Here is a 115,343-nt window from a genome sequence, read left to right as displayed (position 1 = left end):
TCTATGAAGTCTTTGAACTTTTTATAAGTGCCGACAAAACAGCTAGTTGCATCGCATTATCATCGTTGAAGGTTTTTTTTGACGGGATATTGACAAGTTTTTGCTCTGCGACTTTAGTCTGAAGTATTCGGGCCCTGTGCGAGCTGGGGTCGATACACGTGCGTTACACCTGTTGCGCACGATTAACAGGGTCCCATCCCGGAACGGTGGGGCCGGATTGCCAGCAATGAGGCCGAGTCGCCAGCACACAAACGTTGCGCCACCGAGCCCAGAACCACGAACCAGATACTGCGCAAGTCAACACTGACTGGGCGCGGGAAGGACCCTGTTGCCCTGTGATTTCTCCGGAAAGATCGAGGGCAATTGCAATGGCCAATTTCAGCAAGTCGGACCTGGAATTCATTCTCAAACAAATCTTCATCGCCGAGGCTCATGCTGACGGCGCCAGCCTGAGTGACCTGCTGCCCAACAGCCAGGTACCGTTCGGCCTGCGCACCGTCGATGGCAGTTTCAACAACCTGGTGGCCGGGCAAAGCGAGTTCGGCGCTGCCGACAATTCGTTCCTGCGCCTGCTCGATACCTCCTACCGTGCCAACTACGTGGGCACCGGCAACGTCGTCGATTCGCAACCGCGCACCATCAGCAACCTGATCGTCGACCAGACCGCCAACAACCCGGCGGCCGTCGAAGCCAATGGTGGCGCAGCCCCGGTGATAAGCCCCGGTATCGACGGGGTGTTCGGCACCGCCGACGACAAGCCGGTGTTCTTCATCCCCAACGTCTCGCCGGACGCGGGCCTGACGGCGGGCTTCAACGCCTGGATGACCTTCTTCGGGCAGTTCTTCGACCACGGCCTGGACCTGGTCAGCAAGAGCAGCACCGACATCGTGTTCATACCGCTGCGCCCGGATGACCCGCTGTACGTGGCCGGCAGCCCGACCAACTTCATGGTGCTGTCACGCGCCGTACGCACCGCCGGCGCCGATGGCGTGGTGGGCACGGCCGACGATAGTCAGCCCAACACCACCTCGCCGTTCGTTGACCAGAGCCAGACCTACAGCTCGCACCCCTCGCACCAGGTATTTTTGCGCGAGTACATGCTCGATGGCGCCGGTGACCCGGTGGCCACAGGCCGGCTGATCACCAACCGCGACCTTGGCGCGGATGGCAAATTCGGCACCGCCGACGATGGCGACAGCGGAAATGGCGGCATGGCCACCTGGGCGGTGGTCAAGGCCCAGGCCCGTGACCTGCTGGGTATCAACCTGACCGATGCCGACGTGCACAGCGTGCCGTTGCTGGCCACCGATGCCTACGGCAACTTCCTGCGCGGGCCCAACGGCATGCCGCAGGTGGTGATGCGCGTGAACAACGGCGCCGACGGCATTGCCGGCACTGCCGATGACGTCACCCAACTGGTCGAAGGCAACCGCGCCGCGCCCATCAGCCTGGCCAATGCCGTGAGCACCGGGCATGGCTTCCTGGACGACATCGCCCATAACGCGGCCCCCGTGGTAGTGGGGGGCGTGCTGCAAGCCGACGCCGACACCGCCATTGGCAACGCGCAGCCTGTGGGCCCGGGCGGCAACAACCTGACCTACGACAACGAACTGCTCGACGCCCACTACATCGCTGGCGACGGTCGGGTGAACGAAAATATCGGCCTGACCGCTGTGCACCACGTGTTCCACTCCGAGCACAACCGGCTGGTGCAGCAGACCAAGGACACCCTGCTGGCCGCAGGCGACCTGGCGTTCCTCAACGAGTGGCTTATCGACGATGTTACCGCCATCCCCACCACGCCTGCTGGCATCGCCGCGCTGGTGTGGGACGGCGAGCGGCTGTTCCAGGCGGCCAAGTTCGGCACCGAAATGCAGTACCAGCACCTGGTGTTCGAAGAGTTCGCCCGCACCATCCAGCCGCAGATCGACGAGTTCCTCGCCCCTAATGGCTACGACACCTCGATCAACCCGGCCATCCTCGCCGAGTTCGCCCATGTGGTGTACCGCTTCGGCCACTCGATGCTGACCGAAACCGTCGACCGCTTCGACCCGTCGTTCAACCCGGTGTCGGCCGACCCCGACAACCCTGACCAGCAACTGGGCCTGATTGCCGCCTTCCTCAACCCGCTGGCGTTCGCTGGCAGCGGTGCCACCGCCGACGAAGCGGCCGGTGCGATCATCCGCGGTGTTACCCGCCAGCTGGGCAACGAAATCGACGAGTTCGTCACCGAAGCCCTGCGCAACAACCTGCTCGGCCTGCCGCTGGACCTGCCCGCGCTGAACATAGCCCGGGGTCGTGATACCGGCATCCCCAGCCTGAACGAGGCGCGTCGCGAGTTCTACGCGGCAACGGGCGACAGCCAGCTCAAGCCCTACATCAGCTGGGCCGACTTTGCCGACCACCTCAAGCACCCGGCATCGCTGATCAACTTCATTGCTGCCTACGGTACTCACGCCACCATCACCGGGGCAACCACCGAAGCGGACAAGCGCGCCGCCGCAGTGGCGCTGGTGCTTGGCGGTAGCGGTTCACCACTCGACCGCCTGGACTTCCTCAACGGCACCGGCGCCTATGCCAACGTGACGCTGGCCGGCAAAGACGGCATCGCCGGCACGGCCGACGACATTACCGGCGTGACCGTGACCGGGGTGGATGCCATCGACTTCTGGGTCGGCGGCCTGGCCGAGAAGAAAATGCCCTTCGGCGGCATGCTCGGGTCCAGCTTCAACTTCGTCTTCGAGACCCAGCTGGAAGCGCTGCAGAACGGCGACCGTTTCTACTACCTCTCGCGTACGGCGGGCATGAACTTCGGTACGGAACTGGAGAACAACTCCTTTGCCAAGCTGATCATGCTCAACTCCGACGTCACCCACCTGTCCAACACCGTGTTCCTCACGCCTACCTTCACCCTGGAAGTGAACCAGGCCAATCAGTTCACCGGGCTGGGTGCCGACGGCAAGGCCGACCCGACGGGGGGCATCGAGATAAACGGGGTTGAAATCCTGCCGCTGGTGATTCGCGACAACCCCGACACCGTGGGCCCTGACGCCAACTACCTGCACTACACCGGTGAAGACCATGTGGTGCTGGGCGGCACGGCCGGCAACGACATCATCATCTCGGGCGAAGGCGACGATACCGTTTACGGCGATGCCGGCGACGACGTGCTCGAAGGTGGCGCCGGCAACGACGCAGTGCTGGGTGGTGCAGGCGACGACATCATCACCGACTCGTTCGGCGACAACCGCCTGGAGGGTAACGCCGGTAACGACGTGATCGTCGCCGGCAGCATGCTGGCGGCTGGCAACCTGATCCTGGGGGGCGACGGCCAGGACTTCATCATCACCACCGAGGACATTTCTACCACCTTCGGTGGCCAGGGCGATGACTTCATCCTCGGCGCCAAGACCAACCTGCCACCCACCGGCAACGAGGGCGATGACTGGATCGAGAAGGGTACCCAGGACGGTGCGCCTGGTGACAACTTTGCGCCACTGCTGGGTGACGAAGTGGTCGGCAACGACATCTTCGTCGGTGGTGGTGGCTTTGACGAAATGATCGGCGAGGGCGGTGACGACATCTTTGTCGGCAGCGATGCCCAAGACAAGATGGACGGCATGTCCGGCTTCGACTGGATCACCAACAAGAACGACAAGGTCGGCGTCACCGTTGACCTGAGCCTGGCAGCGCTGGCCCAGCCCCACGGCAATGCGCCAAACCAGAACGCCGGGGTATTCAACCCGGTCGGCGCCTCGCCGGCCAGCATCCTCGACCGCTTTGCCGAGGTCGAAGGGGTGTCCGGTTCGGACTACGCCGATGTGCTCAAGGGCGATGACGTCGATGCCGTGACCATCCTCAACCATGGCGGTGCCACGGGCAGTGCGCTGACCAACGTGGCGCTGATCCGTGGGCTGCAGCAGTTCCTGGCGGATGCCGGGTTGCCGACCACGGGCTTTGCCACCGGCAACATCATGCTTGGCGGCAATGGCAGCGACCTGATCGAGGGCCGTGGCGGCGATGACCTGATCGACGGCGACAAATGGCTGAACGTGCGCATCGCCGTGTACGCCCCTGGCGACGTCAACCACACCGGGCCAGAGATCGCCAGCTTCGACAGCATGGTCGACATGATCCCGTTCATGCTCGACCGCACCTACAACCCTGGCCAGCTGAAAGCCGTGCGGGAAATCCTGCCGGGTACCTCCACTGGCGGGGCGGCCTTCGACACGGCTGTGTATGCGGGGGTGCAGAGCGAGTACGTGGTAACCCAGAACACCAAAGGCACGGCCGATGTCGCGGACGATGTGTGGACGGTGACCGATACTGTGGACGGCCGCGATGGCGTCGATACGCTGTTGCATATCGAACGCCTGCAGTTCTCCGACAGCCAACGCGTGCTGGTGGCAGGGGTGAACGCGCAGCCCACGGGCAGCCCGACCGTCACCGATGGCAACGGCGGTGCGATCACGGTGGGCGATATGCTGACGGTGAGCGTGGCGGGCGTGCTCGATGCCGACAATATCAGTGCGGGCAACCCGACAGGCACGCTTGCCGACCGTTCAGTGTCGTACTACTGGCAATTCGAGGCCGACCCGGGCAGTGGTGTGTTCGAGGACATCATCCTGCTACCGGCCGGTGACCTGGCGTTCCAGAGCGCCGATGGCACCGCGTTCAAGGTGTCGCCAGACCTGGCCGGGCTGAGCCTGCGGGTCAAGGCGATCTACCAGGACGCCCATGGCACAACCGAGGTGTTGTATTCCGCACCCACGGCGGTGGTGCAGCCGGGCGCACCGGTGGTGCCAACGCCGGCCACTCCGGTCGTGGATGCCACGGCAGGGGGCGAGGGGCTGCACATGGTGCGCTCTGACCTCAACTTCATCCTCGACCAGATCAAGATCGCCGAGGCCGATGCCGCCGGGCAGGACATCCTCTCGCTGATCCCCAACATCCGCGCACCCTTGGGCCTGCGTGCGGTCGATGGCTCGAACAACAACCTGATGAACCTCAACGGCAACAACAACACCCAGTTCGGTGCTGCCGACAATGTCTTCCCGCGCCTGACCGACCCGGTGTTCAACCCGGCAGAAGGTGCACCGGCCGGCTTCTTCGGCCCTGGCTCGCCGGCCATTCCGGGCTCGTCGTACCAGCAGACCAGCGGCCCGGTGTTCGACTCGCAGCCGCGCACCATCAGTAACCTGATCGTCGACCAGACCTCCAACAACCCGGCAGCCTATGCCACCGCGTATGACCCAGGTGCCGATGGCGTGCTCAACTTCGGCACGCCCGGTAACGACGACGTGCTCAAGGACGGCGTGCGCATCGTCGCCAGCCCGGGCATGGATGGCCAGTTCGGCACCACGGACGACCACGATGTATACCTGTTCGAAAACACCGCTGCCGATGCCGGCCTGTCTGCGCCGTTCAACGCCTGGATGACGTTCTTCGGGCAGTTCTTCGACCATGGCCTGGACCTGGTCACCAAGGGTGGTTCGGGGACTATCTACATCCCGCTGCAACCCGATGACCCGCTCTACGTGGAGGGTGGTTTCACCAACTTCATGGTGGTGACCCGTGCCACCAACCTGCCAGGGCCGGATGGCATCCTCGGCAACGCCGATGACGTTCACGAACACACCAACACCACCACGCCGTTCGTGGACCAGAACCAGACCTACAGCTCGCACCCGTCGCACCAGGTGTTCCTGCGTGCCTACCTGTTGACCGACGACGGCCCTGTTGCCACTGGCCGGCTGATCACCAACCGTGACCTGGGCGCCGATGGCAAGTTCGGCACTGCCGACGACACCGAGATCGGTGGCATGGCCACCTGGAAAGTACTCAAGGCCCAGGCCCGCGACGTGCTTGGCATCAACCTGACCGATGCCGACGTCGACAACGTGCCGTTGCTGGCAACCGACGCATACGGCAACTTCATCAAGGGGCCGAACGGCTACCCGATGGTGGTGATGAAGGGCCTCGACGGCATTGCCGGCACTGCCGATGACCAACAGGTCGAAGGCAACCCGCTGGCGCCGCTCGACCTGACCAACGCCGTGCGCACGGGGCACCAGTTCCTCGCCGACATTGCTCATAACGCAGTACCCGTGTTCAGTGGCGGCGTGTTGGCGCCGGATGCCGACAACGTTGCCGGCAACGCTGTGCCGGTCAACCCACAGACCGGGGCCAACCTGGCCTACGACAACGAACTGCTGGACGCGCATTACGTCGCCGGCGACGGTCGGGTCAACGAGAACATCGGCCTGACAGCCGTGCATGCGATCTTCCACTCCGAGCACAACCGGCTGGTGGCGCAGACCATGGACACCGTGCTCGACTCGCACGACCTGGCCTTCCTCAACGAATGGCTGCTCAACCCGGTAACCGCATTGCCGGTTACCCCGGCCGAGATCGGCGCATTGGTATGGAACGGCGAGCGGCTGTTCCAGGCGGCCAAGTTCGGTACCGAGATGCAGTACCAGCACTTGGTGTTCGAGGAGTTCGCCCGTACCGTGCAACCACGGGTCGACCTGTTCTTTGCCCCGACCCAGGTGTACGACGTCGACCTCGACGCATCGATCGTGGCCGAGTTCGCCCACACCGTGTACCGCTTCGGCCACTCCATGCTGACCGAGACTGTCGATCGTTACGACATCGACTTCAACGTCATCAAGGACCCGGCCAGCGCCAACCCTGACCAGCAACTGGGCCTGATTGCAGCGTTTCTCAACCCGCTGGCCTATGCGGCCAGTGGTGTTACCCCCGAGGATGCCACCAGCGCCATCGTCCGCGGGGTCACCCGCCAGGGTGGCAACGAAATCGACGAGTTCGTCACCGAGGCGTTGCGCAACAACCTGCTCGGCCTGCCGCTGGACTTGCCGGCGATCAACATTGCCCGTGGCCGCGACGTCGGCATCCCTTCGCTGAACGCCGTGCGCCGCGACATCTACGGGCAAACCGGTGATACCCAGCTCAAGCCGTATACCAGCTGGGTCGACTTGGTGCAGCACCTGAAGCACCCCGAGTCGCTGATCAACTTCATTGCGGCCTATGGCACCCACAGCACCATCACCGGGGCCACCACACTGCTGGAAAAACGCGCTGCGGCCATGGCCCTGGTGTTCGGTGGCGATGGCGCGCCGGCCGACCGCCTGGACTTCCTCAACAGCAGCGGCACCTGGGCCAATGTGACCTTGCCTGGCAAGGATGGCGTGCTGGGCACCGCCGATGACCTGAAGGCGGTAACCATTACCGGTGTCGATGCCATCGACCTGTGGATCGGCGGCCTGGCCGAAGAGAAGACCCCGTTCGGCGGCATGCTCGGCAGTACCTTCAACTTCGTGTTCGAAAACCAGATGGAGAAATTGCAGGACGGCGACCGCTTCTACTACCTGGAGCGCACCTCCGGCCTGTCGATGAACGCCGAGCTGGAAAGCAATTCCTTCGCCAAACTGATCATGGCCAACACCTCCGCCACCCACCTGCCGGGCCTGGTGTTCTCCGACCCGGGCTTCTACCTGGAAGTCGACCAGAGCAAGCAGTTCAACGCAGGCCTGGGCAACGTCGACCCACTGGGCGAAAACGGCGAGCAGGTGGTGTTCCGCGACAGCCCGCTGACGGCTGGCCCGGACACCAACTACATCCGCTATGCCGGTGCCGAGCACATCGTGCTGGGCGGCACCGACGGTGACGATATCCTGGTGTCCAGCGAGGGTGACGACACGGTCTGGGGCGATGGCGGCAACGACCGCATCGAGGGGGGTGACGGCAACGACCAGCTGCGCGGTGGTGCCGGCGACGACATCATCAGCGACATGGGCGGTGACGACAACATCCAGGGCGGCGACGGCAACGACGTGCTGCACGGCGGCAATGGCGTCAACCTGATCATCGGCGGTTTCGGCAACGACTTCATCGTCACCGGTGAAGATGCCTCCGAAGCCATTGGCGGCCAGGGCAACGACTTTATCCTGGGCAGCAAGGCCAACGAGCAGGACATGGGTAACGAAGGTGACGACTGGATCGAGAAGGGCACCTCGGACGGTGCGCCTGGCGACAACTTCGACCCGCTCGGCAACGACCCCATCATCGGCCACGACGTGTTTATCGGCGGCAACGAGAACGACAAGTTCAACGGTGAAGGCGGCGACGACATCATGGTCGGCAGCCTGGGCTTTGGCGACCGTTACATCGGTGGCTCGGGCTACGACTGGGCAACCTTCAAGGGCCTGGCCCAGGGTGTGACCATCGACTATACCGACCGCTTCTTCGACGTGCCGCCAGTACCGGGCTCTGGCGCTTCGGCGCTGGTCCGCTTCGACATCATGGAAGGCCTGTCGGGCTCGGCCCATGGCGACTTCCTGCGCGGTGACAACGAAGATGCCACTTCGCTGCCCACCGCGGGTGCCACTGGCAGCGTGCTGACCAACATCAACCTGATCAATGGCCTGTCCAGCCTGCTGGCCGCCGGTGCAACGTTCTACGATGGCGGCAACATCATCCTCGGCGGCAGCGGCAGCGACCTGATCGAAGGCCGTGGCGGCGACGACATCCTTGACGGTGACAAGTGGCTGAACGTGCGCATCAGCGTGCGCGCCAACCTCGATGGCACTGGCCCGGAAATCGCCAGTTACGACAGCATGGAGCCCATGGTGCCGCTGATGCTCAACGGCACCTACAACCCAGGCCAGCTGGTGATCGTGCGGGAGATCCTCAACGGCACCGACAACTACGACACGGCGGTGTTCTCGGGGGTAGCCACCGACTACAGCGTGGTGGTCGATGGCAATGCGGTGATCGTCACCGACCTGGTGGCCGGGCGTGATGGTGTCGACCACCTGACCGGTATCGAGCGGCTGCAGTTCTCTGACCGCTCCCAGGCCTCTGGCGTGGGTACCGCCGTCAACGCTGGCCCCACGGGGCACCTGGCGATCCTGGACGCTGCCACCGGGTTGCGTGACGACACCCCGGTCAGCGGCCAGCTGCTGCGCGTTACACCCCTGGCGGTACACGATGCGGACAACGTCAGCGCGGCCAACACGACCGGCGCGGTCAACGGCCCTGTGGCCTATTACTGGCAAGTCGAGACGCTGCCGGGTTCGGGTGTCTATGAAGACATCACCTTTGTCGCCGCAGGTGAGGTCCAGCGAGCGACGGGCGCCACCTACCGGGTCACGGACGATGTGGCTGGCCTGAGCATCCGCGTACGTGCGGTGTACCAGGACGCCAAGGGCACGCTGGAAATCGTCGATTCGTCGGCGAACAGCGCACCGAGTGCCGGGCCGACCGTGACCGGGCTGCTGGTGCAGAACCAGACGCTCACTGCCAACCCGGCGACCATCGTCGATGCCGACGGCCTGAGCAACCCGCAGTTCACCTTCCAGTGGCAGTCCAACCGGGGTGTGGGCTGGGTCAACATTGTTGGCGCCATCAGCAGCACCTTTGTCCTCACCCAGGCGCAAGTGGGGCAGAACATGCGCGTGGTGGTCAGCTATGTGGATGACTTTGGTGTGCAGGAAAGCATCGCCTCCGACATCCTCGACCCGGTGGCCAACGTCAACGATGCACCGACCGGTGCACTGCTGATCAGCGACACCACGCCGGATATCGGGCAGACGCTGACGGCACTGACCGGCAGTATTGCCGACATTGACGGGCTGGGGGCGTTCAGCTTCCAGTGGCAGCAAGGTACGGGGGGCGTCTTCACCGACATCGTGGGTGCCACTGCGGCCACCTTCACCCCAGGCCTCAACCAGGGGGGTCAGCAATTGCAGGTGATCGTGCGCTACACCGATGCCTTCGGCGCCGTGGAGACACTCACCTCGGCGGCGACTGCTGTAGTACCAGGGTTGACGCTGGTCGGCACCAACGGAGCCGATATCCTGATCGGGAGCGCAGGCAATGACGTGATCTCGGGCCTGGACGGAGCCGACCAGCTGTTTGGCGGGCTTGGCAACGACATCCTCGACGGTGGGCTTGGTAACGATATCCTCAACGGTGGGCTTGGCGCGGACGCCATGACAGGCGGTGCTGGCAACGATATCTTCGTGGTCGACAATGTCGGCGACACGGTGAGCGAATCGCTTAACGGCGGTGTCGACCTGGTGCAGACCAGCCTGGCCAGCTACAACCTGACTGCCAATGTTGAAAACCTGACCTATACCGGGGTGGGCACCTTCATCGGTGGCGGTAACACGCTGGACAACCTCATGATCGGCGGCGCGGGCAACGACTTGCTCAATGGCGGTGCAGGTGTCGACCGGCTGGTGGGGGGGCTCGGCAACGATACCTACGTGCTGGATAATGCCAGGGATGTGGTGATCGAGGCCACAGGGGGTGGTACGGATAGCGTGCGTACCACGCTAGCCAGCTACGGCATGGCCATCAATATCGAGAACCTAGTCTATACCGGGGTGGGCAACTTCGTCGGTGGTGGTAACGCGCTGGACAACATAATCACCGGGGGCGTCGGCAACGATCTGCTCAATGGCGGCGCAGGTGCCGACCGTCTGGTCGGTGGCCTTGGCAACGACACCTACGTGGTTGATAACCCCGGGGATGTGGTGATCGAGGCCACGGGGGGCGGTACGGATACCGTGCGTACCACGCTAGCTAGCTACGGCATGGCCATCAATATCGAGAACCTGGTCTATACCGGGGTGGGCAACTTCATCGGTGGCGGTAACACGCTGGACAACCTCATGATCGGCGGCGCCGGCAACGACTTGCTCAATGGTGGTACAGGTGTCGACCGGCTGGTGGGTGGCCTCGGCAACGATACCTACGTGGTGGATAACGCCGGGGATGTGGTGATCGAGGCTACGGGGGGCGGTACGGATACCGTGCGTACCACGCTAGCCAGCTACGGCATGGCCAACAATATCGAGAACCTGATCTATACCGGCGTGGACAACTTCGTCGGTGGCGGTAATACGCTGGACAATATCATCACCGGTGGCACTGGCAACGACTTGCTTAATGGTGGCGCAGGTGCCGACCGGCTGGTGGGTGGCCTCGGCAACGACACCTACGTGGTGGATAACGCCGGGGATGGTGTGATCGAGGCCACGGGGGCCGGTACGGATTCCGTGCGTACCACGCTATCCAGCTATAACCTGGGTGCCAACGTCGAAAACCTGACCTATACAGGTGTAGGTAACTTCATCGGTGGCGGCAACACGCTGGACAACCTCATGTTCGGCGGTACTGGCAACGACTTGCTCAATGGCGGGGCGGGTTCCGACCGCCTGGTGGGTGGTCTCGGCAACGACACTTACGTGGTGGATAACGCTGGCGATGGAGTGATCGAGGCCACTGAGGCTGGTACGGATTCCGTGCGTACCACACTGGCCAGCTATACCCTGGGTGCCAACGTCGAGAACCTGACCTATACAGGGTTGGGCAATTTCGCCGGTGGCGGCAACACGTTGGACAACATCATCACCGGAGGCACGGGCAACGACCTACTTAACGGTGGTGCCGGCAACGACGTGCTCAACGGTGGCGCAGGCAACGACCAGCTGCTAGGTGGCAGTGGCAACGACACCTTGAACGGTGGCGACGACAACGACAGCCTCGATGGCGGTCTTGGCAATGACATCCTCAACGGTGGTACAGGCAGCGACACGCTGTTCGGTGATGCTGGCAACGACATCCTGTCGGGTGGCAGTGGCAACGACTTCCTCAACGGTGAGGTGGGCGACGACACGGTCAACGGCGGTGCAGGCGATGACACGATGATGGCCACTGATGGCAATGATGTGTTCCAGTTTGCTGCCGGCTTCGGCAATGACCTGATCATCAACTTCGACAGCAACGCGACCGGTGGCCAGGACCTGCTGGATATCACGGCCTTCAACATTACCGCGGCGACCTTTGCCGCCAGCGTCACCATCGCCGATGTTGGCGACGATACGCTGGTCAGCATCGGTGCTACCGACTCCATTCGCCTGGTAGGGGTGGCGGATGCAACCACAGTGACTGCAGCGGACTTCACCTTGGTGGGTTGAGGGCCCGAGGGGCCAGCTGTTGGCTTGAAATGCAGGGGCTGCTGCGCAGCCCATCGCGACACAAGGCCGCTCCTACAGGGGATTGCACATCTCTGTAGGAGCGGCCTTGTGTCGCGATGGGCCGCAAAGCGGCCCCGGCTAAGCACGCCGCAATCATCCTTCGGGAGACCCGTTCCACCACCTCAGGCGAGGCGCCCGTCTCCCCCGCAATGCCCCACCAGCTCCCCCAGCAAGCGCTGCTTGTACCCCTGCAACACCTGGCTGTCCCGCTGTCGTGGGTGTGGCAGATCAATGCGCAAGTCCTCGCGAATCCGCCCCGGGTGCGCGTCCATCACGATCACCCGGTCCCCCAGGTACAGCGCTTCCTCGATGTCATGGGTCACCATGATTACCGTGCAACGCTCCTGCACCCAGATGCGCTGCAGCTCCTGCTGCAACCGTACCCGGGTCAGGGCGTCCAGCGCGCCGAGCGGTTCGTCCAGCAACAGCACCTTGGGCTTGTTCACCAGCGCCCGGGCAATTGCCGCGCGCTGGGCCATGCCGCCGGACAGCTGGTGCGGGTAGGCCTGCTCGTAACCACTCAGGCCTACCAGTTCGATGTGCTCGGCCACCAACCTGTTCTTCTCGGCTGCGGGTAGCGCATGGTTTTTCAAGGCCAAGGCAATGTTCTGCTGCAGGGTCATCCACGGGAACAGACGATGGTCCTGGAACACGATACCGCGCTCCAGGCCCGGCCCGCGCACGGGTTGCCGGTCCAGCAGGATCTGGCCCTGGTAGTCTTGGTCGAGGCCGACAATCAGCCGCAGCAGCGTGGATTTGCCACAGCCGCTGGCGCCGAGGATGCTGACGAATTCGCCCGGGCGGATATCCAGATCGATGCCTTCGAGCACTGGCACCTGCTTGCCCTTGAGCGGGTACGCCTTGTTCAGGCCGCGAATGGTCAGCGCGCCGGTGCTGGCGGTGGTGGGTAAAACGTGGGCGATGGCGTTCATGGTCGGGCCTTTCAATGGTTGGTGCGCCAGCGCAGCAGGCGGCGGGTGAGCAGGGTGCACAGCCAGGACATCAGGTAGCCACTCAGGCCGATGCACAGCACGCAGACCACGATGATCTCCATGCGCGCCGCAGCTTCGGCGTTCATCATCAGGCTGCCAAGGCCAGCCCCGGCAGACAAAAACAGCTCGCTGCCCACCGAGGTTACCCAGGCAAAGGCCAAGGCTTGCAGCACCCCGGCGGTAATGCCGGGCAGTGCGGCGGGCAACAGGATCAGCCAAAGCTGCTGCCAGCGGCCGAGCATCAGCACCCGTGCCGCTTCGCGGTGCTGACCGGCGACCTGGCGCAGGCTCTCGAAGGTGTTGAGCACCATCGGGTACAACGCTGCCAGGCTGACGATCAGCAGCTTGGCGCCTTCGCCGTTCCCCAGCCACAAGGCGATCAGCGGGATCCAGCCCAGCATCGGCACCTGGCGCAAGGCATGGAACAGCGGCGCGATCAGGCGGTTGGCGGGGGAGGACAGGGCCATCAACGCACCCAGCCCGACACCGCCGACAATGCCGATGGCAAGGCCGCTGCAGGTACGTAACAGGCTCGCCCACAGGTTGACCAGCAGTTCGCCGCTGCCCAGCAGTTCGGCCAATGCTGTGCCCACCTGCGCCAGTGGCACGAACGCATAGGCCCCGGCTGCACCTTGGCGCGAGGCGTACTCCCAGGCGCCGAGCAGCAACAGCGGCAGTACCAGGCCACGCAAATCAAGTCGTTTCATCACAGCCTCCTCAGCGGCTCTGCCAGGCGGACAAGTGTCGTTCCACGCGGCGCAGGGTGAAGTCCAGGGTGAAGCCGATCAGCCCGGTCAGCACAACGCCGACCATCACTACATCGATGCGCAGCATTTGCCGGCCCATCTCGATCATCTGCCCCAGACCGCTGTCGGCCGCCAGCAGCTCGCAAGCCACCAGCACTACCCAGGCACGGGTCAGGGCCACGCGGATACCGGTGACGATCGCCGGCACCGCAGCGGGCAGGGCGATCCGCCATACCAGCGTGGGCCAGCGCAGGCGGTATACCGCAGCCACTTCGAAATGGCTGCGAGGGATCGCGCGGATACCTTCGCAGGTGGCCAGTGCCACCGGGAAAAACGCAGTCTTGGCGACGATGATCACCTTGAAGGTTTCATCCACCCCAAACAGCAGCACGAACATCGGGATCAACGCGATGCTGGGCACCTGGCGCAGGGTGTGGAACAGCGGGGCGCAGTAGGCCTCCACGGTCTTCGACAAGGCCAGCGCCGCGCCGAAACCAAGGCCGGCCAGTGCGCCGCCGGTAAAGCCCAAGGCCAGTCGCGACAGGCTGCCGGCCAAGTGCTCTTGCAACTCGCCGGTGGCCAGCAGGTCGGTGAGGCTGTGCCACACCTCCAGCGGCGGGATAAGCAGGTTGGCCGGAAACAGCCCGGCATAAGCCACCACGGCCCAGCAGATAAGCAGGGCCAGGGGGGAGATGAACCAGGAAAGACGAGAAAGCACGCGCATGGCTGGCCTTGGGAAAGCAGAGGGTAAAGGTGTATCGCAAGAGCTGTGCCAGGGGGCGCAAGCCCCGGATTGCGGGGCTGGAGGGTGAGGGTGATGCTTGAGCAGCAGCGAGGTGCTGCCAGAGCAGCAGTCAGTCAGCAGCACCGGTGCTGGCTTCTTCGCGGGCTTGCCCGCTCCCACAGGATGGCACCTGTCTGCGAACCTGTGCAGGACCTGTGGGAGCGGGCAAGCCCGCGAAGAAGGCAACCCGGTTTCAGCTTAGAAGTCGTAACTCACGCTGGTGTAGTAGAACGCCCCCTGCGCCCCTTCCGGGCTGGTGATGGAGTATTTGGGCACGCCGTACAACTGTGCGCCCTCGAGCTTGTCCGGGTGGCTGTCGAACAGGTTGATCGCGCCCGCCGACAAGGTCAGGCCCAGGTCGAAGCGGTACGACACGTCCAGGTCGGTCACCCATTGCGGGCTGAAGGTCTGGTCCAGCGTCGGGTTGGCGGCGTTGCGGTTCTTCCATTCCCCATACCGGCGCTGGGCGACGGTGACGCTCCAGCCGTCATACAGCCAGTTGGCACTGAGGGTCAGCTTGTCCTCGGGGGTGCCGTCTTCGATCAGCCCCTGAGTGTTGCGGCCGATGATCTGGCTGCCAGGGATGCCGCCCACATCATCCAGTCCGGTTATACGGGTGTTGTTGCGCGCGTAGCCACCGTTGAAGTCCACGCGCCCCCAGTGGCCTGCATCCAGCTGGTAATGGCCGGCCAACTCGAAGCCATCGGTGCGTGTGTCGGCAATGTTGGTGTAGAACGCCGCGCTCTGGATGTTGGCGTAAGGGGTACCGGCGAAGATCGGACCCACTACCGATGCAGGTAATTGGTCGGACAGGGTGATGCGGTTGTCGATGTCGATACGATAGGCGTCGAGTGTGACCGAGGCGTTGGGCAATGGCCGCCAGACCAGGCCCACGGAGAAGTTGGTCGATTCTTCAGGTTTCAGCGCCTTGCCGCCAAGCAGGGCCGCTTCCGGGCTGTCGGCACGCAGGGTGCGTTGCTGCACCTCGACCCAGTTGCCACTGCCTGGGGGCTGTTCCACCACCTGTACGCTAAACGACGATAACCCGCTCTGCACCAGCGAAGGCGCACGGTAGCCGGTACTGGCGCTGGCGCGCGCCGCAATCTGCGGGGTGAAGTCGTAGCGCAACGACAACTTGCCATTGGTGGTGTCGCCGAAGTCCGAATAGTGCTCGCTGCGCACGGCCACGCCGGCCTGCAACTTTTCGCTCAGCTGGGCTTCGACATCAAAGTAGGCACCGATCACGCGGCGGTCCAGCGACACGGCATCGACCTGGGTGATGCCCGAGTAGTAACCGGGTATGCGCCTGCCGGAGACAGGGTCGATGGTGTTGAACAGCGGCCCGTTTGACCAGCCGGCGGCGTCACCTTCGCTGAGGTCGTAGTTTTCCTGGCGCCAGGCCAGCCCGGCGGAAACGGTCAGCGGCTTGAACAGCCAGTCGTTGGCGAAGTCGCGGGTCCAGTCCAGGGTCAGGTTGGTCTGGTCGGCTTCGCGGCGACCGGTGTAGATGGTCGACGGGCTGGCGGTGCCCCAGCTGGGGTTGATGGCGTCGCGGTCGGTGGAGTCGACGCGGTTATTGCCGTAGTTCAGCGCCAAGTCGAATTTGCCCAGGGCCTGGTCCTCGAAGCGCAGGCCACCGGTGACGGCAAAGTCTTCCAGGCCGTAGCGGGTGACCGGTAGACGGCCGTCCGGGTAGCGCGCCAGGGCTACGCTGCCGTAGTTGTTGCGCAATGTGGTGGGCGGGTCGAAGAAGTTCTCGGCATCCGTATTTTTGTGCGCATAGGTGGCAAAACCGTAGGCACTTAGCCCCTCGCTCAAACCCATCTCGGCGTTGGCGGTGAAGTTGTACTGGTCCGAGACATTGCCCGAACCCCAGCGCCAGTTGCGGTAACGGTTGTTCTGCTCGCGCGCGGTGTCGATGCTGGTGGAACCGGGGTAGAACAGGCGGTTGTCGTCGCGGGTATCGCTGGCGGGGTCTTGGCTGCCGGCGTCGAAGGCCAGGGTCAGGAAGCCGTCGTTGGGCAGTGCAAAGCCCTTCCAGCCGCTGAGCTTGCGCTGCAGGCCGTCGCCTTTCTTGTAGCCGCCGAAGCGGTAGCCGGCGTTACCGCCTTCGTCGCGCTCCTTGAGCACGATGTTGATCACCCCGGCAATGGCGTCCGAGCCGTACTGGGCGGCCGCACCATCGCGCAGGATTTCTACCCGTTCAATGGCCGACAGCGGGATCAGGCTGAGGTCCACGGCTGCCGCGCCACGGGCGTTGACCAGGCCCTGGCGGGTGACGTTGGCGCTGGTGTGGCGGCGCTTGCCGTTCACCAGCACCAGCACCTGGTCGGAGGCCAGGCCGCGCAGCGAGGCGCCCTGGGCAATCGAACCGGCAAAGGCGCCCTGGGGCGACTGCGGGAAGCTGAACGAAGGCGAAAGCGCAGTGAGTGCCGCGGACAGGTCGCTGGCGCCGGTTTCCTGGAGTTTTTCACCGCTCAGCACATCGACCGGCGCGGCGCTTTGCAGGGCGGTGACGTCGCTGCGGTGGGTGCCGACCACAACCACGGTGTCGAGGCGGTCGGCGGGTTCGGCGGCGAATGCGGGCATGGACAGGCCGGCGATGGCCAAAGCGATGGCGCTGGCCAAGGGGGTGTGGTGGGGCATGGGGTGTTCCTGCTGAATGATGTATTGGCAGTGCCGGCGATAAGGCCGAAAGGGCAACCTAGAACCGGCTGGTAACGCTGAACCCGACGGTGCGCGGGTCGCCGTAGGTGATCACGTACTGCCCGGCGGTACCGTTGGGCCGGCCGTGCACCTGGTAGCGGCGGTCGGTGAGGTTGTTGACGAAACCGGTCACGCTCAGCTTTTCGTCGTGGCTGAACCAGCTCAGGCGGGCGTTGGCCAACGTGTAGTGGGGCTGGCTGAGGGTTTCGTCGGCGCTGCTCTGGCGGTCGGCCAGGAAGTACTCCTTGTCACGGAAGCTCACGTCCCCCCCTGCCACCAGCTTGCCGCCCACTTCCAGCGCAATGGTGTAGTCGGCACCCAGCGACACCACGTTGCGCGGCGAACGCACGAAGCTGTTGCCGCTGTAGTCGCCGGTTACCGCGCCAGTGGTGGGGTTGGTGTTCTTGAAGTCGGTGTATTCGGTGTCAAGGAACGACACCGCCGCGCGCAGGTGCAGGCGCTCGGTCGGCTGGCCTTCGATCTCCAGCTCCGTCCCCTTGACCTTGCCCTTGGCGCCGTTGGTCAGTGCGGTGGTGAGCACGCCATTGTTCACCGTCAGCAGGTTCACCTGGATGTCGGAGTAGTCGTAGTAGAAGAGGTTGGCGTTGACGGTAAGGCGGCGGTCGAACCACTCCGACTTCAGCCCCAGCTCATAGGCATCCAGCTCTTCCGGGTCGACCGTGGTCAGTTGCGCCAGGCTGGTCGACAGCCCGGTGTTGAAGCCGCCCGAGCGGAAGCCGTGGGCGTAGCGGAAGAACACCCGCAGGTTGTCGTTGATGCGGTACTCGGGCGTCAGGTCGTAGGTCCAGGCCTCCCAGGTCTTGTCTTCCTGGCGATTGCCGTTGGTGCCCACGCCACCCAGCGGGACCAGCGGACCGTTGGCGGTGGCGCGGGTAAGCTGCACCAGGTCCAGGTCGATGTCCTTTTTCTCCTGGGTCCAGCGCAGGCCACCGGTGACGCTGAAGTCATCGGTGAAGTCGTAGGTCAGGTTGCCAAACAGCGCGTAGCTGTCGGTGCGGTGGTCAAAGCCCATGTCGCGGAAAGCCGTGGTGCCCACCTGATTCGAGCCGGTACCGTTTGGCGTCGGCCCGGGGGTGACCACCCGCTGTGCCGAGCTGTCGAGGTCTTCGTGGAAGTAGTGCGCACCCAGCAGCCAGTGCAGCGGGCGGTCTTCCGGCGAGGCCAGGCGAAACTCCTGCGACCATTGGCGGTAGCTGTTGTCGGTGATCGACGCGCCGTTGACCTCGTAGGGGGTGTAGTCGGCGTCGCTGGTGGAGCGGTTGCGGATGTAGTCGTAGGCGCTGATCGAGGTCAGCGTGTAGTCGCCCAGGTAGTAGTTGAACGTCAGCGAGGCGCCGTCGTGGTCCAGGCGGTAGTCTTCGTTGACGTTCAGCGAGATGTCGCGGCCATGCGGGCGTTCGTAGCCGACGTTGTAGTAGCGGCCCACGGGCAGCGAACCATTGCTGCCGTCGCCCTTGAACTGGCGGCTGTGGACCTTGAGCAGGGCGTCCAGGTCGGGGTTGAGCTGGCCCAGGAACTGCAGGCGGATGGCTTTCTTGTTCACATCGCCATAGGTGTTGCCGTTGAAGTCGTTGTTCTGGAAGCCGTCACGCTCCTCGGAATACAGCGCCACTCGCCCGGCCAGTTTTTCGTCCACGAGCGCGCCGCCGATGGCGCCGGTGACGATGCGTTCGTTCTTGCTGCCAAAGCCGACAGTGCCATAACCGTCGGTGTCGAAGGTGGGCTTCTTCGAGATCACGTTCACTGCACCGGCAGTGGTGTTCTTGCCATACAGGGTGCCTTGGGGCCCACGCAGTATTTCGATGCGCTCCAGGTCAAACAGCGGCCCACCGCCTGCGATGGGGGCGTTTAGGTAGACGTCATCGGCGTAGATGCCCACCGGGAAGACCGTTGCCGCGCCTGTGTCGCCGGTGCCCAGGCCGCGGATGTACCAACGCGGGCGGCCGTCGCCGTCGGGGTTCTTGGCCGAGGCGTTGGGCACGAAGGTGGTGATGTCGCCCATCGAGCGCACGCCATCGGCGGTGATGCTGGTGCCTTTGATGGCCGACACGGCCACCGGGACTTCCTGCAAGGTCTGCTCGCGGTGCTGGGCGGTGACCGTGACGGTTTCCAGGGCCGGTTCGGTTTTATTGACTTCGTTGGCGGCGATGGCCTGGCTGCCGGTACCGGCCAGCAGCAGCGCGAGGCTGATCTGGCGGGCGAGTGGATTGAGCTGGTGCATGGTGGATCTCCCCGTATGTAAAGCGTTGTTGGGGAGAGCTAGAGCAGGGACTGTGCCATGTTGTCAAATCATTGAAATATAAGGATTTTATTAGATTTTTGAGAGGGTGTTGCAGATTGGGCAGCAGTGGGGTGCTGGGCGGGTGCTGCTGGGGCAGCAGTGGTGGGGCTGAGATTGTTGGGGCCGCTTTGCGGCCCTTTCGCGGCACAAGGCCGCTCCTACAATTGTTCAGCGTAAGCCAGGCCCTTGTAGGAGCGGCCTTGTGCCGCGAAAGGGCTGCGCAGCAGCCCCAAAAATCTCAAACCGCCAACCGCGAAGTCGACCCGATCACGCTTTCAAGCACACGAAAATCAATCCACTCCCTTACATCGAAGCGCCGCGGTATGAACCCCCACCTGAACAGGAACTCGGTAAAGTCCTGCAGCGCCTCGATCGAGCGGCTGTCCAGAGTGGTGCGCAAGCGCCGGTGCGCGTCGTCGCCATAGGCCGCTGCCACCCAGTACTCGCTGGTGTTCAGTTCGCGCGCCAAAAAGCGCCGAGTGTCTTCCGGGTTGGCCCAGGCCCATTGCTCGGTGCGCAGCACCGTGTCGACCAGCGTACGGCTGGCATCGAAGTGGTTTTCCAGCAAATGCCGGTCCACGGTCAGCGTGCGCGGGGTGCCATTGTTGCTGCGGATCAGCGGGTCGGGGTGGCTGCCGGTATCGACCACCACGCGCAGGCCGAACTCATGGGCCAGGTGCACCGCGTGCGCACCCTTCAGGAAGATGGCGTCGATATCGCCCCGCAGCAGGCCGATCAGCTCATTGTTGCGGCGGCTGAAGCGGCTGGTGTCCAGGCTCACTTCGGCACCGTACAGGTGCTGCTTGGCGTCGTCGCTGTAGGTGCCGCCGTAGGGGTAGTCGACCAGCTCCACATCGGCCACCGCCAGGCCTTCGAGCTTCAGGGCGTTTTCCAGCCCGCGCAGGGCCTGGGCACGGGTGAAGTCGATCTGGACGTTGGCCCACTTGGGTATGCCGAAACGGCGGTTCTTCAGGTCGCGAATGCTGCGTACGCCGCTTTCTTCGGTGGTGAGGATCAACTGCACCTCATCACTCCACGACAGCCCCAGCACGCGGGTCTCGACGCCGCTGGCGTAGGCCCAGATTGCCGGGATGTTACCGCCGTGGCGCACCGAGTTCTGCAGGTGATGGTCGTAGTGGGCTTCGCGCACCTCGCGTTCGCTGGACTCGCGCAGCGACTGGATATTGGTGCCAAACGGCGTGAAGGCCTCGGCCAGCCGCCCCGACTGCACGGCGATGCCGAGGCCGGTGGGCACGGGGCTGTGGGTGTACCAGAGCGTTTCCAGGGGCTTGGTCATGGGGTAACGGGTTTCCTGTCCATGTGGAGGGGGGCCAGCAGTTGGTCCAGTGGTTGGCGAGTGATCCAGTCGCGCACCTCGAAGCGCGCTGGGATGAAGCGCCAGCGCTTGAGGAACTCGACAAAGTCCTGCAAGGCATCGATGGCCTGTTCGTCCAGGCGCGTGCTCAGGCGCAGGTGGGCGTCGGTGCCGTAAGCCACTTGCACCCAGTACTCGCTGCTGTTGGTTTCCCGCGCCAGGTAGCGGCGGGTTTCGTCGGCGTGCTGGTGGGCCCAGCGTTCGGCGCGCAGCACCGAGCCGAGCAGGGTGCGCACCACTTGCGGGTGCTGCGCCAGCAGGTGGCTGTCTACCGCCAGGGTGCGTGGCGTGCCGTTGTTGCTGCGGATCAGCGGGTCGGGGTGGCTGCCGGTGTCGATCACCGTGTGCAGGGCAAAGGCGTGGGCCAGTTGCACGGCGCTGGCGCCCTTGAGGAAGATTGCATCGACCTCGCCGCGCAGCAGGCCGGCCAGCTCCAGGTTGCGGCCTTCGCTCTGGGTGCTGGACACCGGCGTGCCGGCCACGTTGCGCACCGGGCGGTCGCTGAATGTGCCGTCGTAGCGGTAGTTGACCAGGTCCACGTCGCCCACTTGCAGCCCTGCGAGCTTGAGGGCGTTTTCCAGCCCGCGCAGGGCTTGCGCGCGGGTGAAGTCGATCTGTGCGGCGGCCCAGTCGGGCAGGCCGAAGCGGCGGCCCTTGAGGTCTTTTACGGTGTAGATGCCGCTGTCTTGGCGGGTCAGTATCAACTGCGCCTCATCGGCCCACGACAGGCCGATCACCCGGGTGTCGCGGCCCTGGGCGCGGGCCCAGATGGCCGGGATGCTGCCGCCGTGGCGTACCGAATTGAGCAGGCTGTGGTCGAAGTGCGATTCGCGCACCGCCTGCTGGTCGGCTTCACGCAGGGACTGCACCTGGGTGCCGATGCCGGCCAGGTCTTCCTGCAGCCAGCCTTGCTGCACGGCGATGCCCAGGCCGGTGGGCACCGGACAACGGGTGTACCACAGGGTATCGAGGGGTTGGCTCATGTTCAGCTCCGGTCGGCTCAGGCGCTGGCCTGCAAAGGGGTGGTGGTGGCAGCCTGCTGCACCAGCGGCAACACTTCCTGGCCGATGCGCAGGGCCTCTTCCAGGTGCGGGTTGGCGGCGAGGATGAAGGTGCTGAAACCGGCATCGCGGTATTCGGCCAGGCGTTCGGCGATGTTCTGATGGCTACCCACCAGACCCACGGTGGGGCCGGGCTTGGCCTTGGCGAAGCCGGCCCACAGGTTGCGTGCCAGGATCAGTTCGTCGAAGCCCTGCAAGCCTTGGTGGTAGGCTGCCTGGCGTGCACCGCCGACAGAGTCCGAGCCGGTCACGAAGCCCTTGGCGCTGGCGCTGGCCTTGCCTTCCAGGCGCTCGAACTGCTGGCGCAGCTCGCGCCAGGCTTGCTCCTCGGTCTCGCGGGCGAACAGGTCGACACGCAGGCCGAAACGCACCGTGCGGCCCTGTTTGTCGGCCAGTTCGCGCACGCGTTCGATATGCGGCTTGAGCTTGTCGATCGGCTCGGCCCAGTTCAGGTACACATCGGCATGCCGCGCAGCCACGTCTAGCGCCGCGTCGGAAAAACCGGAAAAGTACACGCCCGGTTTGCGTTCGTGTTGCAGGCCCGGCGGCAGGCTGCCGTTTTCCAGGCGGTAGATATCGCCTTCGTAGGAGAACTTTTCCTGTGTCCATAGGCCCTGGATCACGTCGAGGAATTCGCCGGTGCGCTTGTAGCGCAGGTCATGCTCCAGGAAGTCGCCATTGGACCGTTGGCTGGCCGGGTTGCCGCCGGTGATGATGTTCCAGTCCAGCCGGCCACCGCTGAGGTTCTGCAGGATTGCCGCCTGCTGGGCGGCGTAGGCGGGCAGGGTCCAGGTGGCCTGGAAAGCGATCAGGAAGCGGATGCGCCGGGTTTCGCGGGCCAGCGCGGCGGCCGCGATCCAAGGCTCCGGGCCGGTGGGCAGCAGCGCGCCTTCGAACCCGGCCAGCTCGGCGGCCTTGGCCACCTGGGCGATGTAGTCGATGTAGGTGAAACCATCGGCCTGGCCATCGGGCAGACGGCCGGGGGCGATGTTGCCGGGGCGGTGCGCGGGGTTGCCGCGGTTGTGGCGGTCGGTGGACAGCTGTGGGCCATCGGTGCCCAAGGGCAGGCGCCAGAAGAATTCGGTGGTCATGGGGGCTCCTGAAGGGGGAGGTTGTGCGGATGGGGACGGCGGTGCAACGGCTGTGCCATGCGTGGCGCGTGGCCTGTAGGGCGGGGGTTTGAGGAGTAGACGGGGAGAGGGCTGCTGCTGTGGCAGCAGTGCGGCAGCAATGGATGCTGGGGTAGCAGCATGAACAGGCCCGGCCTCTTCGCGGGTTTACCCGCGAAGAGGCCGGCAAGTCAGACTTCGATCCCCTCGGTTACAACCTCTCCAGCACTGCGCAGGTACGCGTCGTACAGCGCCGCATAGGCGCCATTACGCCCGATCAGATCGGCATGCGCCCCTTGCTCCACCACCCGCCCATGCTTCACCACGGCAATCCGGTCGGCATCGCGAATGGTCGCCAGGCGGTGGGCGATGATGATTGCCGTGCGCCCCTGGCACAGCCTGCGCAGCGCGCGCTGGATACGTCGCTCGGTGTGCACGTCCACTGCCGAGGTGGCTTCGTCCAGCACCAGCACCGCCGGGTCGGCCAGGTAGGCCCGCACCAGGCACACCAACTGGCGCTGGCCATGGCTCAGGTGCGCGCCCAGTGGGCCGACTTCGGTTTCGTAGCGCTGCGGCAGGCGCTCCAGCACCTCGTCGGCACCCAGCTCACGGGCTGCGGCCACCAGTTGTGCATCGTCGGCAGATGGCGCGGCCAGGCGCAGGTTGTCGAGGATGCTGCCGCTGAACAGCACGTTGTCCTGCAGCACCACGCCCACGTTGCGCCGCAAGTCATGCTGGGCCAGCGCACGCAGGTCGATGCCGTCCAGCTTCACGGCGCCGTGCTGCACTTCGTAGAAGCGCGTCAGTAACTGCACCAGGGTGCTCTTGCCGTGCCCGGAAGGGCCGACGATGGCCAGCACTTCACCAGCGCGGATATGCAGGTCGAGCCCGTCGATCACTGGGCGCGAGCTGTTCGGGGTATAGGCAAAGCCGACCGCGTCGAAGTCCACTTGGCCGCGCGCCTTGGTCAGGGCGTGTGGTGCTGGCGGGTCGAGCACTTGTGGGCGGGTGTCGAGCAGCAGGAAAATGCGCTGGGCTGAAGCGCTGCCGGTGGCGTAGCGCTCGAACAGGTCCGACAGCTCTTGCAGTGGCCCAAGGAACAGGAACACGTAGAACAGGCTCTCGGCCACCTGGCCCACGCTGACCTTACCCTCGGCCAGGCCATGAGCACCCACCAGCAACAGTACGGCCATGCCGGCGGTGCTGAGCAATGCGGTAAACGGGGCGAACCAGCCGGCGCGCAGGCTGCCGCGGATCAGCGCCTGGTTGAAGTCTTCCAGCAGGCGTCGGTAACGTGCCTGGTTGGTCTGCTCTTGCCCGCACTGTTGGATCAGCCGCACCCCGCTCACACTTTCCACCAGGTGTGCGGTGAAGCGGCTGCGCTGCTCGGCCACCTTGGCCCAATTGCGCTGCGAAACCCGTTTGAAGCGCCAGGTGGCCACGACCAGCAACGGTACCGTGGCAGCCAGGCTGTAGAAGAAGCTGGGGTCGATGCGCCACAGCATTACCGCTGCCAGGCCGCAGCGCAGCAAGGCGCCGAGCAGCTCGGGCGGGCCCTGCACCAGCAAGGGCTCCAGCGCATCCACGTCCCGGTCGGCACGGGAAATGATGCGCCCGGCGCGGGTCTGGTCGAAGTAGCTCACCGACAGCGCCTGCACATGGGCGAACACTTTCACCCGTAAGGCGTTGAGCACGCCGATCGCTGCGCGCCCGGCAATGAACTGTGACACCCCGGCCAGCAGAAAGCGCCCCAGCCAGCTCGCGGCCAGCCCCAGGCCCAACCACAGTACCAGGCGCTCGTCGAGCAGCCAGTGGTCGGCGCTGGGCACCAGGCCCTTGTCCAGCAGTTCCCGCACGAACCACGGGCGCAGGAACACGGTAAATACCAGCAGCAGCTCGATGCCGATCACGGCAAGGATCTGCCCGCGAATGGTCTGCAACAGCGGCAGCAAGCGGTGGAACATGCCCCGGTCCAGCGCCTGGCGGGCCAGGCGTTGTTCGATGTCGATATCGCTGGCGGGGGTGTGCTGCGCATCAGTCATGGTCGATCCCCAGCAAGTCGCGGTAATGGGCGTTGTTCGTGCACAGCTCGGCATGGCTGCCGTTGGCAGTGATGCGGCCGTTTTCCAGCATCAGCACGCGGTCGGCCAGCAGCAGGGTGGAGAGGCGACTGGTGATCAGCAGCAAGGTCGGGCCTTGGCCGCTGGCGCTGTGCAGGCGGCGGATGTTGTGCAGCACTTGGCGTTCGCCCAGGGCATCCAGGGCGCTGGTGGCGTCGTCGAGGCAGAGGATGTCCGGTGCGCCCAGCAGCGCCCGGGCCAGGCACAGGCGCTGGCGCTGGCCGCCGGACAGGGTCACGCCGCGGTCGCCCAGCGGCGTGTCGAGGCCGTGGGGCAGGCGTTCCAGCACGTCCTCAGCGGCGGCCAGGCGCATACCTTCACGCAACTGGGCGTCGCTGGCTTGCGCTGCCGCCAGGCGCAGGTTGGCCGCCAGGCTGTCGGAGAACAGAAAGCTCTCCTGGGGCAGCACTTGCACGCGGCGGCGCAGGTCGGCCAGGTCGAGGTCACGCACGTCGTGCCAACCTGCAGTATCGCTGCCGACCTGGACGCTGCCGTGCTGTACATCGGCCAAACGTGGCAGCAGGCTGGCCAGCAGGCTTTTACCCGTGCCTGTGGCGCCGACCAGCGCCACCACCTCACCGGGCAGCAGGGTCAGCGAGCAATCTTGCAGGATAGGCCGGCCAGCTTCTGCTGCACTAACTTGCACCTGGTTCAGCTTCAGCCCCAACGGCCCTTCGGGCAGGGTGGCATGGCCGCCGACGATGGCCGGGCGTTCGTCCAGCAGCTGCCAGATGCGTTCGGCACTGGCGCGGGCATCGGCGAAAGTCTGCATCACCCGGCCAATGCCTTCGATGCGGAACACCAGCGTGGTGGCCACCAGCAGCGAAGTGACCAGCTCACCGATACCCAGCGCGCCGGCCGCCACGCGATGGGCACCGTACACCAGGATCCACACATGCCCCAGCGCCACCACCGCCTGCGGCAGCGGAATTCGCGAGCTGGCGTAGGCAAGGGCAGCGCGGGCATGGCCGGTGAACACCTCGACTTGTCGGGCGAAGCGGGCAATGCGCTGCTGTTCCAGGCCAAATGCCTTGATTACCCGCACACCCCCGATGCCTTCGGCGAGGTCCTGGCTGACCTGGTCATAGGCGGCGCCCACGGCACGGTCGAGGGTGACCAGGCGATCGGTCTGCACCACGAACAGCCATAGCCCGGCGCCGGTCAGCAGCAGTGGTACCAGCCCCAGCAGCGGGTCGTACCAACTCAACAGGCCCACCGCAACGATTACCACCAGCGGGGTTTCGATGATCTGCCGCCAGAAGGTGATCAGCGCGTCGCGCACCTTGTCGGCATCGCGGGTGGTGCGGGTGACCAGTTCGCCCATGCCGTGGTGCCAGTGATAGCCCAGATGCAAGCGCTGCACCTGGCTGAGGATGCGCTCACGCAGGCGCGTGAGCAGGGCCTGGCTTAGTACCAGCGACAGCACGGCGGCGGCGTATTGCAGCAGGCCGCGGCCCAGGGCGATGGCCAGCAGCAGCCACAACCAGTGCCAGGCCACGCTGGCGTCCAGGCTGCTGTCGGCCAGGCGCAGCACGGCGCGGCCGGCGCTGACATCATCGACCGCATGGCCGATCAGCCACTGTTGCCAGGCCAGGCCGAGGTTGCCGGCAATGTACAAGGCAGCGACCAGAGCAAAGCGCCAAGGCATTTCGCGGTAGATGGCCAATGCCCGAAGAAGCGGGTGGTTCATGTAGATGCTCGATCAGAATGCGACACCGCCCTTGTAGGAGCGGCCTTGTGCCGCGAATGGGGCGCGACGCGCCCCTCGGCCCCAAATGGATTCAACGGCGGGTAGCGCCCTGGCTCTCCTTGGCATTAAGCACCGCCGTGTACTCCCCTGGGTCTGCCCCGTTCAGGTAGTAGTTGCCCACGTTATGCAGCCGCCAGCGGATCGGGTCGTGGGTGGTGTGCACCCGGGCATTGCGCCAGAAGCGGTCGAGGTTCCACTTGCTCAGCGAAGCGCTGGCCCCCAGCAACGAGAACAAGTCACTGGAAATCTTCAGCGATGCAGCATCGGAATGCGCACGGGCGGTAGCTACCGACAAGATCAGCTCATCCTGCAACGCCTTGTTCTCCGGGTCGCGCTCGTGTTCGTCGAACACCCGCGCCGCCTCGCGCAGCACCGACTCTGCACCGCGCAGCGCCACGGCATACTCACCGATCTGGCGAATGACATGCGGCTCGTCACTGGCGCGCTCTACGCCGCTCTCCACCCAGGCCCGGGCATGCTCGCGCAGGTACTCGACAGCCGCCTGCAAGGCGCCAGCGGCGATGCCGGTGTCGATGGCGGCGTGGAGGATCTGCGGGAAGGTCAGGCCGGTGCGTTTCATCGGCCCGCTACGGCGGGTCAGGTAGCGCTCATCGAGCACGATGTTGTCGAAATTTACCGTACCGCTTACCGAGTTCTGCTGGCCGAAGGCTTGCCAGTCATCGATCAGGGTCAGCCCGGGGGTGTCGCGGTGCAGCAGCACGCCGACGCCGCCGTCTTCGCTGGCGGCGGTCAGCGAGATCCACTCGGCCAGGTAGGAGCCTGTGGAGTAGAACTTGCTGCCGTTGAGTACCCACTGGCCATCGGCGCGGCGCTCGACGCGGGTCTTGAGGGCGAACTTGTTCTTGCCGCCGACTTCGGCCAGCGCGTTGCCGAAGCGCTTGCCTGCGAGCACGTCGGCAATCAGCCGGTCGCGTACTTCATCGGGGTAGCCGGTAAAAATGCCGCGCAGCATCACGTTGTGAATTTGCAGCAACTGGCCGACACCGCCGTCGGCAGTGGAGACCAGGCGCACGGTTTCGACCACGGTCTGCACCGAGGCACCGAGGCCGCCGAACTGGGCGGGCACCGCGATGGCGGTCAGGCCGCTGCTGGACAACAGCTCGGCCTGGCGATGGGGGAGCTGACCGTTGTTGCGCGGGTCGGCGGCCAGTCCGGCGATGTGCGCGGCGACCTGTCGGGCGGTTTCGATGGCGTCGGCTTCGCTGGTCAGCCGACGGGCGGGGGAGGGTTCTATGGCACTCATGGTGGGGTCTCGGATTGTCTGAAGGGCCAGTGCGCCTGTTTCGCGGGCTTGCCCGCTCCCACAGAGGCTGCGGTCCCAACCTCCTGAGCAATATCTTTGCCACCCCTCCTCAGACCGCATCCTGCGCGGCTTCCACAGCATTTTGCTGCCTCAGCAGCAGTCATGTTGCTGATCTGGCAGCACCCCGCCCGCAATCCTGCTCCCAGCCAAGCACCGAACCACCTGGCGAAACAACCAATCCCAGGTAAATCAAGGCCTCCAGCGGTTGGCACGCACACTGCAATGGTGCTTGGACGACGCCCAAGGAGCCACCCCATGACCTTCGCAACCCCCACAGCAAAACGCCTGGCAGACGACCCATCCGCCCTCGAACGCATCTGGTTCACGCGTTGCCCGGTGCCCACCGCCTCAGGCCTGGCCTACAAGCTCGGCTGGCTTGAGCAAGAATTCGCTGCCGATGGCTTGCCAGTCTCGACCCTGCAGGAGGCCCGCCAGTTAGGCCATCACCACTACGATCACCAGTTGCCCGGGCTGTTTCGCGAGGGCGGCAACGTGCCAGCGCTGGCGGCACGTGCGGCCGGTTCGCCCAGCCGGCTGATCGGCCTGACCTGGATCGAGGAATGGCAAACCATCCTGGTCCGCCCGGACTCCGGTATCCGCAGCGCCGCCGACTTGCGCGGCAAGCGCCTGGCGCTGCCGGCCTGGGGCGACAGCCGGCCTGGCAGCATTGCCCGGGCCATGAGCCTTCATGGGTACAAAGGCGCCCTGGCCTCGGCGGGGCTGCACCTAGATGACGTGCAACTGGTGGAAGTGGCCTTGCTCGACCAGGCCAGTGCCGCCACCCCGGCGTTGGGCTTGCAGCGGCTATGGTCGGGGCTGGAATACCTGGCGCGCGGTGAAGTCGATGCCGTGTACGTGAAGGGCGCGGCAGCAGCCGACGCCGCACGCCGGCTGGGCCTGGTGGTCGGCGTCGACCTCGACCTGCTGCCCGATCCGCGCCACCGCATCAACAACGGCACCCCCCGGCCGATCACCGTGCATCAGCGCCTGCTCGACAACCATTTCGACCTGGTGGTGCGCTTCCTTGCCCAGACCTTGCGTGCCGCCGAATGGGCCGCCGGCAACCGCGACGCGCTCAACCGTATTCTCGAAGACGAAACCCGCGCGGGCAGCCAGGGCGTGGCCGAGGCCTACCGCGGTGACTTCCACACCACCTTGGCGCCGGACCTGTCCGCACAGCGCCTGGCCTTCCTCGGCACACAAAAAGACTTCCTGTACCTGCACGGTTTCCTCGAAGCCGATTTCGACATTGCCGACTGGGTCGACCCGCGGCCTCTGCAAGCTGCCCATGAACTGCTGGCCCAACGCCGCGCCTGACCTGACCGGAGATTGAACATGACCGTACTGATCAACGAACGCCCCGTCACTGCCGAACTGCAAGCCTTCATCGACCAGGTAGTGGCCGAAGCCGAAGCGGCCTTCAGCGTCTTTCGCGAAACCAACACCATCACCGCCAATGGCACGGTCGGTTTCATCGAGCGTGTGCCGGGTGAAGAGCTGCTGGTGTCGGTGAACTACGGCGGGCCGTGGAACCACCGCAAGCCGCTGCAGGCCACCGTCACCGACTTTGCCGGCAACGTCATCGTCGGCAAGGGCAAAGGCGGTTTGGGCCGTTACACCAAGCTGTTCCAGACCCACGCCGATGTCACCACCGTGTCGCACGTGCACAGCCCTTACCTGGGTGCCTGGGCGCAAACCCACCGCACCTTGCCGTTCCACTACGTGCCGGTGCAGCGCTACCAACTGGCCCGCGAGCTACCGGTGTACATCGACCGGCGCCAGGCCGAGGTGGACTTCATCCTCGACAAGATCGCCGAGAACCCGTTCAACCTGGCAATCCTGGAAGCCAACGGCGGCGCCACGGTGTGGGGCAAGCAGGGGCTGCGGGCCACGGCGGAGTTCATCCTGTTGCTGGAGGAGGGGGCGCAGATCCAGTTGCTGGCCGATGCCCTGGGCGGGTCGCGGCCTTACGGGCCGGGGGTGCTGACCCAGCAGTGGAAGATGAGCGGGTTGTACGACCGTGCGACCGAACTGGGCTTGGTGCCAGGCATCGATCGGCGCAACTGACCCCGTTTCAGCCCGCCCACGCACTCTGTAGGAGCAGCCTTGTGCTGCGAAAGGGCCAGTCCAGGCACTGCATCTGCATCGGTAGTACCGGCCTCTTCGCAGCACAAGGCTGCTCCTACAGGACCGCGTTGGCAGCCTGATCAACCACTCCAAGCAAGGACCCGCCCCATGGCAGTAAAAATCCTCTGGTACCTCACCACCCCCGACGGCCCCTACCCCTGGGAGCCCGAAGGCCGCTGGCACACCGATTTCGAACACCTCAAGCAACTGGCCATCGCCGCGGACCGCCTGGGCTACTACGGCTCGCTGCTCGGCTCCAGCCCCAACGAAAGCCTGGCCGTGTCGGCAGCGCTGATCGACGCCACCAAGCGCCTGCGCTTTCTGGTCGCCCAGCACCCAGGCGAGCTGTCGCCAGCGGTGCTGGCCAAATGGGCGCTCACCTTTGACCAGTTCTCCAACGGCCGCCTGCTGTTCAACGTGGTCAACGGCAACGACGCCGGCCTGGCTACCCTGGGCGTACATTACCCGCACGATGAACGCTACGACTTCAGCCTGGAGTACTGGCGCGCTTTTCAAAGCTTCTACGCCGGCGAAACGGCGGGTTACGACGGCCGCTACGTCAAGCTGTCACCCCGTGCACCCGCCGCTGCCCATCACCCGCTGGGCGGTTGGCACCCACCCAAGCAAAAGCCCGGCATCCCGCTATGGGGTGCCGGTACTTCCGCACCGGGCGTAGCCCATTCGGTGCAGTTGCTGGACGTGTACCTGAGCTTCGCCGACACCCCGCAAAAGCTCGGCGACAAGTTCCGCCGGGTGGCGGCCGAGGCGGCGAAGATCGGCCGTGAGCTGACCTACGGCACCCGCCTGCAAGTGATCGTGCGCGAAACCGAGGAAGAGGCCTGGGCCCATGCACAGCGCCTGTTGCAGCGCACCTCGCTGGCCACCGCGCGCGCGGCCATCGAACGCCAGTTGCCTGCCGGGCAAACCTTCGAGAGCTACGTCAGCGACGACCCGCGTATCCAGCGCAATCTCGACAGCCTCCGCGCCGGGCGCCTGCCCACAGCCCGCGAGCTGGAAATCTACCCCAACGTCTGGCTGGGCCCCAGCCTGTTCGGTTTCAACATCCTCGGCCCTGCAGCCGGCACTTACCTGGTCGGCAGCGCCGAACAGGTCGCCGAACGCATTCGTGAATACGAGGCCCAGGGCACGTCGGCATTCATCCTGTCAGGCTTCCCGCTGATCGATGAGGCGCATCGGGTGGCAGACCTGCTGTTCCCGCTACTGGACCTGGACCATGGCTTCGAGGTGCCGCGCCTGGGCGCAGTCAGCAAGCCCGGCGTGGCGCAACCGGCGTAAGGAGAGGGTGATGAGCGAGTTGTTTTCGCGCCGGGTGTTTCTCGGCAACAGCCTGGCCGTTGGCGGCGGCCTGCTGCTCGGCGGCGGGCTGCTCAGTGGCTGCGACAACGGCGCGCCGGCAGCCGCCAGTGCGGCGCTGCCGGGTACGCCGGTGCGCGGTGGGCGCTTGCGGGTGGGCATTATCGATGGCGACCAGGCCGGCAACCTTGATGCGCACAAGCCGGTGGGCGGCGGCATCATCCGTGGCTGGGCGCTTTACGCCAAGTTCTGGGAATGGAACGCCGACGTCAGCACGCGCCTGGCACTGGCCGAGTTCGCCGAGCCGAATGCCGACGCCAGCGCCTGGACCATTCGCCTCAAGCCTGGGCTGGAGTTTCACCACGGCAAAAGCATCACCGCCGACGACATGCTGTTCTCGATTCTGCGCCTGACCGACCCGCAGTTGGCCTCGCCATTCGCCGGGCTGGTCGGCGCTATCGATCGGCAGGCCCTGCGCAAACTGGACGAGCGCACTATTGAAATACGTTTCAAGCACGGGCAAAGCTTCTACCCGCTGGACGAAACGTTGATCAGCTTCGGCGGCATCGTGCCCACCGACTACCACCCGGTGACCAACCCGGTGGGCGCGGGGCCATACCGGCTGAAAAGCTTCATACCTGGCCAGCGCTCGCTCTATACCCGTTTTGAAAACTACTACAAGCCTAACCGCCCCTATGCCGATGAACTGGAAATCATCGAATTCAAGGACCAGGTGTCGCGGGCCGCAGCGCTGCGCGCCGGGCAGATCGATGTGGCCAGTGGTGTGCAAGCTGAGCACAGTGCGTTGCTCAAGGCCGACCCACGGCTGCGCCTGTACGCTTCGCCGAGCACCTCGTTCACCGGCTTTAACCTGAACCTGGCCAAGGCGCCGTTCCAGGACGTACGGGTACGCCAGGCATTTCGCCTGCTGGCCGACCGCCAGGAACTGGTGGCACGCGGGCTCAATGGCTTTGGACGGGTGGCCAATGACCTGTATTCGCCCCACGACCCCACCTACAACCACGCCATTGCCCAGCGCCCGTACGACCTGGACCAGGCCCGCTCGCTGCTGCGCCAGGCGGGGCAGGACGATTTGCGTGTGGAACTGACCACCACGCCAGGGCCTGGCGTCAACGCCGCGCTGGTGTTTGCCCAGCAGGCCCTGAAGGCCGGGGTGCAGGTGAAGGTCAATCAAGTGGACGGCTCGGTCTTCAACGGCCCGCAACGCGAGCAATGGCAGCTGTCGCCGGGCTCGACCCCGGCGCGCGGCTTTCTTGCCTCGGCGCTGCACAACGATGCACCGCAGGCCATTTACAACCGCAGCAACTTCCACGACCCGCGCTTCACCGAACTGTTCCAGCAGGCCCTGGCCCTGCCCGACCTGGCACGGCGCACGGCCTTGGTTCACGAAGCCCAGGCCATCCAGCATGAACGTGGCGGGTTGCTGATCTGGGGCTTTTCCGACGTGCTCGATGCGGCGTCGGCCAAGGTTGGCGGGCTTGCCCCGGAACAGACCACTTTCGCCTCCTGGCGCTTTGACGAACTCTGGTTGAACCCCAATGCCTGATCCTCGACACACGCCCCGCACGCCGGCCTGGCTGGCCTGGTTCATCGGCCGCCTCGGTTACGGGCTGCTGACCGCCTGGGTGATCAGCCTGGTGGTGTTCATCGCCACCCAGGCGCTGCCTTCGGACCCGGCACGGGTGATCCTCGGCCCGGATGCGCCGCTGGAAAGCATCCTCACCCTGCAACGGCAACTGGGCCTCGACCAGCCGATCCTGGTGCAGTACCTGCGCTGGCTAGGCGCAGCATTACGCGGGGACCTGGGCATTTCGCTGGACTCACAGGTCCCGGTGGCGCAGCTGCTGTTCGGCCGGTTGGGCCATACCCTGGCCCTGCTGGTCGGGGTGTTGACGCTGGTGGTGCCGGTGGCCCTGCTGCTGGGGGTGAGCCTGGCCCTGCGGCGTGACAGCCGGCTGGACCGCTGGGGCCTGTCGACGCTGATACTGCTCAAGGCCACGCCGGGCTTTCTGCTGGCCATCGGCCTGGTGCTGCTGTTCTCCATGCCGGGCATGGGCTGGCTGCCGGCGGTGTCGATCCTCGACCCACAGTTGCCGCTGTGGCGGCAGTGGCCGTCGCTGGTGCTGCCGGTGCTGGCGCTGAGCCTGACGGCCCTGCCGTACCTGACGCGTATGGTACGGGCTTCGATGATCGAGGCGCTGGAGTCCGAGTATGTGATCGCCGCGCGCCTGCGGGGTGTCCCCGAGCGGCGCATCGTCTGGCGTCACACGTTGCCCAATGCCTTGACCCCGGCGATCCAGGGCGTGGCACTGACCCTGCGCACCCTGGTCGGCGGTGCGCTGCTGGCCGAGGTGATCTTCAGCTACCCGGGTATCGGCACTGCATTGAACGCGGCGATACAGATGCGCGACCTGCCGATGGTCCAGGGCGCGGTGCTGGTCATTACCCTGGCGGTGGTGTTGATCAACCTGCTGGCCGACCTGTTGACGGTATTGCTCACTCCCAAGCTGCGCACGGCGCGCCGGGTGCGGATGATCCGCCGTATCCGGCGCGGCATTCGGCCCTGGTGGCGACGCGTGCGCAGCACCCCTGCCCAGGAGGCGACCCATGATTGAATCCCGTTGGCTGGCCGACCCACAGGTGCGCCGTGGCGCCGTGATCACCTTGCTGGTGGCGCTGCTGGCCGCTTTCGGCCCCTGGCTGGCACCCCATGCTCCCACGGCGATGATCGGGCCGGTGTACGGCCCACCGGCTGACGGGGCACCGTTGGGGCACGACTTTCTGGGCCATGACCTGCTCTCGCGGTTGCTCAGCGGCGGCCTGTCGGTGCTGTGGATGTCGGTGGCAGCAGCCACCCTCGCATTGCTGGTTGGCGGCAGCCTGGGCCTGTTGGCCGGGTTCTCGCGCAGGCGCCTGGACCAGGCGATCAGCTGGGCGGCGGACGTATCGCTGGCGTTTCCGGACCTGATCCTGGTGCTGCTGATCGTGTCCATGCTCGGCCGTGCACCTTGGCTGATCGTGTTGACCGTGGCCATCGCCTTTACCCCGGGGGTGGTCCGTCTGGCCCGTGGCAGTGCCGTGGCGGTGGCCGGGCAGGAGTACGTCGAGGCGGCGCAGATGATGGGTTACCCGCGTTGGCGCATCCTCTTTCATGAAATCCTGCCGAACATCCTCACGCCCCTGCTGGTGCACTTCGGCAACATGCTGACCTGGGCGGTGGGCATGCTATCCGGCTTGAGTTTTCTGGGCTACGGGGTAGCACCGCCAGCGGCCGACTGGGGCCTGATGATCAACGAAAACCAGGCCGGCCTGCTGGTGCAGCCCTGGGCCGTACTGGCACCTGCATTGCTGATCGGGGTGTTTGCCTATGGCACCAACATCCTGGCCGAAGGGATTGGCCGGGCGAGGGCCCGGATCGGGGAGAAGCAGCCATGAGCGCGCTGTTGGATGTGGCCAGTGAAGTGTTGCAAGTCAGCGACCTGCGGGTAGAGCTGGCCGGGCAGGTCGATGTGCTGGCCGAGGTGTCGTTCAGCGTTGCGGCAGGCGAAATTGTTGGCCTGGTGGGTGAGTCCGGCTCGGGCAAGACCACCCTGGCCACGGCGTTGCTGCGCCATGCCCGGCAGGGCGCGCGCATCGTTGGCGGGCGAGTGGTGGTGGCCGGGCAGTCGTTGCTCGAGCTTGAAGGCGAGGCCTTGCGCCTGGCCCGTGGCGGGCTGGTCGGCTACGTAGCCCAGGACCCGGCCACGGCGCTGAACCCGGCGTTGCGCCTGGGAGCCTTGTTGGGTGAAACCCTGTTGGCGCACCAGCCTGCGCTGTCGCGTGAGGCTGTGCGCCAGCGCATCGGCGAAACCCTGCTGGATGTGGGCCTGCCTGATGACGATAGCTTCCTCCGGCGGTTTGCGCATCAACTGTCTGGCGGGCAGCAACAGCGGGTGATGCTGGCGCTGGCGTTTGTCTTGCGGCCCCGGCTGATCATCCTCGACGAGCCCACCACCGCACTGGACGTTTCCACCCAGGCCCATGTGCTGCAGACCCTCAAGCGCCTGTGCCGTGACCAAGGTGTGGCGGCGCTGTACGTTACCCATGACCTGGCGGTGGTGCGTGACCTGGTCGACCGGGTGATGGTGATGTACGCCGGGCGCCTGGTGGAAGTGGCCGGGCGCGAAGGGTTGTTCCGCGCACCGCTGCATCCCTACACCCGCGCGTTGCTCGCGGCCATTCCCGACATCGGCCGGCGCCAGCCGTTACAGGCGATTGCCGGGCATGCGCCGGCACCAGGGCAGCGCCCGGACGGCTGTGCATTTGCGCCGCGCTGCGGCAGGCGTCGTGCAGAGTGTTCAGTGATCGAGCCGTCTTTGCTGACGCATGACGGCGGGCATCGGGTGGCCTGCCTGGTGCCGCACCGAGAGCCGCTGCCCATGGATGAGGTGGCTGTCGAGGCTGCTGCTGCGCCGAGCGAAGCGGTGTTACTGGAGGTCCGTGGGCTGGATGTAGCTTACGATCGCCAGGTGTTGTTCGATGTGTCTTTGCGGGTGGGCCAGGGTGAGTGCCTGGCGCTGGTGGGCGAGTCGGGTTCGGGCAAGACCAGCCTGGCCAGGGCCATTGCCGGGCTGGGCGAAAACGTTCAGGGGCAAATGAGCTACGCCGGCGAGCCTTTGGCGTTTGCCGCGCGCGAACGCGATGCCCGGCTGCGTCACCAGATCCAGTACGTGTTCCAGAACCCCTATCGGGCGTTGAACCCAAGGCAGACCATCGGGCAAACGCTCAGCGCGCCGTTGGCGCACTTTTTCGGGGTACGCGGCGGTGAAGCGCGCGAGCGGGTCGAGGCCGTGCTGGAGCGGGTGTCGCTACCGGCGCGTGTGGCCGACTTGTATCCGCATAGCTTGTCCGGTGGCGAGCGCCAGCGCGTGGCGATTGCCCGGGCGTTGATCTGCGAGCCGAAGCTGCTGGTGTGTGACGAGATTACTTCCGCGCTGGATGTGTCGGTGCAGGCATCGATACTGGCCTTGCTGCAGCGCCTGCAGGGGGAGGGGCTGACCTTGTTGTTCGTCACCCATGACCTTGGGGTGGTGCGGGCGATTGCCGACCGCGTGCTGGTGTTGCGCCAGGGGCGGGTGGTAGAGCAGGGTATTGCCGATCAGGTTCTGGGGCGACCGGTTGATGCTTATACCCGCACGCTGGTGGAGCATTCGCCGAGGTTGCGGGTTGGCCTCTAGGTGCTTGCCTTGGGGTATGCAGTGCCTGTGAGACCGAGCGCCGCCCGCGCGGCGCTTCGCAGCACAAGGCTGCTCCTACATTTGTTTCGGGCCAATTTCTCCTGTGAAGGTGGCGCGCGGCCCCTTTGCGTCCACCTCGATATGGTGCCGGACGAACAAGGCGGCCGCGCGCGTTGGGGCAGGCGTCACTGGCCCGAAACAGATGTAGGAGCAGCCTTGTGCTGCGAAGCGCCGCGCGGGCGGCGCTCGATCTCACAGGCGCCAAACAACCCAAGGCATGCACCCGGCAACCCAGATGCACCCCAAAGCCATACCCCCCACCTTCACCCCACAAACCGGGCCTGGCGCCGCCGAACTTCCTCGCGCACCGCTGGAATCACCCAGCGCCCGTAATCCACCGTGTCATACAGCGGGTCATAGCCCCGGTTGAGAAACGTGGTCACCCCAAGGTCGACATAATCGAGCAGCGCCTGGGCCACGGTCTCCGGCGTGCCCACCAGCGCGGTGGTATCGCCATAGGCGCCCACCGCAGTCGCCGTCGGCATCCACAACGCCCGGTCATGCCGGTCGGCGCGGGCGGCAGCGGCCAACAGGCGTTCGGAGCCGGTGCCCTTGATGCGCTTCTGCCAAGGGCTGTCCGCTGCAAACTGTGGGTTGGCCTTGATCTGCGCGAGGATCTGTTCGGCACGCTGCCAGGCCTGCTCCTCGGTGGCACCCAGGATCAGCCGTACCGACAGGCTGACCCTCGGCGCCGCTACGCCTGCGGCGTTGGCGGCAGCCTTGAGTTTGCCGATCTGTTCGGCGACGCCGCTCAGCGGCTCACCCCACAGGGCATACAGATCCGCATGCTTGACGGCGATCTGGTAGGCGATGTCGGACGAGCCTCCGAAGGAAATCGGGATATGCGGCTGCTGCAGCGGCTTCACCGGTGAAAAGGCGCCCTTGATATTGAAGTAGCGGCCCTCGAAGTCGAACGGCTCCTCGGCCGTCCAGGTGCGACGGACAATCTCCAGGTATTCGTCGGCACGCCGGTAGCGCTCGGTCTTGTCCAGCAGCGTGTCCCCCTCTTGCGGCTCGGCGGTGATACCGGTGATCGCATGCAGGCGGATGCGCCCGCCGCCGGTGGTGTGGTCGAGGGTGGCGAATGCCCGTGCGGCCACCGTGGGCGCGGTCAGGGCCGGGCGGTGGGCAATCATGAAACCCAGGCGTTCGGTGTGCGCGGCAGCATAGGCGGCTATCTGCAGGCTGTCGGCGCTACCAGGGCCGCTGGCGATCAGCACCCGGTCGAACCCGGCATGCTCATGGGCGCGGGCGTGGTGACGGATGAACGGCAGGTCGAAGTCCGGTGTGCGTACGCCACGGGTCTCGGACCACTGGCGGGGGAAGATCATGCCGACAAATTCAATGGACATGGCTGAGACCTTTCAGGTTGAGAGTGATCAGAACTGGTAATCGACCTGGGCCAGCAGCGTGCGGCCCGGCATCGGTTGCAGGAAGGTGTTGGTGGAGCCAGCCAGGCCGCTGACGAAATTCAGCTCGTCGGTAACGTTGAGCATGCGCACCGTCACGCCCCACTGCGGCTTGCGGTAGTACACGGCAAGGTCGAGGTTGTATTCGTCTGGCACTTTCACCGTCTTGCTCAGGTTCAGGTACCAACTGCTGGTCCACCAGCCGGAAAGCTCGACGCCAAACCCTGAGTCGAAGCGGTAGTCGACATACCCGCCGGCGTTGTATTCGGGGATCTGCACCGCATCGAACTTGCCGGACGGGCGCTGGTTGAGGCTGTTGTTGTCGCCGAATACGGTGCCGTTGTCGGGGATAAAGCCGGCCGAGGCGAACCCGGCCTGGCTGGTGAACTCGTTGTAGGCGCTGATGCGGCTGAGGTTGAGGCCGCCGCGCAGGTGCTGGTCCTGGTAGCGCAGGGTCGCTTCCCAGCCTTTGACGATCAGCCGGGCGATGTTGTTGTTGCTGTCCGGCGACTGGTCGCGGGCCTGCTTGTAGGCAGCCAGGGTGAAAAACAGCTGGTCGGGCACAGCCTCCACCTTCAACCCGACCTCATGCAACACGCTCAGGCTCTCGAAGGCGAGCGGGTTGAGCTGGTTGGCCCCCGTGCCGCTGCCCCAGCCCAGGCCGTTGGTGAAGAAACCGGTATTCACCGCCAGCGAGCGGTCGAACGTGTAATACAGCGTGCTGTTTTCAGTAGGTTTGAAATAGGGGCTGACCTGCACCGAGAACAGCCGGTAGTTGTCCGAGTCCTTGCGCGGGTTGCCGCCGGGCAGCACGAAGGGGTTTTCGATGCGCGCGTCGATCCAGCTGCGGCTGGCACCCACGTTCAGGCCCACGCGCTCGCCCAGGCGCAGGTTGTGCTGGCTGAACAGGGTTTTGGTGGTCCAGGTGCTGTCGGCGGTGTAGGGCGCCACCGATTCGGCATACAGGCCATGCCCTGCCGGGTACATGGCGGGCAGGTTGAGCCAGCCGTAGTAGCTGGAAAGCTGCGGCATACCGGGTTGGCCGATCCAGGCAGCGTTGCCACCGGCGGGGTTGCGGCTGCTCAGGCCGAGCAGGTCGCCGGGGTTCTTCAAGGTAGGGTCGAGGGTCAGGTCATAGGCGTTGATGGTGCTGCCGAAGCTGTTGTTGGCGGCGATCGACTCGTTGCGCTCGCGGCGATAGATCAGCCCGGTGTTGCTGTCGTCGATCAGGGTCAGGTCGCCCAGCTGAAATTGGCCACGGCCGCGGAACTCGAAGCGGTTGTCGAAAATGTCGTCCTTGCCCTGCACCTGGAACGCCCCGACGGCATCGGTGGTGTCGGTGGAGTGCTGGTAGAAGGTGCTGTTGGCCACGGTGATCGACGGGGTCAGGTCGCCTTCGACGCGCAGTTGCGTGGTAAAGCGCCGCGAACGGTTTTCGTCCTGCGCGCGCTGGCCGGTTTGTGACGATAACGAGGTCAGGCCGTTGCCCGCCAGCGACGGGTCATAGACCCAGCCACGCAGGCTGCCGGGGTTGGCCTGGGTGTTGGGCGACGCGCCCTGGAAGCTGCCGTTGACCACCGGGTACTGGCCCTGGGCATTGCGCTGGCGCTGCACCCAGCCGAGCACCTGGGCGTCGGCTGCACCGGACGACAGCACCGGTGACCACAAGGTGTTGCCGTTCTGGATGATTGGGGTGGCGCGGCCGGCGTAGTACTTGCCGTGGTCTACCAGGTCCTGGGTGGCGCGGTTCCAGCCGTGGGTGATGTTGTAGTCGTAGTAGTCATCGTAGGCGGCGTTCCAGTCGACCCGAAGGTTGTCGTTGCGCCAGGCGAGGGCACCGTAGAAGGCGTCGAAGTTGTTCTCGACGTTGTCGTAGAAGTCTTCCTGGCGCTGGCGGGTGATGCTCACCCGGTAAGCCAGGTTGTCCGTCAGCGGGCCGGTGTTGTCGATGCTGAATTTGGTGGCATCGCGTGATTCACCATCGGGGATCCAGCTGCCGATTTCGCCGCTGAGCTTGGTGCGGAAACGGTTGAAATCGGGCTTCTTGCTCAGGTAGTTGACGTAGCCGCCACTGCCGCTGACCGAGCCGTAGGTCACCGACGAAGGCCCGGCGACGATGTCGGCGCCTTCGTAGGCGTTGAAGTTGGCCGGGTGGCGCACCCCGTAGGCGCGCTGGCCATCCTGGAACACCTCGGTATTCTGCCCGCGCATCTGCGGGGCGATGCCGGCGTTCTGGCCACCGCCGCGGGTGATGCCGGGGGCGTACTTGACCAGGTCGTCGGAGCTGCGGATCGGGTCGTTGGCCAGTTGCCCGGCGTTGATCTGGGTGACCGAGCGCGGGGTGTCCAGCACCTTGGCTTCCAGGCCGCCGTAGATCGAGGCTGGCGGGCGGCTGGGCAGGGCGTCGTCATCGGGCTGTTCGGCCTGCACGGTGACGGTTTGCAGCTGGGTGTCTTCGGCGTGGGCCAGCGGCGCGCTGGCGGCCAGAATGGCCAGCGCCAGTGCGCTGGGCTGGAATTTGGGGGGCAGCAAGGTAACGCGTGGCATTGGCTGGGCCTCGTTCAATAGCAGGAATGTGGGAGAAACGAGGGCGCAGCCGCGCCTGCGGTTGGTTTGTTTTGTGTGTTGTTTGTCCCGGCCCTATCGCCGGGACAGGCGGTAGAGGGCCTGCAGGTCAACTTCTGAGCCACAGGCTCTCGAACCGCCATGTACTGAACAGCGACTGCTCCGCCTGTGCACCACCCACACGTGTGCTGACACTGTCGAGCAGGTCGGCAAAGCCCCAGATCAGCATGCCGCCGCGCTCGTACTGAATGCGTTGCGCGCGGTGCACCAGCGCCTTGCGTTGTTCCAGGTCCGGCTGGGCCATGGCAGCGAGGAAGGCCTCACTGAATTCGGGGTCGTGGAAGTGGGTCTTGTTGGCTACTGCGAACGGCGCGTCGGTGTGGATGGCACTGGCCAGGTACGGGGCACCGATGCTGCCGCCGGTGCTCAAGGTCCAGTCGTCGCGCTGCGGGCCCTGGAAGGTGGCCAGGTCGACCTGGCGCACGTTGACGGTTACGCCGATACGTCGGGCCTGCTCGGCCAATACCAGGGCCGACGCCAGCCCCGGCCCTGGTGTGGTCACCAGGTCCACCTGCAACTGTTCATGGCCGGCTTCGCGCAGCAACTGCGCTGCCCGCAGCGGGTCGTAGGGGCGCGGGCCGATGCTGTGGTCGAAGGTGGGGTCGAACGGTGCATACAGGTCGTTGGCTACCCGGCCCTGGCCATTCAGCGCACGGCGCACCAGTTCTTCGCGGTCGGCCAGCAGGCGGAATGCCTCCCGCACGCGCGGGTCGTCGAACGGCGCCTTGGCGGTGTTCATGTCGAACGACAGCCAGTTGCCGCTCACCGACTTCAGCAGGCGCAGCCGTGGGTCGGCCTGCAGCACCTGCAGGTGCTCTGTGGACATGACGTTGGCCATGTCGATCTGCCCGGCACGCAACGCCGCCAGGCGGCCGGTCTGGTCTTTGAAATCGATGACCTCCAGTTCATCGGCATAGGGCTTGCCAGGTTTGTAGTAGTTGTCGAAGCGGGTGAACAGTGAGCGCTGGCCCGGGGTGAAGCTTTTCAGCTTGTACGGCCCGGCACCGACCGGGTTGGTGACCGGGTGGTAATCCACCGGCACGATGCCGCCGAAGTTGACCCAGGTTTCCGGCAGCGGCAGGTAGCTGCGCCCTTCGCGAAAGCCCAGGCGCACGGTGCGGTCGTCCAGCTTGACCAGGTTGTCGCGGTCCACCCAGTGCAGCAGCGCCGCATAGGGCGAGGCCAGCTGCGGGTCGGTGAGGCGGCGGATGGAGAAGATCAAGTCATCGGCGTCGATGGTCTTGCCGTGGTGGAATTCCAGCCCAGGTTTCAGCCGCAAGGTCCAGCTGCTGGCGTCGGCATTGGGCTCGGCGAACTCGGCCAGGGCCAGGCGCGGCTGCATCTGCTCGTCCCATTCCCACAGTTTGCTGTACAGGGCAAAGCCCCGCACGATGCCGCTGCCAATGGGCTTGTGGGCGTCGAGGTTGCCGCTCTGGTTGCCGTCGATGATGCCCAGGCGCAGGCGCCCGCCATGGCGGGGCTGGTCGGCAGCAGCATGGGTCGGGCTGTCGGCCTGGCCGCAGCCAGCCAGCAGCCCGCCCGCCAGCACGCCGGCGTGGCCGAGGAAGCCGCGCCGGCTCAGTGGGTAACCGTCCTTGGCCATGGCGTCAGGCCCCGTTGCTGGCGTGCAGTTGCACGGGTTCGGCTAGCGGGCGGGCAAGGGCTGCGCGCTGCGCACGGAAGTGCGGCAGGATGTGCTCGCCGATGCGGTAGGCCTCTTCCAGGTGCGGGTAGCCGGCGAGGAAGAACAGATCGACACCGATGCCGTGATACTCGCGGATACGCGCCACCACGTTGCTGTAGCTGCCCACCAGTGCGCAGCCCGGCGGGATGCCGATGTAACCGAAACCGGTCCACACATTGGGGTGGATGAAGAAGTCGTCGAAGGCCTGCTGCTCGTCCTGGTCGCTGTAGCCGTGCTCGTAGCTCAGCTTGCGCGCCGTGCGCAGGCCCGCGTGAGCGGCGCGGGCCTTGACCGTGCCTTTGGCCACGCCTTCGTCGAAGAAGCGCTTGGCCTCGGCCAGCGCGGCTGCTTCGGTCTCGCGTGCGATCACGTCGATGGACAGGCCAAAGCGAATGTCGGTACGGCCCCACTTCAGCGCACGGGCGCGGATGTCGGCGATCAGCGCGGCGATCTCGTCCGGGTGCTCGGCGCGCATCAGGTAGAAATCGGCGTGCTTGGCGGCGAACTCGCGCGCTGCCACTGACGAGCCAGCGGTGCAGATCAGCGGCAGCTCGGCCTTTTTCAGCGGGCCGCGCAGGCCTCCGCCTTCAGCGCGGTAGTAGGTGCCTTCGTAGTGGAACTGCTCGTTGTGCCAATAACCGCGCACCACGTCCATGAATTCGGTGGCACGGGCGTAGCGTTGGTCATGCTCTTCAAAGTCGCCGACCTGGCGCTGAAGGGCATCGGAGCCGCCGTTGATGATGTTCCACACCAGGCGGTTGCCGGTGGCGCGCTGGTAGGTCGCGGCCTGTTGCACAGCCACCCACGGGGTGTAGTGATAGGGCTGGAACGCGGTGACGAATTTCAGCGTGCGGGTTTCCCGGGCCAGCAGCGAGCACACCGTCCATGGCTCTTCGCCGGTGGGGGCGTTGACCATCAGCGCGCCGCCAAAGCCGTTTATTTCTGCGGCCCGGGCGATTTGACCGAGGTAGTCGATATAGGTGAAGTGATCACCCACGGCAAACCCCGACACCGCGCCGGTGCTGGCCCCGCCCGCATGCCAGTCGCCGCGGTTGCGTGGGTCGCCGGGGAGGAACTGGGTTTCGCCATGCAAGGGCAGGCGGGTGAAGAATTCGATGCTCATGGGCTGGCCTCCTTACTGGACGCTTGGGCTGCAATTGGGGGTAACTGGCTGGCCGCTGATGACCTGGCGGGCGAAGGGGATCGAGTCCTTCAGCGAGGCATTCACCGTTTCGCTGTGGCCCAGGCCCTTGTACAAGTGGCCCTGCACCACCGAGCCGGCCTTGCAGGCGTCCTGCATCAGCGCCACCTGGGTGGCGGCGGCGGGGGTCTTGTCCTCGGCGCCGGTGCCGATGAAGATCGGCTGGGCCAGTTTCAGGGTCGGGTACGACACCTGCGCCAGCCATGGCTTGAGCTGGTCGCCCTTATAGTCTTTCTTGGCGTTGGCCGGGGTCAGGCCTGTGCCCACCACGTCGCTGACCAAGGCTGACAGGCAGCTGGTGCGCGCCTGTTCGAACAGCGGCAAGGCCTTGTCGGTGTAGAAGTCGCGCGGGTCGATGCTCGGGTCGTACTGCTGCGCTGCCAGCAGGGTGTAGAAGCCATAGGCCAGGGCCGGGTCGACCTTGTCCTGGTCCTGTTCACCGACATTCTTCGAGCCCACGGTGTAGATCACCCCCGTGCCGATACTGCCCTTGACGCCCAGCTTGGGCGCGTAGGTCGCCGCATAGGCACCCGCGGCAAAGGCCCCCGCGCCACCTTGCGACTGGCCTATGATCAGCACTTTGTCTGCCAGCCCTGGCACACCGGCTACCACAGCCTTGGCAGCATCGAGAATGCCGTAGGCCGCCATGCGGTTGTTCAGCAGCGGGTGGCCGCCCGGTACACCGAGGCCTTGGTAGTCGGTGGCGACGATGGCGTAGCCTTCATCGAGCCAGCGGTTGAGGTATTGCACGTCGCGGTAGCTGCGGCCAGCCCAGGACGGCGCGCAGATATCTGCCACGCCGACGGTGCCGTGGCCCCAGCTGGCGACCGGCCAGCCGCCCGCAGGTGCCTTGCCTTTGGGTATGAACAATGCGCCGGAAACCACGATCGGGGTCTTGCCGTCGATGCCATCCAGCGAGGTGTAGAGAATGCGTTGCGCGCTGGCCGCATTGGGCAGGCTAAGCGCCTGGTCCAACGGCTCGCTGCGCAGCAGTTTCCCGGGAGTGGCGGGGATGGCCTTGCTCCAGGTGTAGAAGGCCGACACACGGCCATCGCCCTGCTGCGGGTCGGGTTTGGGCGCGTAGGTTTCGGCGGCCATGGCACCGACGGACAGGGCCAGGGCGCTGAGGCCGAAGACGAGCGAAGCAGGCAGTTTCATGGGTAAGGCTCTCAAGGTTGTTGGCTGATCTGGGCGTCGAGGGACGGCCAGTAGTGGGTCAGTTGCAGGTCGATCAGCGCCTGGCGGGTAAAGCCCGTGGCCAGGTCGCTGGTGATGTCGTAGGGCGTTCGGATCAGCCGGTTGGCAAGGGCGTACTGGCCCAGGGCGTCGTAGTGGGCCTTGAGCTGGGCATCGCTTTTCGGCGCCCAGCGTGCCTTCCACGCGACCGGGTCGTCCTGATCGTCCCGGCGCAGCACGCTTTCGCTCACACCGGCACGCGAAGACAACCCGTAGTAGGCGTCGCGGTTCTGCTCCTGGGAGATCCACCAAGCCGCGCGCACCCAGGCGGTGGCCACCAGTTGCGTCAGGTCGGCGTGCTGCTGCACGAAGCGGTCAGTGCCCCACAGGTCCGACACCAGCCGCCAGTCGTTGGCGCCTTGCTTGGTCGACCAGAGGATGCGCGCCACGCCTTTGTCTTCCAGGGCATAGGCTTCGTTGAGCAGCACGGCGGCGTCGACCTTGCCGGCGGACACCGCAGCGGCGCCTACTTGCGGGTTGAGGTTGGCGATCTTGAAATCACTGAGTGCCAGGCCCTGGCTTTGCAGGAAATTGCTGAAGGCGAACTCCCACGGGCGGCCGCGGTGCAAGGCCAGGCGCTTGCCTTTGAGGTCCTGGATGCTGCGCACCGTCGAGTTGCTCGGTACAACCAGGTAGATGTTGTTGCCGCTGCCACCCGGTACCACCAGCTTGCCCGGCACCTGGCCGGCACCAGCGATGACCGAAGGCAGGTCGCCGCGTACGGCAAAGTCCAGGCTGTCGTTGCTGAAGCCTTCGTTGATTTGCGGCCCGGCGCCGGCATGGGGCAGGGCGGTCCATTGCAGTGTCACGCCGCGGGCGGCCAGTTGCTGTTCCAGCCAGCCTTCTTCGATCACCCGCCCGGGGATACCGCCGAACACCGGCGCACCGCCCTGGGTGAAGGCGACGATGGCGATGCGCACCGCCGCCGGTGGCTCGGCTGCCAGCGCAGCCAGGCTGAGGAACAGGCCGCCCAGCAGGGCGAGGGCATTACGCCAGGGATTGTTCATGTGCAGCTCCAGGCAAAGGTTCTACAGGCCAGGAGCGAAATGCATGCCAGCATGCCTTGAAGTGGCTGAAGCCCCCTATTTACAAGGGCTCCCGCCATGAACACGTTGGTGTGCGAGGAAAGGTCTGCTGATCGACGGGCAGGGAGTGCTGACGGGTTGCTGCTGTGGCAGCAATGGGTTGCTGAAAATTTCAATATTCTTAATTCGAATATCTAAATATTAATTAATAATTTTTTGATCTAATTTGTTTCATGCACTATGGGCCGGCGCGTCAACTGCCAGGAATGCCCCAATGTCGCTGATCACCCACCCCAATGCCCGCGAGCTGACCAAGTCGGTACGTGCCACCGTGCTCGTGTTCAAGGACCCGCGCTCCCAAGAGCTGCTCAGCCGCATCGAGCGCCTGGCGCCCAGTGAGGCCAACACCCTGATCATCGGCGAAACCGGCACCGGCAAGGAGCTGGTTGCCCGTCATATCCACCACCTCAGCCGCCGTGGGCGTGAGCCATTCGTGGCGGTGAACTGCGGTGCCTTTGCCGAAACCCTCGTGGAGAGCGAGCTGTTCGGCCACGAGAAAGGCGCGTTTACAGGCGCCACCAGCAACAAGGCCGGCTGGTTCGAAGCGGCCAATGGCGGCACGTTGTTCCTTGATGAAATCGGCGACCTGCCGCTGAACATGCAGGTGAAGTTGCTGCGGGTGCTGCAGGAGCGGGAAGTGGTGCGCCTGGGCTCACGTACGCCGATCCCGATCAACGTGCGGCTGGTGGCGGCGACCAACGTCAACCTGGCCGATGCGGTGGTGGCGGGGCATTTTCGAGAGGACCTGTTCTACCGCCTGCATGTGGCGACGATTCGCTTGCCGCCGCTGCGTGAACGGCCGGGGGATATCCTGCCGCTGGCGGAATTTTTCATCGAGGAGCATTGCCGACGCCTGGGTTACGAGCGTGCTGCGTTGAGCCCGGATGCCGAACGCAAATTGTTGGCGCATAGCTGGCCGGGCAACATCCGCGAACTAGAAAATGCCATTCACCATGCGTTGCTGGTGTGCCGGTATCAGGTGGTGGCGCCGGCGGACCTGCACCTGGTCGATATGCGGCCACAGGTGTCGGCGCCGGTGGCGCATGCGTATCTGCCGGCAGCGAGCGCGGCACCGCCTGACCTGGAAAGCGCGTTGCTGGCGTTGTTCGAGCAGAATGTGCCGAATTTGTATGAGCATATCGAGGAGACGGTGTTCAGGGCGGCGTATCGGTACTGCCACGGTAACCAGTTGCAGACAGGGCGGTTGCTGAACATCAGCCGCAACATCGTGCGGGCGCGGCTGGAGAAGATCGGCGAACTGACAAAAGCGTAATGGGCGCGGCCCACCCCTGTAGGAGCAGCCTTGTGCTGCGAAGAGGCCGGTACGGATCATACTGTTATGTGATCTTTACCGGCCGTTTCGCAGCACAAGGCTGCTCCTACCGGGCCTGTGTTTGCCTTGAAATACAGGTCAGGTGGAACCGCGTAGCCAGCAGCCGAGGTTTATTTGATGAAGCGCACCTGGCTGTTGATCTTCTCGATCACTGCCCCTTTACGCTCGTTGAAGCGGGCCTTGTTCTGCTCGAACAGGTTGTTGCCTTTGGTATCGATGGAGATGATCAGCGGCCCGAACTCGCGAACACGGTTCACCCAAAGGGTCTCCGGCATGCCCAGGTCCTGCCACTCCGCACGCTCGATCTCTTCCACCTGGGTTGCTGCCAGCACTGCGCAACCGCCCGGGAACACCGCATGCACCGCCTTGTTTTCCAGGCAGCCGGTGGTGGTTTCCGGCCCCATGCCACCTTTGCCGACAATCAGCTTCACACCGGTCTGCTCGATGAACTGCTTCTCGAACTTTTCCATGCGCATGCTGGTGGTCGGGCCAATGGAAACCATCTCGAAGCTGCCATCATCCTTCTTCCTGACGATGGGGCCTGCATGGAAAATCGCACCGCCACGCAGGTCAACCGGCAGTTCGCGGCCCAATTCGATGAGGCGCCGGTGTGCCACGTCACGGCAGGTCACCAGTTGGCCGGTGAGGTAGACGACGTCACCGACGTTGAGGTTGGCCAGGTCTTCGTCGCTGATCGGTGTGCTCAGGATCTTTTTCACAGTACTACCCCTTCGTGCGAGAGGATGTCGTAGGTCAGGTCGGCGTTGATGCGGATCTTGCCGCGGCGGTGCGCCCAGCAACCGGTGGACACTGCCACGCCGATGGTGGAGGGGTGGCGGGCCGAGGACTCGATGTTCACGCCCATTACGCTGCTGTTGCCGGTGAGCCCCTGCGGGCCGATGCCGATTTCGTTCAGCCCGTCCTCCAGCAGCTTTTCCATCATTGCTGCGCTTTCGTTGGGGTGGCTGGAGTCCACCTCGCGCAGGATGGCCTTCTTCGACAGGCGTGCTGCTGTCTCTACCGAGGTCGAAACCCCGACCCCCACCAGCAACGGCGGGCAGGCGTTGACCCCGCGAGAGGTGATCACATCGAAAACGAACTCGGTCACCCCTTCATAGCCTTGCCCCGGCATCAGCACCTTGGCCGAACCTGGCAAGGTGCAGCCGCCACCGGCCATGTACACATCGACGATGGCGTAGTCGGCATCGGGGATGATTTCCCAGTCCAGCCACGGGATTTTCGAGCCGGTGTTGGTGCCGGTGTTCTTCTCGATGAAGGTTTCCACCGCGTTGTGGCGCAACGGCCCCTGGATGGTGGCTTCCTTGGTGGCGTTTTCGAGGATGCTTTCCATCTCACCCAGCAGCGGGAAGCGCGCCCCGGCCGAGACGAAGTACTGGATCACGCCGGTATCCTGGCAGCTGGGCCGGTTGAGCTTGTCGGCGAACTCCTGGTTGTCGGCCATCGAGTCGTACACGGCGATGGCCAGCGGGTTGGTTTCGGCGGCGCGTAACTTGGCGGTCTTTTCCTTCACGTCTTTGGGCAGGCGTTTGCCGATATAGGCGGTGAACTTGGCCATCACGTCGGTAAGCGATGACACGGCGGTTTCTTTGTCCATGATTATTTCCTCACTGCATCACAAGGCGGGTTCTTTTTGCTGTTATCGAAAGGTCAGGGTGTGGGCGTGCCGGCCTCCAGTTGTGCAAGGGCAGGGCGGGTATCGGTGGGTTGTGGTTCTGCCGGTAGCTGGCCGTCCAGGGCCTGGGCCATGCGTTGCTTGTCCAGTGCACCGACCCAGTTGGCGATAGCCACGGTGCCGACGGCATTGCCGATGGTGTTGGTGATGGCGCGGGCCTCGGACATGAAGCGGTCCACGCCCAGCAGCAGCACCATGCCGGCCACCGGGATGTTGTCCATGGTCGCCAGGGTTGCGGCCAGGGTGATGAAGCCCGAACCGGTCACCCCTGCGGAGCCCTTGGAGGTGAGCAGCAGCACGCCGAGCACGAGCAGTTGGTCCATCAGGGTCAACGGGGTGTTGGTGGCCTGGGCGATGAAGATGGCGGCCATGGTGTAGTAGATGCACTGGCCATCCGGGTTGAAGGTAAGGCCCGAGGGGATCACCAGGCCCACCACCGGTTTGGACACGCCGACCTTTTCCAGCTTGTTCATCAGTTGTGGCACCACCGATTCGGACGAGCTGGTGCCCAGCACCGTGAACAGCTCTTCCTTCAGGTACTTGAGGAACTTCCACAAGTTGAAGCCGGACAACCTGGCAATGGTGCCCAGCACGATCACCACGAACAGGAAGCAGGTCAGGTACATGGTTGCCATCAGCTTGCCCAACGACACGATGGAGCCCAGGCCGTATTTGCCGACGGTGAAGGCCATGGCGCCGCAGGCTGCCAGCGGGGCTACACGCATGATCATGCCGACGATGAAGAACATGCCGTGGGAGAACGCCTCCAGCACATCCACCATGGGCTTGCCACGAGGGCCCAGGTGCGAGAGGGCGATGCCGAACAGGGTGCTGAACAGCAGGATCGGCAGGATCTCGTTCTTGGCGAAGGCGTCGGTCACGCTGCCGGGTATCACATGCAGCATGAAGTCGATGAAGCCGCCGCTGTTCCCGGCTGCGGCAGCGGTGTAGGTCGAGATGCTCTTGGCGTCGAGGGTGGCAGGGTCGACGTTCATGCCTTGGCCGGGCTGTACGATGTTGACTACTACCAACCCCAGTACCAGGGCAAAGGTGGAGAGCACTTCGAAGTAGATCAGCGCACGCACACCCACGCGGCCGAGTTCCTTCATGTTTTCCATCTTGGCGATGCCCAGCACCACCGTGGCGAAGATGATGGGGGCGAAGACCATCTTGATCAGTTTGATGAAGGCGTCGCCGATGGGCTTCAAGTCTGCGCCCACCTGTGGCCAGAACACCCCGATCAGCACCCCGAGGGTTACGCCGATCAATACCTGTACATAAAGCTTGCCGAACAATCGCTTGGCCATTGCCGTCTCCGAATTATTGTTGTGAGTCGGATTTATCTGGCGGCCGGGCTGATCGTGGGGTGCAGGTCACACCTGGCCTTGGCGGCCGAAAAGCCCAGCTTCTTTGTGGTTAATCACGCAGGGCAAAAGGTAATGGTTTTTCAAAAATGCTGTAATACAATGAAATTCAACTCATTGTTTCCCTCAGGTTAATTATGAATCCGGTATCGGAGCTGGCGTTCTTCACCCAGCTGATCAGGGTGGGCAGCCTGGCGGGTACTGCGCGCGAACTGAACCTGACGCCGCCTGCAGTCTCCAAGCGCCTGGCGCAGCTGGAACAGCGCCTGGGTGTGCGTTTGCTTAACCGCACAACACGCAGCATCAGCCTTACCGCCGAGGGCGAGACCTACCTGGTGAATGCCCGGCGGATACTGGGTGAGATCGAGGAAATGGAGCGCCAGGTTTCCAGCAGCCGTGCCGAGCCCAAGGGCCTGCTACGGGTCAATGCACCGCTGGGTTTTGGTCGTACGCATGTGGGGCCGGCAGTGTCGTCGTTTGCCAGGCGCTACCCCGAGGTGGAGGTGCAGTTGCACCTCACCGACCGCCCAATCGCCCTGCCGAACGACGCTATCGATGTGGCCATCCGCTTTGGTGAGCTACCTGATTCGCGTCTGATCGCCCGCAAGATCGCTGCCAACCGCCGCCGGTTGTGCGCGGCGCCCGCTTACCTGGAGGCCCACGGCACCCCAGAAGCGCCAAAAGACCTGGCCAGCCACAACTGCATCGTGTTGCGCCAGAACGATGCCGCGTTCGGCATCTGGCGGCTCAGCCGTGGCAAGCAGAGCGAGTCGGTGAAAGTGCGCGGCAGCCTGAGCACAAACGATGGCGAGGTCGCCCTGAACTGGGCCCTCGATGGGCAGGGCATCCTGATGCGGGCCGAGTGGAACCTGGCTGACCACCTGCGCAGTGGGCGGCTGGTGGAAGTGCTGGGTGATTACCACACCCCGCCTGCGGATATCTATGCGGTGTACCTGGAGCGCCTGAACCTGTCGGCCAAGGTGTCGTGTTTTGTCGAGCACTTGAGAACGTTCTTTTGCCAGGGAGAAACCTTGGCAGCGTGGAACTGAGCCGGGTTACCCATTCGTACCGTCGACTCAGTATTCTTGGGCCTTGCTGAAAAACTTGGTTTCCCATACTGCCAAGAAATGCTCGTACAGCTTGATTAAATCAAATACGATGCTTAAACGACTACACCGCCAAAACGAACAAATTTCCCGTTTCTAATCCTTGCCTCTGGATGCGGCCAGTTCTCTCGAATAGTTTTAGGAGAAAAGTTTGAATTCACAGCTTCACGCGGCAGGACCCCCATTAATTGGCCGGTCCCAGCTTTGTCAATTACGGTGATTTGATGATAGAAAACGGGCGAATTTGGCTTATCTTTAACGTGTTTTATCAAGCCTTGACGTGGTTCTTGGTTAAACGCAATGGCAAAATTTGCCTCTGACGCCTGGTATACAGAGGCTTTCAATGATCTGGAGGTTCCGGCGAGACTGAGTGCATCTTGGCTAGACAATTGCCCGATTATTTTACGCTGAACATGCCATGGCATATGGTCGAGTTTAGGTAGTGGCTTTTGTCCGACATCGCTCTGCATGTGCCCTTTGCCAGTGGAACTGGATCTCGACGATAATCGCAGTTTCGCGGCCGCATTACCTGCCCACTGGGTAAGAGTATTTATAAATTCCGTAAATTTTGAGTGGCCCGTTGGGTCGCTATAGTTAATGGGATCACCTAGGCAATACGCATATAAATTTAACCCCCCATTACCAAACGGACTCCAACTGTCAGGACTGTTGAAACGCATCAATACCGGATTAAACGCTCGGTATCCATTACCCAATACGTAATGCCCGGTTACCGGGTCTGGACATTCTCCATTGAAGCCCAGCATGCTCAGTAAGTCGCCTTCCGCTGTTCGGTGGCCATAAGGTGTGTACACAAGGGTATGAAGCTGCATTGCGTCGAGTACATTTAACCCCGAGCGTTGCTGATCGGTAGCGAGCAAGGTCGATTTAATCCCATCGCCCTGGCTCTGATGCTCGGCCAACAGTTGATCGTCGTGCTGGAAGATCGAACGCGTCAGCAAGCCTTGTACCTCGGTGGCCAGGCGGCTTTTCTGGTAAAAGCGTTGAATGTTCGCCTGCTTCGATGGCCTACACGCTGTCAGACGATCCGGTGCGTCATTACGGTAGAAGGAAAGTACGGTATCCGGGTTCGTCGGCATGGGTTGGGCTCCCTGAAAGCTCCCTGTACTTGACTATTATCCTTGCCCAGTTGTCCCACGCTGTCTACCTAGCAGAACTGCTAGGCATCTGTACGATGCGCTTCATCGAGCGCATGGGGATGATGGGTTGCCCGGCTAGCGCCTCGGCGTCCTAGCCCTTGTCGGTAAGCAACCACTTACAGCGTTTACGCGGGCGACCACGCTGGTCGATGGAAAGCTGACGTCGTCAAGCAGTGGATGGCCGTAGCTGATGTCAGTGGCTTGCGAAATCCGGTCAGACTCGGGTTAAATGAGAGTCATTACTAAAGACGCCCTGATCGGTTCTACCATGTCCTGTGCTGACCCTTCCCTGCAAAAAGCCGTGCACACGCTCTACGAGGACCATCATTCCTGGCTGTGCGGCTGGCTGCGCAGCAAGCTCGGGTGCATGGAGCATGCGGCCGACCTGGCCCAAGACACGTTCATACGGGTGCTGACCCTGCGCAAGGCCGCGGAGCTGCAACAGCCGCGGGCGTACCTGAGCAGTGTCGCCCGTAGCCTGATGATCGACATGTTCCGGCGCCGTGCCGTGGAGCAGGCCTACCTGGAAACCCTGGCGGCACGGCCCGAGCCTGTAGAGGTTTCGCCCGAGGCGCGCCTGCTGATTATCGAGACCCTGCTGGAAATCGATCGGCTACTCGATGGCCTGGGCACGCGCCCCCGCGAGATCTTCCTGATGGCCCAGCTCGATGGCCTGAGCTATGTGGAAATCGCGCGGCGCCTGGATGTTTCGCTCACTACCGTCAAAAAGCATGCAGTGCGGGCGCTGACCCATTGCCTGATGCTGGCCGAGGCGTGAACGATGGCGGGGGCTGAACCGTTGGACCGCAATACCCTGGAGGCTGCCGCACGCTGGTATGTCGAGCTGCGCTGCCAAGCGGATGACAGCACGCGAGCGGCGCATCAGCGCTGGTTGTTGAGTGACCCGCGACACCTGCAGGCCTGGGAGCGCCTGGCACGCTTGCAGGGCAAGCTGGCGCAGGTCACACCCGGTATTGCACGGCCGACGTTAAGCAGTGCCAGGGCCAAGCGGCGTGAGGTGCTCAAGGTGTTGTCGCTGTTGTTGGTCACGGGCGCGACAGGCGGTGTGGTGTTGCGTGATGGCGGCGTTGCGCGGTTGATGGCCGACGTGCGTACAGGCGTTGGCGAGCAGCGTTCGTTGCGGCTGGACGATGGCAGCCAGTTGCAATTGAACACCGACACTGCTGTTGATATTCGCTACGACGGCCAGTGGCGCGCACTTGAGTTGCTGAAAGGGGAGATCCTGGTGCAGACCGCATCGGATGCATTATCCCGCCCGTTCATCGTGCATACCGGCCAGGGGAGTGTCCGCGCACTGGGTACGCGTTTTATCGTGCGCTGCGACGCCGACGTTACGCGGGTGTGCGTGCTGCAGCATGCGGTGCAAGTGCGCAGTGCACAGAGCATGGCGGCTGTGCGGGTAGAGGCCGGGCAACAGTTGCAATTCAGCACCGAAAAGATGGGCAACGTGACACCGCTAGCGGTGATGGCAGACGCCTGGTCCCGCGAGATGTTGATCGTGGATGACTGGCGCCTCGCCGATGTGGTGAGCGAGCTGCAGCGGTATCGGCCCGGGTACCTGGGCTGCGATGAGGCCGTGGGCGGGTTGCGACTGTCCGGGGCCTTTCACTTGGGCGACATCGATATCGTCCTGCAAAACCTGACCACCACGCTGCCTGTGCGCATTCGTCGCTTCAGCCGCTACTGGACGCGCGTCGAGGCTGCCTGAAGCGTGATGCCGGCGATGGGCCGCAACGCGGCCCCAAAATGCTTGATTGAGTGTCATGGCCTGAAGGCTGGCGATTTTTTTTGCCTGGGGGGTTATCGATTGTCGTTCTCGTTCGACTTGTAGGTAGACGCGCACCAAGCGCAATGAAAAAACTGCCGCAGGGCGAAAGGAAACCGCATGCTCGCTGTCAACGATTGCAACCGCATCCTCTTGATCAACTCGACCAAAACCAGACTGGCGCGTGCAGTGCATCGCGCATTGTTCAGTGTGGCGCTGGCCGCGCCATTGGCAACGGTGATGGTCGCCAGCCCTGCGGTTGCGCAAAGCCAGGCTGAAGCTTCGTTTGATATCGCCGCCGGCCCGCTGGCCACGGCGCTTACCCAATTTGCTTCGGCAGCGGGGGTAACGGTGTCCTTTGAACCGTCTTCGGTGCAGGCGCTGAAGTCGCCCGGCCTGCATGGCCGCTACAGCCCCGATGCCGGCCTGCGCCAGTTGCTGGCGGGTAACCGGTTGCAGGTATTGAAGCAGGCCAATGGCAGCTACTCGCTGCTGCCCATGGTCGGTGACGATTCGACCCTGCAGCTTGATACCACCAGCGTGACCGGCGCGGCCGTGGAGTCCGCCTATGGGCCGGTGAATGGCTACGTTGCCAGCCGCAGTGCCACCGGCACCAAGACTGACACGCCCATCCTGGAGATCCCCCAGGCCATCAACGTGGTCACCGCCGACCAAGTGCAAGCCCAGGGCGCGCGCAACCTGACCCAGGCGCTGCGCTACACCCCGGGCCTGGCTACCGGCGGCTTTACCGATCGCAACAGCATTGCCGACGAAATCACCAGCCGCGGGTTTGCCCCGACCCCGCTCTACCTGGATGGCGCGTACCTGCCCTATGCCGGTAGCCTTGGGGGCGCACCTCAGATCGACCCCTACACGCTGGAGCGTATCGAAGTGCTCAAAGGCCCTTCTTCGGTGCTGTACGGGCAAAACCAGCCGGGCGGGCTGATCAACATGGTCTCCAAGCGCCCCACCCGCGAGCAGCGTAGCCAGGTGAAACTTGGCGCTGGCAGCTACAACAGGGTCAACGGTGCCTTCGATACCAGCGGCCCGCTGGACGAGCAGAAGGCGTTTACCTATCGCCTGGTCGGCGTCGCCGACAAAGGCAACGAGATGGTCGCTCACTCGCACAGCGAGCGCTTGTTGCTGGCGCCGAGCCTGACCTGGGCGCCAAACGAAGACACGTCCCTGACGCTGCTCGCACAAATCCAGCGTGATGATGGCCTGCCCGATTATCAGACGTTGCCGATGATCGGCTCGCTCAAGCGTGGCCCGACAGGCCAGCATATCGACCGGGACTTCTTTTCAGGGGACTCGCGGTACAACGATTACAAGCGCAACCAGTATATTTTTGGCTATGACTTCAGCCACCGTTTCAACGAAGACCTGGCCTGGCGCTCAACGGCGCGATACACCGATGTGCGCGACCGCTACAAGGGCTTCTACCTGCGCAGCTTTGTGACGGATGGCGATGTGGTCGACTACACCCGCGCCAACCGGGTCAAGCTTGACTGGCGCCAGCACAACATCGCCTACACCATCGATAACAACCTGGAGTACACCTTTGACACGGGCGCACTGCGGCACACTTTGCTGGCCGGCGCGGACTACCGTCACTTCTCGCGCAAGTACGATGGTTACAACGCCTACAACGTGTTGCCGGTCGACCTGTATGGCAAGAACAACTACCCCACCAGCAATGTAACGCCGGTGCTGGATACCCGTTGGGACAACACCCTGCGCCAGACGGGGCTGTACGTGCAGGACCAGATCAAGCTGGACAACTGGATCCTGACGGTAGGCGGACGCCAGGACTGGGCGGAAGTCGACAACAAGGACCTGCTGGCGCACAGCATTGCCTCCCAGCGCGACACCAAGTTCACCGGGCGCATCGGCCTGACCTATGTCACCGAGTTTGGCCTGGCGCCGTATGTCAGCTATTCCCAGTCGTTCTTGCCCACCGTGGGCACGGCAGCGCCCGAGCGCGGCGGCAAGGCGTTCGAGCCAAGCGAAGGCGAGCAATACGAGGTGGGGCTGAAGTACCAGCCAGTCGACGGCACCTTGTTCACGGCTTCGGTGTTCCAGGTGAAACAGAAGAACATGCTGACGGGTGATACCGAGTACCCGCAGTACCAGGCGCAAAATGGCGAGGTGCGCTCGCGTGGGGTGGAGCTAGAACTCAAATCCAGCATCGAGAATGTCGATGTACTGGCCGCTGCCACCTACATCGACTCGTTCTATACCAAGAGCACCTATGGCGACCAGGGCAACCGCAACGAGGCGCAGGCCCCGGTGTCTGCCACATTGTGGGTGGATTACCACTTCACCCAGGCCACTCTCAATGGCCTGACGTTTGGCGCCGGCGCACGTTACACCGGCCGCAAACAGGGTAACTCGGCCAATACCTTCGAAGTACCGGCTTATGCCGTGTATGACGCCACCGTCAGCTACGACCTTGCCAAGCTCGACCCAAGCCTGCGCGGCCTGCAGGCCAGCGTGAATGTGCAAAACATCTTCGATCGCGAGTACGTATCCGACTGCAACTATGCGTTTGGCTGCTATTACGGACAGGAGCGGGTTGCGTCGGTAGAGATGACCTACGACTGGTGATCAAGCCCCCGCGCCACGCGGTATACTCCGCGCCATTTTGCCAATGGCGGGAGAACGCTATGCGCCAGGTTTTGCTCATCGTCGATGTCCAGTCCACCTTCAGCCCGCCCGAGTGGCTGGTCGATGGCTTGCGGCGGTTGTCAGCGAACATTCCTACCATTGCCTCGGTCGAGTTGCACGACGAACAGGTCACGCCGTTCGAGCGGCAGCTCGGCTGGCACCCGGCGGCCGAGGACGAAAGCCTGGTCGAGGCCGACCAGGTGTTCATCAAGCATGGCTACGGGCAGAGCGCCGAAGCCATCGAGTACATCAGGCAACTGGGTGTGGAGCGGGTGCTGGTGTGTGGGCTGCAGACCGAAACCTGTGTGCTGGCCGCTGGCTTTGCCCTGTTCGATGCGGGGCTGACGCCCACCCTGGTGACGGACATGACGGTAGGGTCTTCGCTGGACCGGTCGGCCAAGCTGGGTATCGAACTGTGGCAGCATCACTTCCGCCAGGTCACGACCTCGGCTGAAGTGCTGGCCGAACTGGCGGGGCAACGCTAGGCAATATTGTCACTTTGCCATCATGCAGTGCCAATGCGTATCATTGTTGATTGCATTCCGCTGATCGAGAAGGATCTCCATGCTTAAAAAGCCAAACCTGGCAGCTGTTCTGCTGCCTGTCACAATGCTCTGGGCGGGCCTTGCCCACGCCTTTACCGATGGTATCGACCGTTCAATCACCCTGGAAAAGGTCGCGCAGACGTTCGTCGTGCAGAAGGACGGCAGCTTCCGTCTTGATGTCGACAGCGTCATGCTGATCAACGAAGAACGCGCCATCAAGACCAATGCCCAGCACCCGTTAAGCTACAACCGTTCGCTGGAGACACTGGAAGTGGTCGAGGCCTACACGCAAAAGCCCGACGGTCGCAAAGTGCAGGTGGATGCCGCGCACATCAAGGAGCAGCAGGAGCAGGCTTCTGCGCAGGCGCCGATGTTCCAGGACTCGGTCAACAAGGTGGTCATCTTCCCCGAGGTTGCGGTGGGGGACCGGCTGGTGCTGCGTTATCAACGTAACCGCGCTACGCCGCTTTTCCCTGGGCAGTTCGAAGACATCACCGTGCCGCAGTTCTACCCGGTCGGGCAGTTTTCGCTGACCTACGACCTGCCCCAGGGCATGCCGCTGCAGGCCGATGCCCGTGGTTTCAAGGCGTCGTCACCCGCCAGCGGGGAAGGGCGCACGGTGTATCGCTGGGACTATGTACCGGCGGCGCGGGCGCGGATCGAGACAGGTGCAGTGTCGTACCTGGACTACGGCCACTACCTGGCGGTTTCGACGTTCTCCGGCTTCAAGGACTTCGCCCAGGCCTACCAGGCCAGGGCCACGGTCGAGGTCACTCCGCATATCAGTGAACTGGCGAAGCGCCTGACGGCCGGCTTGCCCACCGCGCGGGAAAAGGCGCTGACCCTCAGTGACTGGGTACGCGAGAACATCCGCTATGTGGCGGTGTACGTCGGCGCTGGCGGGGTGGTACCGCATGCCGCGCAAACCGTACTGGACAACCGCTACGGGGACTGCAAGGACCATGTTGCGCTGCTGGAGGCGCTGCTGGGCGCGGCAGGCATCAAAAGCACCCCGGCGCTGGTGAACCAGGGCACTGCCTATGTGTTCCCCAAAGTGCCGACCTTGGGTGTGCTGAACCATGTGATCACCTATGTGCCGGGCCTGGACTTGTACCTGGACTCGACTGACCCATCGGTTGCTGCCGGTTACCTGCCCTTGACCGTGCTGAACAAGCGAGTGCTGCTGACTGCCACTGGTGAGTTTGGCAAAACCCCGGCCATGCAACTGAACCAGGTTTCCAGTGACTTGCTGTTCAAGGTCAAGGCCGATGGCGGTGCCGACTTCACCAATGTTTCGACGGTGAAGGGCTGGGCCAGCGAGATGAGCCGCTTCGGCTTGAAGTTGATGAAACCGGAAGACCGGGAAATGCTGGTCGAAAGGGTGCTGGCCGCCTATGGGCAGCGTGGCAGTGGTTCGATCAAGATCGAGCCGCCCACCGCCAACGGCGACTTTGTCAGCAATGTGGATGGGCACACGGAAAACCTGGTCAACCTGCCGGGGCCGGTGGGTGTGGCGACCCTTACCAGCCTGGCGGGCGGTATCTCGCAGAACGTCTACAGCTTCACCCTGGAGAAGGAACGCAGCCAGAGCTTCGTGTGCATTGGCAACGACACGGTGGAGACCTCGCGCTTCGAGTTCCCCGCCCAGGTCAACGTGCTGGCAATCCCGAAACCTGTGAAGCTGCATGACGGCAATGTCGACTACAGTGCGCGCTATTCCCAAGAGGGCAACGCAGTGTTGGTGGAGCGGCGTTTCAAGTTCAGCCACCCGGATGTAGTCTGCTCGCCGGAGGACTTCACGGCCATGAAACCGGCGCTGGAGGCAATGATCCGCGACCTGCAAAGCCAGATCATCGTGCAGGCAGGGTAGCTCTGACACCGGCCGGTTAAGCAATCAGGGCCGCTTTGCGGCCCATCGCCGGCAGCACAAGGCAGTAGCTCTAGAAGTCCCAGCGCGTCGTCACCATCATGTTGCGTGGCTCGCCGTAGTACGTGGTATCGAAGTTGCCAAGCCCGGTCAGGTAGACCTTGTCGAACACGTTGTTGGCATTGACCGTGAAGCTCAAGTGCTCGCTGTACTGATAGCGGGCCATCAGGTCCACCAGGGTGTAGCCGCCTTGTTTGATGCGGGTATAGTCGTTGGCGATCGGGCTGTAGATGTTGCCGTAGAAGCCGCTCTGCCAGCGCAGCCCACCGCCCACGGTCACCTGGTCGAATGCGCCAGGCAGGCGGTAGGTGTTGAACAGCCGCACTACGTGCTCAGGCTTGGTGGTTGCCAGAGGGAAGCCGAAAATCCGTTGGTCGTCGGCGTCGCGGGTACGGGCGTATGTGTAGCCGGCGGTGACGTTCCAGCCGGGTGCCAGTTCGCCGGCCAGCTCCAGTTCGACGCCCTTGGTGGTGGCGCCGTCGATGGCCTTGTAGATGCCTTCGTTGGTCACCGGGTTGGTGCCGATGTTGGAGGCGACGTTGTCTTGCTCGATGCGGAAGAACGCCAGGGTGCCGTTCAGCCTGCCGTCGAACCAGGCAGCCTTCAGCCCGGCTTCATAGCCGTCACCTTCGACGGGGGCGAGGGTGGCGCCGTTGATGTCCTTGTAAACCTGCGGCTGATAGATCGACGTGTAGCTGGCATACACCGAGTAGGTGTCGTCCAGGTCATAGACCACGCCCGCATAAGGGGTGACCACCCCGTGTTCCTTGTAGCTTGCGTGGGTGTCGCTCAACGAAGACGTTGGGTAATAGTCCTGATCATCGTTGTACTTGAAGGTACTGACCCGGGTGCCGAGGATGAGCGAAAGCTTGTCGGTCGGCCTCAAACGGGTGGCCACGTAGGCGCCGTTCTGGCTTTGCGTGGTGGTGTAGTCGCCGTTTTTCGGGAAGTTCTGTTCCGGCAATTTGCCATTCCAGTCGAAGATGGAGCCGGGCACCATGGCGAACGCGCTGCCGTCGTAGGTATCGCCGGTCTGCTTCGAATGCGAGGTCATGAAGCCTGCCACCAGGTCGTTCTCGCGGCCGAACAGGGTGAACGGGCCGGAAATATTCACGTCGGCGGTGTTTTGCACGCGGTGACCTTCCCAACGCCCCCAGTACAGGAACATGCCCTCGCCGGTTGCCGGGTTTGGGTTGCCGCCGCTGGCAGACGCCAGGCGCGTGTCATGGTCGCTGATCATGTGGTTGAGGCTGAGCTTGACCTTCCAGTTGTTGGCCAGTGCCTGCTCCAGCGAGCTGAAGTAGGTGGTTGACTCGAAGTCGCGACGGCTCCAGTCTGCCGCCGGGTTGTGCGCTCGCGAGAAATCGGTGCGGCTACCGTCGGAAAAGTAAGTCGGGTTACCTGTCCAGGACGAGCCGCGCGGGGTGGTGGCCTGGTTGTCGATGCCGAAGGTGAGCAGGGTGTCTGGCGTCAGGTCGGCTTCAAGAATGCCGTAGTAGACATCCTTTTTCTGCTTGTAGTGGTCCAGGTACGACTTGCGGTCCTGGTAGGCACCCACCAGGCGGCCGCGTACGCTACCGCTGTCGTTGAGCGAACCCGAAATATCACCTTCGGTACGGTAGTTGTCCCAGGACCCTGCGCTGGCGGTGATCGACGCCTTGAAGTCGTGGGTGGGCTTCTTGCGCACCAGGTTGACCGTCGCCGAGGGGTCGCCAGAGCCGGTCATCAGGCCGGTCGCACCCTTGATGACTTCGATGCGGTCGTAGGCGGCCATGTCGACGTGGGTCACGCCCTCATCGTAGACGCCGTCGTAGATGGTGTTGATGCCATCGTACTGGTAGTTGGTAATGGCAAACCCGCGTGCGGAGTACTCCATGCGTTCGCTGTCGTAAGCCTGGACCGAAACCCCGGGGGTGTTGCGCAGCACGTCGCCGATGTCTTGCGAGCCATGGTCGTCGATCACCTGGCGGGTGATCACGCTGACCGACTGCGGCGTTTCGCGCAGGGTCAGCGGCAGCTTGGTTGCGCTGGTAGAACCGCCGGTGGTGTAGGCGCCGGTACCCTCGGTGACGTTACCCAGCCCCAGCGCATCGACACGGCTGGGGGCCAACTCCAGCGCATCGCCCCGTGGGGTGCTTGACAGCAGCGAGTAGCGCCCATCGCTTTCCCGAGTGGCCTGCAACCCGGTGCCACTGAGCAGAATCTGCAAGGCTTGGTCGACGTCATAGCGCCCCTCGAGGGCAGGCGAACGTTTACCGCGCGTCCAGTGGGTGTCGAAAGACAACACGATGCCAGACTCGGCAGCGAACCGGGTAAGCGTTTCGCCAAGGTCGCCCTGCGGTAGGTGGTAGTCATGGGCTTGCGCGGCGCTGGCAGCGCCAGGCCCCGCGAGCAGTGCAGTCAGCAGCAGGCAGGTGCGCAGGCCTGGCGCAGTGAAAGGCCTGGTGTTGAAGCGGCAGGTCATCGTCGCGTTTCTCTGATAGGTAAAAGTCGGGATACCTATGAGTCGGATAAGCCCTGGCAAAGTGATCAGGCGCTCAGCATTTTTTTACGCCGCCGTGATGGTGACCCAAAAACGCGTACGCACCTGTACCTGCACCGGCAGTGAGGTGGTCAGCGCGCGCAGTATCTGGTCGGTATCGTCGAGCCGGTAGGTGCCGCTGATGCGCAGGCCTGCCACGGCTGGTGTGCAGCGCAGCCAGCCCGGGCGGTAGCGTGAAAGGTTGCTGATGAACGCGTCGAGGCGCTGGTCATTCACGATCAGCAACCCCCGGCCCCACGCATCTGCGGCCACGGGGACGGTTTCCAGCGCGGCGAAGCCTTGGTCATTGAACCGACAACGCTCCCCGCTGTTTACCAGCAGGGCCTGGCCCGAGCTCAGGGTTACACGCGCCTCCCGGGCAAATACCTCCAGGCTGCTGCCGTCATCGAACAAACGCAGGGCGAAGCGGCTTTCGCCTGCCTCGACCGTGCCGTTTCGGGTGCTGACCGTGCAATGCTGGCGCGCTGGTACCGTGACCATGACTTCACCTTGGCGCAGCAGCAAGCGTGCAGGGCCGAGGGTGTCATCCACATCGACTGCAGAGGCGGTATTGAGGATCAGCGCAGTGCCATTGCTCAGCATCAGCGAACGCTGTTCGCCCACGCCGGTGCGCACGTCTGCCAGCAGTGGAGACTGCTTGACCTCCCGGTATCCCCCCAGGCCCAGCGCGCCGCCCCCCAGCAGTATCAAGCCAGCCTTGACCACCCGCCGACGGCTGGCGTTCCGGCCGTGGGCTGCCAGCGCCAGTACGCGTGCAGACGCTGGGTTTTCGCTGGCTGCCATGCGCGTTTGCAGGCGCTCTGCCTGCTGCCAGGCCCAGGCATTGACGGGCGTCGCATTCAGCCACAGCTGCCAGGCCGAGTAATCACTGGCCTGCACCTCACCGCTGTTGAGCTGGCTGAACCAGTGCGCGGCCTGGCGTAACGCGGCCAGTTGCTCGGCATTCAGGTTCATGCTCAGTGGCCATGGTCAAGGCTGTAGATCATGCAGTGCTCGGCGGCCTTGGCAATGTAGCGGCGCACGCTGACTTCGGAAACACCCAACTGGATGGCGATGTGCTTGTAGGGCATGCCGTCGATCTGCGAAAGCAAAAATGCTTCACGTACCTTGGGCCCGAGCGAAGCTAGCATGGCGTCGAGTTCGAACAAGGTTTGCAGCAAGGCCACACGTTGCTCAGGTGAGATATCCAGTGCTTCGGGTTGCTCGGCGAGCACCTGAAGCCAGGCCCTTTCCAGGTGCACCCGGCGCAGGTGATCGATCATCAGGCGGCGAGCAATGGTTGCCAGGTAGCCTTTGGGTTCGCGCACGGCGTCCAGCCTTGCGGCGGCGTCGGCTGCAGACATCACACGCACGAACACATCCTGGACGATGTCTGCTGCCAAGTGGCTGCAGTTCACCCGCGGTTTCAGCCAGTTATGCAACCATTTGCTCTGGGCGCGGTATAGCTGGCTGACTTGAGAAGTAAAAGCTATATCCGGGATGCTCATCCATGCCGCCTGAAAATGTTTACAAATGTTAATGGTTCGCATTTTAGGCAGAGTGTTTCAGGGTTTGCAATCACAGCGCCATTGCCAGCAAGTCAGCTCAAGCAGAGGTAGCACGCTCGGCCGCATCGGCTCCACGCGCCTGGTTTTGCTTGTTCCATCGCGTAAACAGCAGACGCAACAGGGTGTTCCAGCAGTAACCCACCAGTACCCCTCCCGCCAGTGCCAGGGCGACCTCGAACAGCGGGTGCCTGAAAACATGGTTCGCCAGCGACTGGAACTGGAAATGCGTCAGGTAGATGAACAAGGTTGACGATGCAATGACCGCACCTCCCCGTGCTACCAGGGCGGGCACTGGCACCGAGCGGAACCAGATAAGGGCCAGCATCGCCGGCAGGGCGATATCGATATAACGCAAGAAAGCCTCCCAGCCAACGCCGGCAACCGCCATCAGGTCCAGCTCGCCGACCACCAGCACGGCCACCGCGCTGGCCACCCACTTGCGCGCGGTGGTATCGGCATGGTGCACGGCCATGCCCAGCACCATGACCGCCAGAAAGTGCTGCGGTACCCGGTTGAGCAGCGCACTGGCGTCGAACACGAAGCGGCTGAGCAGCACATCCAGGGCCACCAGCGCACAGGCCGCAATGATCAGGCAGCGGAACGGGTCGGCGAGGACGGCCTGGCGCACGCGCCTGATGGACAGCACCACACCGATGATCAGGATCATCTGTACCAGCACTTCGATGTACCAGTAATTGAACAGGCTGACCTCGCTGGCCGGGAACCAGTTGGACACCAGCAGCAGCGATTGCCAGTGCAACCGGTCGAACACCAGCTGGATCAGCGCGGTGTACAACAGGGTGGGCACCACGATGGCCGCCAGCGACCTGAGCAGCGTGCGCGCATCGCCACGCTCTTCGATGGCTTTGAGCTGGAACCGCGCCAGGCTGATGCCGGAGACCAGGAACAGCACCGACGTTTCGCCAACGATCAACCAATGGTCGAACTCGCTGAGGTGGCCGACCACGATCAGGACGATGGCCAGCATCCGCACGAACACCGGCATCTCCATCACCCGCCACGCGCTTTTCGGCGGCGCATTCAGCTCGGCCAGCTGGCACACCGGCAGCGTTTCCCAGCGCTGTGGCAGGTGGCCGATCAGCTCCTCCAGCACCCGCGAGGCTTGCACGAACGACAGCGAGTCGCCGCCCAGTTCGACAAAGCTCAACCTGGCGTCCAGGCGCGGCACCTGGAGGATGCGCGCCCAGGCCGTGCTCAGTTTTTCCGCCAAGGGGGACAAGGGAAGGCTGGCGCTGTCGTCAAATGGCGCAGGCAAGGCGCGTTTGTCCACTTTGCCGTTAGGGGTGAGCGGCAGGGCCTCGAGGAACATGAACAGCGCTGGCACCATGTAGTCCGGCAGCTGGCCGGCGAGCGCCTGGCGCAGTTCATCGGCGCTGGTGGGCTTTTGACCAACGCAATAGGCCACCAGCCGGATCGACGCGCTGTCGTGGTTGGCCACGACCACGCATTGGCCGATGTGGGGGTGACGGGTGATGGCGTTCTCGATTTCCGCCAGCTCGATGCGGTGGCCACGGATTTTCACCTGGCTGTCACCGCGCCCCAGGAAACTGGCGCTGCCATCGGCCAGGTAGGTGCCCAGGTCACCGGTGCGGTAACAGCGGTCGCCTGCGTCCCCGGTGAACGGGTTGACGATGAACTTGGCCTCGGTCAGCGCCGGGTCGCCCCAGTAACCCTGGGACAGATAGGGGCTGCGGATCAGGATTTCACCGGTTTCGCCCGCGCTGACCAGCTGGTTGGTCGAGTCGACCACCAGCAACTGCGCATTGGCGATGCCTTTGCCCAAGGGCACCCGGGCACTGTCCGAATCAGGGTCGAGGGTATGGAAGGCCATGGCTTGTGGCGTTTCGGTGGTGCCGTAGAAGTTCACATTGACGGCATGGGGCGCAATGGCGCGGATCTGCTGGTACAGCGCCGGGCTGAGCGCATCGCCTCCCCAGAACAGATAGCGCAGTTGATCGAGTAGCTGGCCATTAATGTGTGCGCCGGTCTCGATCAGCTTGCCCAGCGGCGGGGTGAGGTGGATTACGCTCACGCCGTGCTGTTGAATCCAGCCTGCCAGCTGTGACGGGTCGATCAGGGTCGGCTGGGCGGGGCAGGCGATGGTCGCGCCAATCGAAAGAGGCGTGAACACGTCGCGGTACACCGGGTCGTGGCCCAGACCGGAAAGCAGGGAGAAAGTATCAGCCTGGGTAAAGCCATGCTGGCGCACATGCCAGTCGATGAAGTGCACCAGGGGCGCGTGGTGAGTAACGATACCCTTGGGTTCACCGGTGCTGCCCGAGGTGAAGGTGATGTACGCCGGTTGCTCGGGGTTGACGCTGGGCAGCGCGACCTGTTGCCAGGGAAAGGCTTGCAGTGCCTCGGCGGGGGCTTCCGGCACCGTAACCACAATGGGGCCGGAGGCGTCGAGGGATGCATCACCACAGCGCAGGACGACCGTAGGCGCCAGTGTACTGATGATCTGCCCGATGCGCGCGGGAGGGTATGCAGCGTCGGCCACGGTAAAGGCCAGGCCGGCACGCAGGCAGCCGAGCATGGCGTACACCAGGGCGGCGCTGCGGCTGGCGACGATGACCACACGATCGGCGCCACTGGCAGCGTTTTCTACCAGATACGCGGCAATGCCCTGGCTTATCTGCGCCAGTTGGGCATAGCTGCAGCTGGTGTGCCGGGCAAGGATGGCGGTGGCATCCGGGCAGCGGCCGGCCTGCTCGAGGAAGGCGTGGTGAATCGGCTGGTCAGCACGGTGCTCCAGGCGCAGCGTCGGGTTCGGGCGCAGGTCCGGCATGATGGGTGAGGGCTCCGCATGAACGTTGGGGCTGGCTGGTAGCACAACGCTAGTGCAGGGTGGCCGATGGCGCCAATGTTCAGCGGGATTGGGAGGTGCTTGTCGACAGTCGGGTGCGTTGCGCGCCGCTCTCGTGACACAAGGCGGCTCCCACAAATATGGCGTGGGCCCGAAACCTGTGCGGTCCCTGTGGGAGCTGGCTTGCCGGCGATGAGGCCAGTACAGGTATTGCAAGGCAGCCTGCACCGGCCCGATCCATCAGGCCACATCCACCAGCACGATCTCGCTGTCCTCGATGGCGGTCACCCGCAGCACGTCTTCCTGCTCGATCGCCACACCGTCCCGTGCCTTGGCCCGCAGCCCGTTGACGTCCACCAGCCCCTTGGCCGGCACCAGGTAACCCCTGCGGGCGGCATCGAAGCGGTACTCGGCGGTTTCACCTGCACGCAAGGTGGCGGCCACCAGGCGGGCATCGGTGCGAATCTGCAGGCTGTCTTCATCACCGGCACGGCCGCTGGCCAGGGTCACGAAGCCTTCGCCACGTTCGCCTTTGGGAAACGGCCGGCTGCCCCACTGCGGTGCTTCACCCGTGCGCTCCGGCACGATCCAGATCTGGAAAATACGCGTATCGACGTCTTCCAGGTTGTACTCGCTGTGCACGATACCGGTACCGGCGCTCATCACCTGCACGTCACCGGCTTCGGTACGGCCTTTGTTACCCAGGCTGTCCTGGTGGCTGATCGCGCCTTCACGCACATAGGTGATGATTTCCATGTCGCGGTGCGGGTGCGGCGGGAAGCCGTTGCCAGCTGCGATCAGGTCGTCGTTCCATACCCGCAGGTTGCCCCAGTGCATGCGCGCCGGGTCGTAGTATTCGGCGAATGAGAAATGGTGGTGGGCATCGAGCCAGCCGTGGTTGGCGTGGCCGAGGCCTTCAAAGGGTCGCAGTTGCAGCATGGTCGTGCTCCTTGAATCAGTGGAATGACGCCATGATGCGCTAAAGAAACATCGAAAATAAGCGTAAATATCGGCTTAAAACAATCATATTGTTCGATATCAATTGCTGGCATGCTTTATTCGCTTCATCGCCTAATCCACTGATCTGCAAGCATTCGCTGGCGATTTTCCGTCGATGCGGCGAACATGCCAGCTGTTTTTGTTTTTCAACGGAGTGACCGTGGCCCACGAGCAACCCCAGGCCCCCGCCGACCTTACCCCTCCCGCGCAATTGCCCTGGTTTCGGCGCCTGGTCGCCCGCCTGCTGGGGCGTGGCCTGACCCGTCTGCAAGCCCAGCACCGTGACTCCTGGTTCCTCGGCCACGCCACCGGCCAGCGAAGTGGCCACGCCGATGGCGTTCGTGAAGGGTTCGACCGCGGGCGGGTGGAGGGTTACGAAGCCGGGCGCCAGGTGCTGGTGATCCGCGATACCCGGCCTGACATCGCTGCCGTGCCCGGTCAGGACGACAACCTGTTCGACGACTGGCGCCTGCCGTTGACAGCCGAGCTGAAAAAGCGCTTCAAAGCCGACGTCGCCCAGCGCCTGCCCGCCGAGGCGCAACCCAGCGCCGCGCAGTGGAAGCTGATCTTCAGTGACACCCCGTCCACCTGTGTGGTGGCCGGCGCCGGGGCAGGCAAGTCCACGTCGCTGGTGTTGCGCATCCTGCTGCTGCGCCATTATCTGGGTTACGAGCTGGACGCGATGACCGTGGTCACGTTCACCCGCGAGTCGCGCAAAGACTTCATCAAGCGCCTGGTGCAGGTATTCGCCCTGTGGCAGATCAGCCTGCAACCGGTGCAGGCTCGCGAGCTGGTGCGTACCTTCCATTCGCGCATCCTGCCGCTGGTACGCAGCCTGCCGGGCTTCGGCCAGGTGCGCGCCTTCGAGACGTTGGGCAACGAGATGCCTGCAGGGCGTGAGGCCGAGGCCGACAGCAACCCGTTCGACCTGCGCCTGAACGATGCCCAGCGCCAGCAACTGAACCAGTGCTATAGCAGCGTGCTGGGTGAGAGCCCGCGTTTTGCCGAGCTGGTCGGCTTGTTGCGCAGCGAAGCCTTGCAACTGAAACCACTGGACCCGAACAACCCTGACGTGCAGAAGCGCGCACAGGTGACCCAGTTGGCCGCCCAGCGCGACGAAGAACTGTGCGACGTAATCGAGGACCTGTGGTTCGCCGCCGGCGCCTGGCCGATCAAGGGCATCGAGCCTTGCCGCGAAACTGTCGACATCCGTGGCAGCCGCTTCCATGTGCATGGCCGCCTGGCTGGCCAGGGGCCGTTGGTGGTGCTTGGCTTCGACCCGGCTGAAAGCGCGCAGTACCAGCGCCCCGGCGCCAAATTGGCGGTGCGTGCCGAGTGGGCGGTAAAACGAACCCTGTTGCAGGCCTTCTGCGACCGGCCGCTGATCTGGCTCGACAACTATGCCATGGCCCGGCGCCTGGCGGCCTCGTTGGCTGGCGATGCCGTGGCCGGCCCGGGGTTCGAGTACAAGGTCAAGGGCGAACTGGCACCGGCGCCGTTGCTGGACGCCTTTGTCGGCGCGGCCAACTTCATCGAGAACCTTGGCCTGGACGTGAACAACGCGGTGGCGGCGATGAGCTTCCCGTCCGGCGACAGCGATGCCTTGTTTTTCGAGGCCCTGGCCCTGTACTGGAAGGCCCTGGAAGCACACTTGCTGGACCAGTCGCCGCCGGTGATGAGCTACAACCGCATGTTCGCCCTGTTCAGCGAGAACAACCCGGAAAACCTGCAACTGCTGCCCGACCCGTTGTTGCGGCCTCTGGCGCACCTGATGATCGACGAGTTCCAGGACGTGTCGCCGCAGATCGTCAGCTGGCTGCGCGCCAGCCTTGCTGAAATCCGCCGACGTGGCCCGACCATGCACACCGGGCGCCATGCCCAGCATTCGTCGCTGCTGTGCGTGGGTGACGACTGGCAGTCGATCTATGGCTGGCGGGGCAGTTCGCCCAAGTACTTCATGGAATTCACCAAAGCCTTCCCGTCGCCGGCCAACACGCGGGTGATGCTGGTCGACAACTACCGTTGCCAGCAGCAGGTGATCGACGCGGCCGAGCACCTGGTCAAAGGCACCCCGGCGATTGCCGGCAAGAAAGCCCGCGCCAGTGGCCCGGCAGCCGAATTGCCGGGCTCTGCGGTCAAGGTGTTCGACCGTGACGAGGCAGCCTTGGGTGAAACGCTGATCGAGCACTACCAACGGGGTGAGACGGTCATGATGCTGTACCGCAAGGGCAGCGACAGGGCCTTGATGAACGACCACCTGCAAAGCGTGCTGCATGCCGAGGCGGCGTTGCCGGCCGAGCAGCGCCGGCTGCGTCAGTTGACCTACCACAGTGCCAAAGGCTTGCAGGCCGATGCGGTGTTCATGCTGGGCGACTGCCAGTACCTGACCAGCTCGCCCTACAAGAACCAGGTGTACCGCCAGGCCGGTCTGGGCAAGGCCGGGGATGCCCAACCGTTCGATACGGCGCAGAAGGAAGAAGTGCAGCGCCTGGCCTACGTGGCGGTGACCCGTGCGGTGCAGCACTGCTACTGGCATGTCGAGCCCGCCAATGGTGATGCGGCCGCTGCCCCAAGGGCGTCGAGCCAGGTGGATGGCAGGCAGGCCTTCTTCGAAGACCTGCGCGGGCAGTGAATGGGGTCAGCGGCCGATTGTTTGCGTCTGGCGGGTGAGGCTGGTCAGCAGACCGGTTTCAACCTGCTGCTGCTCGGCAGTCAGCGCGTCCACGCCCTGGCGATACTGCTGCTCGTTGAGCACCACGCGACGTAACCTGCCGTCAGCATCCACCGGCCTTTCAGGCATGACCCTGGCCAAGGCTCGTCGCACCGAGCTGTCCAGGGATGTCACCGGTTCGGCGGTTTCATCCAGGCAGTAATAGAGGTAGTCAAGGCCTGGCCGCCAAAAGTCGGTGATCAGGCTGAACTGGGCCGCATGCTCTCGTTTCAAGTACTCGATCCAGCCCGGCTGCTGGGTCAACCACTGCTCCCGAGCGATGGCATCCCTGTCCAGGGAAAGGACCGCAGTTTTCACCCTTTCGATGATTGTGTCGTTGATTCTGGCCGTATTGCGGTACAGCATGCCTCGGCTCGGCTCAGGGTAGTCCAGCGCGTTGGCCAACGACTGGCGCAAGGCCAAACGTACCTCCACATCGTCCACCAGCCCCGTTTGAAGTTCGCTGTCCGGAAAGGCTGAGGGGTCGTCGAGCTCATCGTAGGGGGGGAGGTTTTCATCGAAGGCCCCGTCGATCAGCGCCTGTTTGCGCAAGGACCTTCTCCAGCTGATGCGATCGGCCAGTTGATTGACCTGACTGCGTCGATACAGCTTGCCATACAGGCTCAGTAGATCAGCCGGCCGACTGCCGGCGACGGCTGCAGATTCGTGGGCCAACACTTCTATCTCCAAGGCACTGAAAGCGTCGGCACCCGCGTCGCCACAGGTTGGTGGGAAGTCGCCGGCCACGGTGGCGAGGCGCTCACGCAGCACGGTGTCGTGGGCAGCGTCATCCAGCAGCTTCCAGACGCGCGCCCTCAGGGCCTCGCCATCACGCTGCGCTTCTGCCGACTGGGCAAGACGTTCGAGTACGCCCAGCAGCGCTGCGTTTTCACCTTGGTCGAACAGGTCGCTCCACAGCTGCTCCTCGGCATTGCTCGCCTCGCCACGGAAAACGCCTTGCCACAGTGGCACGTCTTCTGCGTGTTCGAAGACGTTGACGCCGCTGCTGCCCAAGCGTGCACGTGTCTGGGCTTCCAGGGTGTTGTAGTTGAACAACCAGCGGCGCTCCGGCAAGTGTGCGGCGACATCGCGGGCAAACGGGGTACGCAGCACACCAGGCAAGTCTGGCAGGGTACGAATGCGGTTGGACGACAGGTTCAGATAGCGCAGTTGGTACTGGGGCTGGCTCATCAGGACGGTCAGGCTGTCGGGCCACTGCTGCAGTTCGCAACGCTCAAGCTCCAGGTGGACAAGACGGGCCATGAAGCGTAGGTCGGGTGCCAGGTGCAGTGGGTTGCCTGATAAGTGCAGTAGTACGGGGTGGATCATGTCCTGAAACTGGGCGGCAAGGCTTTCGTCGAGGGTGATTTGATTGTGGGCCAGGCCGAGGGCATCCAGGGGCAAGCGCGTCAGGAAGCCCAAACTGGTGGTGTCGAGTTGCAGCCGGTTGCGGCTGAGCCACAGGAGTCGCAAGCCGGGCATTGCTCCGATGGCCTGTTGGGCGGTGGGTGAAAGGGTGGTCAGGCCATTGTCTGTCAGGCCCAGCTCGCGTAGTCGCGGTGCTGACCTGAGCGCCTCGAACAATGTTTCGGCATCGATGTCCGGGTTGCCGACGATGTCCAGGGTTTCCAGGTTAGGGAAGTTCGTCAGGAAGCTGCCCTCCAGGCGCCGCATCTGCAGCCCCTCGAGCCTGAGATTGCGAATATGCGGCATGCGTGCAGTGAAAGCGGGTAGCGCTTCGAGCTGCATACGGTCCAGTACCAGTGTTTCGGCTTGCGCGCCGCCTTCACGGCGGGAAGCACTCATCAGCCGCTCGGTGCATTGCTGGCGATCAAAGCGCTCTTCAAGGGTGCGGGCGGTGCTTACCCAGCGGTTGAGATCTCGGTTGAGGGTACGCTGCTCGACCTCCAGCTGGTTGATCGCACTACCCAGGTCGCCTCCTCGAGCCAGTTCGGCTTGTAGCCCACTGATTTGCTCGGTGCTGAGTTCGGGGTAGAGCGTCCGGAGTCGACGTGCAGCCGGCAAGGCTCGTCCTTGCAGGCCTCGGCCGCTCAGGGGATAGCCCAGCTGGCCGTTGGCCAACCGCAAAGGGGAGCGGAACCTGGGGTTGATGGGTTGCTGGCCGAGCAGTGAGGCGCAGTGCTGGCGATCGCCGAGGGCGAGTTCCAGCAACTGGGCAGGGTCAGCCTGCGGGTGTTCGGCTTGCAGCGCCTGTTGCAGGCGCAGGCTGTCGTCGTTGGCCAGGCTGGGCCTGAAAATACCGAGGATGGCGCGGTCAAGCCGCACTCGAGCTTGCAGAAGGCGCGCTTCCTCGGCAATGCGAAGCGGCACCCGCCCGTTTGTCAGGCGTTGCCGTTCGGCGTTGCTGATGTTGCCAAGCAATGCTTCAAGCGCGCTGTCCGGCAGCCCGGGAAACTGCCGGGCGAGGGTTTGTGCGGTTGCTGGGCGTGTGGGACGGTGTCTTTGTTGCAGGCTCTCGAACAGCGCCTCGCGATGCTGTTCCAGGTGTTGCGCAAGCTTGTTGTTCAGTGCGGACGATCGGTGCTCGGCTGGTGTGTCACCGAGCAAATGCCCGATGGCTTGTTCATCCATCTGATCCAGCACGGTCTGGCTCAATTGGCCATTGTCCAGGTCGGTACGGGTAATTTCGATTTCCACTTGGCCCAGCGTGTGCGGGGGGCCGTAGCGCACAGATTCGCCCCACGGTTCTGGCCCTTGGTAAACCTTGAGCACGTTCCCCTCGGGCCACCCCGGCAGGCGCAGCAACTCAGGCAAGGCGAAGTTCTTGTACGCAGCCAGCGGCAACCCATGGAGTACGCAGTTGATGATCTGTTGTGCCTGATTGTCCAGTTGCAACCGCTGCAGCGTGTCGATCAACAAAGCGGGTGGACGCAGGCCCGCTGCCTGGGTGCGGCGCAGCACGTCTGGATCGGTACCGGTAGTGCGCATGGCATGGTCCAGTTCGCTGTCGTCCAGGCCTGCGCTATGGCTGCCGAGGCGGCGCGCAAGCTGTTCGCGGTCCCATTCCAGAGGCTGTTCATGGGCCAGTTGCCAGCGGCCGTTACCATGATGCAGCAAGCGTGGGGCATAGGCCTGCGCGTCATCGGGGTGGCGCACGCGCCATTGCTGATCAGCGCCCTGAAACACCTCGTACAGGGTCCCATCCAGCTTCAGGTAGGTCTTCCCATCGACGTGTACATGGCCGAGCAAATCGGGTGGAGCCCCCTCAGGAATAGCCGCCGTGCTCGCATAGGGTTTCATGTCGGGGTGCCAGAGCACCTCCTTGTCTTCATGCCATACACTTTTCAGTGCATCGACAAAGCCGGACGCCTGGACGATCCTGGTGCCCACTGCAAAGCCGGCGATCACGCCCGCGTTGATGGCCAGCGATTCCAACTGCGCCAGTGCCTGCCGGGTATCACCTGCCTCCCAGGCCTCGAACCCGGTGAAAACAGAGCTCATCAGGTCGTAAGCAAAAACGCCTAGCATGACCGTGTTCAAACCCGGCACGAAGAACGCGGCGACATTCAGCACGTTCATCCCCAGGTCGAACCAGTATTTCAGACGCTCGTTGCGGGCGTTGGCGTCGACTTCGGCGGTAGGCACAGCGATGGTTTTTGCGTCGGCCTTCATGCGCGCAAGGTGTGCGTTGTACAGGGACGTCCAAGGGTCGGTCCTGATGGGCGAGAGCGTAAAAGGGATCACTGGCATGATGCGGGGTTTGCGTGTGCCCGCTTCATCCTCTTCGAACAGCGCGATTTCCAGTTTTACGGCGAGTTCTTTTTGCCTGTCCTTGTAGGCGAAATGCACCAAGGCGCGGCGAAACTCGCTTTGCAATAGCCGGCTGCGCAGGTGCTTGCCCGCCTCCTGACGAGAAGCGAACTCCCTTACCGGGTGCTCGTTGTCGCCAGGGACATACACAATGCAGGGGTTCTTGCGATAAGGGTTGTCTGGCCCGATGAACAGTATTTCGTGGACGGGTATATCGAACAGGTTGAAGTGCCAACAATGCAACGCCTCGTTTTCATAGGTGGGGTGAGGGTTGCCGTCGCACAGTTGCCCAAGTGCATCGAGCCCGGCCTGGCTCAGCAGGCCTTTGAGTTTGGCGATCAATGCCTGGACCCTCAAGGCCTCACGGTTCGCTGCAATCGACAGGCGCTGGATTTCAGCGCGATTGGCGCCTTCATGGGTTGCAAGCAAATGGTCTTGATAGCGTTTGCCAAGGTCCAGCGCCCGACAATGCCTGACGAAGTCCGCCATCGTCAGGCCTGCCAGGGGCGTGTCGCTGGCAGCGGCGTTGGTGAGCCTGCTGTAGGGGCCGACTTCGTCCAGCCCTTCGAAGTTGTGCAGGGCAGCCTCCAGCAAGCTGCGTGTTTGCGGCTGGCCTACGGGGCGGGTGGCCAGCACGTCCGCTTCCACGTCCGGTACCAAAGGCGTTTCCACATCGGGAACGCCGACCCAGATGTTGGCCTCTGACTCAAAGGGCTGGAACACATACTGCGCCCTGTCTACAGGCACATTCAGCTTCAACCGCTCGGTCAACAGAGGGCCGCAGAACGCGATGATGTCCTTGAACTCGCCTAGCGCCTTTTTGACTTGCGCCAGCCGTTTGTTACGGGTTTGCAACGCGTTGTGCAACTGCTCACGCATTGGCCCATCGGCAGTGGCATACCACGAGTAAGGGGCGCCATCTTCATCGAGGTACTCCTTGTACAGGCTCTGCACCACTTTGCGTGTATGCGTGGGTTGGAGCGCCTTGCTCCATTTCGGTAACGATCGGGTTATCTGGCTTTGATGTAACGGTGTCGGGGTTGTCATGGTCACCATCTCTTTTGTGGAAGGAGATAGTCCACGCTGATCAAGGCGTCGGGGTGCGGTAGATAGTTGTTGGCCGCGGTCGGTCCTGCGTATGCGCGGGTCGGTGGGGGGCTGGCAGCGAGGGAGCATCTGCGAGAGGGTGAGGCAGGTCATGTTGCAGGCTTCAGCCAAGGAGAATTGCAATGCGTTCGCTGTGCAGTCCGAAAGATCACCTGCTCGACCTCGATGGTATTGAAATAGCGGTCCGCACCTGGGGCGCCGAAGACGGTATTCCCGTACTGGCCTTGCATGGCTGGCTGGATAACGCTGCCTCGTTCGAACGCCTGGCACCGATGCTGGACGGTTGCTTTGTGGTGGCCCCCGACCTGGTCGGCCATGGCCGTTCGGACCATCGCCGCCGCGACAGTGGCTATTACCTGTGGGAGCATGCCGAAGACATGCTGGCGGTGACCGACAGCCTGGGCCTGGCGCAATTCCATGTGCTGGCCCATGGCATGGGCACCGGTGTGGCGTCGCTACTGGCGGCCATGACCAGTGGCATTGCCAGCATGACCTTCCTCGACGGCATGGGTGCCCCGTTCACGGTGGCCGAGGATGACCGCGTGCAGCACCTGGCGCGGGCCTACCGGCTCAAACGTATGGTCCAGCGCAGCCAGCTGCCGGGCTTTGCCGAGCCGGACGTCGGCCGCTTCGACGACCTTGACACCGCCCTGGCGCAACGGCGCGAGCGCCTTGACACCGAACTGTCGGAAGGTGCCGCACGGCTGCTGGCGTTGCGCGACCTGCTGCAACTGGGCGATGGCTATTGCTGGCGCCACGACCCGCGGCTGGTGTTGCCCGAACCCATGCCGCTGACCGAGCGCGACGCATGCGACCTGCTCAACCAGATCCGCTGCCCGCTGTACCTGCTGTTCGGCCGTCAAGGGGCATTCACCGGCGAGGCTTTTACCCGGCGTCAGGCAGCCTTGCCCAGCCATGCCAAGGTTTCCTGGCACCCCGGCGGGCACCACTTCCACCTGGATGCCCCGGACCGGGCGCTGGTCGACCAGCTGCTGCGGATCCTGGCGCACCATGAAGGGGGCGTGCTGCAACGCTTGGTAAACGAGTAGCTGGTTCTGTTCACTCCGGGCGAAGCTGGGCTATGGTGGCGAAACTATTCGCACTCACGGCACAAGGAGCCCGGTATGCGACCGTTCGCTATCAAGCACATAGATCATCTTGTTCTGCGGGTCAGCGACCTGCCGCGCAGTGTTGCCTTCTACACCGAGCTGCTCGGTTGCCATGTCAGCCGCGTGCGCGAAGACCTGGGCATGGTGCACCTGGCCACGGGCACGGCGATGATCGACCTGGTGACCCTGGACGGCCCGCTGGGGCGGCCAGGCGGGGCGGCGCCGGGGGTGGAAGGGCGCAACCTGCACCATTTCTGTCTGCGTATCGAGCCGTTCGACGAGGCCGCCTTGATCGCCTACCTGGAAGCCGCCGGGGTAAAAGTGGAGCCGGCAGAAAAGCGTTATGGCGCTGAAGGCGAGGGTCCGTCGCTTTACTGCTACGACCCGGATGGCAACCAGGTCGAGTTGAAGGGGCCGGTAGCGGAGGCGGTATGAGCGACCTGCACATGCGCGAGCACTGGATCGACACCGCGCAAGGCAAGTTGTTCGCCCAGGATTGGACGCCGTTGCAGGCACAGGGGGCGCCCATTGTCCTGCTGCATGATTCGCTGGGGGTGTGTGGCGTTGTGGCGCGACTTCCCAGCGCAGTTGGCGCAAGCCACCGGGCACCGGGTAATCGCCTACGACCGCTTGGGCTTTGGCCGTTCGGACGCGCATCCGGGCAGTTTGCGGTGATGCCTTTGCGGACATAGTCGGTCTTGACGGCTGGCGCTCCCACAAAAGTCCGTGATGTGCCGCTACAGCTTCTGCATGCGCACCCTCTACGCCCCACTGTTCTTCATTGGTTTCATTGCCGCAGCACTGTCATTGGCAGCCCACCCGGTGATGCCGTATCGTTCATGCCGCCCTCTTGTGTATGGCCAGGCGGGTGGATATCCCGGCAATCCCGATTATGCTTCATTTACCTTGCTGCGATCCGAGGCGGCCCGCCTCGTCGTGCTTCGCGCAACCAAAGCAAGCCCCAGGGCCTGGGTGCGACGGTGAAGTGGTTGTGAGGTACTCCGGCCTGTATGACGACATGACGGAGGCAACCCATGGCGGTTCTCGACAGCGCATCCACGGGCAGTAGCGCGCCCCAACGCGGTATCACCAAGGAGGAGCGCAAGGTCATCTTCGCCTCATCCCTGGGCACGGTGTTCGAATGGTACGACTTCTACCTGTACGGCTCCCTCGCCGCGATCATCGCCAAGCACTTCTTTGCCGGTGTCAATGAAACCACCTCGTTCATCTTCGCCTTGCTGGCCTTTGCTGCCGGTTTTGCCGTACGGCCGTTCGGGGCAATCGTGTTCGGCCGCCTGGGTGACATGATCGGGCGCAAGCATACGTTCCTTATCACTATTGTGATCATGGGCCTGTCTACCGCACTGGTGGGCCTGCTCCCGAGCTACAGCGCGATCGGCGTGGCCGCGCCGGTCATCCTGATCACCTTGCGGTTGCTGCAGGGCCTGGCCCTGGGGGGGGAGTACGGCGGCGCGGCCACCTATGTGGCCGAGCATGCGCCCAAGGGCCGTCGCGGCTTTTTCACCGCCTGGATTCAGACCACCGCCACGTTGGGGCTGTTCCTGTCGCTGCTGGTGATCATGAGCTGCCGCACGGTCATGGGTACTGAGGTGTTCGAGGCCTGGGGCTGGCGCGTGCCGTTCCTGCTGTCGATCCTGCTGCTGGCGATTTCGGTGTACATCCGCATGCAGCTCAACGAGTCGCCGGTGTTCCTGAAGATGAAGGCCGAGGGCAAGGCATCCAAGGCACCGCTGACCGAGTCGTTCGCCCGCTGGGAAAACCTCAAGGTGGTGATCATGTCGCTGCTGGGCGGCACCGCCGGGCAGGCCGTGGTCTGGTACACCGGGCAGTTCTATGCACTGTTCTTCCTGTTGCAGATGCTCAAGATCGAGCCGCAGACGGCCAACCTGCTGATTGCCGGCTCGTTGCTGATCGGCACGCCGTTCTTCATCATCTTCGGTAGCCTGTCCGACCGCATTGGCCGCAAGAAGATCATCATGGCCGGCTGCATCATCGCTGCGCTGACCTATTTCCCGATCTTCAAGGCGCTGACCGAGTACGGCAACCCGGACGTGTTCGTCGCCCAGGAGCAGAACCCGGTCGTGGTAGTGGCTGACCCTGGCCAGTGCGCGTTCCAGTTCGACCCGGTGGGCAAGGCCAAATTCACCAGCTCCTGCGACATCGCCAAGAGCCTGCTTGCCAAGCGCGCCATTCCCTACACCAACCAGGCGGCCGAACCTGGCAGCGTGGCGCAGATTCGCATTGGTGAGCGGGTGCTGCCGAGCTTTGAAGGCAGCAGCATGGCCGCAGCGGACTTCAAGATGCAGAGTGAGGCGTTTACCGCCACCTTGAGTGGTGCGTTGAAAGAAGCCGGCTACCCGGAAAAGGCCGACCCGGCGAAGATTCACTACCCGATGGTGCTGTTGCTGCTGACCATTTTGGTGATCTACGTGACCATGGTCTACGGCCCGATTGCTGCCTGGCTGGTCGAACTATTCCCGGCGCGTATCCGCTACACCTCGATGTCGCTGCCTTACCACATCGGTAATGGCTGGTTCGGCGGCTTCCTGCCGACGGTGGCGTTTGCCATGGTGGCGGCGACTGGGGATATCTATTACGGCTTGTGGTACCCGATTGTGATCGCGGTAATGACGGCGGTGCTGGGGATCCTGTTCCTGCCCGAGACCAAGGACCGGGATATCAACTGATGGGGCAGCTGTGCTGGCCTCTTCGCGGGCTCGCCCGCTCCCACAGATACAACACAGATTTCACGGCTTGTGTTGTACCTGTGGGAGCGGGCGAGCCCGCGAAGAGGCCGGTACAGCCCATTAATCAATCGAAGTAGCCGCGCAGGCCAAAGGCATACCCGGTATCCACCTGCGCGGCCTCACCCCGGCTCCAGCGCTTCTTCAGCACGAACTCGAACGCTGGCTCGTACAACCCGTCGCGCACCAGCGCCCCCGCCAGTACCTCCACGTCATACCAGCCATTGTCCAGCTCGATGATCGGCCGCCCCGGCACCTGGTAGCGGGCAATCAGGTCACCCAGGGTCTTGGGCGTGAAGTGCTGCAGGATGCGCCAGGTGTACAGCATCAGCGCACCGTGCTCGACCCGCAAAACATAACCATTACGCCGGTGCTTCAGGCGGCTGCCAGCTTCGCGCAGGGCCGGGGTATGGCCATCGAGGGTGAACAGAATGCGGTAGGGCAGGTTGTCGACCCCGGCCAGCGGCAGCACGACGCCTTCGCGTACCGCCTTGTCGCCGCTGTCACCATGGGTGAAGGCGTAGGCGAGGTCGTCCGGTAGCTCATGCTCCTGCTTGAAACGTTCGAGCAACTGGATATCGCCAAGCAGAAAGTAATCGACCAGGTCGTTGAGTACTTCGCTGAATTCGTGGCGCATCTGTTTTCCTTATTGGTGCGCGTGGGGCTGTCTGTGTTTCTGGGCGATCTGGATCAGGTTGCCACAGGTGTCATCGAACACGGCCACGGTGACGGGGCCAATGTCGGTGGGCGGCTGGGTGAACTGCACGCCCGCCGCGCAAAGGCGGGTGTATTCGGCCTGTATATCGCGCACGCCAAACGAGGTGGCGGGGATGCCATCCTGCTTGAGCGCGGCTTTGTACACCTTGGACGCTGGGTGCGCGTCGGGTTCCAGCAACAGCTCGACGCCGTTGGGATCGTTGGGGGAGGTCAGCGTCAGCCAGCGGTGCCGGCCCATGGGGATGTCGTGCCTGGGCTCGAAACCGAGTACGTAGTGGTAGAAGGCCAGGGCCTTGGCCTGGTCGTCGACGAGAATGCTGGTGACCACGATCTTCATAGGCGTACACCGTAATGCTGAGGCCGTTGGGTATCAGTAAAGACGTTCGGGAGTATTTGGCCAGCAGCTGTTGCCGGGCTCGGGCCATCGCTCTACAAAAAAACTGCTCAAGCCATAGGTAAATCCTTCATCACCCGGCCCCCGTCCGCCAGCGAGCGGGGTTAAAGTGTCAGGCATGATCCCTGCGCGCCCAGACCGGCGTCAAAGAGGTGCCCGTGGCTGCCTATACCCTGCGACAACTCAAGTACTTCGTCACCACCGTGGAGGCCGGTAGCGTTGCCGAGGCTTCTCGCCAGCTGTACATCGCCCAGCCGTCCATTTCCACGGCCATCAAGAGCCTGGAAGAAAGTTTCGGCGTGCAGCTGTTCATTCGCCACCATGCTCAGGGTGTGTCGCTGACGCCCAGCGGCAAGCGTTTCTACGCCAAGACCCGATCGCTGCTGCAGATGGCCCACGAGTTCGAGCAGAACGCCCTGGCTGACAACGACACCGTCGCCGGGCAGATCGACATCGGCTGTTTCGAAACCGTGGCACCGTTGTATCTGCCGCGCCTGATCGCCGCCTTCCGCCAGCGTTACCCAGGCGTGGATATCCGCCTGCGCGACGGCGAGCAGCAGGAGCTGATCCAGGGCTTGACGGCCGGAACGTTCGACCTGGCGTTTCTCTACGATCATGACCTGGACGGCACCATCGAAGCTGAGCCGCTGATGCCGCCGCAAAAACCTTACGTGCTGCTGCCAGAAAACCACCGCTTTGCCGGCCAGGCCCAGGTATCGCTGCGTGACCTGTGCCCGGAGCCGATGATCCTGCTGGACGTGGCTCCCAGCCGCACCTACTTCGTCAGCCTGTTCAACGAGATGGGTTTGACGCCGAACATCGTCTTCAGCTCGCCGTCGATCGAGATGGTGCGGGGCATGGTCGGGCAGGGTTTCGGTTTTTCGCTGCTGGTGACCCGACCGCATTCGGAATACACCTACGACGGCCAGCGCCTGGCCCTGCTGGATATCGCCGAGCCGGTGGCGCTGTCGGGGCTGGCGGCGGCGTGGTTGAAGCGGGTGCAACTGACCAAGCCTGCACAGTTGTTTGTGGAGTTTTGCCGGGAAGAACTGGCGAAATTCTGAAAGCGGCACGCCATGCTGTACATCTAGGGGCATGGCGTGCCCGCTGATCAAGGATTGATCTGATAGCCGCGCCCTTGCAGGCAACCGCTGTAGGCACTGGCATGGGCCTGGGTTTTGGCCTCGCCTTCGCTGCGCCGATCCTGGCGCCGGTCCTGACGCTGGCGCATGCCGCCTACCGCTGCACCGGCGGCGGCCGTTTCGCTGGCACGGTTCTGCCGGTATTGCTGTTTGGCATCGTCACTGGTCCGGTCATACAGCTCCTCGTGCTGGTTGCCGCGCACTTGCGCGCCCACGGCACCGGCGGCGGCGCCTGCTGCTGCCCCACGCACCCGGCCACCGACATGGGCTTCGCTGGACGTCGCGGTGCTGTTCGCGGCGTTGGTAGCGACGGTATTGCAATCGTTGATGTCCAGTTGCATCTGCTGGCTGCTCTGGCCCTTGAGCGGCACTACCGACTGCGCCTGGGCTGCGGATGCGGCACACAGCAGCACCAGCAGGTAACTCCACGTGAACGTACGCATGGCACACCTCCACCGGGCAGAAAGCCCGTTTCACAGGATAGTCCGTCATCGGTTAGGGATGGCGTATTTGTCTGCATGGTCTACACCGGATAACAGAGTTCGCCATTGCATGTGACCCTCACGTCGGGCTAACCGTGGACACGCCATGACCCAGCCCCAGGATCTGATCATCTGTGAGTACTGCGACACGGTGTACCAGCGTGCGCCTTTGCTCAAGCACCAGCGCGCCCTTTGCCAGCGCTGTGGCGGGGTGCTGTACCGGCATACGTCTTTGACCATCGAGCAGCGGCTGGCCTTGAGTGTAACCGGCGGCATCCTGCTGGTGTTCGCCAATGCCTACCCGGTGATGACCATCGGTATGCAGGGCCTCACCCATTCGGCAACGTTATGGGATGCGGTGCAGATCCTCAGCCACGGCAGCATCACTTTCATCGCCCTGGTCATGGCGCTGTCGATCATCTTTGCGCCGGTGCTGCAGATTGCCCTGTTGTGCTGGGTGTTGAGTTTTGCCCTGGCCGGCCAGCGTGCCCCCGGTTTTGCCCTGTGCATGCGCGGCCTGGAAAGCCTGCGGCCGTGGAGCATGCTGGAGGTGTGCCTGCTGGGGGCGATGGTGGCGGTGATCAAGCTGGCCGGGCTGCTCGATGTTATCCCCGGTATCGGCCTGCTGGCCCTGGCCGCGCTGAGCATGCTGATTATCCATATCGCCGGTAAGGATATTCGCGACCTGTGGGTGCAGGTATGAATTACCCGGCCAACGCCGACCAGCTGGGGCTGTGCCTGTGCCATGGCTGCGGTCAGGCCTGTGACCTGAGCAGCAGTGCAGACATCTGCACACGCTGCGGCGCCGCCATTCACCGGCGCAAGGCCAACGCCATCGCTCGGGGTTGGGCGTTTCTGCTGGCGGCGCTGGTGTTCTACATTCCTGCCAACCTGCTGCCGGTGATGCACACCGAAATGCTTGGCAGTGGCAGCGAAAGCACCATTGGCGGTGGTGTGCTGGAGTTCTGGGAGGCCGGCGCCTGGGACATCGCGCTGATCATCTTCATTGCCAGCGTGGGGGTGCCAGCGATCAAGTTCTTCTCGCTCGGCCTGCTGCTGTTCACCGTCCAGCACCGTTCCACCTGGGCCTGCCGGCAGCGCTCGCAGCTGTACCGCCTTGTCGAGCTGATCGGGTATTGGTCGATGCTCGATGTCATGGTGGTGGCGCTGGTGGCGGCGCTGGTGCAACTGCGCGGGCTGGGCACCATCGAGCCGCGGGTGGGCATCCTGTTCTTCGGCCTGGTGGTGGTGCTGACCATGCTTTCTGCGATGAGCTTCGATCCACGCCTGATCTGGGATAGCCATGCCAACGAGGGGAGGCCGCACTGATGGGGCAGCAGACTGACGAGCGCGAAGGCGCGGGGCAGGTTGAGGTACGCACCCGGCGCTGGAGTGTGTCGCTGGTGTGGATCGTGCCGATCCTGGCAATCCTGATTGGCGCTTCGCTGGTGGTGCGCAACTGGATGCAGCAGGGCCCGGTCATTGCCATTTCCTTCCACTCCGGGGAAGGGCTGGTGGCGGGTAAGACCCAGGTCAAGTACCGCAGCGTGGTGATTGGCGAAGTCACTACGGTGGACCTGGCTGATGACAAGAAAAGTGTGGTCGCCAAGGTGCAGTTGACCGATGATGCCCGCGCGTTTGCCGCTCAGGGCGCGCGCTTCTGGGTAGTGCGCCCGCGCATCGGCATGGGCGGGATTTCTGGGGTGGATACGTTGCTGTCAGGCAGTTTCATCGGGGCCGATTCCGGCGAATCGAAAGTACCGGAAAAGACCTTTGTCGGCCTGGAACTGCCGCCACCTATTACCTTCGACGAAAAGGGCAAGCGCTTCTTCCTCACCGCCAGTGACCTGGGTTCGCTGGATGTCGGCTCGTCGATCTACTACCGCAAGATCCCGGTCGGTGAGGTGGTGTCCTTTGCCCTGCAAGACGATGGCAAGGGGGTGGAGATTGGCGTGTTCGTGCAGGCCCCCTACGACAGTTTCGTCACCGCTGATAGCCGCTTCTGGAATGCCAGTGGCGTCGACATGCAGATTGGCGCCAACGGCCTGAAGGTCGATACCGAATCGCTGTCATCGATCCTGGTGGGCGGGTTGGCCTTTGGTTCGCCCGATTTTGCCCCGCAGGCCGAGCCTGCTGCCGATCAGGCCCGCTTCCAGCTGTTTGCCGACCGAGACTCCGCCTTGGCCCCGCCCAATGGCCAGGCGCAATACCTGCAGCTGCGCTTCGACCAGGCCATGCGCGGCCTGTCGGTGGGTGCGCCGGTGGAGTTCAAGGGCGTGGAGTTTGGCCGGGTCACCTCGATCAAGCTTGACTACGATGCCGAGCGGCAGTCCTTCCCGGTGGTGGTCGATGCGGTGGTCTACCCGCAGCGGCTGGGGCCGGTGCACCGCAAGATGCTGGCGGTGTTCAAGCACACCGAGGGCGATGTGGATGGGGCGCGGCGGCTGATCGGCACCTTTGTCGAGCATGGGCTGCGGGCCCAGGCGCGTAGCGGCAACCTGATCACCGGGCAGATGTTCATATCCCTGGACTTTTACCCGGATACCCCCAAGGTGGCCTTCGACATGGCCGCCAACCCCATCACCATCCCCACATTGCCGGGCAGCCTGGAGCAGTTGCAGGAGCAGCTGCAACGGGTGGTCGAGCGCATTGCCAAGTTGCCTCTGGAAAGCATCGCCAGCAACCTGGACGGTAGCCTGCGTGAGCTGCGCGCCAGCCTGAAACAGTTCAATGGCCAGACGCTGCCGGATGTGAAAGTGGCGCTGGATGAAGTGCACAAGACCCTGCGCACGGCCAATGCGGCCATTTCCGAGGACTCCCCGCAGCGCGAGCGGATGGGCGAAACACTGGACGAACTGGAGCGCATGTCGCGGTCGCTGCGCGACCTTGCCGACTACCTGGGCCGGCACCCCGAGTCGCTGATTCGCGGGCGGCCGAAAGCGGCCGGGGCCGCAGAGCTTGAACCCTGAGGAGACAGCCGATGCAACGACTGCGCAATGTGTGTGTGGCCAGCCTGCTGGTGTGGCTCGGGGGCTGCAGCAGTACGCCGAACAACTACCACACGCTGGTGCCGAACGAGCCGATGCGTGACAGCGGGCAGCACATCCGGGTGACCCGGGTGGTCGTGCCGCCCCAGGTGGACCGCCCGCAACTGGTGGTGCGGCAAGGGCAGAGTGGCCTGGCCATTCTGGAGACGGAATGGTGGGGTGCCAACCTGGTGGATGAGTTTCGCAGCGCCTTGCAGGACCAGCTGGGTGGGCCGGCGGGTGACGCCAAGGCGGCAGTGCGGGTGGACGTACAGCGCTTCGATACGGTGCCGGGGCGCTATGCCTCGCTGGAAGCCGTGTGGCGCCTGAAGCTGGTGGGGCAGGCTGAGCTGACCTGCCGCACCTCGGTGCAGACTGCGGCTGACAACAGCATTACCAGCTTGGTAAATGCGCACCAGGCCAACCTGCGCAAACTGGCCGAGGCAGTGCGGGGCAGTGCCGCTCGGGGTCGCTGCTCGCCATCTGCCTGAAGGCCTGTCGACCTGTGTTCACGCCTGCGTGGCCTTGCGCAGCGGCACCTCGCGCAGCAGCCAGGACAGTGCGAAAGCCACGCTGGTGATCACCCCGGCCAGCAGGAACACACCATGCATTGCCCCGGAAAACGCCTGCAGGTAACTGTGCTGCAGGGCAGTGGGCAGGGCATGCACGGCGGCCGGCGAAAGGCTCGCGGCACCCCCGGCACTGGCGGCGAAGTCACTGTCCAGGCCGCCCAGCAAGCTCTGAGAGAACAAAGCGCCGAACAGCGACACCCCGATGGCGCCGCCAATCGAGCGGAACAACGTGGCCCCGGAAGTCGCCACGCCCATGTGGCGTAACTCGACGCTGTTCTGCACAGCCAGGATCAGCACCTGCATGACCATCCCCAGGCCGGCACCCAGCAAGCCCATGTACAGGTTCATCAGCGCCATGGGGGTGTCCAGCTCCAGCCGGCTGAGCAAGCCCAGGGCAATGACTTGCAGCAGGGTGCCGAGGATCGGGAACACTCGGTAACGCCCCCAGCGGCTGATCAGTCGCCCGGTAATCGCCGACACTACCAGCAGGCCACCCATCAGCGGCAGCATCTGCAGCCCGGCGCTGGTGGGCGTGGCGTTCTTCACTACCTGCATGTACAACGGCAGGAAGGTGACGGCGCCGAACAGCGACACCCCGACGATGAAACCGATCAGCCCGGCAAGCACGAAGGTCCGGTGACGGAACAGGTGCAGCGGCATGATTGGCTCGACGGCGCGGCGTTGTTCCAGGACGAAGCCGACCAGGCCGATCAAGGCGAACAGCGAAAGGCACAACATGTCCAGCGACTGCCACGCCAGCAGGCTGCCGCCGAGGCTGGTGATGAGCACCAAGGCAGCCAATGCCACGGTAAGGAAAAACGCGCCGATGTAGTCCACCGTATGCCGTACCAAAGCCACGTGCGGGCGGAACACGCTGCCGATCACCAGCAGCGCCAGCAGGCCCAGGGGCAGGTTGATGTAGAAGATCCAGTGCCACGACAGCTGCTCGACCAGAAAACCGCCGATCAGCGGCCCTACCACGGTGGCCAGGCCGAACACGCCACCGAACAGGCCCTGGTAGCGGCCACGTTCGGCAGGCGGGATGACATCACCGATGGCGGCCATCGCTACCACCATCAAGCCGCCGCCACCCAGCCCTTGCAGGGTGCGGAAGGCGATCAGCTGGGCCATGTCCTGTGCTGCGCCACACAAGGCCGAGCCCAGCAGGAACAGGACGATGGCCACCTGCAGCACACGCTTGCGGCCGAACTGGTCACCGAACTTGCCATACAGCGGTACCACTACCGTGGAGGCCAGCAGGTAGGCGGTGACCACCCACGACAGCCAGCGCAGCCCACCGAGGTCGCTGACGATGGTTGGCAGTGCGGTCGAGACGATGGTCTGGTCGAGGGCGGCCAGGAACATCACCAGCATCAGCGCTGCCAGCAGCAGTGGAATGGAGGTTTGCGCGTCCGTTGCGGCGGGGGGGGTATCAGTGGATACAGGTTGCACGGTGCTTACCTCAGCTGGGGGTGGCGTTGGCCTGGGCATGCTGCTGGCCAGCGTCTTGCAGGCCTGCAAGGGCAAAGCGGTAAAGCTGCGCTGCAACGGCCTCGCTGGGCATCTGCAGAATCTCGTGCAGCGCCCCGGAGCCGCCGCGCGGGCCGATCAGCAGCATTGCCCACGGCGCCGTGACGCACAGGATGCAGCGGGTCAGGGCCGGTTCGTCGACGGGGATGGTGCTGACCTCGCTGAACAACCCCTTGAGCAGTGACAGGCGCAGTGGCGCGGCGGCCTGCAGATGCGCCTGGCCGTGAGGGCTGGGGGCGAGGATTTCTGCGGCCAGTACCCGCAAATGCCAGTTGTCCCGAGCCTGGGTGGCCTTGTGCACCACCAGTTCCACCAGCACGCGCAGCTTTTCGTTCGGTGTCTGGCTGCCTTGGGTGATGCGTTGCAGGTCGCTGAGGTCGAGGAAGCGTTGGCTAATTTAAAATCAATTTAAATTTAATTTATGCGGCCTACGGCCTATCGCGATTCTGGTAGGAGCAGCCTTGTGCTGCGAAGCGGCCGGTACAGGCCACACATCCGTATGCCTCCAATACTGGCCTGTTCGCAGCACAAGGCTGCTCCTACACGTGGCGATCTACTGGCGATTACTGGCTGTTTCCTGCACCCGCTCGGGCTTGTCCAACGGCAGGTGGTCGAACTCGCGCAAGCCATCCTTGCGGTACGGGTCGCCAATCCAGCGCGGTGCCACCACGAATTGCGGGCTCACCAGGCTCTTGGCCGGCTCGAAGCGGTCATAGCTCAGCCCGGCCAGGTCGGACAGGGTATGGATCAGGTGCGAGCTGCTGTAAGGGCGGTTGGCCATGGCCTGCAAATCACGTGGGTGCTCGGCCTGCCAGCTGGGCGAGGTCCACAGCAGGAACGGGATGGTGTACATCGGCCGGGTCGGCGCGCCTTCGTTGCGCCCCAGGCGGTCGTGGTTGCCGGAGCTGTACACGTCTTCGCCATGGTCGGACAGGTACAGCAGGAAGCCATTGGGGCTGCCGGCCGAGTAACGCTTGATCAGGCTCGATACCACGTAGTCGTTGTAGCGCACCGCGTTGTCGTAGAAGTTGTAGGTTTCTACCTGGTCTGGCGTCAGCTCTTTCGGTACGCCCTGGCTGTCGGTGAAGTGCGCGTAGTCGTTCGGGTAGCGAAAGCGATAGTCCATGTGCGTGCCCAGCAGGTGCACGATGATGAACTTGTTCGGCGCAGGGTCTTGCAGGGCCTTCTCGAACGGCGCCAGCACCACGTCATCGTACTGGCTGGCGTTCTGGTTGCGCTGGTTGTTCAGGTATACCGGCGCGTCGGTCTGCTGCGAGAACGTGGTCAGCATGGTGTTGCGCTTGGTCATGGTCTGCTGGTTGGTGATCCAGAAGGTCTTGTAGCCTGCCTGTTTCATCAGGTTGATCAGTGACGGGTCGGTTAGGAAACGGTCCGGGTTCTGCTCGTTGCCAAAGGTGAGGATCTGCTGCATCACTTCGATGGTGTACGGGCGCGGCGATACCACGTCGCGGAACACCGTCAGCCCCTTGTCGCTGGCGGCCAGCGCGTCGAGGTTGGGCGTGGTGTCGCGGTTGTAGCCATACAGGTGCATGTGCTCGCGGGTCGTGGACTCGCCCAGCACCAGCACCAGCGTGCGTGGCGCCGTACCGCTGCTGTCACTCAGGTTTTGCAGGGGCGGCAACGCGGCGTTCTGCGCCAGTAACTTCTGCATGTTGTCCAGTTGCTGAAGGTACTGACGGTAGCCGACCAGCAGTTGCCAGGGCACTGCGGGCTCCATGCGCTGCTGCACTTTTTCGGCGGCATCGGCGAAGTTGCGCTCCTGCGTCACCATCTGTTTGTAGAACGGGTACACCAGGTTGGCGACCAGCAACAGGGCCACCACCGGCAGGCGGCTGCGCAGGGGCAGGCTTACCGGGCGCAGGCGCTTCCACAGCAGCAGCGCCACCAGCGTGTACAGCAGCAGCGCCAAGCCCAGCCACACGCTGAAGTACTGGCTGAAGTACTCACCGGCTTCAGCGGTGTTGGACTCGAACATCACGAAGATGACGCTTTGCGAGAACTCCTGGCGATAAATGCCGAAGTAGCTCAAGCCCACCAGCGATGCAGCCCAAAGCACCAGGCCGATGACGGCCGCCGTGGCGCGGGTGAAGCGGGGCAGCAGCAGCACCGGGGCCAGCCACAGGCTACTGAGGAAGAACGCATCGCGAAAACCGGCAAAGCCGGTAGTGCCGCTGAACAACAGCAACGCCTGGGTGACGCCGGAGAAGTACCAGAAGAACAGCAGCAGCCAGCCCAGGCCGGCCCAGTCCACGCGCGTGTGCGCGGCGGGGGATGTAGTGTGTGACACGTATGCCTCGTCGTACCTTGGAGGCCAGCGGATGTGCCCGTGACCTGAAAGGGCGTGACGCTAATCTGCGGCGTGTGAAAATAACGTCAAGGTGGCGAGGAATAGGGGCCGGCGGGTACCCCAGCGCCATGTTTACTGGCGCAATGCGCAGGCCGCACAGGTATGATGTGGTCAGCAAAACCGCACTGACAGGCCCTGTGGACTATGAACCGTCGTAAGAAGATCAAGCAGCTATTGGACGCGCATGCCAAAAAAGCCAATGCCAAACTGGCGCCGCGCAAGCCCAAGTACATCTGCAAGGCAGACCGCTTGAAGATGGAAGCAGAGGCGGCGGGGGATACCCCTGATGCAGCGCTAAGCTGACGCTGTACCTGTGGGTGCTGGCTTGCCGGCGATGAGGCCAGATCAAGCAGCACCAGACCGCTGTCCCACAGAGCGTGCGACCCGCATCAGGCGTGATGGTCAACGGCGGTAATATCGGTAGTCGTCATGGTGGCGCTGGTGCATGGCCCGCTCATGGCGGCGCTCCCAATCGCGGCGCCGTTCCCAGTCACGCCGGCGCTCCCAGTCCCGCCGGGCTTGCTCGCGCCGCCACTGCTCACGGCGCCAGTCGCTTCTGTGGTCATGCCAGCGGTCGTCGTCGTGCGCCAGCAGCGTGGCGGGCTGTGTATCTGCCACGCTGGCCACCCTCGACCACGGGCTGCCGGCAGGCTGCAACGGTGACTGAACGGCCGGTGCCGGCGCCACCGGTGCTTTCATTTGTGTTGCCGATGCCGTGCCCACCGCCGCGAACGAGAACAGGCCGAGCAGCACCAACCTTGCGACATGTATTTTCATGAGCGAAGCCAACCTCTGATAACAATTGAGCCATCTGGCCAGCAGGTGTGGGGCGAACCTTGTCTCGCGTGCCGCTACCTTTCTGTGCCTCCCAGATAGACCGGTAAACGGGAAAAAGTTCGCTGCAGCAACAACTTGTAGAACTTTTGACGCCTGATTACCCCTGTACATACCCTATGCTCATCGGCCTGCGAACACTTCTCGCAGGTGTGCCCGATAACTGTCGAACGCAGCAATCGCCCCCGTCACAACTTCTGCTTCTTCCTCCTCGTCCAGCACCAGGCCATCAAGCCTGGCCACGAACTCGCGCCAGTGCAGTGCACGACCATCGGGGTGCGGCGCCAGGTGGCGGGCACCCTCATTGCCATTCAGGCCCAGGCGCTGGGTCTGCTTGAACAGGAACGCTGCACCCAGGTTGGAGCCTTCACTGCAATACAGCCACCCCAGGGCCTGGGCCGGGCTGGCACTGACCGGTTGGGGTGACGTTGGCAGCGGCAGACCCAGATCGAGCAGGTCTTCCTCGACTGCGGCAAAACGCGACAGCTCAACCAGCCCTGGCAGCCACCGGTTCAGCTGCTCGTCCTGATACAGCGCCAGCAGGCTGCCGTGAAAGCGGTGCTGTACCTGCAGGAAGTGGCCATAACGCTCACGGCTCTCGAAAGGTCGCGCCGCCATCACCAGTTCGTCGACGTTGTCATGGTCGCTGCTGCTGGCCGCTTTCAGGCGTTTGCAGCGTCCTGGCGCTGTGAGAGGGAGTAGGGCAGCGGTCATAGGCGTTTCCGTGAGCGAGTAGGCAATGCGCCCATGATGCGTGCCATCCCAGGTAGGCGGCAAGCACAACGCTACTGGTTTACCATGCCTGACGCTTTCACGTTTCCAAGGAGTCAGCCATGAATACCCCGCAGTTCCGCACCCCCACTGTTGCAGACGCCGAGCGCTGCTACGCCATTGAAATCGGCGCCTATGAAGGGGATGAAGCGGCCACGCTGGAGAAGATCCGCACCCGCATCGCGCAGTATCCGCAAGGCTTCCTGATCCTGGAAAACGCAGGTGAGATCGTTGGCTTCATCAATAGCGGTTGCGCCCACGAAGTCGTCATGTCTGATGAAGACTTCAAGGAACTGATCGGCCATGACCCGGCAGCACCGAACGTGGTGATCATGTCGGTGGTGGTGGACCCGGTGCACCAGGGCAAAGGTTACGCCAAGCGCTTGATGGACGAATTTATCGCCCGCATGAAGGCCTCGGGCAAGCAGACCATTCACCTGATGTGCAAGCAGCAGCATGTGGCGCTGTACCAGAAGATGGGGTATCAGTACGTGAAACCGTCGCCGTCGGATCATGGCGGCATGGCTTGGCATGAGATGGTCATGGCGCTGTAACCACACGAATATGCCAGGCCGGTCGACCGAACAGGCCGTGGATCACTTCCCTGAGCCAGCGGTTGCCGCTGTCCTGGTGGTAGCGCGCATGCCAGTGCTGTTTTACAGTGAAACCCTCTACCGCAAATGGGCAATCGTGTACCTGCAGGTCATGCATGTCGGCAAGGGTGTGGCCGATATGCCTTGGCAGAGTGGCGACCAGGTCGGTGCTGCCGACGATCATCCCCAGCCCCAGAAACCCTGGTAGCTCCAGCACGATCCGGCGTTCGATACCGGCCCGGGCCAGGCCGGCCTCCAGCAACTTCTGGCCGGTCCCCGCGCTGATCTGTACATGGCCCTCGGCGTGGTAACGGGCCACGTCCATGCCGTGTGCCAGGCGCGGGTGCTGGCGGTTGCTCAGGCACACCCAGTCCTGCTCGAACAATACCTGCTGGTACATCCCGCCACCCAGCCAGGGCACAAAGCCAATGGCCAGGTCGGCCTCGCCCGACTCCAGGGCACTTTCGCTATTGCCGTCGATGCGCGCTGCCTCCAGGCGAATGCCTGGGGCATGGTTGCGCAGGTGGTTGAGAATACTGGGTAGCAAGGTGATATGGCTGGCATCGCTGACACACAGGCGAAAGCGCCTCTGCGCAGTGGCAGGGGTGAACTGTGGTTCCCAAGCCGTCAGCCGACGCAGTGATTCAAGCACCTCGCGACAAGGCCCGATCAACTGGTCGGCGCGCGGAGTTGGGGCCATACCACCTGGGGTGCGTACGAATAACGGGTCGTTCAGTTGCTGACGCAGGCGGGCTAGCCAGATGCTGACGGTTGGCTGGCTCTGGCCTAACTGTTCTGCGGCGCGGGTGACGCTGCGGCAGTGATAAAGCAGGTCGAACAGTTGCAGCAGCTTAGGTTCAGGCAGTACGTCGGCGGCACTCATTATTGTAAATCTCAATGGGCGTATTAAGGTCATTGTATAGCCCCAATGAGCTGCCCTGCATAAGGTAATCGCAAACCACTGGAGGTCTGCGATTTGAAAATCTGCATTCTGGGTGCCGGCGCCCTGGGCTGCGCGATTGGCGCGGCATTGAGCGAGGCAGGGCACCAAACCTGGCTGCTCAACCGTAGCCTCGAGCACGTCGAAGCCATCAACCTGCACGGTTTACAGGTGCAGGACGAACACGGCGAGCGGCAAGTGCGTGTCAATGCCACCACCGATGCCAACGACGTGGGCGTGACTGACCTGGTCGTGGTGCTGGTGAAGTCGTTCCACACCGCCGAAGCGATTGCCGGTGCCACGGCGCTGCTCGGCCCGCAAACGCTGGTGCTGTCGCTGCAGAACGGCCTGGGGCACGAGGACATTCTGGCCGAGGTGGTCGGGCCGCAGCGAGTACTGGCTGGCAAGACCTATGTGGGCGGTGTGCTGCTGGCACCGGGGTCGATCCGTGCTGGCGTGGCGGGCAAACACACATACATCGGCGAGCTGGACGGGCAACTGACACCCCGCGTGCAGGCCATCGCCGAAGCCTTCAACGCTGCCGGGCTGGCCACCACGGTCAGCGACAACATCCTCGGCACCATGTGGGACAAGCTGCTGGTCAATGTCGCTACCGGCGCGCTCAGCGGTATCACCATGCTCAGTTATGGCCAGCTCTACAACGAGCCTTTGCTGGAGCAAACGGCCAAGGCCGCCGTGGCCGAGGCCATCGCCGTGGCCCGCAGCGCCGGTATCCGTTTGAGCCTGAACAGTCCCGATGCCGCCTGGCATCTGGCTGCCGAAGGTCTGCCATCGAGTTTCCGTACCTCGATGCTGCAAAGCCTGGAAAAAGGCTCGGTCACCGAAATCGACTTCATCAACGGCTCCGTCGTGCGCTGGGGCCAGCGTCATGGCGTCGCTACACCCGTCAACGCCACCTTGGTGGCCTGTATCAAGGGCATCGAGCGCGCGATGGCCGATCACCAGAAAAGGGACAACGCATGAGCCAGCCAAAAGCCTACCTCGAACACGTCGCCTTCTGGGTGCGTGACATCCAGTGGCACATCCGCTTTTTCAGTGAAGTGTGTGGCATGACCCTGCGCGAAGTGCAGGGCAGCATCGAGCAGCCCGTTCAGTACTGGACGATGGGAGGCCTGCAATTCATCCATCAGCCCGATTTCGACGGCCCGGAAGGGCGCATGGCGCACCTGGGCATCATGTGCGAAGACCTGGAGGCGGCGCTGGCTGCGGCGCAGCGCTTCGGTGTCAGCGAAATGCCCCAGGGCCGCAACTGGTTGCGCCTGCCTGATGGTCTGGCAGTGGAATTCATCCAGGCGCTGCCCAGGGCCTGTGTCGCGCAGGCATTGGCGATTGACCCACGCGCGGAGGTACAGGCATGAGCGTGATTGAAAAGTACTGGGACGATGCCCGCGAAGGCGATGAGTGCATCAGCCCGACCTACACCGTGACCCGCGAGCGTATCCTGGCCTACGCCGACCTGACCGGTGACCACACCCCGGTGCATGTGGACGAGGCCTACGCCAATGCCAGCCACTTCGGCTGCCTGGTCGCCCATGGCCTGTTCGGCCTTTCGATTGCAGATGGCTTGAAGACCCAGTGCGCCTACCGCTTCCTGCCGGGCATGTCGCTGGGTTGGACCTGGGACTTCGTGTTACCCATCAAGGTCAACGATGTGCTGCACGTGCGCATGCGCGTGGGTGCGATGCGCCCGAGCAACAGCCGCCCAGGCTGGGGCATCGTGGTGCTGCCATCGGAACTGATCAACCAGCATGGGCAGGTCGTGCAGCGTGGCGAGCACCGGTTGATGGTGCCGCGGAGGGTGCAGGCATGAGCCAGGCATTGCCATTGGCGGGTATCCGCGTCATCGATTACAGCCACTTCCTTGCCGGCCCTTATGTCGGGCGTTGCCTGGCGGCGCTGGGCGCCGAAGTGATCAAGGTCGAACGACCGGGTAGCGGCGATGCCGGCCGCCAGCACGCGTTTACCCTGGACGATCAGCAGAGTGGCTACTTCCTGCAATTGAACATGGGCAAGCAGGGCGTCAGCGTGAACATGAAGGACCCGCGCGGCAAAGCCTTCATGCAGCGCCTTGCCGACTCGGCCGATGTGTTCATCGAGAACTACCGGCCGGGCGCGCTGGACAAGCTGGGGTTGGGCCATGCCGAGCTGTCGGCGCGTAATCCGCGCCTGGTGTATTGCTCGATTTCCGCCTACGGCCACACCGGCCCGGATGCCCATCGCGCCGGCTTCGGGCTTATTGCCGAAGCCAAGAGCGGGATCATGCAGATGGTCGGCGTGCCGGGTGAAGCGCCGCCACTGCTGCGCATTTCGCTGGGCGACATGTACACCGGCATCCACGCTGTCGCGGCTATCAACGCGGCGTTGCTGGGGCGGGTGAGCAGTGGTCGCGGCCAGCACATCGACATGGCCCTGTACGACACGCTGGTGTCGATGCATGAATACGCCGTGCAGTGTTACACGCTGTCCGACGGCACCGTGCTGCCCGAGCAGACCGGCCATGACATGCCCACGTCCACCTTGTATGGCGTATTCCGCGCCGCGGATGGCGACCTGGTGATTGCTGCCCAGGTCGATGATGCCTGGCAGCGTTTTGCAGCCATGCTCGAAGCCAACGGCGGCCCTGCAGGTTTTGGCAACGACAGCCGTTACCACAGCCTCAACGGCCGCAATGCCCACCGCGAGGCGATTCTGGCAGTGGTCCGTGATTGGGTGGGCGCGCGTTCGGTGGCTGACATCCTCGCCCTGCTCGACGCCATCGATATCCCCAGTGCCAAGGTCCAGCGCATCGACGAGGTGCTGGCCGACCCGCAAATCCAGGTGCGCAATATGGTCATCGAGCAGCAGCACCCGCGCTATGGCACCTTGCGCCTGCCCAACCTGCCGTTTCGCTTTTCCGACTGTGACACCACGATCCACCAAGTGGCCCCGGACCTCGGCCAGCACAATGCCGAAGTGGCCGCGGCGCTTGGCTTCAGCCCTGAAGAAATCACCGCCATGCAGGCAGACGGTGTGCTGTTTACCCACGGAGATGCACGATGAGCGACTGTTACGCAGTGATCGGCCGGCCGATCAACCATACCAAGTCACCGCTGATTCATGGCCTGTTCGCCCAGGCTAGCGGCCAGCACCTGGAATATGGAGCCATCGAGGGCTCGTTGGAAGGCTTCGAGGCCCAGGTGCTGCAGTTTCGCGGTGATGGCGGGCTGGGCATGAACATCACTGCGCCGTTCAAGCTGCGCGCCTTCGAGTTGGCTGACCGGCGCAGTGAGCGTGCGCAATTGGCCCGTGCTGCCAACGCACTCAAGTTCGAAGATGGCTGCATCGTGGCCGAAAACTTCGATGGTATCGGGTTGCTGCGCGACATCGAAGACAACCACGGTGAACCGCTGCGCAACCGCCGCGTGTTGCTGCTCGGTGCCGGTGGTGCAGTACGTGGGTCACTTTTGCCCTTTCTGCAGGCGGGGCCCAGCGAGCTGGTGATTGCCAACCGCGACATGAGCAAAGCCCTTGCTTTGCGAAACGAACTGGATCACCCGAGGTTGCGTATCAGCCGATACGAAGCGCTGCAAGGGCAAACCTTCGACATCGTGGTCAACGCCACTTCCGCCAGCCTGGTCGGGGAACTGCCGCCGTTACCTGGCGCGGTACTGGGCGAGACGCGGCTGGCCTATGAGCTTGCGTATGGCAAAGGCCTCACGCCGTTCCTGCACCTGGCGCGGGAGGCCGGTGTGGCACGGGTTGCTGATGGCGTGGGCATGCTGGTCGAACAGGCCGCAGAGGCGTTTGCCTGGTGGCGAGGGATACGGCCCGAAACCCGTGCTGTGATCGATCGCCTGACGATCCCGCTGGAGTGAGCCATGGCCGCCAATGTCCTGATGCTGCACGGCATCAACCACAACATGTTCGGCAAGCGCGACCCGCGCCAATACGGCTCCGCGACCCTGGCCGACATTGATCAGGCCTTGCAGGCGCTGGGAGAAGAGCTGGGGGCGAGGGTCGAGAGCTTCCAGACCAACTTCGAAGGTGCCCTGTGCGAACGTATCCACCAGGCCGTTGAGGGCCGGGTGGATGCGGTGCTGATCAATGCCGGGGCATGGACCCATTACAGCTATGGTATTCGTGACGCATTGGCCATTCTCGAAGCGCCGGTGGTTGAAGTACATATGTCCAACATCCATGCTAGGGAGCCGTTCCGACATCATTCGGTATTTGCCGAAGTGGTGCGCGGGCAGATCTGCGGGTTTGGCGTCGAGACCTACCTGCTGGCATTGCGTGCGGCCATGAAGATGATCTGAACGTTCGCGTTGCATGGCACCGGCTGTGCCGGTGTTCGCGGGTTAACCCGCTCCCGCAGGATGAGCGGTTTGCTCAGGTCCCGGTAGCGTCCCGACGCGACAGAGCCCCATGACCCACCAGAAGGATTTGTAACCTTGGCCAGCCTGGCAACAACCAACACCCCCCGCCAAGCCACGTGCATCGCCTTGCTGGTCGCTATCACCTTCTTCATGGAAAACCTCGACGCCACCGTGATTGCCACGGCCTTGCCGCAAATGGCCAGTGACTTCGGTGAAAGCGCTGTCAGCCTGAACATCGGCATCAGTGCCTACTTGTTGGCAGTTGCGGTGTTCATTCCGCTCAGTGGCTGGGTGGCCGACCGCTTCGGACCGCGACAGGTATTTGCCGGGGCCATCGGCCTGTTCACCGTGGCGTCGTTGCTGTGCGGCATGGCCCCGACCCTGGAAACCTTCGTCGCCGCCCGGGTGCTTCAGGGCATTGGCGGTGCCCTGATGGTACCTGTGGGCCGGCTGGTGGTGCTGCGCACGACCGAGAAGAAGGACCTGGTGAAAATGCTCGCAGTGATCACCTGGCCCGGCCTGGTGGCGCCCGTATTGGGCCCGCCACTCGGCGGCCTTATCGTCACGCATTGGTCGTGGCCCTGGATCTTCTACCTGAACATCCCCCTCGGGTTGCTGGCCATTGCGGCTGCCTGGGTACTGATTCCGAATGCGCGGTCAGATGAAAAACGCCGTTTCGACACGCTGGGGTTCGTTTTCCTGGCATCGTCCTGTGCAGCGTGGCTAGTCGGCCTGGAAATGCTTGGCTCGCTGGCGGGTGGCAGCTTGGGCGCCGGGCTGGGACTGGTGTCGCTGGGCGGCTTGCTGACTTGGTTGGCAATTCGCCATTGCCGGCGTCATGCTTCGCCGCTATTGCCACTGGATACCCTGTCTATTCCCACGTTCAGGGTCAGCATCGTGGGGGGGACCTTGTTCCGCCTGTCGATCAGCGCCTTGCCGTTCCTGATCCCGTTGCTGCTGCAGATTGGTTTCGGCTTGTCGCCAGTGGATGCCGGGCTGCTGGTACTGGCGATCTTCGCCGGCAACCTGGCGATGAAGCCGTTTACCACCGGGTTGCTGCGCCGCTATGGTTTCCGCCGCGTGTTGCTGGTCAACGGGCTGATCGGGGTTGGTTGCATTCTGGCCTGCCTGGGCTTGCAGCAAGGCATGCCGTGGTACTGGATGGCCGTGGTGTTGTTCGTGGGCGGGCTTTCGCGCTCGATGCAGTTCACCACGTACAACGCTGTCGGTTTTGCCGAAGTGCCCAAGCAGCAGATGGGCGAGGCTTCGACGCTGTTCAGCATGTGCTTCCAGCTGGCGATGGCGTTGGGTGTGGCGGTGGTGGCACTGCTGTTGCGCGTGGCGATGATGGTGCGGGGCGGCGAAGGCGAGATGACAGTCAGCGACTTCCACTGGGCGTTGATTGGCGTTGCGTTGATTGCCTGCGTGGCGTTGGCGGATGCCATTCGCTTGCCGAGCAATGCCGGGGAGCAGGTCCTGCGCACCTGAAACCTGGGGCTGCTTCGCACCCCATCGCCGGCAAGCCAGCTCCCACATAGCCCGCGCTAAATCTGGCCGGTGACATGGGCGGTACAGGCAATGCAACTCTGCAAGGTATCGCGTGGCTTGACAACGCCATCAAGCGCCAGCGCCTGCGCCGCAAGCTGTGGCATGGGCTCGATGCGCACGCCGAGGTGCTCGGTGGCCAGCGATTCGTCTTCCGGACGAGGTGAAGCGGGAGAGGTCATGGTGAGTAGCTCGCTTTGTTATTTATGCGTCTAACAGCACGGTCTCAGTCGCATTCGTTGAGTTTTGAATGGGAGGTGTGGGCTACTGCAACCGGCCTTGGCCGCAGCAGCCCGGGTACATCAGTTGCCGCTGACCAGCTGGTGTGCCAACTGGTTGTGGCGCTCCAGCACGCGTGGCAGGTCGACGGTGGCCAACTGGCCGTCCTTCACCACGACGCGGCCGTTGATCACGCTGGTGTGCACCTGGGTCGGGGTGCAGAACACCAGTGCCGCCAGCGGGTCGTGGTGGCCACCGGCATAGGCGACGTGGCCGAGGTCGAAGGCGACGAAGTCGGCGACCATGCCCGGGGCAAGGGCGCCGATGTCATTGCGGTTGAGCACCTTGGCGCCGCCGAGGGTGGCGATTTCCAGTGCTTCGCGGGCGGTCATGGCGTCGGGGCCGAAGCCTACCCGCTGCAGCAGCAGGGCCTGGCGCACTTCACCGATCATGCTGGCGCCGTCGTTTGAGGCAGAGCCGTCGACCCCAAGGCCCACCGGTACGCCGTGGTCGCGCATCTTGCGTATCGGGGCAATGCCCGAGGCCAGGCGCATGTTCGAGCATGGGCAGTGGGCGACGCCGGTGCCGGTGCGGGCGAACAGCTCGATGCCGTGCTGGTCGAGCTGCACGCAGTGGGCATGCCATACGTCGCGGCCGACCCAGCCGAGGTCCTCGGCGTACTCGGCAGGGGTCATGCCAAACTTCTCGCGGCTGTAGGCGATGTCGTTGACGTTCTCGGCCAGGTGGGTGTGCAGCGACACCCCGTACTGGCGAGCCAGCACGGCGGCTTCACGCATCAGGTCGCGGCTGACCGAGAAGGGCGAGCACGGCGCTACCACGATGCGGCGCATCGAGCCGTGGCTGGCATCGTGGTAGTCCTCGATCAGGCGCTGGGACTCCTTGAGGATGTCAGCTTCCTTTTCCACCACTGAATCAGGCGGCAGGCCGCCCTGGCTCTGGCCGACGCTCATGCTGCCGCGCGCGGCGTGGAAGCGCATGCCGATCTCGGCGGCGGCGTGGATGCTGTCGTCGAGCTTGCAGCCGTTGGGGTAGATGTACAGGTGGTCGCTGGAGGTGGTGCAGCCCGACAGGATCAGTTCGGCCATGGCGGTCTGGGTCGACACCGCGATCATTTCGGGGGTGAGGCGTGCCCAGATCGGGTACAGGTTGGTCAGCCAGTTGAACAGCTCGCCGTCCTGGGCTGCCGGCACCACGCGGGTGAGGCTCTGGTACATGTGGTGGTGGGTGTTGACCAGGCCTGGGATGACCACTTTGCCGGCCATGTCGAGGATGACGTCGGCCTGTTGTGGCAGGGTATCGGTGGGGCCGACTTGTTTGATCAGGTTGTCTTCGATGTACAAGCCGCCGTTCTTGATCTCGCGGCGTTCGCCGTCCATGGTGACCAGAAGTGCAGCGTTTTTGACGAGGAGGGTTTTCTTACCGGTTGCAGATAACATGGCTTAAGCCCGTTGCAATACGCCTTGGCGATTACCGAGGTCGTAGGCGAGGGATAATGTAATCAGGAACCCAGTAAGTTGTATACACTCAAGTGATATTGATGATTTTGATTCATTCAATTCGTGAAAAATAACCAAAAATAGGAATTTAATTTATCAATAGACTAGCAGGATCTTTTCTGGAGCCTGTTTCGATGTCTGCTTTTGAACCCCGCCTTGGGGCTACTCCCACTGGCCGTATTGCTGCAATCAGCGTCGCGGTCCTTGCCTTTTCGGCCTTCTTGATCGTGACCACCGAGTTCCTGATTGTCGGCTTGTTGCCCGCGCTCAGCCAGGACCTTGGGGTTTCCATCTCGATGGCGGGGCAGTTGGTCACGCTGTTTGCCTTTACTGTGATGCTTGCCGGCCCGTTCTTGACAGCGGCATTGGCGCACCTGGACCGCAAGCGTTTATTCATCACCATTCTGCTGGTATTTGCCGCAGCCAATGCATTGGCTGCGGCCTCGACCAGTTTCTGGGTGCTGGCCATTGCCCGGGTCGTCCCGGCACTGGCGTTGCCGGTGTTCTGGGGCACGGCCAGTGAAACGGCCGGCCAGTTGGCCGGGCCTGATAAAGCAGGGCAAGCCATTTCCAAGGTGTACCTGGGCATCTCGGCGGCGATGTTGCTGGGTATTCCGCTGGGCACCGTGGCGTCCAATGCCGTGGGTTGGCGTGGCGCATTCTGGATGCTGGCCGCGCTGTCATTGCTGATGGCGCTGGCCATGTGGGTGTGGATGCCGCACGTTGCCCGCGCGGCAAAAGTCGACTTCATGCAGCAGGCACGCATTTTCAAGGAGCGCTATTTCCTTGCCAATGTCCTGCTGTCGGTGGTGGTGTTCACCGCGATGTTCACAGGCTACAGCTACCTGGCCGAGCTGCTGCAGCGGGTCGCGGGTGTACCACCCGCGCATACCGGTTGGTGGCTGATGGGCTTTGGCGCAGTGGGCCTGCTCGGCAACTGGATCGGTGGACGGGTCGTGGACCGTTCACCGCTCAGGGCGACGGCGCTGTTTCTGCTGTTGCTGGCCATCGGCATGGCGGCGATCGTGCCGCTGGCCCATGCAGGCCTGGTGTTCTGCCTGGCACTGGGGGTGTGGGGTGTGGCCAACACCGCGCTATACCCCATCAGCCAGGTACGGGTGATGGGGTCTGTGACGCATGCCCAGGCTTTGGCCGGTAGCACCAATGTGTCGGCGGCCAATGCGGGCATTGGCCTGGGCGCCGTCCTCGGTGGCTTGACCATCCCTGGCCTGGGTATCGAATACCTGGGCTACGTAGCCGCAGGCGTGGCCGTGGTGGCGCTGGGGCTTGTGCCGCTGGTCGGCGGCCTTGCGCGTCAGCGCGCGTCGCTGGCCCGGGTACCATGAGGCGCCAGCCGAGGCAGCAGGTAGTCGAGCAGGGCGCGGACCTTGGGTAGCCCCTCGCGGCTTTTGAGCCACACCAGATTCATTGGCAGGCCGTCGGTGGCCAGCGCGGGCAACACTTCGACCAGCCGCCCTTGATCGAGGTGTTGCTGGGTCAGCCAGGTTGGTAGCTGGCCGATACCATGACCGGCCAGCACTGCTGCAACTTCCCCTTCACCGTCCCCCACCGCGATGCGGGGTTGTACGCTGCGTCGTTCCATTTCGCCAGGTTGGCGGCCCTTGAACAGCCAGGGGCTGACCATGCCATCGGTATGGCCATAGCCGACGCAGTGGTGGTATTCCAGGTCGCGTTCGTCTTGTGGCACGCCGTGCTTTTCCAAGTAGGCGGGTGCGGCACAGAACATCAGGCGCTGGGCACCGAAGTACTGGTGGCCAAGTGCGGCCGGCCAAGCATCCGGGCCACCGATTCGCACCACGATGTCGATACCTTCGTGCACCGGGTCGACAAAACGGTCGGAGAAAGACACGTGCGGTTGCAGCAATGGGTGCAGGCGGATGAAGTCCAGAATCAAGGGCAGCACATGCAGGCGGCCGTAGGAGGCTGGCAGTTCTATCCGGATTTTGCCATGGGGTTCGTTGTCGCTGGCGACCAGTGCGTGCTCGACCTCTTCCAGGTCGGCCAGGACCGAGGTGCAGGTACGGTAGAAGATGACGCCAGCCTCGCTGAGCGACAAGGTGCGTGTGGTGCGGTTGAACAGCCGTGTGCCCAGGCGGGCCTCCAGCCGGGCCACGCTCTTGCTGATGGCCGAGCTGGTGAGGTTGAGCCGCTCTGCGGCTGCCGTGAAGCTGCCCAGATCAGCGACGGCAACGAATACGTCGATGCCTTTAAGGCGTTCGGAGGAGTACATGGCTGGCCTTGTTGATGAATTGAGTTCCATTGTCAGTGGAGCATAGTGAATTCTGACAATGAAATTTCATCAATGGCCTGCGCCTGTAACGGCCTCTTCGCGCAGGCCGGCTCCCCCATTGGCCGTGTGAGCTTTCGAGGGTATGCGGCAGCCTGCACGCCTGGCACGGCTAAGTTGCACCGTGCCTGCTCAGCAGGCTCCCTATCACACCGCGTCGCGGCTGCTTACGCCATCGAGCAACCGCGCAATCCTCAGCGGGTTACCGTTTTTCAACGCATCCGGCAGCAGTGCATCGGGGTAGTTCTGGAAGCAAACCGGGCGCAGGAAGCGGTCGATGGCCAAGGTACCGACCGAGGTGCCGCGTGCGTCGGAGGTGGCCGGGTAAGGTCCGCCATGCACCATTGCATCGGAAACCTCTACACCGGTCGGGTAGCCGTTGAGCAGCAGGCGCCCGGCCTTGCGCTCCAGCAACGGCACCAGCGAGGCAAAGGCCTCCAGGTCATCAGGCTCGGCAATCAGGGTGGCGGTCAGCTGGCCCTGCAGGTGGCGCAGCGCTTCGGCCAGTTGCTCGGCATCGGCCACCTCCACCACTACGGTGGTCGGGCCGAACACTTCCTCCTGCAACAGCGGGTCGCCGTTCAGTAACAGGCTTACGTCTGCCTTGAACAGCTGCGGCTGGGCCTGGTTGCCGGTTTGTGGCTGCCCGGCCAGGTGCTGGATACCCGGGTGTGCCAGCAGGTGCTGGACACCGTTCTGGTAGCTGCGCAGGGTGCCGGCGTTGAGCATGGTCTGGGGGCCCTGGTCGGCCATGCGGGCTACCAACGTTTGCAGGAAAAGCGCGAATTGCGGCGACTGGATGCCTACCACCAGGCCCGGATTGGTGCAGAACTGCCCGCAACCCATCACCACCGAGGCGGCCAGTTCGCTGGCTACCTGCTCGCCACGGGCTTGCAGCGCCTGAGGCAGGACGATCACCGGGTTGATGCTGCTCATTTCGGCAAACACCGGGATCGGCTGCGGGCGTGCCGCCGCCATGTCGCACAGGGCGCGGCCACCGCGCAGCGAGCCGGTGAAACCGACCGCCTGGATGGCCGGGTGCTTGACCAGCGCTTCGCCCACGCCGGCACCGTAGATCAGGTTGAAAACACCTGCCGGCATACCGCTGCTGGCCACCGCGCGGTCAATGGCACCAGCCACATGGGCGGCAGTAAGCATGTGCCCGCTGTGGGCCTTGAACACCACCGGGCAGCCAGCGGCCAGCGCCGAGGCGGTGTCACCGCCAGCGGTGGAGAAGGCCAGCGGGAAGTTACTGGCACCGAACACGGCCACCGGGCCCACGCCGATGCGGTACTGGCGCAGGTCCGGGCGCGGCAGCGGGGTACGCTGGGGCTGGGCACGGTCGATGCGTGCGGCGTAGAAATCGCCTCGGCGTACCACCTCGGCAAACAGGCGCAGCTGGTTGCTGGTACGGCTGCGTTCGCCACGGATGCGGGCTTCGGGCAGCGCGGTTTCGCGCATCACATGCTGGATGAAGTCGTCACCCAGTGCGTCCAGCTCGTTGGCAATGGCGTCGAGGAAAGCGGCACGCTGGGCCGGGCTGGTGGTGCGGTAGGCGGGGTAGGCGGCGTCGGCGGCCTGCACGGCAGCCTCTACTTCGTCGCCGGTCGCCTGGTGGAAGGCGTAAGGCAGCGGCTCGCCGGTGTGGGCGTCGACGCTGTTCAGCAGCACGTCACCGTTGCCGCTGAGTTGGCCGGCGATATGGTTCAGGCGATGTTCGATGGACATTTCGTTTCCCGTTGGCAATGACAGTCGTTGCACCGGGACTGTAGGTGGCGAACGGGGGGCTGAATAATGATTAATGCGGATCGGGTGATAACGACCAGTTATCACCCAGCGTGTAGCGTCACTCCGCCATCTGCAATTCCGGCAGCTTCACCCGGAACGCTCGGGTCAGCCCCATCAGCACCACCAGGCCCATGCCCATCCAGCACAGGCCGATGGTGAACGACAGGCTGGTCAGGCTGCTCCACAGCCACAGCGTGCTGAGAAAGCCCAGGCCGGGGATGGCGCCGTACAGCAGGTAGTTGCGGCCACCGCGCAGTTTCTGGTCGACAAGGTAGTGCTTGACCACCGCCAGGTTCACCGCCGAAAAGGCGAACAGCGCGCCGAAGCTGATCATGTTGGCCACGGTGTCGAGGGTGATCACCAGGGCGATCAGCGACAGCAGGCTGACCACCAGGATGGCAGTGGCTGGCACGCGTTTTTTCGTCACCAGTTGGCCGAACGCCCGCGGCAACGCGCCGTCGCGGCCCATGGCGAACAGCACGCGCGACACGCTGGCCTGGGACACCATGGCCGAGGCGAAGCAGCCGGCCACATAGGTGGCAGTGAAGGCTGCTACCAGCAGTTCGCCGCCGACACGGCGCATCACATCCACCGAGGCCGAATCCGGGTCGGCGAAGCTGCCCCAGTCGGGGAACACCATTTGCGCGCAGTACGACACCACCAAGAACAGCAAGCCGCCGATCAGTGAAACCGCCAGGATCGCCACCGGAATGCGGTAGGTCGGGTTGGTCGTTTCTTCGGCCATGGTCGAGACGGCATCAAACCCCAGGAAGGACAGGCACAGCATGGCAGCGCCGGTCATGATCAGCGGCACGCTGAAACCTTCGTGGTGGAAGGGGGCCAGCAGCGACACTGGCTCCGCCTGCCCGCTGAGCTTGAGCACGGACAGGGCGACGAAGACGACGATGAACACCAGCTGCACCACCACCAGGATCCAGTTGACCCGGGTGATGGACTCGATGCCGATCAGGTTGAGGAAGGTGACCAGGGCAATGGAGCCTGCCACCCACACCCAGGCGTGGATGGCCGGGAAGTATTCCGACATGTAGATGCCGATCAGCAGGTAGCTGAGCAGCGGCAGGAAGATGTAGTCGAGCAGCAGTGTCCAGCCGGTAATAAAGCCGATGTGGCTGCCGAAGGCCTTGCGCGTATAGGTGTAGACCGAGCCGGAGTAGGGGTGGGCCTGGACCATGCGGCCGTAGCTGTAGGCAGTCAGCAGCATGGCGGCGAGGGTGAGCAGGTAGGCGGTGGGCAGGTGCCCTTTGGTCATCTGGGTGACCAGCCCGTAGGTGGTGAATACGGCCAGGGGCACCATGTAGGCCAGGCCGAACAGGACCAGGGCAGTCAGCCCCATGGACTTGCGGAAGCGGCCGGTGTTGGCGCAGGGATGCGCGGCGGTGTCATGTGAGGGGCTATGGGCTGTACTTGTTGTTGTATGCATTGCTAACTCCTGGAAGGGGATGCAAGACACCGCAGTACGCGAGCAGGCTCGTTACCGGTGGGTGAAGTGCAAGGAGGTCGAGCGGAAGGCTCGCAGCGCTGGGGCGGGTTGATGCTCCCACACCCTGCAGGTACCCGGAATCACCCTTTGGGGTGAGCGGGTACAGCCTCGCCCGGCTCACCCCAAAGGGTGATTTCGGCGCCTGCAGTGGCGTGGGAGTATCTTGGTCAACAACGCACCGCACTGGCGGCGGTGCCACTGAATAGAAACGGCAGGCCCACAGTGACTAATCAATTGCTTTCAGAACAGTGGTTCGAGCACCTGGCCAAGGTCACCGAGGCAATCGGCCGACCGGGCTTTGCCGCCAACCTGTTTGCCGCACTTGGCGTTATCCGGCCGATCCAGGCGACCACGGTGTACCTGTACCCGCACGACGGCATGCCTTGTGCGCTGTTCGAGCAGGACGACAAGGCGCCCTGGCAGCCTGAGGGCAATGTCAGCCGCTACTTGTCCGGCTTCTACCTGCTCGACCCGTTCTACGGTGCCTGTGTGGAGCAGGTAGCGTCGGGGTGCTATGGGTTGTTCGAAGTGGCACCCGACCATTTCGAGGTCAGCGAGTACTACCAGTCGTTCTACCGGCACTCGCACCTGGAGGATGAGCTCAACTACATCCTGCAGGTTGCGCCTGGGCAGAGCCTGGCGGTGTCGCTGGCGTTCACCGAGAAGCTGGATGCACACAGCCGCGAGCTGTACGGGCGCATCACGCCCTGGGTGCTGGCGGTGCTGAGCAAGCACTTCGCCGGGCTGGACAGCCGCGCCGGGCGCTTCGAGAACATCCTCGAACAACGCATCCACGCGGCGCTGAACAACTTTGGCAGCTCGCTGCTGACCGAGCGTGAGTGCCGTATCGCCCAGTTGATCCTGCGTGGCCACTCGACCAAGTCGCTGGCCGAGCGCCTGGGCGTGTCGGAAGACACCATCAAGTCGCACCGCAAGAACGTCTACGCCAAGCTCGACATCGGCACCCAGTCCGAGCTGTTTTCCCTGTTCATCGACGCGCTGGCCAATGCCCAGGGCGTGCTGGGCAAGGACCCGCTGGAAAGCTACATGGGCAAGCTGCGCTGAGCGACAGCCACCCTGCAACCCCACCGCAAAGGAAAACCAACAATGAATGCGCCTTTCGCCCCGCAACGCCAGACCCGCGACTACCAGGCAGCCGATGCCGCGCACCATATCCATGCCTTCCTCGACCAGAAGGCGCTGAATGCCGAAGGCCCGCGGGTGATCGTCGGTGGCGAACGCCTGCACCTGTGGGACAGCGAGGGCAAGCGCTACCTGGATGGCATGTCTGGCCTGTGGTGCACCCAGCTCGGCTACGGGCGCCGCGACCTGACTGTCGCTGCCGCCACGCAGATGGACCAGCTGGCCTACTACAACATGTTTTTCCACACCACCCACCCGGCGGTGATCGAACTGTCCGAGCTGCTGTTCAGCCTGCTGCCCGGCCACTACAGCCATGCGATCTACACCAACTCCGGCTCTGAAGCCAACGAAGTGTTGATCCGTACCGTACGCCGCTACTGGCAAGTGGTCGGCCAGCCGAACAAGAAGGTCATGATTGGCCGCTGGAACGGTTACCACGGCTCGACTCTGGCGGCCACGGCGCTGGGCGGCATGAAGTTCATGCACGAAATGGGCGGGCTGATCCCGGATGTTGCGCACATCGATGAGCCGTACTGGTACGCCGAGGGGGGCGAGCTGACCCCGGCCGAGTTCGGCCGCCGCTGCGCCTTGCAGCTGGAGGAAAAGATCCTGGAACTGGGCGCCGAGAATGTTGCCGGCTTTATCGCCGAGCCGTTCCAGGGCGCAGGCGGCATGATTTTCCCGCCGGAAAGCTACTGGCCGGAAATCCAGCGCATCTGCCGCCAGCATGACGTGCTGTTGTGCGCCGATGAGGTGATTGGTGGCTTTGGCCGCACCGGCGAGTGGTTTGCCCATGAATACTTCGGTTTCGAGCCCGACACCCTGTCGATCGCCAAGGGCCTGACCAGCGGCTATGTGCCCATGGGTGGCTTGGTGCTGAGCAAGCGTATTGCCGAGGCGCTGGTGGAACGTGGCGGGGTGTTTGCCCACGGCCTGACCTATTCCGGCCACCCGGTGGCGGCGGCGGTGGCGATTGCCAACCTGAAGGCGCTGCGCGACGAAGGCATCGTCACCCAGGTGAAGGATGACACCGGGCCGTACCTGCAGCGCATCCTGCGCGAGGTGTTCGCCGACCACCCGTTGATCGGCCAGGTGCAGGGGGCCGGCTTGGTGGCAGCGTTGCAGTTCGCCGAGCACAAGCCGACGCGCAAACGCTTCGCCAACGAGAACGACCTGGCCTGGCAATGCCGCACCTTTGGTTTCGAGGAAGGGGTGATCATTCGCTCGACCCTGGGCCGGATGATCATGGCACCGGCCTTGATCGCCAACCACAGCGAGCTGGATGAGCTGGTGGAGAAAACCCGCATTGCCGTGGACCGCACCGCTCGGTTGGTTGGCAAGCTCTAAGCCGTTGCCAAGGGCAACCGGTTTCCCCTGTGGGAGCGGGCATGCCCGCGAACACCGGCGAAGCCGGTGCCATCCTCCGTGTCGCCTGATTCGCGGGCACGCCCGCTCCCACAGAGGAGGCGAGGCGCGCTTGCGGACTGTGTGGTACCTGTTACTTCCGCAAAAATGATCGCCACCGCGGTCGCCTGGAGTACAAATGTACACCCTCGAATTCTGGCAACAACGCGCCTGGGACCTGTACCTGCCATCCCAGGCGCTGATCAACGGCAAACCCGTCAACGCACAGGATGGCGCCACGTTCGCCGCCATCAACCCCGCAACCAACACCGTACTGGCCCAGGTCGCCGCCTGCGGCCAGGCCGAGGTCGACCTTGCCGTGGCCAGCGCACGTCGGGCCTTCGAACAAGGCCCCTGGCCGCGCATGGCCCCAGGCGAGCGCAAGAAGGTGCTGCTGCGCCTGGCCGAGCTGATCATGGCCCATCGCGAAGAACTGGCGTTGCTTGACTCGCTGAACATGGGCAAGCCGGTGATGGACGCCTACAACATCGACGTGCCGGGCTCGGCCCATGTGTTCGCCTGGTACGGCGAGGCGCTGGACAAGCTGTATGACCAGGTGGCGCCCACTGCTGCCAATGCGCTGGCCACCATCACCCGCGAAGCCCTCGGCGTGGTCGCTGCCGTGGTGCCATGGAACTTCCCGCTCGACATGGCCGCCTGGAAGCTCGCCCCGGCGCTGGCTGCCGGTAACAGCGTGGTGCTCAAACCTGCCGAACAATCACCGTTCTCGGCCCTGCGCCTGGCCCAGCTGGCGCTGGAAGCCGGTGTGCCGGAAGGCGTGCTGAACGTGGTGCCTGGCTTGGGCGAGCAGGCTGGGCAGGCGCTGGGCCTGCACCCGGATGTGGACTGCCTGGTGTTCACCGGCTCCACCCAGGTGGGCAAGTACTTCATGCAGTACTCGGCGCAGTCCAACCTCAAGCAGGTGTGGCTGGAGTGCGGCGGCAAGAGCCCCAACCTGGTGTTCGAAAACTGCCAGGACCTGGACCTGGCGGCGGAAAAGGCCGCATTCGGTATTTTCTTCAACCAGGGCGAAGTGTGTTCGGCCAACTCGCGGCTGTACGTGCAGCGCTCCATCCATGACGAATTTGTCGAGCGCCTGCAAGCCAAAGCCCGCCAGTGGTTGCCGGGCAACCCGCTGGACCCGGCGAGCCGTGCTGGTGCCATTGTCGATGCCGAACAAACCGGCCGCATCGAAGCCGCCATTGTGCGCGCCGGGCAAGAGGGCGCACGGTTGGTGTGTGGCGGTCGGCGCCTGACCATCGAAGGGTCGGACAACTACATCGAGCCGACCATTTTTGCCGGTGTCCATGGCCGCATGAGCCTGGCGCGGGAGGAAGTGTTCGGGCCGGTGCTGGCAGTCAGCGCCTTCGACACGGAAGAAGAAGCGGTGCGCCTGGCCAACGACAGTATCTATGGCCTGGCGGCTTCGATGTGGAGCGATGACTTCAACCAGGTGCACCGGGTAGCGCGGGCGTTGAAAGCCGGTACCGTGTCGGTGAACACGGTCGACGCGCTGGATGTGACGGTGCCCTTCGGCGGTGGCAAGCAGTCGGGGTTCGGGCGCGACCTGTCGTTGCATTCGTTCGACAAGTATTCGCAGCTCAAGACCACTTGGTACCAGCTGCGCGGCTGAGGTTCGCAGAGCACCTGGCCTTGCCGAACGGGTGATGGCGATTGCCGACAACTTCGAGCGCAGAAATGCCTGCCACCTGATGCAAGCATCGGGCGACAAAAAATCAGATCAGGCTGACAGTTATGTCCGCCGCAGCAGTTTCAGCGCCTGTGAGATCGAGCGCCGCCCGCGCGGCGCTTCGCGACGCAAGGCCGCTCCCACATTTGTTGCAACGTGCCAAACCTGTCAGGTCATGGTTGCCCGCCTTGCTGGTGTGACAATACCTCCAGGCTGGCGCGGCTGCCGCACCACCTGTCTTAAGTCGTGCGCCAAGGGTGATAGCCATGGCCTCACAGGCATGGCCACGTTGCAACAAATGTGGGAGCGGCCTTGCGTCGCGAAGCGCCGCGCGGGCGGCGATCGATCTCATAAACGCTGCAAACCTTTCGGCGTACCTCACTCGTACCCTTGCACCCCGGCAATGTGCCGCCCGGCCACATAACCAAAGGTCAGCGCCGGACCCAGGTTGATGCCACCCGACGGGTACCAGCCACCAAACACGCTGGCCATGTCGGTACCTGCAGCATACAGCCCCGGGATCGGCTGCCCGGCCTCATCCAGCACGCGGGCACTGCCATCGGTGCGCAGCCCGGCAAAGGTGCCAAAGCAGCCAGGCTTCACCTTCACCGCATAGAACGGCCCATGCTCGATGGGCGCTACACAAGGGTTGGGCCCTTTGTGCTGCGGGTCCCCCTGTTTGCGGTTGAACGGTGTGGAACCACGGCCGAATGCCGGGTCCTGGCCGTTGCGGGCGTGGCTGTTAAAGTCATCGACCGTGGCGCGTAACCCGGACGGGTCGATGCCACACGCCTGGGCGAGTTGTTCGAGCGTGGCGCCGCGCTTGAGGTAGCCGCTGCGCACATGCGGCCCTACCGGCAGCGGTGCCGGGCGGGCGTAACCCAGGCCATAGCGGCGCAAGAAGCGATGGTCGCAAACCAGCCACGAGCACACCTCCACGTCCGACGGCACCGCCGCGACCATGGCTGACACATAGTCGTAATAGCCATGCGCTTCGTTGACAAAGCGCTTGCCGTTGGCCAGCACGCCAATGATGCCGGGCTTGCCGCGCTCGATGATGTGCGGGAAGTGGCCGACGCTGCCGTCGCGGTGCGGCACCTGCGAAACCGGTGCCCACGCCACTGGCGATTTGAGGTCGGTGGCAACCACGCCACCGGCCGACTCGCCCAGGCGCAGCCCGTCACCGGAACAACCCTGCGGCGGCAGGGCCAGGTTGTCGTGGCCGCTGGCATCACGCGGGAAAAGCTGCCGGCGCCGGGCGCTGTCGTTGGGGAAACCACCTGCCGCGAGTACCACGGCCTTGGCCCGGATCTGCCGGTCGCCCTGCGGTGTGCCCACCAGCACCCCGCGTACCTGGCCCTCTTCGACCAGCAGGCGTTTGGCCGGCGCCGACTCCTGCAGGTGCACGCCCAGGTCTTGTGCCGACTTGGCCAGGCGCGCCACCAATGCCACGCCGTTGACCAGGTGCATCGCCCGGCCATACCGGGCCAGGTGATACAGGTGGCGGCCAAAGCGCTTGCACACGTGCAGCAAGGCCTTGGGCGAGCGGGTCATGTTGAGGAAGGCGGCCAGGTCTGCGCCGGCCATGATCGGCATGCCCATGAATGAGGTTTCGCGCAGGGTCTTGCGCAGGCGCGGCAGCAAGGCGCCCACCTGGCGGGCGTCGTACGGCGCGGCAATTACCTGGTGCCCGCCCTGGGCCGCACCGGGTGTGTCGCCATGCATGTCCGGGATGCCGTTGCCGTCGGCAAACTGCAGCGCTGTGTGTTTTTCGAAGAACGCCACCATATGCGGGCAGGCTTCGAGGAACGCATCCACACGCTCGGCGTTGTAATTCGCCCCCAGTTCATTTCGCAGGTAGGTGCGTGGCTGCTCGATGTCTTCCACAATGCCAGCCCGCTGGGCCAGCGGGTTGCGTGGCACCCATGCCCAGCCGCCCGACCACGCGGTGGCGCCGCCAAACACGGGTTCCTTCTCAAGCACGATCACCTTCTGCCCGTGCCAGGCAGCTGTCACGGCCGCAGCCAGCCCGGCGGCGCCGGAGCCTATGACCAGTACATCGTATTCGGTATCGAGAGCAGCAGAAGGCATTGCGGCGTTCCTGTTTTGTTATTAGAACAAGGTTCCATATTTTTATCCGCAGCTGCTCGGCCCGCAATGGCCTGGCAGCCTGGAAGGGCAACTAATGGGCGATAACCGGACATTTCACGGGAGGCTGGCTGCGCGCTCTACCGCTCATATGGAATCATCTTCTAGAATCCGCAAAAAAATCAGGGAACTGTGTCATGGCTGGTAGTCAGATCGAACGCGCCTTCAGTCTTGTAGAGAGCCTTACCGGCGAACCTCAGGGGCTGCCCTTGCAAACCCTGGCCGAGCGCCTGGACATCCCCAAAAGCGCGGCCCACCGCATGCTCACCGAGCTGGTGCGGCTAGGCTACGTGCGGCAGAACCGCGATAACAGCCGCTACCAGCTATCGGCCAAGCTGGTGGCGCTGGGCTTTCGTTACCTGTCCAGCAACGGTGCCGACATCATCCAGCCGATTCTCGACCGCCTGGCCCAGGACAGCGGCGAACTGGTGCGCCTTGGCGTGATCGACGGTACCCGCCAGACCTGGATCGCCAAGTCCCAAGGCGCCCGCTCCGGGCTGCGCTACGACCCGGACATGGGCCGCGATGCGCCACTGTTCTACACCGCCTCTGGGCATGCCTGGCTGGCCAGCCTGGACGATGAACAGGCGCTGCAGATGGTGTTGCGCCAAGGCATTGCCGACCCTGCGCAGTTCGGCCCGAACGCGCCACGTTCCACCGAGGAGCTGCTTGCCTACCTGCACCGTGCCCGCGAACAGGGTTATGCCTGGGTCCAGGAAACCTCGGCCATCGGTACCTCGGCCCTGGCGGCGGTGGTGCGTCGCCCGCAAACGGACGAGGTGATTGGCGTATTGAGCATCGCCGGGCCTAGCGCACGGATGGCGCAAAGCCGCCTGGCAGAGCTGGCGCCGCTGTTGATGGCGGCGGCGCAAGAGCTGTCTGCAGCCAGCCGGGCAAGCGAATTGTTTGCCTGAAGGCACATTACTGGTCGATTACCGCACAGTCTGTTCTACCGGTTCTTCTGAAAAGCTGAACTTGGTTCTAAATTGTCGAGTGTTGATTCTGGAATTCGGTTTCAGAATCTGCCCAACAACAACGACAAGAGGACAGGCTGTTGAATGCACCCCTTCGTATTGCCTTGATTGGCGCCGGCATCATGGGCCGCCAGCACTATCAGCACCTGCGTATCGTGCCGCAAGCCCAATTGTGCGCGGTGGCCGACCCGGGCCCGCAGGCCGAGGCCTTTGCCGCCGAGTGCGGCGTGCCCTGTTTTGCCGACCACCGGCAGATGCTGGAGCGTGTGCGTCCCGAGGCGGTGATCGTTGCCAACCCGAACAACCTGCATGTGGCTACCGCGCTGGATTGCATTGAGTCCGGCGTGCCAGTGCTGGTCGAGAAGCCGGTGGGCGTGCACCTGGATGAAGTCCGTGCATTGGTAGAAGCCTCGCGCAGCCGGGGTGTGCCAGTGCTGGTCGGCCATCACCGTCGGCACAATCCACTGATCGCCAAGGCGCACCAGGTGATTGCCGACGGCAAGCTCGGCCGGCTGATCAATGTCACCGCATTGTGGCAACTGCAAAAGCCAGACAGCTACTTCGACACCCCATGGCGTCGCGAGCCGGGGGCCGGCTTCTTGCTGACCAACCTGATCCACGACCTCGACCTGCTGCGCCATCTGTGCGGCGAGGTGGTGCAGGTGCAGGCGTTCACCCGTAACGATGTACGCGGTTTTGCCAACGAAGACAGCGCGGCGGTGCTGCTGCAGTTTGCCAACGGCGCATTGGGCAGCCTGACCGGCTCGGACGCGGTGGCTGCGCCGTGGAGCTGGGAGCTGGACTCCGGCGAAAGCCCTATCTACCCGCGCCAGGATGGCCAGCCTTGCTACCTGCTGGCTGGCACCCAAGGGGCGCTGAGTATTCCCCAGCTCAAGCGCTGGCACTACGCCGAGGCGGGGTCTGGCTGGCACACGCCGCTGCTGCAGAGCGAAGAAACCATTCCTGACGGCGAGGCGTTGACCCTGCAGTTGCAGCATTTCGTACGGGTTGCCCGCGGTGAGCAGGCGCCGCTGATCGACGCTGCCGACGGTGGCCGCACGCTGGCGCTGATCGAAGCCATCCGCCAGGCGGCGCAAAGCGGCCGGGCCTGTGCCCCCGAGCAGATTGCCTAAGCAGACCCTGACTTGATTTTGGTGACGAACAATGACTGATCGAATTTTCTCCCTCGCCGCCCTGACGGTGCTCGAACTGTCCCCGCCGGACATGGTTGAGGCAGCTGCCCGCGCCGGTTACAGCCACGTTGGCCTGCGCCTGGTGCCGGCCACCGAGCAGGAGCAGCACTTCCCGCTTGTGGCCGACGCCGACCTGCGCCGGCAAACCCAGGCGCGCCTGCGCGACACCGGTATCAAGGTGCTCGACCTGGAAATACTGCGCCTGAAGCCCGAAACCTGCGTGGCCGATTTCGAACCGATTCTGGCGGTAGGCGCTGAGCTGGGTGGCACAGAGCTGCTGGTAGCCGGCAACGACCCGGATGAAGCCCGTCTCACCGAGCGCTTTGCCGCGTTGTGTGACCTGGCAGCGAGGTATGGCATTTACCCGCAACTGGAGTTCATGCCCTGGACCGATGTGCGTGACCTGAGCCAGGCCATGCGGGTGGTGGCCAACGCCGACCGCAGCAATGGCTGCGTGCTGGTGGATGCCTTCCACTTCAATCGCTCCCGGTCTTCGCTGGGCGACCTGGCACAACTGGCGCCGCAGCGCATGCGCTACGCCCAGCTGTGCGACGTCGCCGGCCCGGTACCCGCCGACATGGACGAGATTCTGCGCCAGGCGCGAAACGAGCGGCGCTTCCCTGGTGACGGCGATGCCGACCTGGTCAGCCTGCTGCGCGGCCTGCCGCCCACGGTGCCGCTGAGCCTGGAAATCCCCACACGGCAGCTGCTGGAGCAAGGAATCAGCGGCGAACAGCGCGCGCGCATGGCGCTGGAGAAGGCCATGGCGGTGCTGGCCACCGTCTGATTTCGGAACCATCACACAGTCTCCCGCTTAACCCCTGTAGGAGCAGCCTTGTGCTGCGAAGAGGCCGGTAAGGCTAAAGATTATCTTCGGCTGCAATGGCCTCTTCGC

82 protein-coding genes and 2 pseudogenes are annotated in these 115,343 nt (G+C 63.8%); 41 read left to right on the top strand and 43 right to left on the bottom strand.

Going from position 1 to position 115,343, the window contains the following annotated elements; all coding sequences use genetic code 11:
- Positions 1–368 precede the first annotated feature (368 nt).
- Positions 369–12,008, top strand: coding sequence for a peroxidase family protein (locus SB756_RS17305; protein ID WP_410911223.1), 11,640 nt, complete (start codon positions 369–371; stop codon positions 12,006–12,008).
- Between the two features lie 182 nt (positions 12,009–12,190).
- Here SB756_RS17305 and SB756_RS17300 read toward each other — a convergent pair whose 3' ends face one another.
- The 11 genes from SB756_RS17300 to SB756_RS17250 all read right to left on the bottom strand — a co-directional run bounded on the left by SB756_RS17300 (position 12,191) and on the right by SB756_RS17250 (position 28,277).
- Complete coding sequence (locus SB756_RS17300) at positions 12,191–13,000, bottom strand: ABC transporter ATP-binding protein (RefSeq protein ID WP_410911222.1); 810 nt, start codon at positions 12,998–13,000, stop codon at positions 12,191–12,193.
- A gap of 11 nt (positions 13,001–13,011) precedes the next feature.
- Complete coding sequence (locus tag SB756_RS17295; RefSeq protein ID WP_341798261.1) at positions 13,012–13,767, bottom strand: ABC transporter permease; 756 nt, start codon at positions 13,765–13,767, stop codon at positions 13,012–13,014.
- A gap of 10 nt (positions 13,768–13,777) precedes the next feature.
- On the bottom strand, positions 13,778–14,530 hold the full coding sequence (locus SB756_RS17290) for an ABC transporter permease (protein WP_341798262.1): 753 nt from the start codon (positions 14,528–14,530) through the stop codon (positions 13,778–13,780).
- A gap of 258 nt (positions 14,531–14,788) precedes the next feature.
- Positions 14,789–17,236, bottom strand: coding sequence for a TonB-dependent receptor plug domain-containing protein (locus tag SB756_RS17285; protein WP_410911221.1), 2,448 nt, complete (start codon positions 17,234–17,236; stop codon positions 14,789–14,791).
- Positions 17,237–17,294: 58 nt separating this feature from the next.
- Complete coding sequence (locus SB756_RS17280) at positions 17,295–19,538, bottom strand: TonB-dependent receptor (RefSeq protein ID WP_410911220.1); 2,244 nt, start codon at positions 19,536–19,538, stop codon at positions 17,295–17,297.
- Positions 19,539–19,836: 298 nt separating this feature from the next.
- Positions 19,837–20,895 (bottom strand): ABC transporter substrate-binding protein, encoded by a 1,059-nt coding sequence (locus tag SB756_RS17275; RefSeq protein WP_341798265.1) that lies wholly within the window; start codon positions 20,893–20,895, stop codon positions 19,837–19,839.
- Positions 20,892–21,956 (bottom strand): ABC transporter substrate-binding protein, encoded by a 1,065-nt coding sequence (locus SB756_RS17270; protein ID WP_410911219.1) that lies wholly within the window; start codon positions 21,954–21,956, stop codon positions 20,892–20,894. Before SB756_RS17270 ends, SB756_RS17275 begins: the two co-directional genes overlap by 4 nt.
- A gap of 17 nt (positions 21,957–21,973) precedes the next feature.
- Positions 21,974–23,125 carry an LLM class flavin-dependent oxidoreductase gene (locus tag SB756_RS17265; protein WP_410911218.1) on the bottom strand — a complete coding sequence of 384 codons (1,152 nt, stop codon included), beginning with the start codon at positions 23,123–23,125 and terminating at the stop codon, positions 21,974–21,976.
- A gap of 209 nt (positions 23,126–23,334) precedes the next feature.
- A complete protein-coding gene (locus SB756_RS17260) occupies positions 23,335–25,185 on the bottom strand; it encodes an ABC transporter ATP-binding protein (RefSeq protein ID WP_410911217.1) in 1,851 nt (616 codons plus the stop codon).
- Positions 25,178–26,953 (bottom strand): ABC transporter ATP-binding protein, encoded by a 1,776-nt coding sequence (locus SB756_RS17255; protein WP_341798269.1) that lies wholly within the window; start codon positions 26,951–26,953, stop codon positions 25,178–25,180. The genes SB756_RS17260 and SB756_RS17255 overlap by 8 nt, the downstream gene beginning before the upstream one ends.
- A gap of 91 nt (positions 26,954–27,044) precedes the next feature.
- Positions 27,045–28,277 (bottom strand): acyl-CoA dehydrogenase family protein, encoded by a 1,233-nt coding sequence (locus tag SB756_RS17250; RefSeq protein WP_341798270.1) that lies wholly within the window; start codon positions 28,275–28,277, stop codon positions 27,045–27,047.
- 315 nt (positions 28,278–28,592) lie between these two features.
- On the opposite strand from SB756_RS17250, the gene SB756_RS17245 reads away from it, so the two are divergent.
- The 7 genes from SB756_RS17245 to SB756_RS17215 all read left to right on the top strand — a co-directional run bounded on the left by SB756_RS17245 (position 28,593) and on the right by SB756_RS17215 (position 37,015).
- Positions 28,593–29,654, top strand: coding sequence for an ABC transporter substrate-binding protein (locus tag SB756_RS17245; RefSeq protein WP_341798271.1), 1,062 nt, complete (start codon positions 28,593–28,595; stop codon positions 29,652–29,654).
- 18 nt (positions 29,655–29,672) lie between these two features.
- On the top strand, positions 29,673–30,404 hold the full coding sequence (locus tag SB756_RS17240) for a class II aldolase/adducin family protein (RefSeq protein ID WP_341798272.1): 732 nt from the start codon (positions 29,673–29,675) through the stop codon (positions 30,402–30,404).
- Between the two features lie 168 nt (positions 30,405–30,572).
- Positions 30,573–31,760 (top strand): LLM class flavin-dependent oxidoreductase, encoded by a 1,188-nt coding sequence (locus SB756_RS17235; RefSeq protein ID WP_410911216.1) that lies wholly within the window; start codon positions 30,573–30,575, stop codon positions 31,758–31,760.
- A gap of 10 nt (positions 31,761–31,770) precedes the next feature.
- Positions 31,771–33,345 carry an ABC transporter substrate-binding protein gene (locus SB756_RS17230; protein WP_410911215.1) on the top strand — a complete coding sequence of 525 codons (1,575 nt, stop codon included), beginning with the start codon at positions 31,771–31,773 and terminating at the stop codon, positions 33,343–33,345.
- A complete protein-coding gene (locus SB756_RS17225; RefSeq protein ID WP_341798275.1) occupies positions 33,338–34,414 on the top strand; it encodes an ABC transporter permease in 1,077 nt (358 codons plus the stop codon). Before SB756_RS17230 ends, SB756_RS17225 begins: the two co-directional genes overlap by 8 nt.
- Positions 34,407–35,234, top strand: coding sequence for an ABC transporter permease (locus tag SB756_RS17220; RefSeq protein WP_410911214.1), 828 nt, complete (start codon positions 34,407–34,409; stop codon positions 35,232–35,234). The genes SB756_RS17225 and SB756_RS17220 overlap by 8 nt, the downstream gene beginning before the upstream one ends.
- Positions 35,231–37,015 carry a dipeptide ABC transporter ATP-binding protein gene (locus SB756_RS17215; RefSeq protein WP_410911213.1) on the top strand — a complete coding sequence of 595 codons (1,785 nt, stop codon included), beginning with the start codon at positions 35,231–35,233 and terminating at the stop codon, positions 37,013–37,015. Before SB756_RS17220 ends, SB756_RS17215 begins: the two co-directional genes overlap by 4 nt.
- A 323-nt stretch (positions 37,016–37,338) precedes the next feature.
- Here SB756_RS17215 and SB756_RS17210 read toward each other — a convergent pair whose 3' ends face one another.
- The 6 genes from SB756_RS17210 to SB756_RS17185 form a co-directional block, all read right to left on the bottom strand.
- Complete coding sequence (locus SB756_RS17210; RefSeq protein ID WP_016500375.1) at positions 37,339–38,427, bottom strand: LLM class flavin-dependent oxidoreductase; 1,089 nt, start codon at positions 38,425–38,427, stop codon at positions 37,339–37,341.
- Between the two features lie 27 nt (positions 38,428–38,454).
- Positions 38,455–41,031, bottom strand: a complete 2,577-nt coding sequence (locus SB756_RS17205) for a TonB-dependent receptor (protein ID WP_410911212.1) — start codon at positions 41,029–41,031, stop codon at positions 38,455–38,457.
- A gap of 127 nt (positions 41,032–41,158) precedes the next feature.
- Complete coding sequence (locus tag SB756_RS17200) at positions 41,159–42,712, bottom strand: ABC transporter substrate-binding protein (RefSeq protein ID WP_410911211.1); 1,554 nt, start codon at positions 42,710–42,712, stop codon at positions 41,159–41,161.
- Positions 42,713–42,716: 4 nt separating this feature from the next.
- Positions 42,717–43,916, bottom strand: a complete 1,200-nt coding sequence (locus SB756_RS17195) for an LLM class flavin-dependent oxidoreductase (RefSeq protein ID WP_341798280.1) — start codon at positions 43,914–43,916, stop codon at positions 42,717–42,719.
- A gap of 12 nt (positions 43,917–43,928) precedes the next feature.
- The gene (locus SB756_RS17190; protein ID WP_174371186.1) at positions 43,929–45,152 is read right to left on the bottom strand and encodes a lipase family protein; all 1,224 of its coding nucleotides are present in this window, start codon (positions 45,150–45,152) and stop codon (positions 43,929–43,931) included.
- A gap of 11 nt (positions 45,153–45,163) precedes the next feature.
- Positions 45,164–46,237, bottom strand: a complete 1,074-nt coding sequence (locus SB756_RS17185) for an ABC transporter substrate-binding protein (protein ID WP_410911210.1) — start codon at positions 46,235–46,237, stop codon at positions 45,164–45,166.
- A gap of 292 nt (positions 46,238–46,529) precedes the next feature.
- Here SB756_RS17185 and SB756_RS17180 point away from each other — a divergent pair, with 292 nt between their 5' ends.
- Positions 46,530–47,588, top strand: a complete 1,059-nt coding sequence (locus SB756_RS17180; RefSeq protein ID WP_341798282.1) for a sigma-54 interaction domain-containing protein — start codon at positions 46,530–46,532, stop codon at positions 47,586–47,588.
- A gap of 170 nt (positions 47,589–47,758) precedes the next feature.
- Here the strand turns inward: SB756_RS17180 and ttdB are convergent, their stop codons facing one another.
- The 3 genes from ttdB to SB756_RS17165 are packed head-to-tail and all read right to left on the bottom strand — an operon-like array spanning position 47,759 to position 50,648.
- Positions 47,759–48,367, bottom strand: coding sequence for a L(+)-tartrate dehydratase subunit beta (gene ttdB, locus SB756_RS17175; protein ID WP_003259286.1), 609 nt, complete (start codon positions 48,365–48,367; stop codon positions 47,759–47,761).
- Positions 48,364–49,263 (bottom strand): L(+)-tartrate dehydratase subunit alpha, encoded by a 900-nt coding sequence (ttdA, locus tag SB756_RS17170; protein WP_410911209.1) that lies wholly within the window; start codon positions 49,261–49,263, stop codon positions 48,364–48,366. Before ttdA ends, ttdB begins: the two co-directional genes overlap by 4 nt.
- A 53-nt stretch (positions 49,264–49,316) precedes the next feature.
- The gene (locus tag SB756_RS17165; protein WP_016500366.1) at positions 49,317–50,648 is read right to left on the bottom strand and encodes a dicarboxylate/amino acid:cation symporter; all 1,332 of its coding nucleotides are present in this window, start codon (positions 50,646–50,648) and stop codon (positions 49,317–49,319) included.
- 194 nt (positions 50,649–50,842) lie between these two features.
- Between SB756_RS17165 and SB756_RS17160 the strand changes: the two genes are divergently transcribed.
- Entirely contained in the window at positions 50,843–51,754 is a 912-nt protein-coding gene (locus SB756_RS17160; protein ID WP_341798283.1) for a LysR substrate-binding domain-containing protein, read from the top strand.
- A gap of 113 nt (positions 51,755–51,867) precedes the next feature.
- On the opposite strand, the gene SB756_RS17155 is transcribed toward SB756_RS17160, so the two are convergent.
- Both SB756_RS17155 and SB756_RS17150 read right to left on the bottom strand, forming a co-directional pair.
- A complete protein-coding gene (locus SB756_RS17155; RefSeq protein ID WP_341798284.1) occupies positions 51,868–52,911 on the bottom strand; it encodes an RHS repeat-associated core domain-containing protein in 1,044 nt (347 codons plus the stop codon).
- Positions 52,912–53,065: 154 nt separating this feature from the next.
- Positions 53,066–53,172: pseudogene (locus tag SB756_RS17150) on the bottom strand (IS5/IS1182 family transposase); the annotation flags it as partial.
- Between the two features lie 67 nt (positions 53,173–53,239).
- On the opposite strand from SB756_RS17150, the gene SB756_RS17145 reads away from it, so the two are divergent.
- The 5 genes from SB756_RS17145 to SB756_RS17125 all read left to right on the top strand — a co-directional run bounded on the left by SB756_RS17145 (position 53,240) and on the right by SB756_RS17125 (position 59,839).
- Positions 53,240–53,749, top strand: coding sequence for a sigma-70 family RNA polymerase sigma factor (locus SB756_RS17145; RefSeq protein WP_341798870.1), 510 nt, complete (start codon positions 53,240–53,242; stop codon positions 53,747–53,749).
- A 3-nt stretch (positions 53,750–53,752) separates the two neighbouring features.
- Positions 53,753–54,700, top strand: coding sequence for a FecR domain-containing protein (locus SB756_RS17140; RefSeq protein WP_341798285.1), 948 nt, complete (start codon positions 53,753–53,755; stop codon positions 54,698–54,700).
- Between the two features lie 177 nt (positions 54,701–54,877).
- Positions 54,878–57,364, top strand: a complete 2,487-nt coding sequence (locus SB756_RS17135; protein WP_410911208.1) for a TonB-dependent siderophore receptor — start codon at positions 54,878–54,880, stop codon at positions 57,362–57,364.
- Between the two features lie 59 nt (positions 57,365–57,423).
- On the top strand, positions 57,424–57,909 hold the full coding sequence (locus tag SB756_RS17130) for an isochorismatase family cysteine hydrolase (RefSeq protein ID WP_016500361.1): 486 nt from the start codon (positions 57,424–57,426) through the stop codon (positions 57,907–57,909).
- Between the two features lie 79 nt (positions 57,910–57,988).
- A complete protein-coding gene (locus SB756_RS17125; RefSeq protein WP_410911207.1) occupies positions 57,989–59,839 on the top strand; it encodes a DUF3857 domain-containing transglutaminase family protein in 1,851 nt (616 codons plus the stop codon).
- A gap of 70 nt (positions 59,840–59,909) precedes the next feature.
- On the opposite strand, the gene SB756_RS17120 is transcribed toward SB756_RS17125, so the two are convergent.
- From SB756_RS17120 to SB756_RS17100, 5 genes are all read right to left on the bottom strand, one after another.
- Positions 59,910–62,360, bottom strand: coding sequence for a TonB-dependent siderophore receptor (locus tag SB756_RS17120; protein WP_410911206.1), 2,451 nt, complete (start codon positions 62,358–62,360; stop codon positions 59,910–59,912).
- An 84-nt stretch (positions 62,361–62,444) separates the two neighbouring features.
- A complete protein-coding gene (locus SB756_RS17115) occupies positions 62,445–63,392 on the bottom strand; it encodes a FecR domain-containing protein (RefSeq protein WP_410911205.1) in 948 nt (315 codons plus the stop codon).
- Positions 63,393–63,394: 2 nt separating this feature from the next.
- Complete coding sequence (locus SB756_RS17110) at positions 63,395–63,925, bottom strand: sigma-70 family RNA polymerase sigma factor (protein ID WP_410911204.1); 531 nt, start codon at positions 63,923–63,925, stop codon at positions 63,395–63,397.
- Positions 63,926–64,022: 97 nt separating this feature from the next.
- On the bottom strand, positions 64,023–66,794 hold the full coding sequence (locus SB756_RS17105; protein ID WP_410911203.1) for an amino acid adenylation domain-containing protein: 2,772 nt from the start codon (positions 66,792–66,794) through the stop codon (positions 64,023–64,025).
- 258 nt (positions 66,795–67,052) lie between these two features.
- Positions 67,053–67,751 carry a pirin family protein gene (locus SB756_RS17100; RefSeq protein WP_049275402.1) on the bottom strand — a complete coding sequence of 233 codons (699 nt, stop codon included), beginning with the start codon at positions 67,749–67,751 and terminating at the stop codon, positions 67,053–67,055.
- Between the two features lie 175 nt (positions 67,752–67,926).
- On the opposite strand from SB756_RS17100, the gene SB756_RS17095 reads away from it, so the two are divergent.
- Positions 67,927–70,443 carry a UvrD-helicase domain-containing protein gene (locus SB756_RS17095; RefSeq protein WP_410911202.1) on the top strand — a complete coding sequence of 839 codons (2,517 nt, stop codon included), beginning with the start codon at positions 67,927–67,929 and terminating at the stop codon, positions 70,441–70,443.
- Positions 70,444–70,449: 6 nt separating this feature from the next.
- Here the strand turns inward: SB756_RS17095 and SB756_RS17090 are convergent, their stop codons facing one another.
- On the bottom strand, positions 70,450–75,246 hold the full coding sequence (locus tag SB756_RS17090) for an NEL-type E3 ubiquitin ligase domain-containing protein (protein ID WP_410911201.1): 4,797 nt from the start codon (positions 75,244–75,246) through the stop codon (positions 70,450–70,452).
- Positions 75,247–75,521: 275 nt separating this feature from the next.
- Here SB756_RS17090 and SB756_RS17085 point away from each other — a divergent pair, with 275 nt between their 5' ends.
- The 4 genes and pseudogenes from SB756_RS17085 to SB756_RS17070 all read left to right on the top strand — a co-directional run bounded on the left by SB756_RS17085 (position 75,522) and on the right by SB756_RS17070 (position 79,216).
- A complete protein-coding gene (locus SB756_RS17085) occupies positions 75,522–76,448 on the top strand; it encodes an alpha/beta fold hydrolase (protein WP_016500352.1) in 927 nt (308 codons plus the stop codon).
- 75 nt (positions 76,449–76,523) lie between these two features.
- Positions 76,524–76,943 (top strand): VOC family protein, encoded by a 420-nt coding sequence (locus tag SB756_RS17080; RefSeq protein ID WP_410911200.1) that lies wholly within the window; start codon positions 76,524–76,526, stop codon positions 76,941–76,943.
- Positions 76,940–77,177 (top strand): annotated as a pseudogene (locus tag SB756_RS17075) (alpha/beta fold hydrolase); the annotation flags it as partial. The gene SB756_RS17080 and the pseudogene SB756_RS17075, both read left to right, overlap by 4 nt.
- Before the next feature lie 365 nt (positions 77,178–77,542).
- Complete coding sequence (locus tag SB756_RS17070; RefSeq protein ID WP_341798297.1) at positions 77,543–79,216, top strand: MFS transporter; 1,674 nt, start codon at positions 77,543–77,545, stop codon at positions 79,214–79,216.
- A 124-nt stretch (positions 79,217–79,340) separates the two neighbouring features.
- Here the strand turns inward: SB756_RS17070 and SB756_RS17065 are convergent, their stop codons facing one another.
- Together SB756_RS17065 and SB756_RS17060 are read right to left on the bottom strand one after the other, a co-directional pair.
- Positions 79,341–79,910 carry a hypothetical protein gene (locus tag SB756_RS17065; RefSeq protein WP_341798298.1) on the bottom strand — a complete coding sequence of 190 codons (570 nt, stop codon included), beginning with the start codon at positions 79,908–79,910 and terminating at the stop codon, positions 79,341–79,343.
- A 9-nt stretch (positions 79,911–79,919) separates the two neighbouring features.
- A complete protein-coding gene (locus tag SB756_RS17060) occupies positions 79,920–80,327 on the bottom strand; it encodes a VOC family protein (protein WP_063422911.1) in 408 nt (135 codons plus the stop codon).
- 215 nt (positions 80,328–80,542) lie between these two features.
- Between SB756_RS17060 and SB756_RS17055 the strand changes: the two genes are divergently transcribed.
- Positions 80,543–81,448, top strand: a complete 906-nt coding sequence (locus tag SB756_RS17055) for a LysR family transcriptional regulator (RefSeq protein WP_016500346.1) — start codon at positions 80,543–80,545, stop codon at positions 81,446–81,448.
- A gap of 47 nt (positions 81,449–81,495) precedes the next feature.
- Here SB756_RS17055 and SB756_RS17050 read toward each other — a convergent pair whose 3' ends face one another.
- The gene (locus tag SB756_RS17050) at positions 81,496–81,969 is read right to left on the bottom strand and encodes a hypothetical protein (RefSeq protein WP_341798299.1); all 474 of its coding nucleotides are present in this window, start codon (positions 81,967–81,969) and stop codon (positions 81,496–81,498) included.
- 145 nt (positions 81,970–82,114) lie between these two features.
- Here SB756_RS17050 and SB756_RS17045 point away from each other — a divergent pair, with 145 nt between their 5' ends.
- Genes SB756_RS17045 through SB756_RS17030 form a run of 4 tightly spaced genes read left to right on the top strand, consistent with a single transcriptional unit; the run spans position 82,115 to position 85,525 of the window.
- Positions 82,115–82,711, top strand: coding sequence for a paraquat-inducible protein A (locus SB756_RS17045; RefSeq protein WP_341798300.1), 597 nt, complete (start codon positions 82,115–82,117; stop codon positions 82,709–82,711).
- Positions 82,708–83,337 carry a paraquat-inducible protein A gene (locus SB756_RS17040; RefSeq protein ID WP_410911199.1) on the top strand — a complete coding sequence of 210 codons (630 nt, stop codon included), beginning with the start codon at positions 82,708–82,710 and terminating at the stop codon, positions 83,335–83,337. The genes SB756_RS17045 and SB756_RS17040 overlap by 4 nt, the downstream gene beginning before the upstream one ends.
- Positions 83,337–84,977, top strand: coding sequence for an intermembrane transport protein PqiB (locus SB756_RS17035; protein ID WP_341798302.1), 1,641 nt, complete (start codon positions 83,337–83,339; stop codon positions 84,975–84,977). Before SB756_RS17040 ends, SB756_RS17035 begins: the two co-directional genes overlap by 1 nt.
- An 11-nt stretch (positions 84,978–84,988) precedes the next feature.
- Positions 84,989–85,525, top strand: coding sequence for a membrane integrity-associated transporter subunit PqiC (locus tag SB756_RS17030; protein WP_341798303.1), 537 nt, complete (start codon positions 84,989–84,991; stop codon positions 85,523–85,525).
- Between the two features lie 18 nt (positions 85,526–85,543).
- On the opposite strand, the gene SB756_RS17025 is transcribed toward SB756_RS17030, so the two are convergent.
- From SB756_RS17025 to SB756_RS17015, 3 genes are all read right to left on the bottom strand, one after another.
- Positions 85,544–87,058 carry an MDR family MFS transporter gene (locus tag SB756_RS17025; protein ID WP_410911198.1) on the bottom strand — a complete coding sequence of 505 codons (1,515 nt, stop codon included), beginning with the start codon at positions 87,056–87,058 and terminating at the stop codon, positions 85,544–85,546.
- A gap of 10 nt (positions 87,059–87,068) precedes the next feature.
- A complete protein-coding gene (locus SB756_RS17020; RefSeq protein ID WP_410911197.1) occupies positions 87,069–87,455 on the bottom strand; it encodes a hypothetical protein in 387 nt (128 codons plus the stop codon).
- A gap of 234 nt (positions 87,456–87,689) precedes the next feature.
- The gene (locus SB756_RS17015; protein ID WP_410911196.1) at positions 87,690–89,444 is read right to left on the bottom strand and encodes a phosphoethanolamine transferase CptA; all 1,755 of its coding nucleotides are present in this window, start codon (positions 89,442–89,444) and stop codon (positions 87,690–87,692) included.
- A gap of 204 nt (positions 89,445–89,648) precedes the next feature.
- On the opposite strand from SB756_RS17015, the gene SB756_RS17010 reads away from it, so the two are divergent.
- Positions 89,649–89,807: a DUF2986 domain-containing protein gene (locus SB756_RS17010; RefSeq protein ID WP_341798307.1), complete on the top strand. Its 159-nt coding sequence runs from the start codon at positions 89,649–89,651 to the stop codon at positions 89,805–89,807.
- A gap of 99 nt (positions 89,808–89,906) precedes the next feature.
- On the opposite strand, the gene SB756_RS17005 is transcribed toward SB756_RS17010, so the two are convergent.
- Together SB756_RS17005 and SB756_RS17000 are read right to left on the bottom strand one after the other, a co-directional pair.
- A complete protein-coding gene (locus tag SB756_RS17005) occupies positions 89,907–90,281 on the bottom strand; it encodes a hypothetical protein (RefSeq protein ID WP_341798308.1) in 375 nt (124 codons plus the stop codon).
- A gap of 180 nt (positions 90,282–90,461) precedes the next feature.
- Positions 90,462–91,052 carry a biliverdin-producing heme oxygenase gene (locus tag SB756_RS17000; protein ID WP_410911195.1) on the bottom strand — a complete coding sequence of 197 codons (591 nt, stop codon included), beginning with the start codon at positions 91,050–91,052 and terminating at the stop codon, positions 90,462–90,464.
- Positions 91,053–91,171: 119 nt separating this feature from the next.
- Between SB756_RS17000 and SB756_RS16995 the strand changes: the two genes are divergently transcribed.
- Complete coding sequence (locus SB756_RS16995) at positions 91,172–91,663, top strand: GNAT family N-acetyltransferase (protein WP_049275416.1); 492 nt, start codon at positions 91,172–91,174, stop codon at positions 91,661–91,663.
- Here SB756_RS16995 and SB756_RS16990 read toward each other — a convergent pair.
- Complete coding sequence (locus SB756_RS16990) at positions 91,650–92,585, bottom strand: LysR family transcriptional regulator (RefSeq protein WP_410911194.1); 936 nt, start codon at positions 92,583–92,585, stop codon at positions 91,650–91,652. The two genes, SB756_RS16995 and SB756_RS16990, sit on opposite strands and share 14 nt — an antisense overlap.
- Before the next feature lie 93 nt (positions 92,586–92,678).
- Between SB756_RS16990 and SB756_RS16985 the strand changes: the two genes are divergently transcribed.
- From SB756_RS16985 to SB756_RS16955, 7 genes are all read left to right on the top strand, one after another.
- A complete protein-coding gene (locus SB756_RS16985) occupies positions 92,679–93,626 on the top strand; it encodes a ketopantoate reductase family protein (RefSeq protein ID WP_410911193.1) in 948 nt (315 codons plus the stop codon).
- Entirely contained in the window at positions 93,623–94,021 is a 399-nt protein-coding gene (locus tag SB756_RS16980; RefSeq protein WP_341798313.1) for a VOC family protein, read from the top strand. The genes SB756_RS16985 and SB756_RS16980 overlap by 4 nt, the downstream gene beginning before the upstream one ends.
- Entirely contained in the window at positions 94,018–94,473 is a 456-nt protein-coding gene (locus tag SB756_RS16975) for a MaoC family dehydratase (RefSeq protein ID WP_016500334.1), read from the top strand. Before SB756_RS16980 ends, SB756_RS16975 begins: the two co-directional genes overlap by 4 nt.
- Entirely contained in the window at positions 94,470–95,702 is a 1,233-nt protein-coding gene (locus SB756_RS16970; RefSeq protein ID WP_410911192.1) for a CaiB/BaiF CoA transferase family protein, read from the top strand. The genes SB756_RS16975 and SB756_RS16970 overlap by 4 nt, the downstream gene beginning before the upstream one ends.
- The gene (gene aroE / locus SB756_RS16965; protein WP_410911191.1) at positions 95,699–96,517 is read left to right on the top strand and encodes a shikimate dehydrogenase; all 819 of its coding nucleotides are present in this window, start codon (positions 95,699–95,701) and stop codon (positions 96,515–96,517) included. The genes SB756_RS16970 and aroE overlap by 4 nt, the downstream gene beginning before the upstream one ends.
- Before the next feature lie 3 nt (positions 96,518–96,520).
- The gene (aroQ, locus tag SB756_RS16960; RefSeq protein WP_341798317.1) at positions 96,521–96,958 is read left to right on the top strand and encodes a type II 3-dehydroquinate dehydratase; all 438 of its coding nucleotides are present in this window, start codon (positions 96,521–96,523) and stop codon (positions 96,956–96,958) included.
- A gap of 135 nt (positions 96,959–97,093) precedes the next feature.
- On the top strand, positions 97,094–98,506 hold the full coding sequence (locus SB756_RS16955; RefSeq protein ID WP_341798318.1) for an MFS transporter: 1,413 nt from the start codon (positions 97,094–97,096) through the stop codon (positions 98,504–98,506).
- A gap of 56 nt (positions 98,507–98,562) precedes the next feature.
- Here SB756_RS16955 and SB756_RS16950 read toward each other — a convergent pair whose 3' ends face one another.
- The gene (locus tag SB756_RS16950) at positions 98,563–98,745 is read right to left on the bottom strand and encodes a hypothetical protein (protein ID WP_410911190.1); all 183 of its coding nucleotides are present in this window, start codon (positions 98,743–98,745) and stop codon (positions 98,563–98,565) included.
- A 120-nt stretch (positions 98,746–98,865) separates the two neighbouring features.
- Positions 98,866–100,239, bottom strand: coding sequence for an 8-oxoguanine deaminase (locus SB756_RS16945; protein WP_410911189.1), 1,374 nt, complete (start codon positions 100,237–100,239; stop codon positions 98,866–98,868).
- 194 nt (positions 100,240–100,433) lie between these two features.
- Here SB756_RS16945 and SB756_RS16940 point away from each other — a divergent pair, with 194 nt between their 5' ends.
- Complete coding sequence (locus SB756_RS16940) at positions 100,434–101,645, top strand: MFS transporter (RefSeq protein WP_410911188.1); 1,212 nt, start codon at positions 100,434–100,436, stop codon at positions 101,643–101,645.
- Here the strand turns inward: SB756_RS16940 and SB756_RS16935 are convergent.
- The 3 genes from SB756_RS16935 to SB756_RS16925 all read right to left on the bottom strand — a co-directional run bounded on the left by SB756_RS16935 (position 101,615) and on the right by SB756_RS16925 (position 105,836).
- A complete protein-coding gene (locus SB756_RS16935) occupies positions 101,615–102,550 on the bottom strand; it encodes a LysR family transcriptional regulator (protein WP_341798321.1) in 936 nt (311 codons plus the stop codon). The two genes, SB756_RS16940 and SB756_RS16935, sit on opposite strands and share 31 nt — an antisense overlap.
- Before the next feature lie 204 nt (positions 102,551–102,754).
- Complete coding sequence (locus SB756_RS16930) at positions 102,755–104,335, bottom strand: aldehyde dehydrogenase (NADP(+)) (RefSeq protein ID WP_410911187.1); 1,581 nt, start codon at positions 104,333–104,335, stop codon at positions 102,755–102,757.
- 118 nt (positions 104,336–104,453) lie between these two features.
- A complete protein-coding gene (locus tag SB756_RS16925) occupies positions 104,454–105,836 on the bottom strand; it encodes an APC family permease (protein ID WP_410911186.1) in 1,383 nt (460 codons plus the stop codon).
- 282 nt (positions 105,837–106,118) lie between these two features.
- On the opposite strand from SB756_RS16925, the gene SB756_RS16920 reads away from it, so the two are divergent.
- The 3 genes from SB756_RS16920 to SB756_RS16910 all read left to right on the top strand — a co-directional run bounded on the left by SB756_RS16920 (position 106,119) and on the right by SB756_RS16910 (position 110,076).
- A complete protein-coding gene (locus SB756_RS16920; protein ID WP_341798324.1) occupies positions 106,119–106,961 on the top strand; it encodes a LuxR C-terminal-related transcriptional regulator in 843 nt (280 codons plus the stop codon).
- 42 nt (positions 106,962–107,003) lie between these two features.
- On the top strand, positions 107,004–108,386 hold the full coding sequence (locus SB756_RS16915; protein ID WP_410911185.1) for an aspartate aminotransferase family protein: 1,383 nt from the start codon (positions 107,004–107,006) through the stop codon (positions 108,384–108,386).
- Between the two features lie 196 nt (positions 108,387–108,582).
- The gene (locus tag SB756_RS16910) at positions 108,583–110,076 is read left to right on the top strand and encodes an aldehyde dehydrogenase (RefSeq protein ID WP_410911184.1); all 1,494 of its coding nucleotides are present in this window, start codon (positions 108,583–108,585) and stop codon (positions 110,074–110,076) included.
- A 435-nt stretch (positions 110,077–110,511) separates the two neighbouring features.
- Here the strand turns inward: SB756_RS16910 and SB756_RS16905 are convergent, their stop codons facing one another.
- Entirely contained in the window at positions 110,512–112,224 is a 1,713-nt protein-coding gene (locus SB756_RS16905) for an FAD-dependent oxidoreductase (protein WP_410911183.1), read from the bottom strand.
- A gap of 194 nt (positions 112,225–112,418) precedes the next feature.
- Between SB756_RS16905 and SB756_RS16900 the strand changes: the two genes are divergently transcribed.
- The 3 genes from SB756_RS16900 (at position 112,419) to SB756_RS16890 (ending at position 115,235) form a co-directional block, all read left to right on the top strand.
- Entirely contained in the window at positions 112,419–113,195 is a 777-nt protein-coding gene (locus SB756_RS16900) for an IclR family transcriptional regulator (RefSeq protein ID WP_410911182.1), read from the top strand.
- A 140-nt stretch (positions 113,196–113,335) separates the two neighbouring features.
- A complete protein-coding gene (locus SB756_RS16895) occupies positions 113,336–114,388 on the top strand; it encodes a Gfo/Idh/MocA family protein (protein WP_410911181.1) in 1,053 nt (350 codons plus the stop codon).
- 31 nt (positions 114,389–114,419) lie between these two features.
- Positions 114,420–115,235 (top strand): sugar phosphate isomerase/epimerase family protein, encoded by an 816-nt coding sequence (locus SB756_RS16890; protein WP_410911180.1) that lies wholly within the window; start codon positions 114,420–114,422, stop codon positions 115,233–115,235.
- Positions 115,236–115,343 lie beyond the last annotated feature (108 nt).

The organism is Pseudomonas sp. SIMBA_068 (assembly GCF_046534705.1).
In the GTDB taxonomy this organism is placed as follows: domain Bacteria; phylum Pseudomonadota; class Gammaproteobacteria; order Pseudomonadales; family Pseudomonadaceae; genus Aquipseudomonas; species Aquipseudomonas putida.
This window is presented reverse-complemented; position numbering and strand designations above follow the sequence as displayed.

Bases quoted from the DNA above. Each gene is read 5' to 3' on its own strand.
- SB756_RS17305 (WP_410911223.1), top strand. From the start codon at position 369: ATGGCCAATTTCAGCAAGTCGGACCTGGAATTCATTCTCAAACAAATC.
- SB756_RS17300 (WP_410911222.1), bottom strand. From the start codon at position 13,000: ATGAACGCCATCGCCCACGTTTTACCCACCACCGCCAGCACCGGCGCG.
- SB756_RS17295 (WP_341798261.1), bottom strand. From the start codon at position 13,767: ATGAAACGACTTGATTTGCGTGGCCTGGTACTGCCGCTGTTGCTGCTC.
- SB756_RS17290 (WP_341798262.1), bottom strand. From the start codon at position 14,530: ATGCGCGTGCTTTCTCGTCTTTCCTGGTTCATCTCCCCCCTGGCCCTG.
- SB756_RS17285 (WP_410911221.1), bottom strand. From the start codon at position 17,236: ATGCCCCACCACACCCCCTTGGCCAGCGCCATCGCTTTGGCCATCGCC.
- SB756_RS17280 (WP_410911220.1), bottom strand. From the start codon at position 19,538: ATGCACCAGCTCAATCCACTCGCCCGCCAGATCAGCCTCGCGCTGCTG.
- SB756_RS17275 (WP_341798265.1), bottom strand. From the start codon at position 20,895: ATGACCAAGCCCCTGGAAACGCTCTGGTACACCCACAGCCCCGTGCCC.
- SB756_RS17270 (WP_410911219.1), bottom strand. From the start codon at position 21,956: ATGAGCCAACCCCTCGATACCCTGTGGTACACCCGTTGTCCGGTGCCC.
- SB756_RS17265 (WP_410911218.1), bottom strand. From the start codon at position 23,125: ATGACCACCGAATTCTTCTGGCGCCTGCCCTTGGGCACCGATGGCCCA.
- SB756_RS17260 (WP_410911217.1), bottom strand. From the start codon at position 25,185: ATGACTGATGCGCAGCACACCCCCGCCAGCGATATCGACATCGAACAA.
- SB756_RS17255 (WP_341798269.1), bottom strand. From the start codon at position 26,953: ATGAACCACCCGCTTCTTCGGGCATTGGCCATCTACCGCGAAATGCCT.
- SB756_RS17250 (WP_341798270.1), bottom strand. From the start codon at position 28,277: ATGAGTGCCATAGAACCCTCCCCCGCCCGTCGGCTGACCAGCGAAGCC.
- SB756_RS17245 (WP_341798271.1), top strand. From the start codon at position 28,593: ATGACCTTCGCAACCCCCACAGCAAAACGCCTGGCAGACGACCCATCC.
- SB756_RS17240 (WP_341798272.1), top strand. From the start codon at position 29,673: ATGACCGTACTGATCAACGAACGCCCCGTCACTGCCGAACTGCAAGCC.
- SB756_RS17235 (WP_410911216.1), top strand. From the start codon at position 30,573: ATGGCAGTAAAAATCCTCTGGTACCTCACCACCCCCGACGGCCCCTAC.
- SB756_RS17230 (WP_410911215.1), top strand. From the start codon at position 31,771: ATGAGCGAGTTGTTTTCGCGCCGGGTGTTTCTCGGCAACAGCCTGGCC.
- SB756_RS17225 (WP_341798275.1), top strand. From the start codon at position 33,338: ATGCCTGATCCTCGACACACGCCCCGCACGCCGGCCTGGCTGGCCTGG.
- SB756_RS17220 (WP_410911214.1), top strand. From the start codon at position 34,407: ATGATTGAATCCCGTTGGCTGGCCGACCCACAGGTGCGCCGTGGCGCC.
- SB756_RS17215 (WP_410911213.1), top strand. From the start codon at position 35,231: ATGAGCGCGCTGTTGGATGTGGCCAGTGAAGTGTTGCAAGTCAGCGAC.
- SB756_RS17210 (WP_016500375.1), bottom strand. From the start codon at position 38,427: ATGTCCATTGAATTTGTCGGCATGATCTTCCCCCGCCAGTGGTCCGAG.
- SB756_RS17205 (WP_410911212.1), bottom strand. From the start codon at position 41,031: ATGCCACGCGTTACCTTGCTGCCCCCCAAATTCCAGCCCAGCGCACTG.
- SB756_RS17200 (WP_410911211.1), bottom strand. From the start codon at position 42,712: ATGGCCAAGGACGGTTACCCACTGAGCCGGCGCGGCTTCCTCGGCCAC.
- SB756_RS17195 (WP_341798280.1), bottom strand. From the start codon at position 43,916: ATGAGCATCGAATTCTTCACCCGCCTGCCCTTGCATGGCGAAACCCAG.
- SB756_RS17190 (WP_174371186.1), bottom strand. From the start codon at position 45,152: ATGAAACTGCCTGCTTCGCTCGTCTTCGGCCTCAGCGCCCTGGCCCTG.
- SB756_RS17185 (WP_410911210.1), bottom strand. From the start codon at position 46,237: ATGAACAATCCCTGGCGTAATGCCCTCGCCCTGCTGGGCGGCCTGTTC.
- SB756_RS17180 (WP_341798282.1), top strand. From the start codon at position 46,530: ATGTCGCTGATCACCCACCCCAATGCCCGCGAGCTGACCAAGTCGGTA.
- ttdA (WP_410911209.1), bottom strand. From the start codon at position 49,263: ATGGACAAAGAAACCGCCGTGTCATCGCTTACCGACGTGATGGCCAAG.
- SB756_RS17165 (WP_016500366.1), bottom strand. From the start codon at position 50,648: ATGGCCAAGCGATTGTTCGGCAAGCTTTATGTACAGGTATTGATCGGC.
- SB756_RS17160 (WP_341798283.1), top strand. From the start codon at position 50,843: ATGAATCCGGTATCGGAGCTGGCGTTCTTCACCCAGCTGATCAGGGTG.
- SB756_RS17155 (WP_341798284.1), bottom strand. From the start codon at position 52,911: ATGCCGACGAACCCGGATACCGTACTTTCCTTCTACCGTAATGACGCA.
- SB756_RS17145 (WP_341798870.1), top strand. From the start codon at position 53,240: ATGTCCTGTGCTGACCCTTCCCTGCAAAAAGCCGTGCACACGCTCTAC.
- SB756_RS17140 (WP_341798285.1), top strand. From the start codon at position 53,753: ATGGCGGGGGCTGAACCGTTGGACCGCAATACCCTGGAGGCTGCCGCA.
- SB756_RS17135 (WP_410911208.1), top strand. From the start codon at position 54,878: ATGCTCGCTGTCAACGATTGCAACCGCATCCTCTTGATCAACTCGACC.
- SB756_RS17130 (WP_016500361.1), top strand. From the start codon at position 57,424: ATGCGCCAGGTTTTGCTCATCGTCGATGTCCAGTCCACCTTCAGCCCG.
- SB756_RS17125 (WP_410911207.1), top strand. From the start codon at position 57,989: ATGCTTAAAAAGCCAAACCTGGCAGCTGTTCTGCTGCCTGTCACAATG.
- SB756_RS17120 (WP_410911206.1), bottom strand. From the start codon at position 62,360: ATGACCTGCCGCTTCAACACCAGGCCTTTCACTGCGCCAGGCCTGCGC.
- SB756_RS17115 (WP_410911205.1), bottom strand. From the start codon at position 63,392: ATGAACCTGAATGCCGAGCAACTGGCCGCGTTACGCCAGGCCGCGCAC.
- SB756_RS17110 (WP_410911204.1), bottom strand. From the start codon at position 63,925: ATGAGCATCCCGGATATAGCTTTTACTTCTCAAGTCAGCCAGCTATAC.
- SB756_RS17105 (WP_410911203.1), bottom strand. From the start codon at position 66,794: ATGCCGGACCTGCGCCCGAACCCGACGCTGCGCCTGGAGCACCGTGCT.
- SB756_RS17100 (WP_049275402.1), bottom strand. From the start codon at position 67,751: ATGCTGCAACTGCGACCCTTTGAAGGCCTCGGCCACGCCAACCACGGC.
- SB756_RS17095 (WP_410911202.1), top strand. From the start codon at position 67,927: ATGCGGCGAACATGCCAGCTGTTTTTGTTTTTCAACGGAGTGACCGTG.
- SB756_RS17085 (WP_016500352.1), top strand. From the start codon at position 75,522: ATGCGTTCGCTGTGCAGTCCGAAAGATCACCTGCTCGACCTCGATGGT.
- SB756_RS17080 (WP_410911200.1), top strand. From the start codon at position 76,524: ATGCGACCGTTCGCTATCAAGCACATAGATCATCTTGTTCTGCGGGTC.
- SB756_RS17070 (WP_341798297.1), top strand. From the start codon at position 77,543: ATGGCGGTTCTCGACAGCGCATCCACGGGCAGTAGCGCGCCCCAACGC.
- SB756_RS17065 (WP_341798298.1), bottom strand. From the start codon at position 79,910: ATGCGCCACGAATTCAGCGAAGTACTCAACGACCTGGTCGATTACTTT.
- SB756_RS17060 (WP_063422911.1), bottom strand. From the start codon at position 80,327: ATGAAGATCGTGGTCACCAGCATTCTCGTCGACGACCAGGCCAAGGCC.
- SB756_RS17050 (WP_341798299.1), bottom strand. From the start codon at position 81,969: ATGCGTACGTTCACGTGGAGTTACCTGCTGGTGCTGCTGTGTGCCGCA.
- SB756_RS17045 (WP_341798300.1), top strand. From the start codon at position 82,115: ATGACCCAGCCCCAGGATCTGATCATCTGTGAGTACTGCGACACGGTG.
- SB756_RS17040 (WP_410911199.1), top strand. From the start codon at position 82,708: ATGAATTACCCGGCCAACGCCGACCAGCTGGGGCTGTGCCTGTGCCAT.
- SB756_RS17035 (WP_341798302.1), top strand. From the start codon at position 83,337: ATGGGGCAGCAGACTGACGAGCGCGAAGGCGCGGGGCAGGTTGAGGTA.
- SB756_RS17030 (WP_341798303.1), top strand. From the start codon at position 84,989: ATGCAACGACTGCGCAATGTGTGTGTGGCCAGCCTGCTGGTGTGGCTC.
- SB756_RS17010 (WP_341798307.1), top strand. From the start codon at position 89,649: ATGAACCGTCGTAAGAAGATCAAGCAGCTATTGGACGCGCATGCCAAA.
- SB756_RS17005 (WP_341798308.1), bottom strand. From the start codon at position 90,281: ATGAAAATACATGTCGCAAGGTTGGTGCTGCTCGGCCTGTTCTCGTTC.
- SB756_RS17000 (WP_410911195.1), bottom strand. From the start codon at position 91,052: ATGACCGCTGCCCTACTCCCTCTCACAGCGCCAGGACGCTGCAAACGC.
- SB756_RS16995 (WP_049275416.1), top strand. From the start codon at position 91,172: ATGAATACCCCGCAGTTCCGCACCCCCACTGTTGCAGACGCCGAGCGC.
- SB756_RS16990 (WP_410911194.1), bottom strand. From the start codon at position 92,585: ATGAGTGCCGCCGACGTACTGCCTGAACCTAAGCTGCTGCAACTGTTC.
- SB756_RS16980 (WP_341798313.1), top strand. From the start codon at position 93,623: ATGAGCCAGCCAAAAGCCTACCTCGAACACGTCGCCTTCTGGGTGCGT.
- SB756_RS16975 (WP_016500334.1), top strand. From the start codon at position 94,018: ATGAGCGTGATTGAAAAGTACTGGGACGATGCCCGCGAAGGCGATGAG.
- SB756_RS16970 (WP_410911192.1), top strand. From the start codon at position 94,470: ATGAGCCAGGCATTGCCATTGGCGGGTATCCGCGTCATCGATTACAGC.
- aroE (WP_410911191.1), top strand. From the start codon at position 95,699: ATGAGCGACTGTTACGCAGTGATCGGCCGGCCGATCAACCATACCAAG.
- aroQ (WP_341798317.1), top strand. From the start codon at position 96,521: ATGGCCGCCAATGTCCTGATGCTGCACGGCATCAACCACAACATGTTC.
- SB756_RS16950 (WP_410911190.1), bottom strand. From the start codon at position 98,745: ATGACCTCTCCCGCTTCACCTCGTCCGGAAGACGAATCGCTGGCCACC.
- SB756_RS16945 (WP_410911189.1), bottom strand. From the start codon at position 100,239: ATGTTATCTGCAACCGGTAAGAAAACCCTCCTCGTCAAAAACGCTGCA.
- SB756_RS16940 (WP_410911188.1), top strand. From the start codon at position 100,434: ATGTCTGCTTTTGAACCCCGCCTTGGGGCTACTCCCACTGGCCGTATT.
- SB756_RS16935 (WP_341798321.1), bottom strand. From the start codon at position 102,550: ATGTACTCCTCCGAACGCCTTAAAGGCATCGACGTATTCGTTGCCGTC.
- SB756_RS16930 (WP_410911187.1), bottom strand. From the start codon at position 104,335: ATGTCCATCGAACATCGCCTGAACCATATCGCCGGCCAACTCAGCGGC.
- SB756_RS16925 (WP_410911186.1), bottom strand. From the start codon at position 105,836: ATGCATACAACAACAAGTACAGCCCATAGCCCCTCACATGACACCGCC.
- SB756_RS16915 (WP_410911185.1), top strand. From the start codon at position 107,004: ATGAATGCGCCTTTCGCCCCGCAACGCCAGACCCGCGACTACCAGGCA.
- SB756_RS16910 (WP_410911184.1), top strand. From the start codon at position 108,583: ATGTACACCCTCGAATTCTGGCAACAACGCGCCTGGGACCTGTACCTG.
- SB756_RS16905 (WP_410911183.1), bottom strand. From the start codon at position 112,224: ATGCCTTCTGCTGCTCTCGATACCGAATACGATGTACTGGTCATAGGC.
- SB756_RS16900 (WP_410911182.1), top strand. From the start codon at position 112,419: ATGGCTGGTAGTCAGATCGAACGCGCCTTCAGTCTTGTAGAGAGCCTT.
- SB756_RS16890 (WP_410911180.1), top strand. From the start codon at position 114,420: ATGACTGATCGAATTTTCTCCCTCGCCGCCCTGACGGTGCTCGAACTG.